The sequence below is a fragment of the Duffyella sp. Ts4 genome (assembly GCF_051851875.1).
Classification (GTDB): Bacteria; Pseudomonadota; Gammaproteobacteria; order Enterobacterales; family Enterobacteriaceae; genus Duffyella; species Duffyella gerundensis.
Genome location: NZ_JBLYPN010000004.1, coordinates 283,227 through 398,569, shown reverse-complemented (window position 1 = coordinate 398,569; position 115,343 = coordinate 283,227). Strand labels below are relative to the sequence as shown.

Sequence of the window (115,343 nt, the reverse complement as noted above, 5' to 3'; positions counted from 1 at the left end):
CGCAAACCACCGCCCAGTGGCAAAACTGGTTAAGCAAACAGAAACCGGAAGGCGCGCCCTGGTTCTCATGGATCGCATGGAATGGCCTTGATCGTGCTGATGATAAAGGCGTGGTCTCCAGCCGTCGTTACAAACAGACCGCTGCCAGCGTCGACCAGCAGATTCAGTCTGTGCTGGCTACCCTGCGCGACAAAGGCCTGCTGGATAAAACGGTGGTGGTGATTACCGCGCAGCATGGCGTAGTGCTCGATAACGAAGAGCATGCAGGCGATCGTGCGGCGCTGCAGGTGCCGCTGGTGGTGCACTGGCCAAATACGCCAGCGCAGAGCGTGCAAAAGCTTACCGATCATCAGGATATTATGACCACCCTGATGCAGCGCCTGCTGCACGTCAGCACCAGCCCGGCGGACTATTCGCAGGGTGAAGATCTGTTTGCCGCCGAGCGACGTCATAACTGGGTTGCCAGCATGGATGACAAACGACTGGTGATTACCACGCCGGATACCACGCTGGTGCTGGATAATAACGGCAGCTACAAAGCGTACAACAGTCGCGGCGAGCCGTTGAAAAACCACAAGCCGGAGCTGGCGTTACTGTTACAGGTGCTGACCGAAGAGAAACGCTTTATCGCTAACTGATTATTTATTAGTCGGTTAGCTTTTTTGCGGCTTGCATTACCAATGATAAGCGGTAGTATAAGCGTCCACGTGTCGGCACGTAGCGCAGCCTGGTAGCGCACTGTCATGGGGTGTCAGGGGTCGGAGGTTCAAATCCTCTCGTGCCGACCAAAAATTTGCAGTCTGAAAAAGGGATTATCCTGCGGGATAATCCCTTTTTTATTGCTCATCCTGGCACGGCCTTCGCTTCATATCAGCCCTGCATCGCACGCCTTTTTGCCGCATCCTCGGCGGTCAAATGCCGATCGGCGCCCTTCAACGCCCTGATTGTCCTTTGCCGAAGGCACCAACCTGCTGGCTTTACCGCACTCTGGCCGTTGTGGCCCTCTCCTGCGCTGAATAAAATCTTGTGACCGCGCGCTGGCAATGCCATCATTTGCATCCTGTTTTTACTGCCGCTGTCCGGATGCGTTGCCATGATTTACGACTGTTTTCTCTATTATGATGAAGCGATGCTGCTGGAGCTTCGTTTGCACACCCTGCACCAGCACGTTGATAAATTTGTCATTGTTGAATCGACGCATACTTTTACCGGCAAGAAAAAAGCGCTGCATTTTGATATCACCCGCTTTGCGGCATTCGCCGATCGCATTATCTACGTGGTGTTTGATGAGCCGCCGCACAGCGATGCCTGGGAAAATGAGCGCCGCACACGCAATCATATTATGGCGGGCCTGAAACAGGCGCAGGATGATGACCTTATTCTGGTTTCCGATGTCGATGAAATCATCGATCCACAGCAGCTGGCACGGGCCAACCCACGAGCGCTGTGTAACACCTTTCACCTCAATTTTTATAACTATCAGTTCAACCTGCAGGTGTTTAACGACAACGGCTCGCCGCGGAAATGCACGCTGGTGAAAATGACGCGTTTCGGCACGCTACGGGACTTTTTTGCCGGCAAGCCGGAAGATCTGCGTAACGTAAAACGCAGTGCCATTAAACGCAGCTGGTGGCGCTGGAATTACCTGAAATGGCGCACCACCATCGTTAACGATGCGGGATGGCATTTTTCCTGGCTGATGACGCCTGAGCGCATCGCAGAGAAGATGTCCAGCATCTCACACACCGAGTACGATCTGCCTGAGTTGAATAACGCGCAGCATATCGAGCAGGCGGTGCGTGAGGGCAAAGATATCTGGAAGCGCGATCGATCGCTGCGGCTGATTCCGCTGACTCACGACAGTTTCCCGGCGCATCTGGTGCAGCATCCAGAAAAATACGCCGATTTTATTCGCCAATCCGGCGAGTAAACCGGGATTAACGCCTTGCCGCCCACTCTTCACGGGTGATCTCCCAGATCTCTGATTCCAGCTCGCCAGACACATAATCGGCGAGCCGGGTATCCACCAGCCGCATGCCACTTTGCAATGAGATACGCCGTGAGCCGATATTCTCTCGCGCCTTTGGCGCCCGCAGCAGCGGCTTGTTCAATACGTTAAACCAGAAGTCGGTCACGCACTCACACGCCTCGCTCATCAACCCTTGCCGCTGCCATTCCGGCACCAGCCAAAAACCACGGTTATCGTCTTCCCCTTCGCGCAGTGAGATCAGGCCAATCAGCGTCTCCGGCTGCGAATGATGGCGCAGGCTCCAGTGCCATGCCGTGCCTTCTGCCATTGCCGGCAACGCCACGCCCTGCACGTAACGCAGCGCACCATCTTCGGGAAACGGCCAGGGCACCGCGTTATGCAAATATTGCACGATTTCCCAGCGCGGAAAGACCCGCTGAATGTGCGGCACATCGCTGAGGCTTAACGGCCTGAGTTCCAGACGAGCGGTAGAGAGCGGTGGCGTTTCCATGATTTCTCCTCCAGGTTATGACTTCATTTATAGGGGAGAATGACCAGGCGGGTAAAGCATAATCAGCACAGAGATCTGTCGTCTGACTGTCATTTTTTTATGGTATAAGTCTGAAAAATGCTGATTGAAACAAAAATGTCACATCGTCAATTTATTCTGTCTGCTCGAATTTGAAGGCAGGAAGACCTGATGATTATCAAAGCTAAAAACCTGAAGGATGCGGAGGAGATGCTGCATTCTGGCATCAACAAAGTCGAGCTGGCCTATGACATCGGCAGCGACGATTTTTTCCGCCTGGCCAGCCGCTGGTGTGAACGCGGGGCCAAAATATCCAAATCTGAGCGACACTTTGTCGTTTCCATCAAGGGGATGTCAATTCCGTCTAACGAGTGATCATTGTGGGCAAGGATGCCCTGTCGCTTGCTGCCTGGCACGCGACCTGCTTTAATTCCTGTCTGAATCCCCTATCCTTTGCGCCTATGTTTTGTGCCCAACAGCCTGTTGCCGTGCCCGATCGGCCTTTTTTCAGCAGCATGAGTGTTTCTCACTGGTGCGTATTGCCGCAGGTGCGTTTCTGCGAGCTGCGTTTTAATAGCGCGCATTTCAGCGACGATCTGTTTGCCCTGAGTCAGCTGCCCGCGCCGTCGCACCTTAACCGTTCGGTCAGTAAGCGACGCGCGCACTGGCTCGCCAGCCGCTATGCGGTGCGGCATGCGATGGCAACCTGCGGTATTGATGATGTTGTGCTGGGTAATCATGCGGATCGATCACCGCGCTGGCCCACGGGGATCAGCGCGTCGCTGTCGCATACCGAAGGACGGGCGCTGGTGGTATATAGCGAAGAGCCGCGGCTGCTGGGCATCGATGTCGAACAAAAGATGTCGCTTTCCACGGCCGAAGAGGTTGCCGATACGCTGGTTTCCGCCAGCGAACTGTCGCTGTTGCGCTACTGTCGGCTCGACTTTGCCAGTGCGCTGACCCTGACGTTCTCGCTGAAAGAGAGCCTGTATAAGGCGGTCTGGCCGCGCTGCCAGCAGCTGATGGATTTTCATCAGGCGGAGGTGATTGAGCTGGACAGCCGCCGCGGCGTGGCGCGTCTGCGGCTGTGCGAAAGCCTGACGCCGTTTGTCGGCGGCAGGACCTTTATAGCCGCCTTTCAGATTCAGGAAGCGGAAATTACCACGCTGGTTGCCGCACCGGTGTGATTAAGCGGAGGTATCCGTGCGCGTGACCGCATCCAGCGTCGCCTGTTGCCGCTCATCGCCGGTCAGTTCGCTAAGCTGGCCTTCGCGCATCTCCAGCAAGCGATCCGCATGCACGAAGTAGTGATCGTCGTGGCTGATAGCAAACACCGTTTTGCCCATCTCCTGCAGCCAGGGCAGGATTTCCCGATAAAAAATCCGTCGGAAATGGGGATCCTGATCGGCCGCCCACTCATCCAGCAGTAAAATATCCCGCTCTTCGGCAATCGCCAGCAGCAGCGCCAGCCGCTTACTCTGCCCTTTGGAGAGCTTGAGGTTGAGCACGCGGTTGCCTTCCAGCTTGATTTTGTCCTGCATCTTCAGGCGTGCCAGCCAGTGCTGCACCAGCGTCGGGTTGGCGGGTTCACCGCCCGGCCCGATCAGCCGATCAAACAGATGGGGATCGGTGAATACGGCAGAAAATAGCTGACGATAGCCCTCGCGCTGGTTCTCCTCCAGCGCCACGCCATCGAGTAAAATAGTGCCGCCGGTGGGCTGATACAAGCCGGTGAGCAGCATCGCCAGCGTCGATTTTCCGCTGCCGTTACCGCCGATCAGAAACAGCAGTTCGCCGCGCTTCAGCGTCAGGTTAACCGGCCCGACATTAAAGCCTTTTTCGCCATAGTGAAAGCTGACATCGCGCAGCTCAAGCGTTTGCCACTGCGGATGAACCACCGGCGTGGCAAAGCCCGGCCGGTGCTCGGCCAGATCGAAGGTGCGCAGCTTATTGAAAGCCACCTGTGCGCTGAGTAAGGTGGGTAACGCGCCCACGGCAGAGAGCAACGGCGTGCGTAGAAACAGCAGCGTCAATGAATAGGTTGCCGCCACTGCGGTATTGGCCCAGCCGAGGCTGTTGGCCATCCAGAACACAATGCCGATAGCGCCCAGCATCATGATGTTTGACCAGTTCACCGCGCTGAGGTGATAGGTATCCGCCCTGACGATGTGATCGCGATAAGCGCTGGCGTTTTCCTGATAGACGGTGTCATAAATCAGCTGCGCGCGTTGGCGATTAAGCTGTAGCTCTTTACGCCCTTCGGTCACCGTCTGAAAATCGCCATAAAGCCGATCTTCAATGTCGCGCAGCTTTGCCATATGGCGGTAAACTCGCGCCACCAGCAGCCAGCCGCCGACAATGGTAATCGCCACCCACAGCGAGGTGATCAGCAGCATTTTTGGTGACAGCCAGGCGAGCCAGGCAGCAGAGCCGAGGGTCAGGATCACTCCCTGAATCAGTTCCGGCAGGCGCACAAAGGCGATGGTGATGGCGCGCACGTCGCTGGTCAGTCCCGCCAGCAACTGCGCGTTGCCGATTTGCTCGATGCGCTCCACGCGCGTATCGAGAATACGCTTGATAAATTCGCCGCGCAGACGATAAACGAAATGGTGGCCAAGCTGCGTCAGCGCCAGCTGCGAAGCCAGCGTCACCGCCATCAGAATCACCAGCAGCAGCAGGAACTCCGGCAGCACGGTCAACGACGCGTTGATGTTGACGATCAGTTCGCGATTGATGAAGGCGATCAGGCCGATGCCCAGCGCTGCGCTCAGCAGGCTCAGTACAATTACCGCGATAAACGGCCAGCGGTATTGCTTATAAACGACGTGCAGTAACTCCATGATACATTCCAGGTCAGACGAGAGCTGCCAGCAGTGTAATCAGATGATCGTTGATAGCAATAATAATTCTCATTAAGCTTAAAAATGCGCCATCCCAGCGCGACGAAACGTCAGGTTGTAGCGGAACGCGCCCGCGTCGGGATGCACGCCCGGCTTCAGCGGCTGAATGCCGTGAAAGCGCAGCCGCGACGGGCCACCCCACACCACTACATCTCCCTGTTCCAGCAGCACGCGCTGCACCGCGTCGCCGCGCTCAAAGCCACCAAACTGAAACACCGCTGGCAGGCCGAGCGAAACGGAGACGATCGGCTGGCTCAGATCCTTTTCATCTTTGTCCTGATGCAGCGACATTTTGGCACCGGGCGCATAGCGATTGATCAGACAGGCATCAGGCGCAAAGTCCTTAAATCCCACCAGACCAGCGGCGCGCTGCGCCAGCGCCAGAAACGACGCGGGCATCGGCGGCCAGGGACGGTTGCTTTCCGCATCCTGCTCGCTGTAGCGATAGCCACGACGATCGCTGTACCAGCCTAAATTGCCGCAGTTGGTCATCGCCACCGACATGCGATAGCCGCCGGGCGTGATGCGATGCTGAAACGGATTCACGGCGGCAATCTCCATCACGGTGCGCAGCAGGTCGCCTGCTTGATCGCGTGCCAGCCGCCGCAGGATCACCGCGCCGGGTGCCAGTGGCTCAGTCCAGGGTGCTTCATCGCTAAACAGATCGAGCATCATCGCCTCCAACACTATTAAGGTGCAGTTTTGCCCTGCTCGTCGCGGAGAAAGGCGCGAAACTGCGGTGACATCCAGTGGGTGAAACCGTCGCCCTGTTTGGTGACCAGATAGACCGCCAGCTTCTCTTTGATCGCCAGCGCCCGCGCTTTTTCCGTGCCCAGCACCATCAGTCCGGTGTCCCAGCCATCCGCTTCCAGCGCGGTGGTGGCGATCACGGTGGCAGAGACCAGCTTATGTTCAATCGGCGCACCGGTCGCCGGATCGATGACGTGCGAAATGCGTTTGCCATCCAGTTCATAATAGTTGCGATAGCTGCCGGAGGTGCTAATGCCGTGCCCCTGTAAATCGACAATCGCCTCGACGGCATTCTCACGATCGGTGGGTTTTTGCACCGCCACGCGCCAGGCGTTGCCGCCGCTGTTCAGGCCACGCGTCAATACCGCGCCGCCCACCGACACCAGATAATTATTGATGCCCCTCTGTTCCATCAGGCGCGCCAGATGATCGGTGGCAAAGCCTTCGCCCAGGGTAGAGAGATCGACATACAGATCGGGCAGATCTTTCTGCAGCGACGCGCCGTTGACGCCCTCAGTCACCCGCAGATGCTGTAAACCGGTTTGCGCTTTTGCCGTGGCAATTTGCGCCGCCGTCGGCAAATGGTGCGGCTGCGCGTCAGGCCCAAAGCCCCACAGGTTCACCAGCGGCCCAACGGTAATGTCCATCGCGCCCTGGGTTTTGGCGCCAATGCGCAGTGCCATGACAATAATATCCGCCATGTTGGCGCCGATCGGCTGGGGTTCAAGGCCGTGATACTGATTAAAGTGCGACAGCACCGAATCACTTTTCCAGGTGGATAGCTCGCGGTCGTCATGATCCAGCTGCTGCTGTATCGCCTGCTGCAGCTCCGCCTGCTGCGATGCCTCAACGCCCGCGAGGCTCACGCGCCAGACGGTGCCCATGGTCTTGCCCTGCAATACCAGCGTGGATTCCTGTGGCTTATCGCAACCGGTTAACAGCAGCGCCGCACAACAGACGGCGATCAAAAAGCGCATATCCTTCCCTTCTTTTACGGATAATGAAATTTTCAGCATAACTTGCGGCAAATTGGGACAATTGAACGTTGAATAATGTCTTCAGGCTAACGAAAATAGTGATTCATAGATCGCGTCGCAATTGTGGCGGACATATTACTCGCTAAACAGGAGACCGAAATGATCTATTATGCCCTGCTGCTGCTTTCTTTGGCGGCCATGTTCTATGCAACCTGGCGCATGAAAAAACAGACCAGCAAAAAATCGCTGACCGCTTATCGCGCACGTCGATAAGGCATCACGGCCTCATTATGAGGCCGTTTTTGCACCGGCGCTGTGCAACTCGCCTTAAAGGCTGCGCCTGAACCCGCGTTATTCCTGCTTTACAGATATGGCACGACTCCTGCTTAGGTTAGATTGCGTATGTTACGCCTGCCGACTCAGGAGCTGACCATGATCAACACCCCTTCCGTAGTGATGCTTCACCTAATGAAGTTTTCCGGCCTGACGTTAAGCGGCCTGGCCTTTAGCGGCTTCAGTGAGCAGATGCTGAATGCGGCAACAAAGCCGGAGCAAGGTGGCGACACGCGCGTGTCACAGGAGGAAGCTAAGCGGTGAGCGAGCAGATGCATAAAAAAACGGAGCCTGAACAGGCTCCGTTTTTATTTGATCAGAACTGGTAAACCAGGCCGACACCCACCACGTCGTCGGTATTGATACCGGCATCGTCGGTGAACTGGTTGTCGTCCAGCAGGTTGATTTGATAATCAACATAGGTCGACATGTTTTTGTTGAAGTAGTAAGTCGCGCCTACGTCGATATACTTTTTCAGGTTCTGCTTTCCGTAACCCTGAATGTCGGTACCGCGTGAGGAGACGTAGGCCAGAGAAGGACGCAGGCCGAAGTCGAACTGATACTGTGCCACCAGCTCCCAGTTTTCCGCTTTGTCTGCATAACCGTAAACATCGCTGTCGTTGCTGTCGCCGAAACGGGTAGCGTTATAGGATTTGCTGTAGGTCGCTGCCAGGTAGACGTTGTTGGCGTCATATTTCAGGCCACCCGCATAGACTTCCGCTTTGTCGCCACGGCCACGAATATCGGTGTTGTTGTTGCCCAGGCCATTTTGATTGTTGGTACGATCAGACTGGAACATCGCCGCGCCGATACCGAAACCAGAGCCGAGATCGTAAGTGGTGCTCAGACCCCAGCCATCACCGTTCTGTGCCAGTACATCACGGCCGCCAGCCGCTTCGGTCGCGTTGTCGTTTTTACCCTGATACTGCACCGCAAAGTTCCAGCCATCAACCAGGCCGAAGAAGTTGTTATTGCGGTAGGTCGCCACGCCGTTGGTGCGCTGGTACATAAAGTTATCCGCGCCGTAGGTGTCGCCGCCGAACTCAGGCAGCACGTCGGTCCACGCGCCCAGATCGTAAATCACGCCGTAGTTACGGCCATAATCCAGCGAGCCCGCATCACCGAACTTCAGGCCGGCAAAGCCAACACGCGTAAAGCTGTCTGCGGTGCCCTGGGCTTCAGAATTATTCAGCGCCGCCTGATATTCCCACTGACCGTAGCCAGTCAGTTCGTTAGAGATTTGCGTTTCGCCTTTAAAGCCAAAGCGCACATAAGATTGGTCACCGTCAGAACCGTCGTTATCGGAAAAATAGTGCAAACCGTCTACTTTGCCGAAGAGATCCAACTTATTTCCATCTTTGTTGTAAATCTCAGCTGCGCCTGCTGAACCAGCGATCAGCATCGCGGGGACCATCAGGGAGAGAACGCGAAGTTTCATTTTTATTACCCTCTAATTATGTGCCTTTATTTGCCACTGCGTGCTGAAAGCCTAAAAATTCAGCCGATGGGCCATTGTTCATTCGATGAGGGTAATAATCTATAAAGAAAATGCTACTAAATTTCCGAAGATGTTTCATCGATGCGAAGCAGTGTTTCTAAATGTAAATAAAGCGGAACTTTTAAACAGCACACATCGCTTAAAATTATCGCACAAAATGCATAGAAATATAAAAAACCTTCTATTTCATAACATTAATTTACGCTGAAATCTGAGCACTGAATGATAAAAAGAGTCGGTCATCGGGTTATATAATAGATCCCGCTATCATCATTTTATTTCATTATTACCTTCATTCACCCCGAATGATCTGTTTTACCCTTATTTCCCGCCGGGCTTATTGCCCGGCATTTTTTTGTCTGCAATCTGGCGGAACGGGCAGGCCGAATATGAGCACCCGCGGAAATAAATGCATCGCCAGGCTTTCTTATCTGAAAATTCAGCCATTCGGAATCATCTGACAAAATATCAGCGTTCGCGCATCGCCTCTTTCACTTTGTTCAGCGGTTTCAACAGGTAATCCATGACTGTTTTTTGCCCGGTTTTAATTTCCACGTTGGCAACCATGCCCGGCACAATAGGAAATTTACGCCCCGCTTTATTGGTCAGTTCCGCTTTCTGCGTGCGCACCCAAACGCGATAATAATATTGATCGCGCTTCACCTCATCCTGCAGCGTGTCGGGCGAGACGGTTTCCACTTCACCATGCAGATCGCCGTAAATCGACGAATCATACGCGGTGACTTTCACCACCGCCGCCAGGCCAGGGCGAATATAGGCGATATCACGGGGATTGATGCGCGCTTCGATCAGCAGCTGATCTTCCAGCGGCACAATCTCCATCAGCTTACCGCCGGGTTGCAGCACGCCGCCAACGGTGGTGACCTGAATATCCTTGACGATCCCGCGCACCGGTGAATAGAGCGTGGCGCGCGTCAGTTGATCTTCTTTACCGGCCAGCACCTGCAACTGGGCATCCAGATCGGCGTTATTTTTCACCTGCTCTTCCCGGGCGCGCACCGCGTAGTCGTTTTTTGCCTCATCGATTTTACCGCGCAGATCGCTGATTTGACGGCGCAGGCGAATCACCTCAACCTGCCCCGCTGCGCCTTTCGCCACCAGCGGTTCAGTCATTCGCAGCTCATCCTGCACCAGTTTCATCGACTGCTGTAAATTGCTGACCGTTTCGGTGAGATTGCGCCGCCGCGATTCAAACAGCTGGCTTTCGCGTGCCACCAGTTCCGGCGCCTTCAGCGTTTCTGCGCTGAACTGCAACGGCGCACCGGTCAGCTCGGCACGCAGCCGTTCTGCCGAGGCGCGTAGGGTACGCGCTTTGGCCTGCGCTTCGCCAAAGTTGGACTGAAAACGGGTGGGATCGAGGCGTGCCAGCACCTGCGATTTTTCCACAATATCGCCTTCATGGACGTTCAGCTCATTGACGATGCCGCCGTCGAGGCTCTCAATCACCTGCGCACGGCTCGGCGGCGTCACCTTGCCGGTGCCGACCGTTACCTCATCCAGCACGGCAAAATGCGCCCACACCAGAAACAGCACCAGCGCCGCGCTACACAGCCAGATAATGGCCGACGTCCGCCGTTCGTTCTGTTTGAATTTGCGATCCATTAACACCAGGCTCATGCGTTTTCTCCCCGTGCGGGTTGCGGCGTGGCACGGCGCAGGATCTCATCGCGGGCGCCGTCAGCGATAATTCTGCCGCCTTCCATCACCACTATGCGATCCACCATTTTTAGCAGCGCCGGTCTGTGCGTCACCAACACCAGCGTGCGGCCACGCAGCCATTCATCCATCTGTTTGATCACATGCTCTTCCAGCTGCTCATCCATCGATGCGGTCGGCTCATCAAGCAACACCACCTGCGGCTGGCGCAGAATCATGCGACTGAGCATCACCATTTGCCGCTGGCCGCCGGAGAGTCCGCGGCCACCTTCGTTGATCACCCGATCGAGGCTGGCGGCATCCTGCTGCACCAGGCTCAGCGCGCCGCTGATGCGCAGCGCCTGCAACATTTCCTGTTCGCTGGCGTGCGGATTGCCCAGCATCAGATTCTGCCGCAGCGTGCCGAAGAAGAGCCGCGAATCCTGCGACAGCCAGCCAAGCTGACGACGCAGATCCACCGGATCGATGCGCGCAATGTCGACGCCATCCACCAGCACCTTGCCCTGAGTCGCCAGCGCCTGTCCGGCTAACAGCTTCAGCAGCGTCGATTTGCCCGCGCCCACCTTGCCCAGCAGCGCAATGCGTTCGCCCGGCTTGATCTGCAACTGGCCGACGGTGAGCACATTTTTGACTTTCTCTTCATCGTAGCTGTAGCTGACGTTACGCAGGTCGTAATGGCCGGTCAGCGTTGGGCAGTGCGCCGCTTCGCCTTCCGGCTGTTGATCCAGCGGCTTTTTCAGCAGTTCATCCAGCCCGTTCATCGCACTTTTGGCATGCTGCCAGCGCGAAAACACCATGGTCAGCTGCATCAGCGGCGCAATGGTGCGCGAGGAGAGCAGGCTGCTCGCCACCAGCGTACCGGTGGTGATATCGCCCGCCAGCACCAGATAAACGCCAAACACCAGCATGCCGGCGTAGGTCAGCTGCTGCACGGTTGAGGCCCAGCCGGTAAGCCGCGCGCCCCACAGCCGCTGCTGCATGCCGATCGTGGCGCTAACCTCGTGCGTCTGTTCCCACTGCCGCTGAAAGTAAGGTTCCGCCTGCAGCGCCTTGATATCCTCAACGCCCTCAATGGTTTCCACCAGCACCGCGTTGCGCAGTGCGCCTTCGCGCAGCCCCTCTTTCGCCAGCTTCGCCATCGGGATCTGCACCAGCAGGCCGGGAATCACAATCAACGGAATCGCCAGCAGCGGGATGATCACCAGCGGGCCACCGATAAAACCCATAATAAACAGGAACAGAATCACAAACGGCATATCTGCCGCCGCGCCAACGGTAGTGGAGGTCAGCAGTTCACGCACCTGATCGATTTCACGCAGCTGAGAAATAAAAGAGCCGGTGGATTTGGGTCGCGCCTCGTTACGGATGCTCATCGCCCGGGCAAACAGCATGGAAGAGACTTTGAGATCGATGCGCTTGCCCATCATGTCAGACACCTGCGTGCGCATCAGGCGAATCAGGTATTCCACCGCGGCGGCGATCAGCACGCCGGTAAACAGCACCCATAATGTTGGCTGCGACTGCGCCGGGATCACACGGTCATAAACCTGCATCGAAAACAGAATGCCTGCCAGCGCCAGCACGTTGCCAACCACCGAAGCGAGCGAGATCTCGGCGATGCGCCGCCCCATGCCGCGAAAATTGCGCCAGAACCAGTGCGGCTGATAGGGCTGCACAAATTCATCGATGCGCGCGTCACGACCGCGGGCGGCCACGCCGACCACGCCGACCAGCGGCTCCGCGCGCGCCAGCAGGCTGGCCAGTTCGGTTTCCCGCACCACATCGCCGCCGTCGCTGAGCCAGTAACGCGCCTTACCTGCGCCATCAATGGCTTCAATCACCGCCACGCCGCCATTTTCCAGCGCCAGCACCACCGGCGTAATTTCCTGATGCCAGCGCAGTTTGTCGCGCGGCGTCATGGTGAGATGCAGGCCCAGCAGCCCCGCCAGTCGCTCCAGCTGCTGCGCATCGGTTAACTGCTCAAACCAGCGCATCTGCTGGCGCAGGGTGTCACCATCGGCTGGCTTACCGAAGCGCGCCGCGACGCGCAGCATGGCGGCGATCCAGTTCTCGGTGGTTGCACGTTGTGTTGTCATTAATACTGCCTCTGTGTGCCGTTCGCCGCTTAGTTCAGCGAAGGTAAAGTGGTGCCGCTGCTCTTTTCACGATCGATGCCCATGATATCGAGCAGATTATCGACCGCCGCCGCGTAACGAACCGTGGCGTCCCAGCCGTCATACAGCGCGCTGGTGCGCATGCTGTCCGCCTGAAAAACATCCTGCTCCACGCTGAGCAGATCGTTCAGGCTGCGCTTGCTGAGCTTGTACTCATCGGCGTAGACATTACGGGTGTGTTCCGCGCTGGCCAGCTGGGCCTCGCCCGCCTGCTGACGCTGCTGGGCGCCGATCATGTCGGCATAGGCAGTAGAAGCGTGTTGATTAATATCAAGTTTGGCTTGCTGGATGGCCGCCTGCGCCGCTTCACGTTCGCCTTCTGCCGAACGCGTTTTGGCATTGACCAGGCCGCCCTGATAGAGCGGCGCTTCCACCTGCAGCTGCAGCTCATCGTCCCAGTATGAACGGCTGTCGTTCTCATATCGGGTGCGGCCCGCCTGCACTTTGATGGTTGGCCAGTGATTGGAGCTGGCTTGCTTGATACGCTGCTGCGCTGCCACTTGCTTCGCCTGTGCGCTGCGTACCGCCGCGCTGTTCTGATAGCCAATTTTATCCAGCGTAATCTGCTGTTTCAGAAGCGCCTCCGGCAGCTCCGGCAGCGTCACCGGCACTACGCCGGTTAACACGGTAAGCTGCGCCAGCGCCGAGCGCTGCTGAGCACGGTACTGCTCCAGCGTGGCGTGCATACCGGCGATGCGCGTTTCCGCCTGCAGTACGTCTGACTGCGAGCTGAGACCGGCATCGGCACGCAGTTTGGCGATATCGCGCACGTGCTCCAGCGATTTCACATTGCTCTGCGAGGCGGTGACCAGCGCCTGATAGCGCTTCACCTGCAGATAGGCCTGTAGGGTATCCTGGCCGACGGTGGTCATGGTGTCGTAAAGCGCGAACCGGTAGGCGTCAGAGAGCGCATACTGTTCATCGATGGCGCCACCGGTACGGCCAAAATCGTACAGCAGCTGGCTGAGCGTGACGCCCGCGGAGCCGCTGTTATTCAGGCTGCCGGACGAGTCGGTTTGATGAGAGCGACCGCCTGAACCCTGCAACGAAATCTGCGGATACCAGGCGCTTTTCGCCGCATCCAGATCGCCTTCGTTGACGTGGATCTGCGCCGCCGCTTCGGCAATTTTGGGATTACGGGCAAAGGCCCTGAGAATAGCCTGGCGCAGCGTCAGCGAGGCAACTTGCTCTTCGCTGGGCGCGGCACGCCAGTTGAACTCTGCTTTAGGTTCTGTTGCGGCCCATAAGGGTTGCACCGACGCGCAGAACAACGCGCCCAGGCAGCAGCAGGCAAACAGTCTGTTGATCATGTGGTATCACATCCCGCGATGTTATTTTTGTTGATTTTTTACCTGGCTGCCAGAAAGGCAACGGCCTTTCTGAACATACTTACCCGATTCGAAACCTGACCGCCTGTCAGGCCAATCGGGCATGTTAGTATCCTGTTAAACGCATTACCTACATTAATACTTCAGCATGAATTAGCGCAACCGTAGCCGATCGGAAAGTGTTAATAAAATATCGGTAACGCGATGTTATACCGCTTTATCTGCGTTCACGCCTGACACTTTACGGAATTATCCGGCGCAGAAAGCGTGAGTCATTGCCAAAAAACAAACAGTTTTACTTAACCCTGACGGCGAGGGTGTCGCCGTCAGGCGCGTTAAATCAGCGTGGCCTGAATATGCTGCTCGGTCAGCAGATCCGCCAGCGTCGAGGAGACGGGCTGATAATAACTTGTGTCACTGCTGTGCGACGCATCGCCCATTAGCGCAGCATGGCTGCTGTCCGTCTGCTGCAAACCGAGGTCGGCAGCGCTCAGAGTGTGTGCAGGCTGCGGCCCATGAGTAGCAGCGGTAAAAAAGTTGCTCAATGTTTGCGTAGCGCTGTTGCCGTAGCTATCCGCCTGATGCACGGTAGCGTTAACCGGGCCGTCCGGCAGCGCCAGCAAATCAGCAGATGGCACGGTGACCATGCCATCGGTGGGGGTGTAACTTTTGCCGTTGATATCGATGCTCTGCACGCCATCGATGTAGAAGCTCAGATCGTGCTGCGCTTCCTGATGGGTCAGGGTCAGATCGCCGCCAATATCCAGCTCGTAATAGACTTCAGGCAGCTGCAACTGGGTGCTGAACTCAAAGCTCACCTGATTATGGTTGCCTGCCGCATCGCTGGTGGTCGCCACCAAACGGTGCTCGTTGCCATCGATGAAGTTCGCCATATCTGCTGCCGGAATCGCCACGCTCCAGCTGCCGTCGCTGTGAATGGTGGCGGCATACTCTTTCATGCTGTCCAGCCCGCCCACTGAGGCGATGGTCAAACTCTGGCCCGGCGCACTGTGCGTAGAGAGGTGGCCGGTGAGCACTAGCCCCTGCTGCGATTCAGCAATGTTGATCACGTTGTCGCTGGTGACATTATCGAAGCTGACGTTGGGGATGCTGGCAAGATGGGTGATCAGCGTGACATCGCTGCTGGCGCTGACCAGCTGGCCGCTGGGGCTGGTTGCCGTCACCACCGCGGTGTAAACGCCGTCACTTAGCGTCGCCAGTTGCTGATCGTTAAGCGAGATGTGCCAGCTGCCGTCAGCGTTGATCAAACTGTCGAAGTGCTTACCGCCCAGCGTTACGCTGACTGGCGTATCCGCTGCCAGCCCGCTGGCATGGCCGGTAAACACCAGGCCAGAGATGCCTTCCTGATAGTTGACCGCGTTATCGCCAGAAACCGTATCCATGGTCAGGCTGGCCGCGGTGGTGACCGTTGCCGCGTGCACCACGCCATGACTGACGTCAGTGGCCGCTGCAGCAGCACTCTGGCTTACCGCTGAAGCGCTGCTGAGCGTGCTCTCTGCGGCAAGGCCAACCGGGCTGACCAGCCCGCTGGCGGAATAAAGCGTCGCGATGGGCAGCGCGGTATCCGCGGTCTGCCCGGCGGCATACAGAGTGCTCAGCGACAGCGTATCGGCGGTAGCGGTAGAAAATGAAAGATTCAGCGGTTCGACAACGGCGGACGGCGCGGCGTGCGTTTCAGGCGGCAGCGTATCGGCGGCGTTAAGGGTTGCCGCATCGCGGACCTGGCCGTGCTGGCGTGGTGTTTTAACTGTAGACATAAAGTACCTCGTGAAAACCAAAGAGAAGTTTCGCTCTGAAAAACATAAACAGCAGTTAAGTTTTAGACGTGAGCGGGTCATTCAGCGAACGGGATCGCTGAGATTTCCTGGTGTTCAAGAGTTACAAATCGTAACGCGGAAAGGCGCGTTAAATCGTCCGGCGGCGCTTTTAGCGCCAATCATTACCAGAGTGATTATTTTCACTTTCAGACGCCTGATGCTTGCGCTCATGGGCCTGGCTGGTGTCGTAAGCTACCGCTGCACCGTGGGCAAAACCAGTACCATTAATCCTAAAAAATGGCTGTAACGATTTTGAGACGGGCATATCTCGAAGGAGCAGGAAAAAAGGAAGAAGAGTCAGAGGGATAGGAGATAAGGTAAACTAATAAATATTCCTTATAAAAAGCGGGGCTTTTGCCCCGCCCTGTTGCTTATACCACGTGAACCTGCAGGTTATGCTGCACCAGCACATCGCCCAGCGTGTTATCACTGGTCAGCGCCGAGTTATGGTAGATGTCATAGAGATGACCATCAATCGTACGCTGGCCCGCGGTGCCCCACACGCCGTCGCTGTTGGCCAGCGTTACCTGACCGCCGTTATCGCCTTTGATCAACAGATCGTCAGCGGGCTTGTCGGTGATGCTCAGCGCCTCCTGTAAATTGAGCTTCACGCCGTTGGTGCCCGCTTTGCCGAGATCCAGTACTTCGATATGCTCAACTTTCAGCCCCAGCGCGGTGAGATCCAGCGTCATGTGATCGCCGTTCAGCACCAGCGTATCGGTACCCGCACCGCCATCGATATGATCAAAATTCAGATCGTTGAGCAACACCTGGTCGTTGCCGCTGCTGCCAATTACCGATGGCCCCTCCTGCTGCGATCCATCCGCCAGCGTGAGCACCAGGCCACCGATGGTATAACCCTGATCTTCAGCGAGCGCCGCAGGTGCCGCGGCTGCCGTGCCCGAGTCGGCGGTAACGCTGCTGTGACTCTGTTCATCCGTGGTAGCCACCAGCGTTGAGGCCACCGCGGCCTTGGTCGACAGCGCGGCAAAGGTGTGCGCCTCGCCGTTTTGCGTGTTGTTGCCCTCGGTGGAGGCCGCTGCTACCAGCCCATCGTCTGCTGCAAATGCCGCCAGCGTGCTGGTGCCGGTGCCGTTCAGCGCCAGCAGCGAACCCAATAGCAACGTTGCCGTGCTGGTGCTGGTGTTGCCCGCCACATCGATCACCTGCGCGCGCACCAGCGTGGTCAGCGAGAGCCCCAATCCCGCCACCGAGAGCAGCTGCGGTGCGAAGACCGCGCCGAAGCGGCCCAGCGCATCGGTAGTGGTGACAACGGTTGGCCCCGGATTGCCGTTCGGCAGCAGCAGCGTTAACCGCACGGTCGATCCCTGTGCGGCATTAGCGGTACCGCCGGTGACCGACAGCCCGGTCAGCAGCGAGGTCACCACGCTCAACACCGGATCCACGCCAACCAGCGGCGTGTTGTGCGACAGCGCGGTAAAGCCACGGCTGGCCGAGGCGGTATTGCCGCCGGCATCGGTGACCGTTACCGACAGCGTCTGGCTGCCGTCGTTGATCGCCTTAAGCGCCGAGGAAGGCAGACTGACGTTCCAGGTACCGTTGCTGCCAATGCTGCCGGTATAGGTGCTGCCGCCGACATTAACCGCCACCCGACCGCCAATGGCGTTGGTCGAGGTGCCGCTGATGGTTTCCACCGTGTTGGCTTCGGCAATATTCAGATAGCCGTCACCGCCAAAGAAAGTATTCAGGCCCACCGATGGCGTTGAGTGGCTGACCACGTTAAGCGCGGCGCTGCTGCTGCCGCTGTTGCCGACGAAGTTAGTCACGCTGGCGGTGACGTTATAGCTGCCGTCAGCGATGGCTGCCAGCGAGGCGGCGGGCACGGTGATGCTCCAGTTGCCTGCGGCGTTGACCGTGCTGGTGTAGTTGGTGGTGCCGATGCGCACCGTTACCGTTGAGCCTTCAGCGTTGCTGGCGGTGCCGCTGATGGTCTGGCTGGTTTTCACATCCGCCACGCTAAGCGCGTTATCACCGAACAGCGAGGTGATGGCCACCGCTGGTGGCGTGTTGCTGATTACGCTGACGCTGCTGCTGCCGCTGGCGACGTTGCCATAGGCATCGGTGGCACGGACGCTCACCGCCTGGTTGCCGTTGGCCAGCGCCGCCAGATCGGCCTTCGGCACGCTTAACGTCCAGCCGCCGCCGCTGGTGACCTGTGTGGTATAAACCTTGTTGTTGAGGGTGACGCTCACGCTGGCCCCGGCGTTGAGATTGGTGCTGGCGCCGCTGATGGTCTGGTTATTTGCCAGATCGCCCGCGCTGAGCACGCCATCGCCAAACACCGTATTCAGCGTCAGGGTTGGCTGATTGGCGATGCCAACCTGTACGCCGACATTGCTGCTGCTGGTATTGCCAACCGCGTCGGTAACGGAAACGCCCACGGTAATATTGCCGTTAAGCAGGGTTGAGAGCACCGATGGCGCCACCTGCGCGCTGAAGGCGCCGTTGGCATCGGTGACCGCCCGAATCACCGTATCGCCAATGTTGATCCGCACTTCAGTATTGGGCAGCACGTTGGCGATGGTGCCGCTGACGGTCTGCGTAACCAGCGATTCCACCAGGTTAAGCACCCCGTCGCCGAACAGCGGCGCCAGGGTAATCGCTGGCGGATTGTGAATGCCGACCAACGCACCGGCGGTGGCGCTGTTGGTGTTGCCTGCGCTGTCGGTCACGCTAACGCCCACCGTCAGATTGCCGTCCGCGATGCCCTGCAAAATGGCCGGCGTCAGCACAACGCTGTAGCTGCCGTTCTGCGCGGCGGTGGTCACCAGCTGCTGACCGGCAATCGACACCACCACCCGCGCACCCGGCTCGACGTTGCCTACCACGCCGCTGATGGTCTGATTAATCAGCGCATCGGCGACGTTAAGCAGGCCATCGCCAAACAGCCGGTCAATGGAGACCGTCGGCAACAACGTATCGACGCGGAAACCAACCTGTGGCGAGGTGGCAGTATTGCCAGCCGCATCGGTGACGCTGGCGCTGACGGTTAAATTGCCCTGTGCCAGCGTACTCAGCACCTCAGGATTCACCGTCAGGTTAAAGGCGCCGTTCTGACCAACCGTGGTGGTGAGCTGACTGTTACCGATATTAAGCCTCACCACGCTGCCCGCCGCGACGTTATTGACCACGCCGCTGATGATCTGGCCGGTGGCGATGTCCGCCAGGTTAAGCACGCCATCACCAAACACCGAACTGATGTTGATGGTGGGCTGCTGAGCGAAAATGCCGACATCGACCGAGGATTGCGCCACGTTACCGACCGGATCTACCACGCGCACGCCCAACGTCAGCGGGCCGTTAAGCAGTGAGGTGAGGTCGGCACCGGGCAGAGCCAGGCTCCAGACGCCACCGGCGTTAACCGTGGTGTTGTAGGTGCGCGTGCCGAGCGTCACGGTTAGCTGTGAACCCTGCGCCGCCTGTACCACGCCACCGATGGTTTGTCCGGCGGCGGCTTCGGCCACGTTCAGCAGGTTATCGGCGGTGAGCAGGCCGCTCAGGCTGCCGATCACCGGCACGGCGTTAACGATCGCCTGCGCGGTGGCGCCTGCCGACGCGGTGTTACCAGCAGCGTCGCTGACGGTGACGTTCACCGCCAGCGAACCGTCCGGCACCGTGGTGAGCAATCCTTGTGGGATAGCAATTGAGAAGCGGCCATCCTGACCCACCGCGGCGCTAAGCGTCTGCCCGGCAAGGGTGGTGCTGACCGTGGCGCCAATGCCCGCCGAGGCGACCGTCCCGGTGATCACCTGCGCCAGCGTGGCATCAACAGCATTCAGGGCACCGTCGCCAAACAGCCGATCCACGGTAAGATCCAGCGCCGCATTGACCACTTTATTGACGTTCAGCGTCGCCTCGGTGGCGTTACCCGCGAGGTCAGCCACGCGCAGGCCGAACACCAGCGCGCCGTCGTTCAGACTGCTCAATACCTGCGGCGTTAAGGTCATCGCAAAGTTGCCATCGCCCTGCACCAGCGCCTCTGCAATCGGGTTGCCATCGCCCGCATACAACCTGATGGTCTGCCCTTCCGCACCGCGTGCGCTGCCGGTCAGCAGTTGATCAACGGTGGTATCCACCGCGTTGATCAGATTATCGCCGAGGAAGGCGTTCACCAGGATCAGCGGTGCGTTCTGGTCGACGGAGAAATCCCGCGTGGCGTCAGTGACGTTGCCCGCTGCATCACTGATCTGGGCGGTTATGGTTTGAGTGCCGTCCGCCAGCGCCCGCACGTCAGCGGCCGGTAAGGCCACTGACCAGCGGCCATCCGCCTGCACAAAGGCGCTGTAATTCACGCCGTTCAGGGTAATCGCCACCGCCCGGCCCGCTTCACTCACCGATGCGGTGCCACTGATTTCAGCGGAGTTCGCTTCACTGCCGCTGACCACGTTATCGCTGGTAACCGGGTTGATGGTTAGCACAGAAGGCGTGCGATCCACCAGCACCGCTTGCGTGGTGGTAACCGTGCCGCCATCAAGGCCCGGCGTCGTCACCACCACAGGCACGCTGCCGTCGGCGGCAAAGGCGCTGTTGGGCACCGTTACCGTCCAGCCGCCGTTATTATCAAGGGTGGCGGTATAGTTCGTACCGCCTACCGCTACGCTGATGCCGCTGCCCGCGGTCAGGTTGCTGTACGTGCCGCTCAGGGCGATAGTACCGCTCTCACTGGCGTTGATAATGTTGTCGCCGGTGACCGGTGCCAGCGTAATGAGCGGCCCGGCTGGCGGGGTAAGATTAACGCTGACGTTGATCGACGCGGGTTCACTGACATTGCCCGCCGGATCGGTGACCACCGCCTGTACCGTCGTCAACGACGGCAGCGTCTGCATCTGCTGTGGCGTCAGTGTCAGGCTCCATTGACCGTTAGCCGTCAGCTGGGTAGTCAGCGTCTCGCCGTTCAGGGTGATCGCCACCGTCGAACCCGGCTCCGCGCCGGTTGCACTGCCGGTCAGGGTTTGCGAGACGATGCTTTCGCCATAGTTCAGTGCGTTATCACCGGTGAAGGCATCAATGTTGACTACCGGCACCGTGACATTGATCAGCGCCTGACCGCCCACGCTGGCGGTGTTGCCCGCGCCATCGATGGCCTGCACCGTAAAGTCATACGTGCCATCGCCGATGCCGGTTAACTCCTCTGGCGTCAGGGCCAGACGCCAGTTGCCGTCAGCGTCTACCGTCGCGTTGGTGTAGGTCTGATTGTTAAAGTTCACGCTCACTGACTGGCCAGTTCCGCTGCTGCCAGTGGTACCGCTGAGCACCAGACCATCCGCCAGATCGACAGCATTGAGGTAACCGTTGTCCGAAACCGGATCAACTACCGGCACCGGCGCGCTCAGCGCGGCGGTAAAGGTAAACGGCTGTGTAACGGTGTTGCCTGCCGCATCGGTGGCAATGACGTTTAGCGTATGCGGGCCGTTGCTCAGCCCGCTCAGCGCGCCAGGCGGAATGATGACGCTCCACTGACCGGTGGCATCGACGGTGCCAGGATAATTAGTGCCGTTGACGTCGATGGTCAGGCGCACCGCCTGATTGGCGCCGCTGCTGCCGGTGTTGCCGGTTAGCGTGGTGCCGTTTGCCGCCTCAGCGATATTCATGACGTTGTCGGTAAACAGCGCGTTACCGGTGACGGTTGGCGGCGAGACGGTTACGCCGGTGATGATCGTCTGCGTGGCAACATCACTGTTACCGGCAACGTCGGTTGCGGTTGCGGTAATGGTGTGCTCGCCGTTGCTGAGCGTGCTCAGCTGCGCTGGCGTCAGCGCCAGGCTCCAGTTGCCATTGTCGTCAACGCTGGCAGGCAGCGCTACGCCATTGTTGAAGCCGGAAATGGTGATCAGCACCTGTTGCCCTGCGCCCACCGAGCCGGTGGAGCCAACCAGGGTTTGCGTAATTTGCGCTTCCGTGGCGTTCAACGCGCCATCGCCAAACGGCAGGCTGATGGTGGCATCTGGCCCCGTTTTCAGCACCTGCAACGCGTCGCTGTTAGCAGAAACGTTGCCGGTAATATCGCTGATGGTGACCGTCACCGGCAGCGTGCCGTCCGGCAACGCCTGCAACGTGTCAGCGTCCAGCGCCACGCTCCAGTTGCCGGTTTGTGCGTTGACCACAGCCGTATAATCGACGCCGTTAAGGCTAACCACCACCGCGGGCAACTGGCTGGGATCGAGATCGGTAAGGCCGGTGCTGCCGCGTAGCTCAATGCCTGCCGTCGCCTCAGCCGCATTCAGATAGCCGTCGCCCGCGGGCTGTGTTATCGAGGCGATCGGCGTGGCTTCGGTGATGGCGGTTACCAGTGCGCTGTTTTGACCGCTGTTTCCTGCACGATCCTGCGCCGTGACCTGCACATTAACCGTGCCGTCGCCTGCTTCCTGTAGCAGCGTTGGCGAAACCGTCACGCTCCAGTTGCCGCTCTCGTCCACCGTGGCATCGGGCAGCGTTGCGCCGTTAAAGGTAACGGTAACGCTCTGGCCCGCCCCGCTGACGCCGGTGGAGCCGCTAATGGTTTGCGGCACCTGCGCTTCCTCGGCGTTCAGCGCATTGTCGCCAAACACCGGGTTGATGGTAACCGTTGGCACGCTGCGGGTCAGCAGCTCGCTGCTGATGCTGCTGGTTGCCGGATTGCCCGCAGCATCGTTAGCGCTGACCGCGATCGACACCACGCCGTCGGCCAGCGCGCTGAGCGCATTGGCGGGTAGCGTCACGCTCCAGCGGTTGTCATTGTCCACCACGCCGTTGAAAGTGAGTTCGCCCACCGCGACGGTGACCGGCGTACCTGGCGCCAGCCCGGTTGCCAGGCCGCTGAGCGTTTGTGACGTTTCGACTTCATTGCGGTTCAACAACCCATCGCCGAACGGCTGATCGATGGTCAGCGTCGGTAACGTGAGAGCCGTTGTGAAATCAACAGTTTGCGTGTTGGTATTGCCCGCCGCGTCAATGGCGTTGATGGTTAGCTGCTGGGCGCCATCGGCGAGCAACAGCAGATCGGCACCCGGTACGGTGAGCGTCCAGCTGCCGCTGGCGTCGGCAAGGGTGTCATACACTTTGCCATTGAGCTGCACGCTGATTGGCTGATCGGCATCGCTGCTGCCCGTCAGCGTCAGCCCGGCCAGCGCATCCGCCAGGTTTAGCGTGCCGTCGAAGCCAGGCGCGGTGGCGTCAATCGGCGGCGGCGTGGTATCAACGCTGATGTCGCGGTCAACGGTGGCGACGTTGCCGCCTGTACCCGTTGCGGTGGCGCTGACCACTAACGCCCCCTGCGGCAGCGCTGCCAGCGCCGATGCCGGCACCGTTGCACTCCAGTTTCCACTGGCATCAATAATCGCCGAATAATCGGCGCCGTTCAGGGTGACGGTCACCGTCGTGCCCTGCGCCAGCTGCACGCTGTCACCGCTAATCGTCAGCGGGCTAGTCGACTCCTGCAGGTTAATGATGTCGTCGCTGGCGATCGCATCGAGCAGCAGCAGCGGCTGCGAGGCGGCGCTGGCCAGCAGCGTAACGTTGGCGGTGCTGCTGGCCGGATTGCCTGCCGCATCGGTTACGGTAGCGACAGCGGTTAGCGCGCCATCCGGCAACAGAGCCAGATCGGCGGCCGGTACGGTCGCCTGCCAGTTGCCACTGGCATCCGCGGTGGTGAGATAGGTTTGGCCACCAAAGGTGACGCTGACTTCGCGCCCGGCGATCTGCGCACCGCCACCGCGAATAGTCAGATCGCTGCCCGCCTCAACGGCATTGATATAGCCGTCGGCGCTGAGCGCATCGAGGGTCAGCGTGGGCAGATTTGCCGGATCGGCCTGACGCGTCAGCGTGGCGGTTTGCGTGGTGCTGTTAAGCGCGACGTCCGCCAGCGTGGCGGTTACGGTGTAGGCACCGTCCGCCGCGCCCTGCATCACGCCCGCCGGTACGATCACACTCCAGCTGCCATCATCCAGCACCTGCGCGGTGAAACTGCGCCCGTTAAGGGTGACGTTTACCGGCTGGCCCGCATCCGCCAGCGAGGCCGTGCCGCTGATCACCACGTCCTGCGTGGCTTCCAGCACGTTCAGCCGGTTGTCGCCGCCGATCGGGTCGATCCTCAACGTCGGCGCGGTGCGATCAACGGTAAAGCTGTTGCTGGCGGTGCCCGTGTTGCCCACGCTGTCGGTAGTGGTGACAGTAACGCTATTCGCCCCCTCCGGCAGGTTACTCAACACGTCGCTGCCAAGGGTGAGCGACCAGCTGCCGTCGCTGTTGACCGTTACCGGCGAGCTTGTACCGTTCAGCTCGATCACCGCCGTTTGCCCCGGCCCACGCATGCCGGTGTTACCGCTCAGCGTTTGCTCGACGGCCGCCTCGCTGATGTTCAGATAGCCATCGCTGAACGGACGATCGATAGAGGGCGCCAGCGCATCCACGGCCACGGTGATATCCCGTCCGACGCTGGTGACGTTGCCCGCCGCATCGGCGACGCTGACGGCCAGCGGGTAGCTGCCGGACGTAATGCCCGCCAGCGCACCTGCGGGCAGATCCAGCGACCAGCTGCCATCGTTATTGACGGTGGTGCTGTAGGTTTGTCCATTCAGCGTTAACGTTACCGGCTGTCCGCTTTCCGCATCGGAGCGGCCGCTCAGCGTAATGGCCGCCGTGGCTTCACTGGCGTTGATCGCATTGTCACCACCGACAGGATCGATCGTCAGCGTCGGCGGCACGCGATCCAGCACCAGGGTGCCGGTATCGCTGCTGCTGTTGCCCGCGGCGTCGCTCACCGTCACGCTGTAGTCAGTGCTGCCATCGCTTAACGCCGCCAGCGCCGTGGCCGGTACGCTGACCTGCCAGTTGCCGCTGCCATCCACCGTGCCGGTGTAAAGCGCGCCGTCCAGCGTCAGGGTGACGCTCTGGCCGTCGCCGCTGACGCCGGTGGTGCCGCTCAGCGTCTGCGCGCTGGTGAGCTCGCTGCCGTTAAGCTGTCCGTCGCCAAAGGCGCTGTCGATAGCCAGCGTCGGCAGTGCGGTAGCCAGCACGTTCAGCACGCTGCTGCTGCTCACCAGCGGATTGCCCGCCGCATCACTGGCGGTGAGGACCAGGGTAGCCGGGCCGTCGGCAAGACCGGCGACGCTGCTGGCTGGAATCAGCGTGCTCCAGCTGCCGTTGTTAAAGGTGATGGGGAAAGTTTGATTGTTAAAGCTCAGTGACAGCGTGGCGCCGTTGGGCAGATTCTCCACGCGGCCGCTGAGAAGAAGTGGCTGACCGGCTTCGCTGGCGTTGAGGTAGTTATCACCGGCGATGGCATCAAACGACAGACCCGCCACCGAAGTATCAACCGTGATCGGCTGGCTGGCGCTGGCGGTGTTGCCTGCGCTGTCGCTGACCGCGGCGCTGATGGTGGCGCTGTTACCGGTGATCGCCTGCAGTTCGGCGGCGGGGATCAGTACGCTCCAGCTGCCGCTGGCCTGCACCACCGCGCTGTAGAGACCGCTGTTGAGAGTGACGGTAACCGTCTGGCCCTGCTCAACGTTGCTGGTGGTACCGCTGAGCAGCTGATTGCTTTGCAGCTCTGCGCCATCAACAACGGTATCGCCGGTAAACGGATTAAGGGTCACGGTGGGCGGCGTGGCTTTCAGCGTGATGCTGCTGGTTTGCGTGGTGACGTTGCCCGCCAGATCGGTGGCGGTCACCGGAATGGTGTAGCTGCCGTCGGCGAGGCCGTTCAGGGCACCCGCCGGCACCAATAGCGACCAGCTGCCGTCGCCGCTGGCCGTTACGCTGTATGGCGTACCGTTAACCACAGCAACCACGTTGCTGTTAGGTTCGCTGGTGCCGCTCAACAGCAGCGGCTGGCCGAGATCGGCCGCATTGAGCACGCCATCACCGCCCGGCGTTGCCACTACCAGCACCGGCGCGACGGTATCCACCAGCACGCTGCCGCCGGTGTTGGTATCCGTGTTGCCAGCGATATCGCTGACCGTCACGCTGTAAGGCTGAGCGCCCTGCGGCAGCGCGGCGAGATCGGCCGCGGGCACGCTAACCTGCCAGTTGCCCGCGGCATCGACGTTGCCGCTGTAGGTGACGCCGCCAAGCACCAGGCTAACGCTCTGGCCAATGCCCGCCACGCCGGTGCTGCCGCTGATAATACCGGCGCCAGCAATATCCGCCGCGTTAAGCGCGCCGTCGCCAAAGGCGGGATTGAGATCGGCGGCCGAAGGCCCGCCGGTCAGCAGATTAACCGTGCTGCTGTTGGTCAGCGTGACGTTGTTGTTATCGACCACGCTGCTGGTGAACGAGAGTGGACCATCGGCCAGGCCGCCGAGCGCAGCAGCTGGAATGGTGGTGCTCCAGCTGCCATCCGCATTGACGGTGGCGCTGAAGCTCTGGCCGTTGAATGCGACCGTTACCACCGTACCCGGCGCCACGTTGCTGGTGCTGCCGCCAACGATCAGCGGCTGGTTCAGCTCGGCGGCGTTGATATAGTTATCACCGGCGATCGGTGCCAGCGCGATACCGCTGGTGGTGGTGTTGACGGTGAAGGTGGCACTGCTGTCGGCGCGGTTACCGGCACTGTCGCTGACGCTGACCGTCAGCGCCTGACTGCCGTTGCCCAGTCCGCTGAGTGCCGCTGCGGGCACCACCAGGCTCCAGCTACCGTCAGCGGCGACCACACCGCTGTAAATTTCACCATTCAGGCTCAGGGTAACGGTTTGTCCCGCTTCGACGTTGGTAGTGGTACCGGTCAGCGTTTGCGGCTGCTGCTGCTCGGCGGCGTCAACCACGCCATTACCCGCAAAGTCGGTAATATTCACCGCGAGGGTCGGTTGATTATCTGCGGCCGCATCCACCAGTAAATTACTGGTTTGAACGGTTTGATTACCGGCCGCGTCGGTCATGGTCACGGTGAGCGGATTATTACCGTCCGGCAAAACGGCCAGATCGCTGGCCGGGATTTGCAGCGACCAGCGGCCATTGCTGCCGACGCGGGCAAAGTAAAATTTATTGTTCAGGGCGACGGTTACGTCATCACCGTTTTGTCCGCTGCCTGACAGCTGCAACGGCTGGCTGATGTCGCTGCGGTTCAGGACGCCGTCACCGCCCGCCGGATCGACGCTCAGCGGCGGCGGCGTGGTATTCACCACCAGATTACGGGTTTCGCTGCTGCTGTTGCCAGCCGCATCGCTGACCGTCACCGCAACCGGATAGTTGCCGTTGTTCAGCGCCGCCAGATCGCTGACCGGCACCGTCAGTTGCCACTGACCCGTATTGTCGATTACCCCGGTATAGGTTGTGCCGTTGAGCGTAGCGCTGACGCTGCTGCCCGCGGTGCCAGTGCCGCTGAGAGTCAGCGGCTGTGCCTGTTCACTGGCAGAGAGCACGTCGTCGCCAGCCAACGGATTGAGGCTCACGGCTGGCGGCGTGGTGTCGAGAGTGAAAGGTCGGCTGAGGCTGCTGCTGTTGCCGTTGGCACCGATGGCGGTCAGGGTGACATCGTATCTGCCGTCCGCGAGACCAGCCAGCGTATCCGCAGGCAGGTTCAGGCTCCAGCTGCCGTTGGCGGCCACCAGCGGCTGGAAGTTTTCGTCGTTGATCAGCAGATTTAGCGTGCTGCCCGGCGTGGCGTTACCGCTGAGCAACAGCGCATTGCCACTTTCGGCGGCACTGATGAGATCGTCGCCGCTGATGGCATTGATAGTCAGCAGCGGCGTGCTGGTATCCAGTGTGACGCTGTCATTTAGCGTGCTGCTGTTGCCCGCCGCATCGGTCAGGGTCACCGTCAGCGGGATGCTGCCTGACGGCAGGTCTTGCAGCGACGATGGCGGCAGCTGCAGGCTCCATTCACCGTTTGGCGTGACCACGGCCTGATAATCGGTGCCGTTTAGCGTGACGGTGACCGCCTGTCCGGCGCCATTCAGCCCGGTGGTGCCGCTGAGCGTCTGCGTTTCCGTGAGATCGCTGCTGTTCAGCACGCCATCGCCGCCCAACGGCGTAGTAATCGTCGCGGGATCAAGCGGCGCGGTGGCGATGTTCACCACCGCCGTGTTGGTCACACTGCCTGCGGTCACGGTTACCGTTTGCGCGCCCTGAGCCAGCGCAGCGATATTCGCTGCCGGTACATTCACCGTCCAGCTGAGATCGGCATTGAGCGTGGTGTCATAGTTCACGCCGCCGAGGTTAACGGTCAGCGCGCTACCGGCATCCAGTCCGGCGCTGCTGCCGCTGATGGCGATCGGTGCCTGGCCCTCGGCAATGTTGATGGCGTTATCACCGGCGATGGTGTTGATCGACAGCGTGGTGGTATTGGTATCCAGCCTGTAGTCCGCGCTGGCGTTGGCAACATTGCCTGCCAGATTCACCACGCTCGCGCTGAGCGTACCGTCACTGGCAATGTTGGCCATATTGGCAGCGGGAACCAGCACGCTCCACAGCCCGCCCGTTTGAACGGTAGTGGTGTAATCGATTTCATTCAGCGTGACAGTGATATTCTGGCCCGGCTGCACATTGGTGGTGGAGCCAGTGATCTGCTGATCGACGCCCTTCTCGGCACCGTTGATCAGATTATCGCCAGTAAAGGGATCGATGGTCACCGTTGGCAGCAGCGCAGGCGCGGTTTCCACCGTGATCTGCGTATTGCTGGTGATGCTGTTACCGGCAGGATTGGTTACCGTTACGGTGGCTGGATTAACCCCCTGCGACAACTGTGCCACATCGTTAGCGGGCACCGTTACCGTCCATGCACCGCCGTCCGCTACGGTGTCGGTATAGCTCTTGCCATTCAGCACCACGGTGACGGTATCACCTGCGGAACCGGTGCCGGTGAAAACCAGCGGCGCATCTTCATCATCAACGCCATAATAGCCGTTATCTCCCGGTGGATTAACCGAGGCTACCGGCGGCGTGCGGTCAAACAGCAGCGAGGTATCGTCGATGTTGGTATTGCCTGCGGCATCGGTGGCGATCACCGTCAGCAGCTGACTGCCCGCGGGCACCTGAGCCAGATCGGAGGCAGGAATGGAGAGGCTCCAGCTGCCGTCGTTGCCGACCACCGTGTTATAGGTTTGATTATTCAGCGTAACGGCGATGGTATCGCCGCGGTTGCCGGTGCCGTTGACCAGCAACGGCTGGGTCTGTTCGCTGGCATTGACCGTACCATCCTGCGCAATGGTATCCAGCGTTAGCGTCGGCTGCGCGGTGTCGATCGTGAGCGGAAGGGTTTGACTGCTGCTGTTACCCGCGGCATTGCTGGTTACCACCACGATGTCATAGCTGGCTGCGCTTAGCGCGGCTAAATCCGCTACCGGAATCTCGACAGACCAGCTGCCGTCGTCATTAACTGTGGTGCGATAAGGGATGTTATTGAGGGTGACGCTGACGTCATCACCCGGCGTACCGCGGCCGTTGAGGATTAACGGTTGCGCTAACTCGCTCTGGTTCAGCGTGCCGTCTCCGGCAACCGTGGCCACCGTCACCGCTTCGGGCGGCGTGGTATTCACGCTCAGCGGCACCGTCTGGCTGGTTGTGTTGCCGGTGCTGTCGGTGACGGTAGTCACCAGATCGTAGCTGCTGCCGTTGGTGAGCGTGCCCAGCGTGCTGGCCGGTATGGTGGCCGTCCAGTTACCCGCACCATCGACCACGGCATTGACCGTCTGCCCGTTCAGCGCGACCGTGACCGTACTGCCTGCGGGCACATTGCCGTTAATCTCCAGCGGCACGCCCTGCTCGGCGGCGTTGATCACGCCATCGCCCGCCACCGGCTGCTGAATCAGCAGCGGCGGCAGCGTTGCCGGCGGAACGTTGAAATTCAGCGTCTCAATAAATGGCGGATTACCGGCGACATCGCTGACGGTGATCTGAATAGCATTCGCGCCTGCCGGTAATCCCTGCAACACCGCCGACGGAATGCTCAGGCTCCAGCTGCCGTCGCCTGTAACGCTAGCCGTGTAATCCTGACCCGCCACGCGTACCACTACGCGCTGGCCCGGGCCGACCTGGCCCTGCAGCTGCTGATCGCTGGCGGCTTCGACGGCGGTCAGCGTGCTATCGGCAAACACGGAATTGCCCAGCACCACGCGGGGCTGGCTGTCAATCGCCAGGTTCAGCGATGCCTGGCTGGAAATGACGGCGCCGCTGGCATCGGTGACGCTGACGGTGAGCGTTTGTGGGCCATCGGCGGCGTTGGTAAAGGCCGAAGGCGGAAGCTGCACGCTCCAGCTGCCATCCGGGTTAACCGTGCCGCTATAGGGCTGATTATTGAATAACAGCGAGACGGTGCTGCCCGGTGCGATGTCACCGCTGGTGATGCCGCTGACCGTTAAGCCAGCACTCGCTTCGCTGGCGTTAAGATAGCCGTCGCCGCTGAGCGGCTCGGTAATGGTGATGGCATCGTTGTTGACGGTTGGTGCGGCGACATCAACCGTCAGCGTGGCGTTAGCCGCCGTGCCTGCCGCATTCGCTACGCTGGCGGAAAACGTGGCATTGCCCGCAGCGAGCGCGCTCAGCGTGGCAGCAGGCACGGAGATGCTCCAGCTACCCTCGGTGCCCACGGTGGCGCTGAAGTTCTGGCCGTTAAGGGTGACGGTGACCGTTTGTCCCGCTTCCACATTGCTGGTGGTGCCGCTGAGGGTTTGCGCACTCAGCTTCTCGCCGTTATCCAGCACGTTATCACCGGCAAAGGTGTCAATGGTGATAACCGGCTGGCCTGGCGTCGGGGTTTCCGCCACGGTAAAGCTGTGGTTAGACGACGAAGCGATGCCCGCCAGATTGCTGACCGTGGCGGTAAAGGTGGCCGTGCCCGCATTAAGTGCGGCCAGCGTGTCCGCCGGTACCGTAATGCTCCAGTTACCGTCTGCGCCGACCGTGCCGCTAAAACTCTGACCGTTGAGCGTGACGGTGACCGTTTGCCCTGCTTCGATATTGCTGGTGGTGCCGTTCAGGGTTTGCGCACTCTGCTTCTCACCGTTGTCCAGCAGGTCATCACCGGCAAAAGCATTGATACCAATGGTCGGCTGTCCGGCGACCGGTGCGATCACGCTGACATCAAGGGTTGCCGTAGCGGCGCCGTTGCTGACCGACACGCCGATGGTGGCGCTACCGCTAGCAATAGCCTGTAGCGCGGCCGGTGGCACGGTGACGCTCCAGCTGCCGTCAGCCGCAACGACGGCCTGATAATTCTGGCCGTTAAGGGTAACGGTGACAATCTGTCCGGCGGCAACATTGCTGGTGGTGCCGGAGATCGCCTGATCGCCCAGCTTTTCCGTATTATCGAGCACGTTATCACCGGCAAAGGCGTTAAGCGCGATAGTGGGCTGCACCGGAGCCGGAGCCGGATTATCGTCGTCCCCGCCACCGCCACCGCCGCCACCGCCTACGCCCACCGCGGCGCCGATCAGGCCCAGCGCACCGATACCACTGGCGGTAATCACACCGGTGGAGTAATCAGCACTGGCCAGCAGCAGCGGTTCAACGCTGGCAAGGGATTCATAACCAGGGGTTAACGTCATGGCGGTAGTGGCATCAACCGCTTCATTGGTCACCGGAAACAGGGCGTGATCCTGCGGATTGACGCCATCGTCGAACACCAGTTCGCTGTGTTCGCCCTCCGCGTTATCGAAGAAGAATTGTTGATAGCGCACCACGCTGCCATCACGCATATGCAGAATCAGGTCGTTACCCTGCCGCTCAAACTCCGTCACCATTGCCCGCGTGCCGTTGACGCGCACCACGCTGGGTTCGCTCAGCAGTACGCTGCGTGACAGCCCACCGTTTGACTGAGAAATGAGTTCGCCACTGCCACGCGAAAGAATGTCAACCAGGCCTTCATTCAGCTCTGCCATTTTTACAACCCCTTGTCTAAACACCTGTGGTGGCAATCAATTTTTTCTTAATACATAAACCAATCTGTCGCTTTAATAAGAAGCAACCTGCGAATGACTAATGTCGTTAAGTCGATTAACCTGGTGTCAGAAAAGGTATCCGGCCTGAAAGCCATGAAGAAAATGCTTTATAAAATGGTGAGATAGTTGTTTTTATCGCTGCACTTGTTTCAAGATATTAAGTAAAAATTGCGCCTCCGTTGCAAATAATATTTATCGATTGGATAAAACATACAAATCAAATTGTTAAATAATGATGATCTTTATTAATTAAAATCATTAAATTAATTGCTTATTTAGCCCACTAATTGGTTGATTTATCGCAAAGAATTTGGCTTAAAGGCGTCTTTAGCTGGGGGAATAAACAGCCGAAACGGCGTGCGGAAGAAGTAGTGACGCGCGGTAAGGAATGAAAATATTTCATCTGAATTCGTGATTGCCTGCACATAAGCGCAGGCTTTTTGCCAGCGGACGCCCATAATGTGATGGCGTGATGCAGTAATAAGTCATTGAGCCAAAAGCGTTAATGCAATTTGACTTAAGTCACGGCGTTAACTTAATTAAGAAAAAACTCAAAAATAGCAGTCTGGAGAGATAAAAGCGTTAAAGCCGATTTTTCCATGCGTCATTCATCGATACTGCCGTGCACTACTGCTTTCACCAGCGACGAATTATTCATAAAACGTCACTATTATGGTATAAAAGCGCGCCAGATGGCCCTGATGTCAGAGATAACTGAATGTTGATAGATGCAAAACGGAATAATACCCATACTGCGGCGACGCAGCGTGCGACACGGGCCGTTTTCCTGGTCGCCGGTATCAGCATGTCGGCGTGGGCGCCGCTGGTCCCGTTCGCGCGCGAGCGGCTGGGTGTCAGTGACGCTTCGCTGGGTTCGCTGCTGCTGTTTCTGGGTACCGGCTCACTGATTGCCATGCCGCTCACCGGCTGGCTGGTGGCGCGTTTCGGCTGTAAAAACACCATGCTCTGTTCCAGCCTGCTGATTATGATGATGCTGCCTTTACTGGCCATCCTACCGACGCCGTGGATGCTGGCGCTGGCGCTGGCCTTGTTTGGCGCTGGCCTGGGGACGCTGGATGTCGCCATGAATTTTCAGGCAGTCGAGGTGGAAAAGCAGGCCGACCGGCCGATGATGTCCGGTTTCCATGCGTTTTACAGCCTGGGCGGCATTATTGGTGCCGGAGCGGTGAGCCTGCTGCTGTGGGCCGGCCTGACGCCGGTTGCCGCGATTGGCGTAATCATTGTTATGCTGCTGTTGCTGATGGTGTTTAGCCTGCCGCATCTGCTTAATGAGCGCATTCATCAATCTGACACGCCGCTGTTTGTGATTCCGCGCGGCTGGGTGGCGTTTCTCGGCCTGCTCTGCTTTATCCTTTTTCTGGCGGAGGGCGCGGTACTGGACTGGGGCGCACTTCTGCTGATTCAGACGCGCGATCTGCCCGTGGCGCAGGCCGGACTCGGCTACGCCATCTTTTCTGTGGCGATGACTATTGGCCGCCTGACCGGCGATCGCGTCGTAAAACGCTTCAGTCGCTACAGCGTGATGGTCAGCGGATGTTGCCTGGCAGCGCTGGGCATTGCGCTGGCCGTCTGGCTGCCACAGCCGCAAATCGCCCTGCTGGCGTTTTTACTGGTGGGCTTTGGCCTGGCCAATACGGTGCCGATGCTGTTTACCGCGGTAGGGGCACAGAAAACGATGCCAGCAAACCTGGCGATTTCGGCCATGACAACCATCGGCTATACAGGTATTCTCACAGGTCCCGCTTTGATCGGGTATATATCCCAGTGGCTCAGTTTGAGCATTGCATTTAGCCTGATTGCGCTATTGCTGCTGGTTGTGGCTGCCAGCGCCAGGCTGGTTACACGTTAATTTCAGGTGTCACTTACTGCTATGGTGCCATATAAGTTTCCGCTCACGTCGGGCAACATCACGCGCTTCTTTGTGATCTTCAATCTGCTGTTGTTGCTGACTATCGGCTTTATGGTGCATAACTCGGTGGGCGCATGGCTGACGGCGAAACGTTACGCCATGCTTGATATCACCCATGCGGTGCAGAAGCGCATCGACACCTACCGTTTTGCCACCTGGCAAATCTATGAAAATCTTGCCACCAGCGCCGCGGGCACGCCGCCAGAAAGCTTGCAGGAGACGCGTCTGCGTCCTGACGTTTACTATCTTGAGAAGAATCGGCGTAAAACCGAAGCGCTGATTTTTGGCTCCCATGACAGCAGCACGCTGGATATGACGCTGCGTATGTCGAACTATCTTGATACGCTGTGGGGCGCTGAGAACGGCACCTGGTCGATGTACTTTCTTAATGGCCAGGACAACAGCCTGATCATGGTCTCTACCCTGCCGCTGAAAGATATGGCGACGCGCTTTAAAGAGAGCGCGGTGACCACGCTGGTCGACGCCCGACGTGCCGAAATGCTGCAACAGGCCAACGCGCTGGACGAGCGCGAAAGCTTCTCACCGCTGCGCCGCTTCGCCTGGCAAAATGACAATTATTTCACCGTGCGCACCACCTTTAATCAGCCGGGACATCTCGCCACCGTGGTGGCCTTCGATCTGCCGATGAACGATCTGGTACCGCGCAATATGCCGCTGGAGAACTTCCAGCTGCGTCAGGACAGCGCCACCAGCGCCACCACCGACGCCGATTCCGATGGCGATGTGCAAAATACTCAGATTGCGCTGGTGAACCCGAATCTGGAAATTTCCGCCTCGCTCTCCACCACGCCGCTGCAACTGGTGTACCGCATTCCGCTGACCAGCCTGGTGCTGGATACGCTGCATAATTTGCTTTGGCCACTGCTGGCCAGCTTCTTGCTAATGCTGCTGTCGCTAGCGGGCCTGTTTCTGCTGCGCCAGCAGTCGCTGCGTCCCAGCGAGAATCAAACCGCCGAACTCGATTCCCTGCGCGTGCTGAATGAAGAGATCGTCGCCAGCCTGCCGGTGGGCCTGCTGGTTTATGACTTTGCCAGCAATCGCACCATTATCAGCAATAAAATCGCTGAGCATTTGCTGCCGCACCTTAATCTGCAAAAGATTATCAATATGTCCGATCAGCATCAGGGCGTGTTGCAGGCCACGGTGAATAATGAAGTGTATGAGATTCGCCATGCGCGCAGCGTCTATTCGCCCAATACGCAGCTTTTCCTGATGCGCGATCAGGATCGCGAGTTGCTGGTGAATAAGAAACTGCAGAAGGCGCAGGTGGTGCTGGATCGCAATCATCAGATGCGTCAGCAGCTGCTGCTTAACCTGGGCCACGCGCTGAATCAGCCGCTGGAGCGGGTAGCCAGCAAACTGGAAGAGCTGAACCAGACCCGTCAGGACAATGCGCTGCAGGAAGTGGTTGAGGAAAATCAGGCGCTGGCCCGTTTAGTGGACGATATCGTGCTGCTGAATCGTTTGGAAACCCATGACTGGTTGCCGGATGCTACCTCATTCAATTTGCAGGCGCTGCTGGACGAGATTACCCTTGAATTGCTGCCGCAGGTTCGTCGTAAAGGCTTAACGCTGCTGGTGAACAACCATCTCAACAGCGATGAAGTGCGCTTCGGCGATCGTCGTTCGATCCGCAAAGTGCTGGCCACGCTGATGCACTATTCGCTGACCACCACCAACTGGGGGAAAATCACGCTCAACGTTGAGTCTCCCGAGGCGCGCCCCGATCGCTTAACCATGACGCTGGTGGATACCGGTGCCGGACTAAGCAAAGATGAACTGGGCAACGCTGATTTTCCTTTCCTCGGCGAAACCGCGCAGGACCGCTTCGGTCAGGCGTCCGGGCTCGCCTTCTTTCTCTGTAAGCAACTCAGTAAACAGCTGGGCGGCCATCTGGAGATCGTGGCAAAAGAGGAGATTGGCAGCCGCTACACCATGCATTTCAACCTGCCGCTGGAACACCAGCAGCAGCAGGAAGAGAAACTGCTCGAAGGCGTGAATGCGCTGATTGAAATTGCCGTCGATGATGTGCGCAAGATTGTGTGTCATCAGCTGGAAAACTGGGGTGCCAACTGTATTACGCCCGATGAACGGTTTTCCGGTCAGGATCACGACGTGTTAATCACCGACGATCCGACAAAGCTGGTGCCATGGTCGCTGTTGCTTGATGGCTATGAACAGGGTTATCAGCGCCTGTCTGATAATCAGTACCGGGTGAACTTTAACCTCAGTGGCGCCTTGCAGGATGCACTGTTAACGCTGATTGAACAGCAGCTGTCACAGGGCGAGGTTGAAGAGGAGCCGGAGCAAGAAGAGTTAACGCCGCTGCTTGGCGGTGGTTACTACCAGCTATTTGTCGAGACAGTACCGGTTGATGTCAAGAGATTGTATACTGAGTCAGCGGACAATGACTACAGTTCGCTTGCTCAGACAGCGCATCGCCTGAAAGGCGTGTTTGCCATGCTCAATCTGGTCCCAGGCAAGCAGCTATGTGAAACGTTAGAAGAACACATTAAAAAGTGTGACGATTCAAACATTAAAAATACCACCAGTAATATTGACGCCTATGTCAATCAACTGCTGCAGCAAGGTAACCAATAAGATGAATAATTTGAATGTAATTATTGCCGATGACCATCCAATCGTTCTGTTTGGCATTCGTAAATCACTGGAACAGATTGAATGGGTCAACGTTGTAGGTGAGTTTGAAGACTCAACAGCACTGATTAACAGTTTGTCCAAGCTTAACGCCAATGTACTGATCACCGATTTGTCGATGCCAGGCGAAAAATACGGTGATGGCATTACGCTGATTAAATATATCAAGCGCCACTATCCCGACCTCAGCATTATTGTTCTGACCATGAACAACAACCCGGCAATTCTTAGCGCCGTGCTGGATCTCGATATCGAAGGCATCGTGCTGAAACAGGGCGCACCAACCGACCTGCCTAAAGCCCTGGCCGCCCTGCAGAAAGGCAAAAAGTACACGCCGGACAGCGTGGCGAAACTGCTGGAAAGGATCAGCGCAGGTGGCTACGGCGACAAGCGTCTCTCGCCAAAAGAGAGCGAAGTGCTGCGCCTGTTTGCCGAAGGTTTCCTGGTAACGGAAATTGCCAAAAAGCTGAACCGCAGTATCAAGACCATCAGTAGCCAGAAGAAATCGGCCATGATGAAGCTGGGCGTTGATAACGATATCGCCCTGCTCAACTACCTGTCGTCGGTCAGCACCACGCCAGCCGCAGACAAAGAGTAATCTGCCCTTAGCGGCAAACAAAAGGCGACAGTGATGTCGCCTTTTTTATTGCCTGCGTGTCGCTTACTCCTCGCGACTTTTCCTCACCCGCTCGGCGTAAAAACCCAGCGTCTTTTTCAGCACATCGAGCGTGACCGGTTTTGACAGGCAATCATCCATGCCCGCTTCCATACAGCGCTGCTTCTCTTCGGCCAGCGCATTGGCGGTGACGCCGACCACCGGAAAGCGATGGCCCAGTTCACGCAGGCGCTCGGTCAAACGGTAGCCGTCCATATTAGGCATGTTGACATCGCTGAGCACAATGTCGATCTCGCTGCGACCAATTACATTCAGCGCATCGATGCCATCCTGCGCGGTCTTGACCTGATAACCGAGTGAGCCGAGCTGCTCTGACAGTAGCATGCGGTTGATCGGATGATCGTCCACCACCAGAATCATGATGTCGTCGTTGTTCTGGCTCAGCGTCTCCGCCAGCGGCAGGCTGGCGCCCGCTGCCAGCTCGACCGGCACGCGATAGATGCGCCCCAGCAGCGCGGGCAGCTCATGCAACGTGGTGGTGCTGCAGATCCAGCGCCCCGGTATGGTTTCGCGTGGCATATCGATGTGACGTGGACAGAAGAGCACCACGGCGCGCACCGGATCTTCCGGCTCGAAGGCGTAATCGGTCAGCACCACATCGTCCGGTTGGCAGCGCGCTTTCTCCAGGCGGTTCACCGTCAGACCCTGACCGCGCAGCAGATCGCACAGGAAGCTGGCCAGATAATCGTTGTGCATCTCCAGCCAGATCGGTTTGTCCTGTAGCCCGTCGAGCAGCGGCGGCGTCACACCCTGGCTGTTATACATTGGAATGCGCACGATGAACTGGCTGCCCATGCCCGGTTCCGACTCCACTTCGATATCGCCATCCATCATGTTGATCAATTTCTCGCAGATGGCGAGACCAAGGCCGGTGCCCTGAAAATTGCGCTGGACGCCGGTGCCGACCTGGAAGAAAGGATCAAACAGGCGGGTGATCTCTTTGGCCGGAATGCCGACGCCGGTATCACGGACGCGGAAAGCAAGATAGCCATCTTTAACATAGGCGTGCAGGATGATGCAGCCGGTATGGGTAAACTTGATGGCGTTGTTCAGCAGGTTGGAGATGACCTGTTGCAGGCGCAGCGGATCGCCATCCAGCGCCAGCGGCACATCGTTTTCAATAAAGCAGTACAGCGCCAGCCGCTTTTTCACCACCAGCGACAGATAGTTAGAGGTGATATGGGTAATCACTTCACGCGGTGAGAACTCGCGCGGCTCAATCTTCAGCTGTTCCGACTCGATTTTTGAGAAGTCGAGAATGTCACTGATGATTTTCAGCAGCAGGCTGGATGAGTTGGTCATCGCCGTTACCAGCGAATCGACGCCTTTCGGTAGCTGACGCGTTTGCAGCAGATCGAGGTTGCCGATAATGCCGTACAACGGCGTACGCAGTTCATGGCTGACGGTGGCAAGGAACATCGACTTCGACTGGCTGGCCTGCTCGGCCGCCTGCGCCATCTCCTGCAACGACTGTTCCATCTTCACGCGGGTGCTGACATCGACCAGCACGCAGATCGCCACATTTTCGTTGCGGTAGCGTGAGTGAACAAAGCTGATTTGCAGGTTGGTGTTGGTGCCAGTCAATACATCGACAAAGTTCACCTGCTGGCCGCAGATGATCTCGGTTAACCGTTGCCGATCTTCCTGAGTGAGCAGCGTCAGATAATTGTGCGCCAGTTCGTTGCTGAGAAGGTTGGTGCCGTCGCTGGTACGCAGAATACAGATGCCCACCGGTGCCGAGGCGACGATTTTACGGTTGAACTGCTCGTGCTCTTCCAGCCGGTGCGCGTTCTCTTCCGCAGGTAAAAACATGCGCCGCTCAAACAGCCAGGCGAGCGTAAACAGCACCAGTGCGCTGAGGATGTTCAGCAGCAGCGCGTTAATCAGCATGATTTTCATGCGATCCATCAGCACCGCGGTCGGCACCGAATAGACAATGCTCAGACTGGAAGGTGCCAGTGCTTTTTTCAGCGCCAGCTGCTTGTAGCTGTTGAGATAGCCAAACCAGATTTTATCGTCGGGCAGTTCGCCGAAATTAAACCCCGGATTGCCGCGCTGGGAGGTAATTAGCGGCCGGTTCTCTTCGTTGATCAGCGTGGTGGTCATCGGCAGGCTGCCCGGTGCCATAAACTCTTCCAGGCGAATGTTTTGCTCAATGCCCAGCAGCGCTTCCAGTTTGTTGGCGACGTACACTGGCGTCATCATATAGAAATTGCCGGTGCCCGGTTGCGCGCCGGGCGTGATCCACCAGCTGCTGTCGCGGCGCTCATCATCATTACCGTTGCGATAGCGCAGCACGTGTTCACGCAGTGTTTTCAGCGCCCGCTCGCGGTCGACATTGCCGCTGCTGATATCAAAATCTGCCAGGCACTGGCTATCGCCACCGATAAAAAATACCCGGTTCAGCTCGTAGGCAGAAGCAAAGTTGTTTTTCCAGTAGTTGATAAAATAGCTAAGTGAACCGAGCGAATTGCGCCAGGTACGGCTCATCGAGGAACAATCTGCGTTGGCAAACAGCGGCGAATAACGCGGCACGCTTTTCCCCGGCACCAGACCGTTAAGTACATCGACGCCGCTGGAGGAGGCGTTCAGCCGGTTTTCAGCAATGTATTTAAGCTGACGCATAACGTCGGCGGAGTGGCGAACATACCACTGCGCCTGGCCATAGTTGACGTTGAACTCCTGTCGAACCTGCGACTCTTTTTCGTGCACGACGCTGATCAGGAAAAATGTAGTTAGCAGCGCGCCAAGCAGCCAGAGCAATAGCGCCAGCGCCCGGAACAGATAGCGGGAAATGCGCAGCGTTGTACGAAAGGAAACGAGGTATCTCAAGGGAAATCCGCTGGGTTGGCCTGGGTAAAATGCAATGCGGTTACACTACCGTTAGCGCCAGCAAAAAGCCAGTTTGCCAGCGGCTTTACGTGGATAACAGACGTAAAAAAGGCCGGGCAAGCCGGCCTTTTTTCAACGGGACAAGCCGATTACTCGTCGTCGCTTTCTGGTGCTTCGTCATCGCTTTCCACTTCTGGCGCGATCTCTTCTTCACCTTCCGCTACGCTGCCGTCGATGGTATCCAGTTCCTCTTCAGAAACGGGCTCCGCGACGCGCTGCAAGCCGACAACATTTTCATCTTCCGCCGTACGGATCAGGATCACGCCCTGCGTATTTCGACCCACCACGCTCACCTCGGAAACGCGCGTACGCACCAGCGTACCTGCGTCGGTGATCATCATGATTTGATCGCCATCCACCACCTGTACCGCGCCGATAACCGGGCCGTTACGATCGGTGACTTTGATCGAAATCACACCCTGCGTGGCGCGTGATTTGGTCGGGTACTCGTCGGTGGCGGTGCGCTTCCCGTAACCATTTTGCGTTACGGTCATGATGGCGCCCTCTTCACGCGGCACAATCAGTGACACCACGCGATCGCCTTCGGCCAACTTGATACCGCGGACGCCCGAAGCCGTACGGCCCATGGTGCGCACGGCCTGCTCGGAGAAACGCACCACTTTACCGGCAGCAGAGAACAGCATCGCCTCGTTGCTGCCGTCGGTGAGCGCCACGCCAATCAGCTCGTCATCTTCGCGCAGGTTAACCGCAATGATGCCGGCGCTGCGTGGACGACTGAACTCGGTCAGGGTGGTTTTCTTCACGGTACCGCTGGCGGTGGCCATAAAGATATTCACCCCTTCGGCATACTCGCGCACTGGCAGAATCGCGGTGATGCGCTCGTTCGGCTCCAGCGGCAGCAGGTTGACGATAGGACGTCCACGCGCGCCACGGCTCGCTTCTGGCAGCTGATAAACCTTCATCCAATAAAGACGGCCACGGCTGGAGAAGCAAAGAATGGTGTCGTGCGTGTTGGCGACCAACAGGCGATCGATGAAGTCTTCTTCTTTGATACGCGCCGCTGATTTACCTTTACCGCCACGACGTTGCGCTTCGTAATCGGTCAGCGGCTGGTACTTCACGTAGCCCTGATGCGACAGCGTAACCACCACATCTTCCTGATTGATCAAGTCTTCGATGTTGATGTCTGCGGTGTTCGCCGTGATTTCGGTACGACGCTGATCGCCAAAGGCGTCACGCATCGCTTCCAGCTCTTCACGGATCACTTCCATCAGGCGGTCAGCATTTTCCAGAATGTAGATCAGCTCCGCAATCTGCCCCAGCAGCTCTTTGTACTCATCCAGCAGCTTCTCGTGCTCAAGACCGGTCAGCTTTTGCAGACGTAAATCGAGAATCGCCTGCGCCTGCTGTTCGGTCAGGAAGTATTCGCCGTTGCGAATGCCGAACTGCTCTTCCAGCCATTCCGGGCGCGCTGCGTTGTCACCGGCACGTTCCAGCATCGCAGCCACGTGGCCCAGCTGCCAGGAGTGAGCAATCAGCCCTGCTTTCGCTTCCGCTGGGTTTGGTGCACGGCGAATCAGCTCGATAACCGGGTCGATGTTCGCCAGCGCGATCGCCAGACCTTCAAGGATGTGCGCACGGTCGCGGGCTTTACGCAGTTCAAAAATAGTACGACGCGTCACCACTTCACGACGATGGCGCACAAAGGCTTCCAGAATACCCTTCAGCGTCATGATCTTCGGCTGGCCCTGATGCAGCGCCACCATGTTGATGCCGAAAGAGGTCTGCAGCTGGGTCAGTGAATAGAGGTTGTTGAGCACAACTTCGCCCACCGCATCGCGTTTAATCTCAATCACGATGCGCATGCCGTCTTTATCGGACTCATCGCGCAGTGCGCTGATCCCTTCGACACGCTTCTCTTTCACCAGCTCGGCAATCTTCTCAATCAGGCGCGCTTTGTTCACCTGATAAGGGATTTCGTGAATGATGATGGTTTCACGGCCAGTTTTAGCGTCGGTTTCCACTTCGCCACGGGCGCGGATGTAAATCTTGCCGCGTCCGGTGCGATAGGCTTCTTCGATACCGCGACGGCCATTGATGATCGCTGCCGTTGGGAAATCTGGCCCTGGGATGTGCTCCATCAGCGCTTCAAGGCTGATATCTTCATCTTCAATAAAGGCCAGGCAGCCGTTGATCACTTCGGTGATGTTGTGCGGCGGAATGTTGGTCGCCATACCCACGGCAATACCCGAGGAGCCATTCACCAACAGGTTAGGAATTTTGGTGGGCAGCACTTCCGGGATTTGCTCATTGCCGTCGTAGTTCGGCACAAAGTCCACGGTCTCTTTTTCGAGATCCGCGAGCAGTTCGTGAGCAATTTTGGACATGCGCACTTCGGTATAACGCATGGCAGCAGCGGAGTCGCCATCAATCGAACCGAAGTTACCCTGACCATCTACCAGCATATAACGCAGCGAAAACGGCTGCGCCATACGAACAATCGTATCGTACACCGCAGAGTCACCGTGCGGGTGATATTTACCAATGACGTCGCCGACCACACGGGCGGATTTTTTATAAGGTTTGTTCCAGTCGTTACCGAGTTCACTCATCGCATAAAGTACGCGGCGATGCACAGGCTTCAGGCCATCGCGAACATCAGGTAAGGCACGGCCAACGATGACCGACATGGCGTAATCAAGGTAAGAATTCTTTAATTCTTCCTCAATATTGACCGGTGTAATTTCTCTTGCAAGGTCGCTCATGGAGCCGCTATCCCTCTACATTATGCCCGGATTCAAAGGTGCGAAAGTATATCACACTGCAATCATCCGGTGAACGGAAAGCGACGTTTCACCTACACTTATCGCGCAAACTCTGCCGTGACCCTCAAGGGTGGAAACGGGTATACTCAGGAAAATTTTGGCAGGAGTCTTTTCTTATGAATGCACAACCACAAGCGAATGTTGATCAGGGCGAAATTGCCAAATTTGAAGCGGTCGCTGCGCGCTGGTGGGATCTGGAAGGCGAGTTCAAACCGCTGCACCGCATCAACCCACTGCGCCTCGGTTATATCGCGCAGCACAGCAACGGCCTGTTCGGCAAAAAAATCCTTGATGTCGGCTGCGGTGGCGGCATTCTGGCAGAAAGCATGGCGCGCGAAGGCGCGGAGGTGACCGGCCTGGATATGGGCGCAGAGCCACTGCAAATTGCCCGGCTGCACGCGCTGGAGAGCGGGGTAAAAATCGATTATGTCCAGCAGACGGTAGAAGCGCACGCCGATGAGTTTGCCGGCACCTACGACGTAGTGACCTGCATGGAGATGCTGGAGCACGTACCAGACCCACGTTCAGTGGTTCACGCCTGCGCCCGGCTGGTTAAACCCGGCGGCGAAGTGTTCTTCTCCACGCTTAACCGCAACAGCAAAGCCTGGCTGATGGCGATTGTCGGCGCAGAGTATGTGCTGCGCATGGTGCCGCGCGGTACGCACGACGTGAAGAAGTTTATCCGTCCGGCAGAACTGCTGGCCTGGGTCGACGAAACCTCGTTGCGCGAGCGTAATATCATCGGCCTGCATTACAATCCGCTGACCAACAAGTTCCGCCTCGGCGGCAACGTTGACGTGAACTATATGGTGCATACCCACGCCGTAGCGAAATGATGTTGATGGGCGGCAACGGTGCCGCCCACCTAAGATTTATCTTAATTGAAGCCCGGTGCACACGTTCTGTTCGCCTGACTGCCAGCGGGTTAATTGATAAGTCAGCCAACTGATTTCTTCGCGCTCTGCTTCCTCTAATCGGCCATTTTTTCATCAAAACATTCAGACGCACCGCGCGCAAAAAACGACTTAAACTGAACCAGTTGCCGTTAAAAAAAGCAGCGTGATTTAAAAAAGCAGCAGCTGAAAAAAATTTTCAAAACGCACGGAAACGGTTGACAGCGTGTTGGGCCTTAGCGGATGCGGACTTAGGAAATTTCCACTAAAAAGCAAGCCCCAAACACGATGTTTTCACGCTTGTACCTTCAGCAATTCTCACTACAATACACCTCATCTAGTATTCTTTTAGTTCAAAACCCCAATATATTGTGTTTATCCACAAGTTACCCACATGGCATAACTCTGTGTATAAACCGGGGATATCACTCACACACCGATATTCACGGACAGGTAAAACGCGACATGAATCAGAGTCTTCTCGTCACTAAACGCGATGGCAGCCAGGAGCGCATTAATCTCGATAAAATCCACCGGGTACTCGACTGGGCGGCCGAAGGTCTGAACAACGTTTCTGTCTCTCAGGTCGAGCTGCGTTCACACATCCAGTTTTACGACGGCATCAAAACGTCTGATATCCATGAAACTATTATCAAAGCCGCTGCTGATTTAATCTCACGCGACGCGCCCGATTATCAATATCTCGCCGCGCGCCTGGCGATTTTCCACCTGCGTAAAAAAGCTTACGGCCAGTTCGAGCCGCCAAAACTGTACGATCAGGTCGTGCGCATGATCGAGATGGGTAAATACGATCGCCATCTGCTGGAAGATTACAGCGTGGAAGAGTTCGAGCAGATGGACGGCTTTATCGACCACTGGCGCGATATGAACTTCTCCTACGCCGCGGTTAAACAGCTGGAAGGTAAATACCTGGTGCAGAACCGCGTAAGCGGTGAGATTTACGAAAGTGCGCAGTTCCTCTATATGCTGGTCGCGGCATGCCTGTTCTCCGCCTATCCGCGTGAAACGCGCCTTGATTATATCAAGCGTTTTTATGACGCCATTTCGACCTTTAAGATCTCGCTGCCGACGCCGATCATGTCCGGTGTGCGTACGCCAACGCGTCAGTTCAGCTCGTGTGTGCTGATTGAATGTGGCGACAGCCTTGATTCGATCAACGCCACCTCCAGCGCCATTGTGAAATATGTGTCACAACGCGCCGGTATCGGCATCAACGCTGGCCGCATTCGTGCGCTGGGCAGCCCGATTCGCGGCGGTGAAGCGTTTCACACCGGCTGTATTCCGTTCTATAAGCATTTTCAGACCGCGGTTAAGTCGTGCTCACAAGGCGGCGTGCGCGGCGGTGCGGCCACGCTGTTCTACCCAATGTGGCACCTGGAAGTGGAAAGCCTGCTGGTGCTGAAGAACAACCGCGGCGTTGAAGGTAACCGCGTGCGTCACATGGATTACGGTGTACAGATCAACAAGCTGATGTATCAGCGCCTGCTTAAGGGCGAAGATATCACGCTGTTCAGCCCATCAGATGTGCCAGGCCTGTATGACGCGTTCTTCGCCGATCAGGATGAGTTTGAGCGCCTTTACTGCAAATATGAGAAGGATGAGAGCATCCGTAAGCAGCGCGTTCGCGCCGTGGATCTCTTCTCACTGATGATGCAGGAACGTGCGTCCACCGGACGTATCTACATTCAGAACGTCGATCACTGCAACACCCACAGCCCGTTTGATCCTGCTATCGCGCCAGTGCGCCAGTCTAACCTGTGCCTGGAAATCGCCCTGCCGACCAAACCGCTGCTGGATGTGAACGATGAGAATGGCGAGATTGCGCTCTGTACGCTCTCTGCCTTTAACCTTGGCGCGATTGAGAGCCTCGACGATCTGGAAGAGTTAGCGACCCTCGCGGTGCGTGCGCTGGATGCCCTGCTGGATTATCAGGATTACCCCATTCCTGCGGCACAGCGTGGCGCAATGGGCCGCCGTACGCTGGGTATCGGCGTCATCAACTACGCCTACTATCTGGCCAAAAATGGCGTGCGTTACTCTGACGGCAGCGCCAACGCGCTGACGCACAAAACCTTTGAAGCCATTCAGTTTTATCTGCTGAAGGCGTCAAATGAGCTGGCGAAAGAGCAAGGTGCCTGCCCGTGGTTCAACGAAACCACTTACGCGCAGGGCATTATGCCGATCGACACCTACAAGAAAGATCTGGATGCGATTTGCAACGAGCCGCTGCACCTCGACTGGGACGGCCTGCGTGAATCAGTGAAGGCTCACGGTCTGCGCAACTCCACGCTTTCTGCGCTGATGCCGTCTGAAACCTCGTCGCAGATCTCCAACGCGACTAACGGCATTGAACCACCGCGCGGTCACATCAGTATCAAAGCGTCGAAAGATGGCATCCTGCGTCAGGTTGTGCCGGAGTACGAGCGCCTGAAAGATCAGTATGAATTGCTGTGGGACATGCCAAACAACGACGGTTATTTACAGCTGGTTGGCCTGATGCAGAAGTTCATCGATCAGGCGATCTCGTCGAACACTAACTACGATCCAACGCGCTTTGCCAATGGCCGCGTGCCGATGAAGCAGCTGCTGAAAGACCTGTTGACCGCCTATAAATTTGGCGTGAAAACCCTTTATTACCAGAACACCCGCGACGGTGCGGAAGATGCGCAGGATGATATGGCGCCTTCTGTGCAGGACGATGGTTGCGAAAGCGGCGCCTGCAAGATCTGATTTTAGGCTGGGGGCGGCCCGTGTCGTCCCTGCTCTTCCCCGTCGGGGCCAGTTTGCTTTGGATATTTCATTATGGCTTACACTACTTTTTCGCAGAACAAAAACAACCAGCTGGATGAGCCGATGTTTTTCGGTCAGTCGGTTAACGTTGCGCGTTACGACCAGCAAAAATATGACATTTTTGAAAAGCTGATCGAGAAGCAGCTCTCTTTTTTCTGGCGCCCGGAAGAGGTTGACGTCTCACGCGACCGCATCGATTATCAAGCCCTGCCGGAACATGAAAAGCATATTTTCATCAGCAACCTGAAGTATCAAACGCTGCTCGATTCCATCCAGGGCCGTAGCCCGAACGTGGCGCTGCTGCCGCTGATTTCGATTCCGGAGCTGGAAACTTGGGTGGAAACCTGGGCATTCTCAGAAACTATTCACTCGCGTTCTTACACCCATATCATTCGCAATATCGTGAACGATCCGTCGTTGGTGTTTGACGATATCGTCAGCAACGAACAGATTCTGTCACGTGCGAAAGATATCTCCGGTTACTACGACGACCTGATCGAGATGACCAATTACTGGCATCTGTTGGGCGAAGGCACCCATCAGGTTAACGGCAAAACCGTTACCGTCAGCCTGCGCGCGCTGAAAAAGCAGCTCTATATCTGCCTGATGAGCGTAAACGCGCTGGAAGCGATCCGCTTTTACGTCAGCTTCGCCTGCTCGTTTGCGTTTGCTGAACGTGAACTGATGGAAGGCAATGCTAAAATCATTCGCCTGATTGCCCGTGATGAAGCGCTGCACCTTACCGGCACGCAGCATATGCTCAACCTGATGCGCAGCGGCGAAGACGATCCGGAAATGAAAGACATTGCCGAAGAGTGTCGTCAGCAGTGTTATGACCTGTTTGCGCTGGCCGCGCAGCAGGAAAAAGAGTGGGCAGAATATCTGTTCCGCGACGGCTCAATGATCGGCCTGAACAAAGATATTCTTTGCCAGTACATTGAATATATCACCAACATCCGTATGAAAGCGGTTGGCCTCGATCTGCCCTTCAAAACCCGCTCTAATCCGATTCCATGGATTAACTCCTGGCTAGTTTCGGACAATGTGCAGGTGGCGCCGCAGGAAGTGGAAGTCAGCTCGTATCTGGTGGGTCAGATTGACTCGGAAGTGGGCGAAGACGACTTCAACGACTTCCAGCTGTAAGCATGGCCAGTTCGCTTGTGATCCTGCGCACCAGCGGTGCGCAGTTACAGTGCAGTGATGAACACCCTTCTCTGCTCGCAGCACTGGAATCGCACAATCTGTGCGTGGAATACCAGTGCCGTGAAGGCTACTGCGGCTCCTGCCGCACCCGCCTGTTAAAAGGCGAAGTCTGCTATGCCGCTAAGCCGCTGGCTTTTGTACAGGAGGGCGAGATTCTGCCCTGCTGCTGCACCGCCAAAGGCGATATCGAAATCGAGATGTAGTCTCTGCTACATCTCGCCATTGTGTTACGCCTTCAACGACTCCACCACATCCACCCAACCGTGCCCGGTGCTGACCTCCATTGCCAGCAGCCAGCGACGCAGCATGTTTGCCGCCATCATCGCCACCACTTCCTGCCGCGCTTTAGTGTCATGACGGCTGTTGGTAAAAGCGATTCGTTGTGCCCAGGTGCCATCCGGCGTGGTTAACGCCAGGCTGAGCTGATTCTCCTGCAGGCTACCGATTGCCAGCGCGATATCAGCGCTGTTTTCTGCGATCAACTGCGCACAGCGTGTGGCCAGTTCGGTCAGCGTCTCTTGTCCAGCTGGCTGGATACTGCCTGCGCGCAGTGGCACCGCAGCCGAGGCGAGCTGCCAGTGCACTAAGCCGGCGGTAAATTGTTCATTGATAGTGAGCGTTAAGCCGCGGGTATGCAGCTGTTGCGCTAACAACGCTGGCAGGCCGCCCGTTCCCTCATACAATGTGCATTCTGCCAGCTGCAACCGAACCTGCTGCCACGCCTGTTCCATTGCCGTACGTTGCGCAGCGGGCCCGGTAAGTTTGATTTCAATGATCGGCATGGATGAGCGATAGCCCATGGTAACGCCTTCCGGCAGCGCAATGCCTTCCAGCTCAGCGGCCAGATCGCTTTCACCGCGGCCAAACGTTGTCAGGCGCAGGCAGATCGGCGGCTCCGGCAGCTCAAAGCGGCTTTTCAGGCGTGGAACGATCTGCTGTTCTACCATGACCTTAAACTCCGACGGCACGCCGGGAGTGAAAAACATCAGACAGCGATTAAGCTGCAGCGCAAAGCCGCAGGCGGTGCCGACCGGGTTATCCACCAGCTCGGCATTTTCCGGGATCTCAGCCTGTTTACGATTACTGGCGGCCATCACGCGGCCACGGCCAGCAAACCAGGCTTCCATCTTCTGCAGCCACTCTTCATGTAATACCAGTGCGGTACCGCTGGCCGTGGCCGCTGCCAGCGAGCTTAAATCGTCGCTGGTGGGCCCAAGTCCGCCATTAACGATCAGCACATCAGCAATCTGGCTGCGCTCCTGCAACGCACTGACCAGCGCCTCCAGGCTGTCGCCAACCGTTGAACGGCTGGTCATCGGTAAACCCTGTTGAAACAGCACATCCGCCAGCCACGCGGCGTTGGTATCAATAATCTGTCCGTGCAGTACTTCATCGCCCGTTGAGAGCATTTCGACTCTGATCACTTTTGATTTCCTTTATCAGCGCATATTGGCAGGCCAACGCGTAAGAAAAACCGCGCGGTTTGCCTTATTTGATAGATAGCAGCAATAGATTCTGCCTGATTGCCATGCTTCGCTTGCTCGTAACACAATAGGCTATCCCGATGGATATAGCAGAACCTGAAAGACCGTTCCTTAATTCACCTGCAGAGAGATAGCGACATGACTAAAAAAGGACTTACCAGCGCCTCGGGCGCGCCGATTGCTCATAATAATAATTCAATGACGGCCGGACGCCGCGGGCCGTTGTTATTACAGGATGTATGGCTACTGGAAAAGCTGGCGCATTTTGATCGGGAAGTGATCCCTGAGCGCCGTATGCATGCCAAAGGCTCTGCCGCTTACGGCACCTTTACCGTTACCCAGGATATCACCCGTTTTAGCCGGGCAAAAATCTTTTCCGAAGTGGGCAAACAGACCGAACTGTTCCTGCGCTTCTCCACGGTAGCCGGTGAGCGCGGCGGCGCCGATGCCGAACGCGATATTCGCGGCTTCTCGATGAAATTCTATACCGAAGAAGGCAACTGGGATCTGGTGGGCAACAACACGCCGGTATTCTATCTGCGCGATCCGCTGAAGTTTCCCGATCTTAACCACGTGGTTAAGCGCGATCCGCGCACCAACCTGCGTAACCCAACCTACAAATGGGATTTCTTCTCGCACCTGCCGGAAGCGTTACATCAGTTGACCATCGATTTCAGCGACCGCGGCCTGCCGCGTAGCTATCGCCACATTCACGGCTTCGGCAGCCATACCTACAGCTTTATCAATGACCAACACGAGCGCTTCTGGGTAAAATTCCATATGCGCTGCCAGCAGGGCATCGCTAACCTGATGGATGATGAAGCAGCACTGTTGATCGGTCAGGATCGCGAAAGCTCGCAGCGCGATCTGTTTGAATCCATCGAGCGTGGCGATTTCCCGCGCTGGAAATTCTACGTGCAGGTAATGCCGGAAAGTGAAGCCTCCTCTACCCCTTACAACCCTTTCGATCTGACCAAAGTGTGGCCGCACGCGGATTATCCGCTGATTGAAGTGGGTGAGTTTGAGCTGAACCGCAATCCGGATAACTATTTTACCGAGGTTGAGCAGGTTGCCATGAGCCCGGCCAACGTGGTTCCAGGCATCGGCTTCTCCCCTGACCGCATGCTGCAGGGCCGTCTGTTCTCGTATGGTGATGCACATCGCTACCGTTTAGGCGTAAACCATCATCAAATTCCGGTTAACGCACCGAAGTGCCCGTTCCATAACTATCACCGTGACGGCGCCATGCGCGTTGATGGCAACAGCGGAAACGGTGCGACCTATGAACCCAACAGCTTTGGCGTATTTCAGGAACAGCCTGACTTCAGTGAGCCGCCTTTGTCACTGGAAGGTGCGGCCGATCACTGGAATCATCGCGAAGATGAAGACTATTTCAGTCAGCCGCGCGCACTGTTTAATCTGATTGGGGAAGCGGAGCGTCAGCGGATGTTCCAGCGTATCGCCGGTGAGTTGCGCCAGGTGCCGGAATTTATTCAGCAGCGCCAGATTGCGTTATTTTATCAGGTTGATACCGCGTATGGCGCGGGCGTCGAGCAGGCGCTGGCCGGATAAGGCGATTGGCGGTCACGCCAGAAAGCAGGTTGTTAAACAGTAAAAAGCGCCCAATTGGGCGCTTTTTTTCTTATCGGCGCAGCAGCAGACCGATAATCAAACCGGCGGTGGCGCCGATGCCGATGCCCTGCCACGGTTTTTCGTGAACATAGTCATCAGCACGGTAGGCAACGTTCTTCGCCTGGTAGTAATAGCTGTCCGAAGCGTTGCTGACGCGTGTTTTCACATCATGCAGGGCCTGCTCAGCTTTGGTTTTCAGCTCAATGTACTTCTGGTCAGCCGGATCGCCAGAGGACTTCAACATCTCTTCAAGCGTTTCCGTTAACAGGGTTAAATCGTCATCAAGACGGGCTTCATGCGGCTCATTAGGTGTAGTCATCTTTTCCTCCGTGTAGGTAACAGCTATCCCATTAACTATAGTCACTTTTTCCGTCTGTGCGACCGATCGGCTCCAGGAATGCGCTGAGAATGGCTTTCGCGTCTGGCGGGCCTGAATCGTACGCCAGCCGCGGCCTGCTAAAGCAAAGATATGTCAGCGCACCGGCAGAAGCGGGGAATTTTCTGCGCTTGTTTGATTTATCTGATAAATTTTCCCTGGACTGAATTTTTATTTCTGCGGACTGTCGTACCTCCCTGTAACCTGGCTAAACAGGTCTGTTTGGGGTGCACGAGCACGACAGTCACTACACTCGTTCAGCAAAGGAAAAGATTTCTGGCATGAATCGTAGAATGTTTATGAAAGCGTCGATGGCCTTCGCCACGGTCAGTGGGATGTCCGGCGTCTCCACGCTATTTTCGCAGTCGGCCTGGGCCGCTGATGGGATCGCTGACGGCAACGCGATGCGCTTCGACTTTGAATCGCTGAAAAAGAACGCTGGCGCGCTGGCGAAGCAACCCTGGGGCGGCGCACCAGGTCCTCTGCCGGCAACGTTAGCGAATCTTACACCGCAGGCTTATAACGATATTCAGTACGATGCAAACCACTCATTGTGGAACAACATCCCCGATCGTCAGCTTGATGTGCAATTTTTTCACGTTGGCATGGGCTTTAAACGCCGCATCCGCATGTTCTCCGTTGATGCCGCCAGTCGTGAGGCGCGCGAAGTTCACTTCCGTCCGGAGTTGTTTAATTACAATGACGCCAAAGTGGATACCAAACAGCTGGAAGGCAAAAACGATCTCGGCTTTGCCGGATTCCGTGCCTTTAAGAAACCGGAGCTGGCGCGTCGCGATATCGTCTCTTTCCTCGGTGCCAGCTATTTCCGCGCCGTCGATGACACCTACCAATATGGTCTGTCAGCACGCGGCGTAGCGGTAAATACCTTTAGCAACGGCCAGGAGGAGTTTCCGGACTTCACCGCCTTCTGGTTTGAAACGCCAGACGCTTCTGCTACCACCTTTGTAGTATATGCGCTGCTGGATGGCCCCAGCCTGACCGGTGCTTATAAGTTCACCATTGAGTGCGAAGCGGAACGGGTGGTGATGACCATCGAGAATCATCTCTTTGCCCGCAAGGATATCGGTCAGCTCGGTATCGCACCGATGACCAGCATGTTCAGCTGCGGCACCAACGAGCGTCGGATGTGTAACACCTACCATCCGCAGATTCATGACTCCGATCGTCTGGCGATGTGGACCGGCAAAGGTGAGTGGATTGCCCGGCCGCTGAATAACCCGCAGCGCCTGCAGTTCAATGCTTATGAAGATGAAAACCCGCGCGGATTTGGCCTGTTGCAGCTTGATCACGACTTCAAAAATTATCAGGACGTGATCGGTTGGTATGACAAACGACCAAGCCTGTGGGTCGAGCCGGTCGGAAAATGGGGCAAAGGCGCAATCAACCTGATGGAAATTCCTACCACCGGTGAAACGCTTGATAACGTGGTCTGCTTCTGGCAACCCGCGGAGCCGATTAAAGCGGGTAGCGAATTTAGCTTCCAGTACAAACTCTACTGGAGCGGATTACCGCCGGTTCGCAGCGGTCTGGCGCGCGTCGATGCCACGCGCACCGGTATTGGTGGCTTCCCGGAAGGCTGGGCGCCGGGTGAACACTTCCCGGATACCTGGTGCCGTCGTTTCTCCATCGATTTCATTGGTGGCGATCTCAAGGCCGCCGCGCCGAAAGGCATTGAGCCGGTGATTACCGTCTCTGCGGGCACCATCAAGCAGGTGGAGATTCTCTACGTTGAGCCGATCAACGGCTATCGCATCCTGTTTGACTGGTATCCGAACAGCGATGCCATTACGCCGGTTGAGATGCGCCTGTTCCTGCGCACCAAAGAGGAAACGCTGAGTGAAACCTGGCTTTACCAGTATTTCCCACCCGCGCCCGATCAGCGTAAGTATGTGGATGACCGGCAGATGACGCCGGGATAAACGAATAACGGGCGAGAAATCGCCCGTTTTTTTAGGCGTGCGACGGCACGCGCTGCATACTGATATGCGGGATACCATCTTCAGAATAAACATCGCCATACGGCGTAAAGCCGAGCTGCTGATAAAACCTCTGCAGATGCGCCTGTGCCGACAGATATTGCTGATGCTCTGGCCAGTGACGCTCACAGCTGCTTAGCGCCTGCTGCATCAGCGCAACACCAAGCCGCAACCCGCGCGCGTCGTCCGAAACCACCACGCGACCAATCGCCACCGGGCTCTGGGCATCGGCTGGTGCCAGAATGCGCGCGCACGCCAGCACGCGCTGCTGGTGCAACGCCAACACGTGGCGGTTGTCGCCGAGCAGGTCCAGCCCATCCAAATCCAGATAGGGGCACTGCTGCTCCACCACAAACACCTGCGATCGCAGCGCCAGCATGCTGTACAACGTGGTGGTATCCAGTTCATGGTGCGCATAATCACGCCATTCAATCTCCATCATGACAACTCCTGTTATTTCTCTGCGACAGAAATGAAAAAATCAGGCCCGGGAGCCTGATTTTTTTAGCCTTGCTATGAGTTTACATCAGCGGTTGGGCAAGCTGAACCAGCCTGATAAGCGGCTGTGGATAGACACCCAATAGCAGCACCAGGATTGCTGAAATCAGCACCACGACGCCACCAGCGGTGAACGCCCAGTTTGCTGGCGTATCGCGGGTGTGCATTTCCGGCGGGCTGAGGTAGAGGCTCACGGTCACGCGCAGATAGTAATAGAGGCCAATGGCGCTACCTGCTACCACCGCACCGGTCAGCCACCACAGCTGGCCGCTGACACTCGAAGCGATGACGTAGAACTTACCGATAAAGCCCAGCGTCATGGGAATACCTGCCAGCGACAGCATCATCACCGTCATCACCGCGGAGAGGATCGGGCGATGCCAGAACAGACCACGGTAAGAGAACAGCGAATCGGCATCAGAACCGCGGTACGGGCTGGACATCAAACTGACCACACCAAACGCGCCGAGGCTGCTGAACAGATAACCGGCCAGATAGACACCGGCGGTTTCCAGCGCCAGCTGTTGGCTTTGCACGACGATCAGCGCCACCAGCAGATAACCGAGATGAGCGATAGAAGAGTAACCCAGCAGACGCTTGATGTTGCTCTGCGAAATCGCCATCAGGTTACCAAACAGAATGGAAACAAAGGCGATAACGGCCAGCACGGTACGTACTGCTTCGCTGTCGGTAACCGGTGCGTACATGAACAGACGCATGATTACGCCAAAGATAGCGATCTTGCTGGCGGTGGCGAGGAAGGTGGAAACCGGTGCAGGCGCACCCTGATAGACATCTGGTGTCCACAGGTGGAAAGGCACCAGCGACAGCTTAAAGCCAAGACCGATGATCATCATGCCAAGACCGATCAGCAGCAGCGGCTCACGCAGCATATCGTCGCTGAGATGCTGTCCCAGCGCCACAAAGCTCAGGTTGCCGGAGTCCGCGTAGATCAGGGCGATACCAAACAGCAGGAACGACGAGGCAGCAGCCGAAAGAATGGTGTATTTCAGCGCGGCTTCCAGCGAACGTTTCTGACGGAAAGCATAACCAATCAGACCAAACAACGGCAGCGACAGCAGTTCCACACCGATAAACAACGCGGCAAGGTGGTTGGCGCTCGCCAGCACAACCCCGCCCAGCGCGGCAATCAGCACCAGCAGATAGAACTCATCCTTGTTATCCGGAAAGCCAGCCAGCCACGGATAGGCAAAGGTGCAGGTCGCCAGGCTGGCTAACATCACCAGACCGGTATAGAACATTGAATAGCCATCGACGCGCAGCAGCGGCGTCACGTCCATCGGGCCAGCATGACCCACAAACCATAGCGAAAGCAGAGCCAGGTTGAGGCCAACGACCGTCAGCGTTGCGTTAACAAAATGGTTGCGTCGCCACGCAATGGACAGCATCACAACCACCACCGTCAATCCGACGATCAACAGCGGCAGCAACGCGATCAATTGTTGAGGAGTTATTGTCATGGCGAATTACGGCCTTGTAGTTGAAATTGAAGCGGTAAACCACTGCTGAATGTTACTCATTGCAGCGTGTGAGGTGTCGAGAAGCGGCTGCGGATAAACGCCAACCAGCACCAGCAGCACCACCAGAACCATAATCATAATGAACTCACGCGGAGTCATGCTTTTCAGCGGCTCCTGCGACGATGGCGCACCATAATAAGCACGTTGCATCATGATCAGGGAGTAAACAGAAGCAAACACCAGCCCAAACGTCGCGATGATGATAATGGTCGGCACCACCTGGAAGCTGCCGGTCAGAATCATAAATTCACCGACGAAGTTACCGGTGCCCGGCATGCCCAGGTTCGCCACGGCAAAAAACAGTGACAGACCCGGAATCCATTTAATGCGCGCCCACAGGCCGCCCATTTTACGCATATCGCGGGTATGCAGACGCTCATACAGCTGACCACACAGAATAAACAGCGCGGCGGCAGAGAGGCCGTGCGCAATCATCTGAATCACCGCGCCCTGGAAGGCCAGCTGGCTGCCGGTATAAATGGCGATCAGCACGAAACCCATGTGGGAAATCGAGGTGTAAGCGATCAGGCGTTTGATATCGGTCTGCGAGAACGCCATCCATGCGCCATAGAAGATACCGATAATACCCAGCCACATGGCGATAGGGGCAAACTCTGCCGAGGCGTTGGGAAACAGCGGCAGGCTGAAACGCAGCAGGCCGTAAGCAGCCGTTTTTAGCAGGATACCGGCAAGGTCAACTGAACCCGCCGTTGGCGCCTGACTGTGCGCATCGGGTAGCCAGCCGTGCAATGGCACAACCGGCATTTTCACCGCAAAAGCGATGAAGAAGCCCAGCATCAACACATACTCAACCGTTTTGGACATCGGCGTATTCAACAACAGCTCATAGTTGAACGTCCAGACGCCGGTGGCGTTGTAGTGCACAAACACCAGACCAAGAATGGCAATCAACATGACCAGGCCGCTTGCCTGGGTATAGATGAAGAATTTGGTCGCGGCGGTGATACGCGTTTTCCCGTCGGCGGCTTTGTGTCCCCACAGCGCGATCAGGAAGTACATCGGAACCAGCATCATCTCCCAGAAGAAGAAGAACAGGAACATGTCGATGGCAAGGAACACGCCAATCACACCGCCGAGGATCCACATCAGGTTAAGATGGAAAAAGCCCTGATATTTCTCGATCTCATTCCACGAACAGAGCACGGCCATCAAACCGAGCAGCCCGGTAAGCACCACCATCAATAAAGAAAGACCATCGAGTGCCAGATGGAATTCAATGCCGAAACGCGGAATCCAGGGCACGGAAAATTCGGATGCCCATTGTGGAAGGCCTGACGCCTGCGTTAATGCGTAGTTCCCCTGCAACCAGAGCTGAAGGCCCAGCGCCAGCGTCAACCCCATTGTAATGAGTGCAATCCAGCGCGGTAATTTTGCGCCCATGCGTTCGGCCAGCCAGCAGAGTAAGCCGCCGACGAAGGGGATTATGATTAGCCAAGGTAATAACACGGCGTTTAGTTCCCTTTTTTAACCTTGCTATGCCTATTCCAGCGGGTTACTTGCTCCGTCAGAGCCTTCTGCCTGGCGCAGGTGGCGCACATTGGCTGAGGGCAGTAACGGTGGCAAATGGCCAGCGCGGAATGCGCATTCTTCAGGTAATTTTTAACATTCTTGGTTAAGAGTGGGAGAACGTACTCTCCCACCCCACTCACTTGCTTTTACACCACCAGCATCAGCGCCAGCACGACCACGGCACCAATGCTCATCGACGCGACGTACCAACGGAGATATCCATTTTCACTGACCACCAGTCCCTTGTTTGCCAGTCTGGAAAACAGCGCTGGCAGGTTCATCAATGCGTTAAATGGATCGCTTTTCAGCAGCCAGGCGATACCAAGATAAGGTTTCACAAAGATCTTATCGTACAGCCAGTCAAAGCCCCAGGCAGCAAACCACCAGGTTGAAAAGAAGCGGCCCGGTGCGCTGTTAGCAATGTTGTTGACCAGCGTACGTTTACCTAACCACAGCGCGGCGGCGATCAAAATACCGACCACAGCAACCACGCCAGAGGCGATCTCAAGAGCAACTTTGCCCGCTTCTCCAGCATCAGTTTCTGGCAACACTGTCGACAGCGGTGGCGTAATGAGCGCGCCAACAAAGGTAGACAGGATCAGCAGGACGATCAGTGGCAGATGATGAGTGATCCCTTTACCCGCATGCGCATGGATCTTTTCTTCACCATGGAAGACGATGAAAATCATACGGAAGGTATAGATCGAGGTGAGGAATGCACCTACCAGACCAGCTACCATCAGGTTCATATGGCCGTTAGCCAGCGCACCAAACAGGATTTCATCTTTACTGTAGAAGCCTGCAGTAATAATCGGCAAGGCTGACAGGGCTGCGCCCCCCACCAGGAAGCAGATATAAACAAGTGGAATGCTTTTACGCAGGCCGCCCATTTTGAAAATATTCTGCTCATGATGACAGGCAAGAATGACCGAGCCTGAGGAGAGGAACAGCAGCGCTTTAAAGAAAGCGTGCGTCATCAGATGGAAAATGGCGGCATCCCATGCCTGCACACCGAGCGCCAGGAACATGTAGCCAATCTGGCTCATGGTCGAGTAAGCCAATACGCGTTTGATGTCGGTCTGTACCAGCGCGGCGAAACCTGCCAACACCAGCGTAACCGCACCAACAATGCCTACCAGATGCAGCACTTCCGGCGTCAGCAGGAACAAGCCGTGCGAACGCGCGATCAGATAAACACCGGCGGTTACCATGGTGGCAGCGTGAATCAGCGCAGAGACCGGCGTTGGACCAGCCATCGCATCGGCCAGCCAGGTTTGCAGCGGCAGCTGGGCTGATTTACCGACAGCGCCGCCAAGCAGCATCAGCGTTGCCCATTGCAGCATGTGATTGTCAGCGGCGAAGTGCGCCGGTGCCAGCTCTGCCATTTCACGGAAGTTCAGCGTACCCAGCTCGTTGTAGAGAATAAACAACGCGAATGCCAGGAACACATCACCAACACGCGTGATGATAAACGCCTTCATGGCCGCTTTGCCGTTATCTGGATTGGTATAATAGAAACCGATCAGCAGATATGAGCACAGGCCTACCCCTTCCCAGCCGAGATACATCAGCATCAGATTGTCAGCCAGTACCAGAATCACCATGCTGGCGATAAACAGGTTGGTATAGGCGAAGAAGCGCGAGTAGCCCTCTTCACCGCGCATATACCAGGAGGCGAACATGTGAATGAAGAAGCCAACGCCGGTCACCACGGAGAGCATTGTCAGCGATAAACCATCCAGCGTCAGATTGACGTCGATGGTGAAGTTGCCAACGTGCATCCAGGTCCAGAGCGCCTGCGTATAGGCTTGCTGACCGTGATTAAAGAAATCAAAGCCCACAAATGCCGTGGTAGCCGCAGCCAGACCAACCGATCCCATACCAATAGTGGCTGACAGATTTTCTGACCAGCGACCACGTGAAAACGCCAGCAGCAGGAAGCCGATCAGCGGAAATAAAACGGTTAAGTAGAGAAAGTTCATCCGCGCATCTCGCTTACTGTGTCAATGTTAAGCGTCTGACGACGACGATAGAGCTGTAATAACAGCGCCAGGCCGATACTCGCTTCTGCAGCTGCCAGACTGATCGCCAGGATGTACATAACCTGTCCATCAGCCTGTCCCCAGTAGCTGCCTGCCACCACCAGCGCCAGCGCTGCGGCATTGATCATGATTTCCAGACCAATCAGCATAAACAGCAGGTTACGACGCAGAACCAGCGACGTTAGCCCGAGAACGAACAGAACTGCCGCCAGGATTAAACCATGTTGCAGAGGGATCATGCGTGCTCCTCCTTTTCAACTTTGACGTCAGCCGGGCGATTGCTCAGCACTTCGCCATGACGATCTTCACGTCCAATGTGGAACGCCACCACTAAACCTGCCAGCAGCAGCATCGAAGCCAACTCAACCGCAAGAACATAAGGACCAAACAGGCTAATGCCGACGGCCTTGGCATCGATAACCGTGCCATCAATGCCCTGATCGTTAGCCGTGAGAATGGCGTAAACCATCACCACCAACAGCAATAACGAGGCGATGCCCGGGCCGATCCACATGGCTGGCTTCAACCATTCACGCTCCTGCTCTTCGGTTGATCTGCCCAGATTGAGCATCATCACAACGAAGACGAACAGCACCATGATGGCACCCGCGTAAACGATGATCTCCAGTGCGCCAGCAAAATAGGCACCCAGCGAAAAGAATACGCCAGCAACCGCCAGCAGCGAGATGATCAGATACAACAGGGCGTGCACCGGATTGGTATGCGTAATCACCCGCAACGTAGTGAGAATCGCAACCAGCCCGCAAATATAAAACGCAAATTCCATGCCTGGCTCCTTAAGGTAATAAACCTTTGACGTCGATGGGTTTGGCTTCGTTTTCAGCGTCGCCCTTATCTTTGCCGTCGATCGCCATGCCCGCCATACGATAAAAGTTATATTCCGGATATTTACCCGGTCCTGAAATTAACAGGTCTTCTTTCTCGTATACCAGATCCTGACGTTTGAACTCACCGAGTTCAAAATCAGGGGTCAACTGGATAGCGGTAGTGGGACAGGCTTCCTCACACATGCCACAGAAAATGCAGCGTGAGAAGTTAATGCGGAAGAACTCCGGATACCAACGGCCATCCTGGGTTTCCGCCTTTTGCAGCGAAATACACCCCACCGGACAGGCTACTGCGCACAGGTTGCAGGCAACACAACGCTCAGCACCATCGGGATCGCGGGTCAACACAATACGGCCACGGTAACGTGGCGGCAGATATACCGGCTCTTCCGGATACATCATGGTTTCGCGTTTGGCGAAGGCATGCATGCCAATCATCCAGATGCTGCGAACGGTGGTGCCGAAACCAACGACGATATCTTTTAATGTCATCTCGTAAACCCCTTACTGCGCGTTGTAGAGAATCACTGCGGCGGTCGCCAGCAGGTTCAACAAGGTCAACGGCAGACAAACTTTCCAGCCGAACAACATCACCTGGTCATAACGCGGGCGCGGTAACGCGGCGCGAATCAGAATGAACATCATCATGAAAAATGCGGTTTTCACTGCAAACCAGATGAAAGGTGGTAACCATGGGCCGTGCCAGCCGCCGAAAAACAGCGTTACCATCAGCGCGGAAACGGTGGTTATCGCCACATATTCCCCCACAAAGAACAGACCGAATTTCATACCGGCGTATTCAATGTGATAACCATCGGCCAGTTCCTGCTCCGCTTCCGGCTGGTCAAATGGATGACGGTGACATACCGCCACGCCAGCAATACAGAAGGTCACGAAACCAAAGAATTGCGGAATGATGTTCCACAGATGCTGCTGGCTGTTAACGATCTCATTCATATTGAACGAACCCGCCTGCGCCACCACACCCATTAGCGAAAGACCCAAAAACACTTCGTAGCTCAATGTTTGTGCAGAGGCACGCATCGCACCGAGCAGAGCGTACTTGTTGTTACTCGACCAGCCTGCAAACAGCACCGCATAGACAGCCAGACCGGCCATCATCAGGAAGAAGAGCAGACCGATATTCAGGTCTGTCACCATCCACGTTGGCGAAACCGGTACGATAACAAAGGCCAACAACAGGGAAACGAAGGCGATAACCGGCGCTAGCGTAAAAATAGCCCGATCGGTAAAAGGTGGCACCCAGTCCTCTTTAAAGAACATTTTGAGCATATCTGCCACCAGCTGCAGCGAGCCGCCCCAACCTACCCGATTTGGCCCATAGCGGTTCTGGAACAAGCCGAGCAGACGACGCTCGGCAAAGCTCATAAAGGCACCGCACGCCACCACCACTAACAGAATAATGACCGCTTTTACCACGCCCCAAATGACATCAATAACATCCGGTGTCAGCCAGTTCATTGTACCGCCTCCCGCAGTTGATCAATGTTAGCGCCGACGAGGAATGGCGGAATGCCCGGCATGCCTAACGGCAAGCCAATCTGCCCCGCCTGCAACGCATTGGAAAGTGAAACCGGTAAGCGCAGCGTTTCGCCGGAGCAGGTCAGTTCCAGCGATGTGCCGGCATTGACGCCCAGTTTTGCCGCATCGGCCGGATTAACAAATACGCAGGCCGGCAGCATGCGCTGCTGAATCACTGGCGCACGCTGGCTCATCTCTTCGCTACCGAACAGACGGTAATAAGGCGCCACGCGCCAGCTCGCTTCGGTGCTGACAAAAGCAGCCGGCACTTCTGCAAACCACGCCAGTTGACCCGCAGAGGCTTCAAACAGTCGTACGCCTGGATCGCCGTTACGCAGTTTGCCGCCCACTTCATCCTGGAATTTATTCCACGCCTGCGGTGAGTTCCAGCCTGGTGCCCAGGCAAACGGAATCTGCGAACGCGGTGCCGATGGTTGGTTGTTCCCTTCCATTGAGAAGGCAAACATGGTGTCCTGATCCTGCGGCTGACGCGGTTCATGCACGCTGATGTTGGCACGCGCTGCGGTACGGCCACTGGAACGATGTGGTGAACGTGCCAGCTTCTGTCCGCGAATACGGAAAGAGGCATCAGGTGCGGCTTCTTTAATCGCCCGCAACTGTGGCAGTGCGACAACCACGGCATCAATCACATGATCAAGCTGCGTCCAGTCAACGTGGCGATTTTCCACCGTGCTGCGCAGAGAGTGCAGCCAGCGCCAGCTTTCCAGCATATCAATGCTGTTATCGTAATAAGCGGGATCGTAGACCTGGAAGTAACGCTGAGCGCGGCCTTCAAGGTTGATCAGCGTGCCATCACTCTCAGCAAAACTGGCGGCAGAAAGAATGAGCCCGGCTTTTTCCAGCGTGGCGGTGCGTTGATGATCCACCACAATAACGTTTTCTGCGTTGTTCAGTGCGGCATCAACCTGCGCTTTTGACGCATGACGATAAAGATCGTTTTCCAACACGATCACCGCCTGCGCGTCGCCGCTGGTCAATGATTCCAGCGCGCTGTCCAGCGTATTGCCGCCCATCAGGCCGAGGCCCATGCTGTTTGCCGCTGAGGCCAGCAGCGTGATCCCGACATCGGCACCGCGCGCTTTAAGTGCTTTTGCCACGTTGGCTGCGGCGGCGATCATCGCGTCGCTACCGGAATGGGTACCGGAGATGATCAGGGGTTTTTTCGCCCCGCTCAACGCCTGCACCACTACATCAAGCTTGCCTTTCAGCGTGGTATCAAAATCTCCGACCGCTGGCGCGCTGCTGTCGATGGCGTTAGCGATCGCAAAGCCCAGACGTGCCTGATCGTCGACCGGCGCGCGATAGCTCCAGGCAGCAATATCATCCAGCCGCGTTTCGTCAACGTTGGTGACAAACAGCGGATGTTTCGCATGTTGTCCGATATTTAAAATGGCAGCGATTTGCCAGTCAGCCACTTTTTGTGCGGCTGCCATTTCACGGGCCTTGCCTTTTACCGCCTGACGAACAGAAAGTGCCACGCGCGCGCCGGTTTGGGTCAAATCTTCACCCAGTACCAACACCGCATCATAGCTCTCAATTTCGCGCAGTGAAGGCGTATGGATGCCGCCTTCCTGCAGAACTTTGAGCATCAGTTCGACGCGAGCCTGTTCGCCTGCTGGCATTCCGGTTGAGAAGTTTTCCGCCCCTACCAGCTCACGTAAAGCAAAGTTACTTTCGATGCTGGCACGCGGAGAACCGATACCGATAATTTTATGCGTCTGGCGTAAAACGTCCGCTGCGGCTTCCATCGCCTGGCTTGCATTCAACGCAATCCAGTCGCTACCGCGACGCTGCATCGGATGACGAGGGCGGTCTTTCAGGTTGACATAACCGTAGCCGAAGCGGCCACGATCGCAGAGGAAGTAATGGTTTACGCTGCCGTTATAGCGATTTTCGATACGGCGTAGTTCACCGTAGCGCTCGCCGGGGCTGGTGTTACAGCCAACGCTGCACTGCTGACAGATGCTTGGTGCAAACTGCATATCCCACTTACGGTTGTAGCGTTCCGAGTGAGTTTTATCGGTGAAGACGCCAGTTGGGCAAATTTCCACCAGGTTGCCGGAGAATTCGCTTTCCAGTGTGCCATCTTCCGGACGACCAAAATAGACGTTGTCATGCGCGCCATAAACACCCAGATCTTTGCCATCAGCATAATCTTTGTAATAACGTACGCAGCGATAGCAGGCGATGCAGCGGTTCATTTCATGCGAAATAAAGGGCCCCAAATCCTGATTGCGGTGGGTACGTTTAGTAAAGCGATAGCGTCGGAAGCTATGGCCCGTCATTACCGTCATATCCTGCAGATGGCAGTTACCGCCCTCTTCACAGACCGGACAGTCATGCGGATGGTTGGTCATCAGCCATTCCACCACGCTTTCACGAAACTCTTTCGCTTCACCATCATCAATTGAGATGAAGGTGCCGTCTGAGGCTGGCGTCATGCACGACATAACCAGGCGACCGCGGGTATCTTCGGCATTTTGATATTGCTTTACCGCGCACTGGCGGCAGGCGCCGACGCTACCCAGCGCCGGGTGCCAGCAAAAATAAGGAATATCAAGTCCCAGCGAGAGACAAGCCTGCAACAGGTTGTCTGCACCATCCACTTCATATTCTTTACCGTCTACATGGATTGTAGCCATAGTGAACATGCTTCCGTAAGGCTCGTCAGCGACAAGCGTTAAACAATAATTCTTTTTCCCTTCTTCTCTTCAGCGGCCGCTATTACTGCGGCATCGCGGAGAAAAGTAAGGTCAACCGGCGTAAGCCAGTTTGAATCCCGGTAGCGGTGGCTTACCAGCGCGTATTCAGCAGATTAGGCTGAATACCTGCAATGGCACGCGTGTTGCCAAACACCTGCGGCGCGATGCCCGCTTCAAACTCTTCGCGGAAATATTTGATTGCGCTCTGTAATGGCTCAACAGCACCCGGCGCATGCGCACAAAAGGTTTTACCCGGACCGAGCTGGCGGCAGAGCTGCAGTAGGGTCTCAATATCACCAGGCTGGCCTTTGCCCTGCTCAAGTGCACGCAGAATTTTCACGCTCCACGGCAGACCATCGCGGCAAGGTGTACACCAGCCGCACGATTCGCGCGCAAAAAACTCTTCCAGGTTGCGGACCAGCGACACCATATTAATTTCATGATCGACTGCCATCGCCAGCGCGGTGCCAAGACGGCTACCGGCTTTACCAATGCTGCCAAATTCCATTGGCAGATCGAGATGTTGTTCGGTCAGGAAATCGGTACCCGCTCCGCCCGGCTGCCAGGCTTTGAACTTAAAGCCATCACGCATGCCACCGGCATAATCCTCAAGGATCTCGCGCGCGGTGATACCAAAAGGCAGTTCCCAGACGCCCGGATTTTTTACCCGGCCGGAGAAGCCCATCATTTTGGTGCCGGCATCTTCACTGGAAGAAATACCTTTATACCAGTCAACGCCGTTAGCGATGATGGCTGGCACGTTGGACAGCGTTTCAACGTTGTTGACGCAGGTCGGCTTACCCCATGCACCAGCAGAGGCAGGGAATGGCGGCTTGGAACGCGGGTTCGCGCGACGACCTTCCAGCGAGTTGATCAGCGCAGTCTCTTCGCCGCAGATATAGCGACCCGCGCCGGTATGCACAATCAGCTCAAAATCGAAACCGCTGCCAAGGATATTTTTGCCCAGCAGACCGGCTTCTGTTGCTTCAGCAATTGCACGACGCAGATTAACCGCCGCTTCAATGTACTCGCCACGTAAGAAGATATAGCCGCGATAGGCTTTGAGGGCAAAAGCGCCAATCAGCATGCCTTCCACCAGCTGGTGCGGTAGCTGCTCCATCAGCAGGCGGTCTTTATAAGTGCCAGGCTCCATTTCATCCGCATTACACAGCAGGTAACGGATGTTCATGGACTCATCTTTCGGCATCAGGCTCCACTTGAGGCCCGTTGAGAATCCCGCACCGCCACGGCCTTTCAGGCCGGAATCTTTAATCTGCGACACGATCTCATCAGGCGCCATCGCGGTCAGCGCTTTTTCCGCTGCGGCGTAACCGTTTTTACTGCGATATTCATCCAGAAACACCGGCTGTTTATCATCGCGCAAACGCCAGGTGAGCGGATGCGTTTCTGCAGTACGAATGATCTGTTTAATTGTCATTGATACTGCTCCAGTAACGTCGCAATGGATTCTGGCGTCAGATGCACATGCGTGTCCTCATCCACCATCATGGTTGGGCCTTTATCACAGTTGCCGAGGCAACAGGTCGGCAACAGCGTAAAGCGGCCATCTGCGGTGGTTTGGCCCGGCTTGATGCTAAGATTAGTTTCCAGCGCGGCCTGAATGCCCTGATAACCGGTGATGTGGCATACCACGCTGTCGCAGTAACGGATAACATGACGGCCAACCGGCTGACGAAAAATCTGGCTGTAGAACGTGGCCACGCCTTCAACGTCACTGGCAGGAATATCCAGCACTTCAGCAATAGCGTGAATAGCGCCGTCCGGCACCCATCCGCGCTGCTTTTGCACGATTTTTAGCGCTTCGATTGAGGCGGCGCGCGCATCTTCGTAATGATGCTTTTCATGCTCAATGGCATCACGTTCAGCAGCACTCAACACAAAGCCAGCGGTTGGGTCGATCGTTTCGATCGCAATTTTTTGATCGTGCATAGTTAGCGGTCCACGTCTGACATAACAAAATCGATACTACCGAGGTAAACGATCAGATCGGATACCAGGCTGCCACGAATCACCGAAGGAATCTGCTGCAAATGCGGGAAACTCGGTGTGCGCACGCGTGTGCGATAGCTCATGGTGCTGCCATCGCTGGTCAGGTAGTAACTGTTGATACCTTTGGTCGCTTCAATCATCTGGAAAGATTCCTGAGCCGGCATAACCGGTCCCCAGGAAACCTGCAGGAAGTGAGTGATCAAGGTTTCGATATGCTGCAAAGTGCGTTCTTTCGGCGGCGGCGTTGTCAGCGGATGATCGGCCTTATACGGGCCTTCCGGCATGTTGTTAAGGCACTGTTCGAGAATGCGCAGACTCTGGCGCATCTCTTCCATTTTCAACATAACGCGGCTATAAGCATCGCTGATGCCATCACCAACGGGCACTTCAAAATCGAAGTTTTCATAACCTGAATACGGGCGCCATTTACGCACGTCAAAATCCAGGCCAGTGGCGCGCAGTCCGGCGCCGGTGGTGCCCCAGGCCAGCGCCTCTTCCAGGTTATATGCCGCCACGCCTTTTGAACGCCCAATCAGCACGGTGTTTTTCAGCGCAGCCTTGGTGTATTCGTCCAGTCGTTTCGGCAACCAGTTAATGAAGTCGCGCAACAGGCGCTCCCAACCTTTTGGCAGATCGTGAGCTACGCCGCCAATACGGAACCAGGCAGGATGCATGCGGAATCCAGTGATAGCTTCCACCACGTCATAAATTTTCTGGCGATCGGTAAAGGCAAAAAACACCGGTGTCATAGCACCGACGTCCTGAATAAAGGTCGAAATGTAGAGAAGATGGCTGTTAATACGGAACAGCTCTGACAGCATCACGCGGATAACGTCAACGCGTTGTGGAACGGTGATGCCGGCCAGCTTTTCTACCGCCAGCACATACGGCAATTCGTTAACGCAGCCGCCAAGATATTCAATACGATCGGTATAAGGAATGTAGCTGTGCCACGACTGACGCTCGCCCATCTTTTCGGCACCGCGATGGTGATAGCCGATGTCAGGCACGCAGTCGACGATCTCTTCACCGTCCAGCTGCATGATGATGCGGAACGCACCGTGCGCAGAAGGATGGTTAGGACCGAGGTTCAGGAACATGAAATCCTGGTTTTCTGTGCCGCGCTTCATGCCCCAATCTTCAGGCTTGAAGGTCAGCGCTTCCATTTCGAGATCTTCTTTCTGCTTGGTCAGTGTAAACGGATCAAACTCGGTGGCGCGTGCCGGATAATCTTTACGCAGCGGATGCCCTTCCCAGGTCGGCGGCATCATGATGCGGGTAAGATGCGGATGGCCATCGAAGGTGATGCCAAACATTTCCCAGGTTTCACGCTCGTACCAGTTGGCATTAGCGAAAATTTTGGTCAGCGTCGGCAGGTGTAGATCGGTTTCCGCCAGCGCCACTTTCAACATAATGTCGCGGTTACGATCGATCGACAGTAGATGATAGAAAACGGAGAAATCGGCCGCCGGTAAGCCTGCGCGATGCGTACGCAAACGCTCATCCACGCCATGCAAGTCATACAGCATGACGTAAGGTTTTGGCAGCTTGCGCAGGAAGGTGATGATCTCCAGCAGCTGTTCACGCTTAACCCACACCACCGGAATGCCGGTGCGAGTGGCCTGAACGGTAAAGGCATCCGGCCCAAAGCGGTTGTGTAACTCGCCGATCACTGGATCATCCAGATGCTCCCGGGTTTGCCATGCTGGCTGAGCGAGATCGTGCGCGGTTGAATCTGTCATAGTTTACTCACCATTCTGGCCTGAAATCAGGCGCGCAGTAGAAGGCGTCAGGATGGGCATTGCGCATTAATTGGTTTTGATCGTGCGCACTGCAGCAGGCCATCCATTAACTGTTTGCTTAAACTTCGTCTGGAGAACGCAGGTTAGTGACTGCGATGCGCTCGCCACGTTTTCTCTCGCGTTCCGACTGCATATTGGCGCGATAGACGCCCTGATCGCCAACCACCCAGGAAAGGGGACGGCGCTCTTTGCCGATAGATTCCTGCAGCAGCAGTAGTGCCTGCATGTAGGCTTCAGGACGCGGCGGGCACCCGGGAATGTACACATCGACCGGCAGGAACTTGTCCACGCCCTGCACCACAGAATAGATGTCATACATGCCGCCGGAGTTAGCACAGGCGCCCATGGAGATCACCCATTTTGGTTCCAGCATCTGGTCATATAAACGCTGAATAACCGGCGCCATTTTGGTAAATGGTGTACCGGCGATGACCATGAAATCTGCCTGACGCGGCGAAGCACGCATAACTTCGGCGCCGAAACGCGCAACGTCATGCACCGCGGTGAACGAGGTGGTCATTTCTACATAGCAGCATGAGAGGCCGAAGTTGTAAGGCCACAGGGAGTTTTTACGTCCCCAGTTGACCATATCGTGCAGCGCGTGTTCCAGTTTGCCCATATAGACACTGCGGTGAACATGCTGCTCAAGAGGATCGGCGACAGTTTCCTGTTTTTGCAGGGGGTAACGGTCATTGTCTCCACCGTTAGGGTCGACGCGGGTGAGCGTATAGTCCATCAGAATGCCTCGCTGTTACTGCTTATGAGGATTGGTGTGGGTGGCGATGTCAGTTTTGACTACAACACGACGACGTGCGGGAGCCCAATCCAGAGCACCAATGCGCACCAGATAAACCAAACCAGCCAGCAGCACCAAAATGAAAATGGCGGCTTCAATAAAGCCTACCCAACCGCTTTCACGAATCGAAACCGACCAGGCGTAAAGATAGAGCGCTTCAACATCGAAAATCACAAAAAACATCGCAACCAGATAGAATTTGGCTGAAAGACGTATATGAGTGGTTCCAACAGGAGCAATACCGGACTCAAAAGGGGTGTTTTTGTACCTTGAGCGGGCTTTTCCGCCCAAAAGCCATCCGCCCGCTAACATAAAGGCGCACAGACCGAAGGCAATGACGACGAATACCGCAAATGCCCAATGATGGGTGATAACTTCAGTGGTTGTTGACATACTCATTGCTTACTCATCAAAAGTGGCGCTGATTTCTGCCGCGAAAAGGCAGCCAAAATGCCATATCGATTCAAGGGAAGGATAAAAACCTCATAATTTTTGCTGTCATTGACCTATAAGCAGCAATTTTATGGGGTTTTTTACTCCTTTCAATAACCTTTTGTCAACTTTGACAAAAGTAACAGTACATTATTTTACACCCGTAGCATTTTATTAACATATGATGCTCGCTTTTTAAGCTAAATCGCTTCAGTTAGTGAGGTTAATATAAGTGTAGCGGTTATTCACAATGGCAGAGCGCACAATTAACAAACATATTTTGGCAGGTATTGTCCGCTTTTCCTGCACCTTATTGGGGGTATTTTTTTGATCCAGAGCACACTTTTAGGCTTTATGAAGCAAAAATATGCAGGCAGTCACGGCAAGAAGGAAAAAATGATGTCGTCAGGTCATTATGATCACGCTGATACTATTTCATTTATAACAGTAAGCATGATTTACATAAACTTAGGTGCCAGCGCGAGAGAAACGATGGAAAACCATCAGAAAAAGGTCAAAAAAAAAGCCTTACGTCCGGATAAGCGGGCGTAAGGCCTGATATTCACAATTACTTGTCACAATCCGCCATTAGAGATGTGTTTTAATGGCGTGTTTCAGTGAATTTACTCTTCGTCATCCAGCAGAACAGCATCATCGCCACTCAGTGCAAGATTGTAAGGGTCGTTGGTCGATTCCATGGCATTAAAAATAGCCAGCGCCAGCTCGTTTTCGCTGTCAGGATTACGACACAGCAAATATTGCGTATCGGGCAGTACCGGCAGGCCTTCTGCCGCACCCATAACACGCAGTTCCGGGCTCATCATTTCAACCGGACGTGCGGTCACGCCAAGTCCCGCTTTTACTGCCGCACGCACCGCTGCCAGCGTTGAGGCAACGTAAGAGATGCGCCACGGAATACCGGCCTCGTTCAGATGATCAATAGCCATATCGCGGTACGGGCTTGGTTCATCCAGCAGAACCAATGGAATCGCTTCGCCGCGCTGGAAGATATAGTCGGCCGCGCAATACCATAAGGTTGGCGAGGTGCGCAAAACCTGATAGGTAAAGTTGCCTGGGCTGGAGGTGGTAACAACCAGATCGACTTCGCCCTGGTTCAGCATCTCCATCATGAACGGGTTACGTTTCACGCGAACATCAATAGCCAACTTAGGATAGACTGACGTCACGCGGTTTAATAAGAATGGCAGGATGGTATCGGATGTGTCATCGGAAGCACCGATGGTTAGCACGCCCTGAATGTTGCTGTACATCAGCGACGTACAGGCTTCGTCATTAAAGCGCAGAATTTTTCGGGCATAACCCAGCAGCTGAATACCGTGTTCGGTAAGCAGCTTGTTACGGCCATGTCTGGCAAACAGCTCTTTGCCGACCAGCTGCTCAAGGCGCTGCATCTGTTGGCTGACGGCAGATTGTGTTCTGCAGACCGCAGCGGCGGCGGCGGCAAACGTATTCAAATCTGCTACGGCAACAAAGGTTCTCAGCAGATCGAGATCTAGATTGAGTATCGGACGATTTGCGTTAGTCATATTTTTCTTCACTTATAAGTTTTTTAGTACTGCTACCCTGGTGTTATTGCTCAGCCTGCAAAAGACAGGCCGAAACAATTCGCAATGTCTACATGTGGTGCTCTGACGGTACATCATCTTGCCTGAGGCTACGGGCTGATCATCGCGATGAAGTCAGCGATTTCAACACACGCGATCGCCCGTACTAATGCAAAACAGATGACGCTAAGGCATTCAGGCAGTTAAATTCATTGCAGGATGCTGCGTCATAACAGAAGCCTTCAGCCGCATGACAAGATGCCGCGAAGGTAAATGAGACCAGAATGGTCTCTAATGGTCGTCCCAGACACGTTTTAAAACGCGTTAAATAATAAATTATACTTAATCATTTTGACAATTAAATCGCATTTTTTTTTGCACATCAGCGCAGCAATCTCTGTTATTTACGCGGTTGTGACAAGCAGTAAGGCGATGAATGACTTTTTTCGCTTCTGTAAATTAGTCACCTGGTTTGTTTACAATTACAGATAAAAAGCGTGCTGTTGAGAAGCACGATGCCACAACAAGCCAGGCGGCAAAGCGTGTTTGGAGCTTCGTTTTTCGCCATGTTTGCGCCGACTCAGACGCCCTGCCCCGCACGTGATCGTCGCCACGCATGATAATTAACCATTTTTATCAGAATTACTTAACAGTTTACCGACGCGTTTATTACCTGTTGATGCAATTCGTTCACAGGCTGTCGTCACAGTGGCCACTGGTAAGCCAGCTTTACAGCGGCAAACTACCTTTAGTGCATTACGCTAAAATAAAATGAAAAGGCAGCGATATATCCTGGCGATTTTCACCGTTCGCGACTGCCGTGCCAGCATTGCGCGTTATTCTTCTCATTCACGCCAAAACATGTGGTCGGCCTTCTCTAAGTGCAGGCACAGGAGTAAATTGAGCGGGTTTGGTTTCCACGGCAGGAACGATGTTCCGCCAGTTAAGGCGAGAGTAATGAATTTTCAAATTGATAAATCCGGCAAGCTTGATGGCGTGTGTTATGACATTCGCGGCCCTGTTCTGAAAGAGGCAAAGCGTCTTGAAGAGGAAGGGAATAAAGTTCTCAAGCTGAATATCGGCAATCCTGCGCCATTCGGCTTTGAAGCGCCGGATGAAATCCTTGTCGATGTGATCCGCAACCTGCCCAGCGCACAAGGCTACTGCGATTCAAAAGGCCTCTACTCTGCGCGTAAAGCGATCGTGCAGCACTATCAGGCGCGCGATATGCGTGACATGACGGTAGAAGATGTCTACATCGGCAATGGCGTATCAGAGCTGATTGTCCAGTCGATGCAGGCACTGCTGAATATGGGCGATGAAATGCTGGTTCCGGCGCCTGACTATCCGCTCTGGACCGCTGCAGTTTCTTTGTCGAGCGGTAAAGCTGTGCATTATCTCTGCGACGAACAACAGGGCTGGTTCCCTGACCTCGACGATATTCGCAGCAAAATCACTCCGCGCACCCGCGGCATTGTGATCATCAATCCCAATAACCCTACCGGTGCGGTATACAGCAAAGAGCTGCTGATGGAAGTGGTTGAAATCGCCCGCCAGCATAATTTGATCATTTTCGCCGATGAGATTTACGACAAAATTCTGTATGACGATGCGCAGCACCATTCTATCGCTGCACTGGCACCAGATTTGCTGACCCTGACCTTTAACGGCCTCTCCAAGACTTACCGTGTAGCGGGTTTCCGTCAGGGTTGGATGGTGTTAAACGGCCCGAAAAAGCATGCCAAAGGCTACATTGAAGGGCTGGAAATGCTGGCGTCGATGCGTCTCTGCGCTAACGTCCCGGCACAGCATGCCATTCAAACGGCGCTGGGCGGTTATCAAAGTATCAGCGAGTTTATCGTACCGGGTGGACGGCTCTATGAACAGCGCCAGCGTGCCTGGGAGATGATCAACGATATTCCCGGCGTGAGCTGCGTGAAGCCTCAGGGCGCGCTGTACATGTTCCCGCGCATCGATGCTAAAAAATTCAACCTTCATGATGATCAGAAGATGGTGCTGGATTTCCTGCTGCAGCAGAAAGTGCTGCTGGTTCAGGGAACCGCGTTCAACTGGCCGTGGCCCGATCACGTACGCATTGTCACCCTGCCCCGCGTGGATGAACTGGAGATGGCCATCGGCAAATTTGGCCGCTTCCTGGAAAACTATCGTCAATAAGTGCGCGTGATATACTCTTTCAGCTTCGGGGAGCGACCCGCTTTGTTCCCCGTCGTCTGAACTCAAAGGATGTTTATCATGCAGCAAAGTCACTTTTTCGCCCATCTGTCCCGACTAAAACTGATTAACCGCTGGCCGCTAATGCGCAACGTGCGCACAGAAAACGTTTCTGAGCACAGTCTGCAGGTTGCCATGGTCGCACATGCTCTGGCCCTGATTAAAAATATGAAGTTTGGCGGCCAGCTCAACGCAGAGCGCATCGCGCTGATGGCGATCTACCATGATGCCAGCGAAGTGCTAACCGGCGATCTGCCCACGCCCGTGAAGTACTACAACGAGCAGATTGCCCACGAATATAAAAAGATTGAAAAGATTGCCCAGCAGAAGCTGATAGAAATGTTGCCGGAAGAGCTACAGGAAGCCTGGCGTCCGTTTCTGGACGAGCATGCGCATTCGGAAGAAGAGACCGCGATGGTCAAGCAGGCAGACGCGCTCTGCGCCTACCTGAAATGTCTTGAAGAGCTGTCGGCGGGTAATAATGAATTTCGCTTAGCCAAAGCGCGCCTGGAGAAAACGCTTCATCAGCGTCGCAGCCCGGAGATGGACTATTTTATGGCGGTGTTTGTTCCCAGCTTTACCCTGTCACTTGATGAAATCTCACAGGATTCCCCATTGTAAACGGGCGCCCGCGGCTTAGTGCTTTCTGAAAACGTCAATCGTACCGTCATCATTTTTGCTGACGATCAGCTCTTCCAGCGAGGTGAGTTGCATAGCGACCTCATCCAGCCGCGCAGCATCCGCTGGCGCATTCACCGCAACAACGTGCGCGCCTGCGGCCAAACCGGAAAGGATTCCGGCCGGCGCATCTTCCACCACCACACACTCCTCAGAGTCGAGTTCCAGCAGTTGCGCCCCTAAAAGATAGGCATCCGGCTCGGGCTTGCCGCGGCTGACGCGTTCGGCGGTGACAAAGATTTCTGGCTCCGGCAATCCGGCTGCTTTGTGGCGCGCGCTGGCGACCGGTTTTGAACCCGAAGTCACAATGGCCCAGGGAATCTGCAATTCGTTGAGCGTAGCCAGCAATTGTTGTGCTCCTGGCAGCGCACGTACGCCTTCAGTATCTTCGGCTTCGCGGCTTTCCAGCAGCAGGAATTCATGTTGAATAGCTTCTTCAGGCTGACCCGCCATAAAGTGACGGAGTGAAGTGATTGCCTGTTTGCCATGAATGAAATCGAGGATCTCATCGGCAGCAATGCCGTGACGCTTGCCCCAGTTGGTCCATGCGCGTTCTACAGCGGGTAAAGAATCCACCAGCGTGCCGTCTAAATCGAACAGAAAACCTCTACACTTCACAAGCCGTTCCTTCTTTCAGGTTGATAATGACCCGCACATTGAACCGCGCCTGACCCGCTTTGTGCAAACCTAATTGGTTCCGCAGATCTGCGCTATGTTCAGCACTGCAAAAAGCACAGGGCGCTGAAAGAGGATTTCAGCGCCCTGTAGGCCGATTGCCACTGAGAAACATGCGGAATCAAAGGTCGTCTAAAAAGGTTTTATCCAGCTGATTAAACGCGCGTTTTAATACCTCAGCCAGTGCCTGATAGGTTGGTTTGCCCTCAACCGGCGCAATCGCCTGCCCTGCTTCCTGCAATTTACCCCGCACCTCATGAAACCAGTGCAGCAGCGTAGGTGGCAACGGCGTTACCGAGCGTTTACCCAGCCACCATAATCCCTGCATTGGCAGGCTACAGGCAAAAATAGCCGTGGCAACCGCCGGACCGAGTTGGCCGCCCAGCGCAATTTGCCAGGTGAGCGTAAATATTGCCAGCGGCGGCATAAAGCGAATGGCAAATCGCGTGGCGTTACTGACGCGATTTTCCGGGAACATCGGTGCCAGCCGCTTATCTGCAGGCCAGGTTTTCATATAACGCTGACCACGTTGGAAGAGTGAAAACCAACTGATATTGCCTGAATTTTCTGCCATTGCTGACCTCAACTTCTTTGGTAGGGATTAAAATATTTTTATAACCACACAACTTTACGTGACATTCTTCAAAAGATTTTGTTTTTGCTGGTCACTCTCGTTATCCTGAGCGCGGTTATACCCGTACTGAGGTAAGCATCCCCACAAAACAGGGGGTTAAGCCACATTCGGCTAAGCGACTTTCAAATAATTACGTAATTTTGCAATAATTTTTTGATGCGGGCGGAAATTTTGCCGTTGGCATGATGTCAGTCATAAATATTACCGCTGTCATGCGCTACTCTAAAAACCTGATTGCGTTATTTTTAGCCACTTTAAACAAATAGGTACTTCCATGTCGAGTAAGTTAGTTCTGGTTCTGAACTGCGGTAGCTCTTCTCTTAAGTTCGCTATCCTGAATCCTGCTGATGGCGAAGAATATTTATCCGGTCTCGCCGAATGTTTCCATTTACCTGAAGCCCGCATCAAATGGAAGCTGGAAGGCAATAAACAAGAAGCCGCGCTGGGCGCGGGCGCTGCTCACAGTGAAGCCCTGAACTTTATCGTTGACACTATTTTGGCACAAAAACCTGAGCTCTCCGCACAAATCACTGCGATAGGCCATCGTATTGTGCACGGTGGCGAAAAATTAACGCACTCAGTAATTATCACTGACGATGTGGTACAGGGTATCAAAGACGCCTCTTCTTTTGCGCCTTTGCATAATCCGGCCCATCTGATTGGCATTAATGAAGCGCTGAAAAACTTCCCGCATCTCTCTGATAAAAATGTCGCTGTTTTCGACACCGCTTTCCATCAGACAATGCCTGAAGAGTCCTACCTTTATGCCCTGCCTTACCATCTTTACAAAGAGCACGGCGTTCGCCGTTATGGCGCGCACGGCACCAGTCACTTCTATGTTTCGCGTGAAGCGGCAAAAATGCTGAATAAGCCGGTTGAAGAACTCAACGTGATTACCTGTCATCTCGGTAATGGCGGCTCAGTCTCGGCGATTCGCAACGGCCAATGCGTTGATACCTCAATGGGCTTAACGCCGCTGGAAGGTCTGGTCATGGGCACGCGCAGCGGCGATATCGATCCTGCTATTGTCTTCTTCCTGCACGATACGCTGGGCATGAGCGTAGACGCCATTAACAAGCTGCTGACCAAAGAGTCTGGCCTGCTGGGCCTGACCGAAGTCACCAGTGACTGCCGTTATGTTGAAGATAATTATGCCACCAAAGAAGATGCCAAACGCGCAATGGACGTTTTCTGTCATCGCCTGGCAAAATATATCGGTTCTTACACCGCGCTGATGGAAGGTCGTCTGGATGCGGTGATCTTCACCGGCGGCATCGGTGAAAACGCCGCGCTGGTACGCGAACTGGCCTTAAGCAAGCTGGGCCTGCTAGGCTTTGAGGTGGATCATGAGCGCAACCTGGCCGCGCGCTTCGGCAAGTCCGGCTTTATTAATAAAGAAGGCACCCGTCTCGCCATCGTCATTCCAACCAACGAAGAGTTGGTGATTGCGCAGGATGCCGCGCGCCTTACCGCGTAATATCTTCACTCCGTCAGCTCAGGCTGACGGAATTGTTTTGACCGCTTGCGATACCTGAGAGGTTTCCCGTGTCCCGTACTATTATGCTTATTCCGACCGGCACCAGCGTTGGCCTGACCAGCGTCAGCATCGGCGTCATTCGCGCAATGGAGCGCAAAGGCGTACGCCTCAGCGTGTTTAAACCGATTGCCCAGCCGCGTTCAGGCGGCAACACGCCCGACCAGACCACCACCATTATTCGCAAAAACTCCACGATTCCCGCCGCTGAGCCGCTGCATATGTCACGCGTTGAGTCGCTGCTGGGATCCAATCAGCAGGACGTGCTGATGGAAGAGATCATTGCGCGTTACCATGAAAACACTCAGGACGCAGAAGTAGTGCTGGTGGAAGGCCTGGTCCCGACCCGTAAACACCAGTTCGCCAACGCCCTGAACTATGAAATTGCCAAAACGCTAAACGCTGAAATCGTGTTTGTGATGGCGCTGGGCAATGACTCACCGGCGCAGCTGAAAGAGCGTATTGAGCTCACCCAAAGCAGCTTCGGCGGCAGCAAAAACAAAAACATCACCGGCGTGATTATTAACAAACTCAATGCGCCGGTTGATGAACAGGGCCGCACGCGCCCGGATCTCTCTGAGATTTTCGATGACTCCAACAAAGCCAGCGTCGCCAATATCGATCCTAAACAGCTGTTTGCCAACAGCCCGTTGCCGGTGTTGGGCTGCGTGCCGTGGAGCTTTGAGCTGATCGCGACCCGCGCTATCGATATGTGTCGCCATCTCAATGCTGAGATCGTTAACGAAGGCGAAATCCAGACGCGCCGCGTGAAATCAGTGACCTTCTGCGCGCGCAGCATTCCGCATATGCTGGAGCATTTCCGTCCCGGTTCGCTGCTGGTAACCTCAGCCGATCGCCCTGATGTGCTGGTTGCCGCCTGCCTCGCCGCCATGAACGGCATTGAGATCGGTGCCATCCTGTTGACCGGTGGCTACGATATTGATGCGCGCATCAATCAGCTGTGCGAACGCGCCTTCCAGACCGGTCTGCCGGTGTTTATGGTGAAAACCAACACCTGGCAAACCTCTTTGAGCCTGCAGAGCTTCAATCTGGAAGTGCCCAGCGACGATACCCAGCGTATTGAGCGCGTATCAGAATATGTGGCCAGCCACATCGACGCCGACTGGATTGAGTCGCTGACCGCTGCCTCTGAGCGCAGTCGTCGTCTGTCACCACCGGCCTTCCGTTATCAGCTCACCGAGCTGGCACGCAAAGCGGGCAAGCGTATCGTTCTGCCTGAAGGTGATGAACCTCGCACCGTTAAGGCAGCCTCAATCTGTGCTGAACGAGGCATCGCCACCTGCGTGCTGCTGGGCAATCCAGAAGAGATCAAACGCGTTGCCGCTGCGCAAGGCGTGGTGCTGAACAGCGGCATTGAAATTATCGATCCGGAAGTGGCGCGTAAAAACTACATTGCGCGCCTGGTCGAACTGCGTAAGAACAAAGGCATGACCGAAGTGGTGGCTGAAGAACAGCTGGAAGACAACGTGGTGCTCGGCACCATGATGCTGGAAGGCGGCGAAGTGGACGGTCTGGTGTCCGGTGCGGTGCATACCACCGCCAATACCATTCGCCCACCGTTGCAGCTGATTAAGACCGCGCCAAACAGCTCGCTGGTCTCATCGGTGTTCTTTATGCTGCTGCCCGAGCAGGTGCTGGTTTACGGCGACTGTGCCATCAATCCCGATCCTGATGCAGAGCAGCTGGCCGAGATCGCCATTCAGTCGGCGGATTCCGCTCAGGCGTTTGGTATCGATCCACGCGTCGCCATGATCTCCTATTCCACCGGTAACTCAGGTGCGGGCAGCGACGTGGAAAAAGTGCGCGAGGCGACTCGTATTGCCCAGGCTAAACGCCCTGATTTAGTGATCGATGGTCCACTGCAATATGATGCCGCGATCATGGCTGACGTCGCCAAATCGAAGGCGCCTGATTCGCCGGTTGCGGGCCGTGCCACGGTATTCATCTTCCCGGATCTCAATACCGGCAACACCACCTACAAAGCGGTTCAGCGTTCAGCCGACCTGATTTCAATTGGCCCGATGCTGCAAGGTATGCGCAAACCGGTGAATGATCTGTCGCGCGGCGCGCTGGTTGATGACATCGTTTATACCATTGCACTCACCGCCATTCAGGCTCAGCAGGCGGAAGACCAGGCATAACACATTTCTACAAAAACGGTCGCCTGGCGGCCGTTTTATTTTCTTTTTTTATTGAGCAAAAGTAACCGCTGCGTTTCCTGCCTCAATATCGGGCAATTGTTGCCCGACGTCACCCGCGCTTTATTCCCGCTCCGCTTTTTTTTAAATAACTTCTTGTCATTTAGTGGCAAAAAGCGTTTTTGCGACTATTCTCTTTTTAGCAGTTAAATCAAATTCGCTATGGCAACAGCGTAGTAATGATAAAATAATATGGAGATAGATAAATGCGCGAACCTCATGTTGAAACTCGCACGCCTTATATTGAAAACCGGGAAGTACCGTTAAAACGTATTTCGTGGAGTGCCGTATTTGCCGGTGTGATTACTTCACTGGTAATTTATATGCTGCTGGCTATTTTGGGCACGGCTATTGGCACCACCACCATCGATCCGCTGAAAGAGCAAAACCCGCTTGATAGTATCGGCTGGGGCGCAGCCATCTGGACCGGTGCCAGCATTCTGATCTCCGTTGCCGTAGGTGCCTATATTTCTGGCCGCCTGGCACAGCGTGAAGGTGCGCTGCATGGCCTGCTGATGTTTGGCGTGAACGCGCTGATTTGCGTCTGGCTGGCTGTTGTTGTGGTTAATAGCGCGGTGACTGGCGCAATGAATATTGTCGGCACCGGCCTGCAGGCGGTAGGTAACGGTATTGGCGCGGCGGCACCTTCCGTGACGCAAATGGCGAAAGACAAGCTGAAAGAAAATAACATCAATCTTGATGATTTCCAGAATCAGCTTGAAACCACACTGCGTCAAACCGGTAAGCCAGAATTACAACCAGAGAACCTGGAAAATAAAGCGAAATCTGAAGCAAATAATGCACAGAATCAGGCTGAGAACACCGCAAATAACCCACAAAATGCGGATACTGACCTCACCAACTTTGTTAAAGGCTTAATTGATCGTCATGAAAATACATTCCAGGCCGCGGACCGTGAAGCGCTGAAAAATATTATCAAAGCGCGTACCGGAAAAAGCGATCAGGAAGTGGATCAGATGGTAAATCAGGCTGAGCAGAGCTATCAGCAGGCAGTGCAGAAATATGAAGAACTGAAAAAACAGGCCGAGCAGAAAGCGCGTGAAGCTGCAGACAAAGCTGCCGCTGCTACCGCTAAAGTGAGCTGGTTTGTCTTCTTCATGATGATTATCGAAGCGATTGTTGCCGGTGTGATGGGTATGGTTGGCCGTCGTACGCAACCTCGTCATCGTGTTGCCGGTGAACGTCACGTATAACCACACGGGTTCATCAACAAAAAGGGTCGCTATAAGCGACCCTTTTTTTATCCATTTTCACCGTTGCGGCTCATCCAGAGCGACAAGGCTTTGAGCGAATCATCGGTAAACTCATCGCAGCGTGCGGTGATCTCTTCCGGCAGCATCCAGAATATCTCGGCCACTTCTTCTTCCTGCATAGCGAAAGGACCGTGCGACACACAGCTGAACAGACCGCCCCAGACGCGGCAGTGCTGATCTTCGAAATAGAACATGCCGTGCTCGGCAAAAGGCACATCAGCGATGCCCAGCTCTTCTTCTGCTTCACGACGCGCCGATTCCAGCATGTTTTCACCGGACTGCACGACGCCGCCGGCGGTCGCATCCAGCATACCCGGCATAAAGTCTTTGTTCTCGGTACGACGCTGCACGAGGATTTTTCCTCTGCCGTCATGCACAACGATATAGGTTGCGCGATGACGCAGCCGCTGCGCACGCATTTGCGCCCGACTCGACTGTGCGATGACCTCATTCTCTTCGTTGACAATATCAACCCACTCGGTGCCCGCAGCCTGACTTTGCTCCACCATCCGTAACCCTTAATAATATTTTTGGCGCACTGTTGCGCGATGATCTTCGCCATGACCGCGCGTTTCGTTGACGCGCGCCGCCCTAAAATAAAGATTTATCTGTTATGAAGCAATAACCGTTTTACTCCCTTTTTTACCCTTTCATTCGTGACAGCGCGACCAAAATATGCTGCGACCGGCACCCTTTTTTGGCTCTGTTCATGATGCCGAAATCATCACGCGTCATGACGCGGTTTTTTCAGGCTGAAATCCGCGTTATCGCCCCGTTTGTTCGCCAGCCTGGCGCATCTCTTCTATGCTCAAAAGGGGCGATTAAACAACGTATAAGGATACCCGGCATGCATATTTTACTCACCGGTGGCACCGGGCTGATTGGCAGCCATTTGGTGCCAGCGTTATTAGCGAAAGGGCACCAGATTAGCGTGATCAGCCGCGACGTCGCGGCAGCAAGGGAAAAACTGGATTCACGGGTGACCATCTGGTCCGGCATCGCCCAACAGAAAGATCTCAACGGTATTGATGCGGTGATTAACCTCGCCGGCGAGCCGATCGCCGATAAGCGCTGGAGTGAACAGCAGAAACAGCGCCTGTGTGAAAGCCGCTGGCAGATCACCGAACAGCTGGCGTCACTGATCAATGCCAGCAGCCAGCCGCCACAGGTGCTGATCTCAGGCTCAGCCAGTGGGTTTTATGGCAACAGCGGCGAAGCGATTGTAACCGAAGAGGATGGCGGTCAGGATGAATTCACCCACCAGCTCTGCGCCCGCTGGGAAGCGCTGGCGCTGGCCGCTGAAAGCGATCGCACCCGCGTTTGTCTGCTGCGCACCGGCGTGGTACTGGCGAAGGAAGGCGGCGCGCTGACCAAAATGAAGCTGCCGTTTAAGATGGGCGTGGGCGGACCGATCGGCAGCGGCAAGCAATATATGCCGTGGATTCACATCGATGATATGGTTAACGGCATCCTCTGGCTGCTGGAAAAACCGACGCTGCGCGGACCCTTTAACATGGTTGCACCTTATGCCGTGCGCAACGAGCAGTTTGCCGCTATCCTGGGTCATGCGATGCACCGCCCTGCCTTTATGCGCACGCCAGCGGGCGCTATTAAGCTGATGATGGGGGAATCGGCGGTGTTAGTATTAGGCGGTCAGCACCTGCTGCCAAAGCGGCTTGAGGAGTCAGGCTACCGCTTTAAATGGGTACAGCTGGATCAGGCGTTGGCTGACGTGGTGTAACGCGAGCCAACGGCGCAGCCGTTGGCTCAATGCGGTTATTTTAACGACCCCGAGAGGAACTGTTTCAGCCGTGGGCTTTGTGTACGGTCGAACACCTCTTCCGGCGTGCCCTGCTCTTCGATTTTGCCCTGATGCAGGAAAATAACGTGGCTGGAAACGTGACGGGCAAATTCCATTTCGTGTGTTACCACCACCATGGTTTTCCCCTCTTCCGCCAGCTTCTGCATAATGCGCAGCACTTCGCCGACCAGCTCAGGATCGAGCGCCGACGTCGGCTCATCAAACAGCAGCACGTCCGGCTCCATCGCCAGGGCACGCGCAATGGAGACGCGTTGCTGCTGACCACCGGAGAGATGCACCGGGTACTTACCGCGCGCGCGCTCATCAATGCCGACCTTATCAAGATAGGTAATGGCGCGCTGGCGCGCTTCCTGCTTCGACAATCCCAGCACCTGAATCGGCGCTTCCATTACGTTTTCCAGCACCGTCATGTGGCTCCACAGATTGAAGTGCTGAAACACCATGGTCAGGCGCGTACGCAGCATACGCAGCTGCTCCTTGTTCGCCACCTTGAGCTGACCATCGGTGTCGCGCACCAGTGAAATAGCGGCATTGTTCACCGAAATCGCTCCCTCGCTGGGCTTTTCCAGAAAGTTAATGCAGCGCAGAAAAGTGCTTTTACCCGAGCCGGACGATCCGATAATGCTGATGACATCGCCCGCCTTAGCCTGCAGCGACACCCCTTTCAGCACTTCATGTTCCCCATAACGCTTGTGTAAATCGGTCACGCTTAATTTCATTTCAGCCATGGTCAATCACTCAGTGAGGCGCTATATGTGCCAGCCAGCGGCGCTCTGCGGCGCGGAACAGGCTAATCAGCACATAAGAGATAATAAGATAGAGCACGGCCGCAAGACCGAACGCGGTAAAAGGCTGATAGGTTGCTGAGTTAATATCGCGCGCCACTTTCAGCAGATCCGGCACGGTGGCGGTGAAGGCCAGCGCCGTGGAGTGCAGCATTAAAATCACTTCATTGCTGTAGACCGGCAACGCGGTACGCAGTGCAGAAGGCAAAATAATGCAGCGATAAAGTTTAAAGGTGGAAAAGCCATAGGCGCGCGCCGCTTCGATTTCACCGTGCGGCACCGCCCGAATGGCTCCGGCGAATATCTCGGTGGTATAGGCACAGGTGTTAAGGGTAAACGCCAGCAGCGTACAGTTCAGCCCGCTACGAAAAAACGCGTTGAGCAGTTCGGTGCCCTTCACCACTTCCAGCGTATACATGCCGGAGTAAAACACCAGCAGCTGCACGTAGAGTGGCGTGCCGCGAAACACATAAGTAAACAGCCAGACAGGCAGGCTAATAAACCGGTTCGGTGATACGCGTGCAATCGCTAACAGCACGGCCAGACAGCCGCCCAGCACCACCGAAATAATCAGCAGCCACAGCGTCATCGCTACGCCGGTAATGCGATAACCATCGCTCCACAGCAGTGCTTTCCAGTATTCCTGAATAATATCGATCATAGCTCAGCCTTTTTCACCCCAACTGAATATCGACGCGTCAGCCACCACAGCACACCGTTGGATAAGGTGGTGAACAGCAGATAAATGGCTCCCGCCACGATAGCGAAGTAGAAAGGTTGCCAGGTGCTTTTGCCTGCCAGTTGCGTCGCTTTTACCACATCTTCCAACCCAAGTAGTGAAACCAGCGCGGTGGCCTTCAGAATGACCTGCCAGTTGTTGCCGATGCCCGGCAAGGCGTAACGCATCATGCCGGGAAACAGAATGCGGCGAAAAACCTGCGATGAAGTAAACCCAAAGGCGGTTGCCGCTTCAATTTGCCCTTTTGGTACGGCGAGGAAGGCACCGCGGAAGGTTTCGGTAAAATAGGCGCCGTAGATAAAGCCGAGCGTGATGATACCGGCCACCATCGGATCGATATCAAACTGCCCAACGCCCAAGGCATCGGTTAGCTGGTTAAGCGCGATCTGCAATCCATAAAAAATCAGCAGCATCAGCACCAGATCGGGCACGCCGCGGATCAGCGTGGTATAGGCTTCAAACAGCAACGCCAGCGGTCGATTGCGAGAAAGTTTGGCGGCCGCACCGGCGAGGCCAAGCACAAGCGCCAGCAACACTGAACTGAGTGCCAGCTCCAGCGTCACCGTTGCGCCTTTAAGAATAACGTCAGAGTAGCCGTAAAGCATGGGGATGATCCTGTCGTGAAGTGTCGATGAACAAGCTGCCCGCTATGCGGCGGACAGCCGTGACGACAGGTGTAAATCAGTCACCGTATACGTTGAAATCAAAGTATTTTTTCGCGATTTTGTCGTAAGTACCGTCTTTACGCATTTCGCCAAAAGCCTTATCAATGGCCGTTTTCAGTTCGCCATCATCTTTGCGCAGGCCCATGCCGGTGCCGACGCCGAAGATCTTGTCATCTTTCACTGCCGGACCAGCAAACGCATAGGCTTTACCCACTGGCTGCTTCAGAAAACCTTCGCTTGCCTGGATTTCATCCTGGAATGCCGCATCAATGCGTCCGGCGTTAAGATCCTGATAGACCAGGTCCTGGTTGGCATAAGGCGTGATATTCACCCCTTTTGGCCGCCAGTACTGATTAGCGTAGGTTTCCTGGGTGGTGCCCTGCAGCAGGCCAATGGTTTTGCCTTTCAACGCGGTCAGATCGGGGGAGATTTTCGCGCCTTTCGGTGCTACCAGACGGGCGTTAGCGGCATAGAGTTTTTCAGAGAAGGCGATCTCCTGCTGCCGTTTTTCAGTAATCGACAGTGAGGAGATAATGGCGTCGATTTTTTTGGCTTTCAGTGAGGGAATCAGCGCGTCAAAGTCGCTTTCAACATAGGTACATTTGGTCTGAATACGTTTACAGATCTCGTTCGCTAAATCGATATCAAATCCGGTCAGCTGGCCCTGCGTATTTTTTGATTCAAAAGGCGGATAGGTAGGATCGGTGCCGATGCGCAGCGTTTCAGGCAGAGCAGCAAAGGCGCTGCCTGCGCTGAAGCAGGTCAATAAAGAAAGAGCCAGGAGTCGCTTCTTCATGGATTACCCTCAGTGATGTGTTTGTTGTTGTTATGATGCTGTTTGCCTGTCCAGAATTGCAGATTTCGTGCCAGATCTGCAAGCGCCGATAACATAGGCGTTGCGCCATTGCCTCCCGGATGAACAACGCTTCATCTTGTCGGTTTAGTGTTCAATATAGAGAATAAAAAGCCGAAGCAAAGCAGGATGATGGCGCATTTTGGTGCATTTGCCGGACAGGTCACGCGGCGGCTCCGTTTTTATGCACCAGACTGGCGCATCACATCACTTTTGTGCACCTTGCCAGCGCACAAACAGATCGTCAGGCAGGTCAATATCAAACTGATCGATGACTCGGTTAACGGTTTGATCAACGATGTCCATGACGTTTTGCGGGCGGTGATAAAAGGCTGGCACCGGCGGCATAATGATCGCGCCCATTTCTGCGGCGGTGGTCATCATGCGCAAATGGCCGATATGCAGCGGCGTTTCCCGAACGCACAACACTAGCCGACGCCGCTCTTTTAAAATGACATCTGCGGCGCGCGTCAGCAGCCCGTCGGAATAGCTGTGAACGATGCCGGAGAGCGTTTTCATTGAGCACGGCACGATTGCCATGCCTTCGGTTTTAAACGATCCCGAGGAGATTGTGGCGGCGATATCACGCGCATCGTGCACCACATCCGCCATCTGTTGGACATCACGCAGGCTGTAATCGGTTTCCAGCGCCAGCGTCTGCCGCGCGGCGTTACTCATGATCAGATGGGTTTCCACCTCGTCTACCGCCTGCAAAACCTGCAACATGCGCACGCCGTAAATCGCCCCGCTGGCGCCGGAAATGCCAATAATTATTTTTTTCATGCTGATCCTGTTTAGCTGCGTTTGCGCCGGTTGTGCCCACAAAAAAGGCCGGTTTCCCGGCCTTTCATTTCCTGAACGCATCGTCGGTGATTAGCCTTCGTTGTGCAACTCAAGATTTTCGCCTTCATTCTGGCGCAGCGCGGCTTTTGCATCATCATTGCGCAGCGATTGCAGATATTCAAGATACTGCTGATCGACATCTTTGGTGACGTAAATGCCATCAAACACCGAACACTCGAACTGACCAATGTCCGGGTTTTCTTCGCGTACCGCTTCAATCAGATCGCCCAAATCCTGGAAAATCAGCTTGTCCGCTTTAATCAGCGTACAGATCTCATCCGCTTCACGTCCGTGGGCAATCAGCTCAGTGGCGCTGGGCATATCGATGCCGTACACGTTAGGGAAGCGAATCTCAGGTGCAGCTGAGGCGAGATAAACTTTCTTCGCGCCCGCTTCACGCGCCATCTCAATAATTTGCTCTGAGGTGGTACCACGCACGATGGAATCATCTACCAGCAGCACGTTTTTATCGCGGAACTCGGCGCGGTTGGCGTTCAGCTTGCGTCGAACGGCGCTGCGACGCAGATGCTGCCCTGGCATAATGAAGGTACGTCCGACATAGCGATTTTTTACAAAGCCCTGACGATACGGCTTGTCCAGAATGCGGGCAATTTCCAGCGCAATGTCGGTGGAGGTTTCCGGAATGGGAATCACCACATCGATATCGAGATCTTCCCACTCACGCGCAATTTTATTGCCCAGCTTGGTGCCCATGCGAACGCGCGCGCTGTAGACCGAAATTTTGTCGAGGAAGGAGTCCGGACGCGCAAAGTAGACGTATTCGAACAGGCACGGATTGGTTTTCGGGTTTTCTGCACACTGACGCGTGAACAGCTGGCCCGCCTGCGTGATATAGACCGCTTCGCCCGGCGCGACGTCACGTAAAAACTCAAAGCCCAGGGTATCCAGCGCCACGCTTTCCGAGGCAACCATATACTCCACGCGGCCATCAGGCATAGCACGCTTGCCAATGACCAACGGACGGATACCGTTGGGATCGCGGAAAGCGACCATGCCATGGCCGATAATCATGGAAACGCAGGCGTAGGCACCGCGCACCATTTTATGCAGCGCGGCGACCGCAGCAAAAATATTGTCTGCCTGCAGCGGATGCTGCGGAAAACGATCGAGTTCCTGCGCAAAGATGTTCAGCAGGATTTCAGAATCGGAGGTGGTATTGACGTGGCGGCGGCCGCTTTCGAACAGCTGCTTGCGCAGTTCATGTGCGTTGGTCAAATTACCGTTATGCGCCAGCGTAATGCCGTAGGGCGAGTTGACGTAAAACGGCTGCGCCTCAGAGGCGCTGGAGCTACCGGCAGTGGGATAGCGAACATGGCCAATGCCCATGTTGCCCTGCAAACGCTGCATGTGACGCGCTTCAAACACATCGCTGACCAGACCGTTTGCTTTTCGCTGACGGAAGCAATTAATGGCATCAATGGTACAAATGCCTGCGGCATCCTGCCCGCGGTGCTGAAGCACCGTTAACGCGTCATAAATCGACTGGTTTACCGGCATGAAACCGGTGATACCGACAATACCGCACATGTTGTCATTTCCTCATAAGCCGCAGCCCAGTGGAATCACTGGGGTAAAAAACTCGACGAGCTTTTCAGATAATCAAAAAACCACCTGATGATATAACTAAACTGGGGAATCAGCTGTGACTGTTGCCAGTCGGGACTTTTCGAAAAGCCGGTGAATGTATCGAGGAAGAAAAGTATGGCAGAGACAATCAATACGCCACGCAATGCCCCAAAACAGACACCCAAAACCCGGTCAGTGCCGGACAAGCCGGTCTTTTCCACCAGGGAGCCGATGACGTAATTCACAATCGCCCCTACGATAAGGGTAGCAATAAAAAGTACGCCGATGGCAATGCCATTTCGAACCAGTTCGTCTTCAAAGCCTGTAAACCAGACCGCAAGGAAGGAGTAATAATGACTGGCGACAAAGAATGCGCATCCCCAGGTAACGAGAGATAAGGCTTCCCGAACAAAGCCACGAATCAGGCTGACGAGGGCCGAAAAACTTACTACCGCAATAATGGCGTAATCTATCCAGATCATGAACTCTTCCAGTGACGGTGCCCCTGCATCCAGTTCGGGGCGCATTCTAACAGAAAAAGAAAACGTTTGCGTAGCGTTTTCCCCGTGCCTTTTCGCATAAAAAGAGGCGGCGAAAAAATTCTCAATCGCCGCCTCCGGTTAGCATAATGTTTGCCTGAACAGAAGGCACAAAGCGTTAACGGGCGCTGTAAGGCTTCACCACGCCGCTCAGGCCAGAAATGCCTTTCAGCTCGCTGACTGCCGCCTGCATTTTCGCTTTTGACGCATCCGGTCCTACGTAGAGACGTGTAATTTGTCCCTGCACCGGCGTGGCTGGCACGGTAAAGGCGCGATAGCCCGACAACCGTAGCTGCGCAACAATTTCATTGACCTTGCTGGCATTTTTCAGCGCGCCCAACTGCACCACATACGCCTGTCCAACCGGCGCATCAGCGGGTTTCGTCTGCTCAACAGGTTTAGGTTGCTCAACCACTTTTGGCTGTTCAACCGGTTTGCTTTGCTCGACCGGCTTGCTTTTCGGCTGCTCAACCGGCTTCGCTTTTTCAACCGGTTTCGGCTGCGCTTTAGGCGGCTGGCGCACCGGCTCCGCAGGTTTTGTCGCGGCGACAGGCGGCGGCGTCACCACCGTTGGCGACGTATTGCTTTGCGGCTGCGTCGCGCCACTGTCGGCTGACTGCTGCGGTCGGTTGCTGTTGCCGCCTACCGCCGCACCCGCGCCTTCCGGTGGCTGAGACGGCAGCGACTGGGTCACCGGCGGCACCATTTCGCTGTCCTGCTGATCTTCCGGTTTCGGCACCAGCGGAATCGCCGCAAACTCTTCTTTATAGTGCTTCTTCTTGCCGTCAAGCAGCCCGGGCAGCACGATGACCCCCACGGCGACTAATATAATGGTGCCGACTAAACGGTTTTGAAACTTACTTGCCACTGCCCTTCTCCGTTTCCAGCGTTTCCATAACCTGTGCCACGGTGTGGAACGAACCGCACACCAGCACAATATCCTGCTTGCCCGCCTGCTGCATGGCCGCACGCCAGGCTGAAGTCACATCGCTGAACGCCTGTCCTGCAGGCAGATGCGCCAGCAGCTGTTCAGCACTGGCACCGCGCGGTCCGCTTAACGGTGCGCAATACCAGACATCCACCTGATTTGCCAACGCGGCCAGCGTGCCGGCAATATCTTTATCGTGCAGCATGCCGACCACCGCGTGTACTTTACCGGCCACCGGCTCTGCCGCCAGACGACTCGCCAGGTAGCTGGCGGCGTGAGGATTGTGGGCAACGTCGAGAATCAGACGTGGAGCCTGGCTGACGGTTTGAAAACGGCCCGGCAGAATCGCCCGCCCGATATGCGCCCGAATAACCGCATCGTCGACCGCCAGCCCTGACGCGCGCAATGCCGCCAACGCGGTAGCCGCATTAGGCAACGGCACCTGAGGCAGCGGCAGATCGTTAAGTTCGCCCTGCGCGTCCACAAAACGCCAGCCGGTAGCCAACTGTTGATAATGCCAGTCGCGATCGCGTTGATGCAGCCGGGCGCCGCAGGCGCTGGCAACGTCAGCAATGGTTAATGGCATGTCAGGCTCGCCAACCACCGCCGGCTTGCCCTGGCGAAAGATACCCGCTTTTTCGCGGCCAATGCTTTCACGATCGTTGCCCAGCCAGTCGGTATGATCCAGCGCAATGCTGGTGACTACCGCAACGTCGGCATCTACAATGTTGGTGGCATCCAGGCGACCACCAAGGCCGACCTCAAGGATCACCACATCGAGTGCCGCCTGCTTAAACAGCATCAGCGCCGACAGCGTGCCAAATTCAAAGTAGGTTAATGAGGTGGTTCCGCGCCCTGCTTCAATTGCCGCAAAGCTGGCGGTGTGCGCCGATTCGGCCAGCTCTTCGCCCTGAACACGTACGCGCTCGGTGTAACGCACCAGATGAGGCGAACTGAAGACGCCAACGCGAAAGCCTGCCGCCATCAGCACCGTTTCCAGCGTGCGACAGGTGGTACCTTTGCCGTTGGTGCCGGCGACGGTGAAGATAAACGGAGCGGGTTGCAGCAGGTCGAGCCGCTGAGCGACGTCGCGAATGCGGTCAAGCCCCAGCTCGATCGCTTGCGAATGCAGGTGTTCAAGATAATGAAGCCACGTGGCCAAAGGCGACGTGGCTTGAGGAAGGTGAAGATTATCCATGTGTCCCGTTCACAACGTTACGGTGCATTGGTGAAAGGCGCTCAACGCGCCTTTCGATCATCTGTCAGGCCTCGTGGCTTTCTGGCTCAGAAGCCGGTGCTGGCTCATCGCTATCAGGCAGCGGGGCTGGCAGGTTCATCATTTTTGCCAGCAGGCTGGCCAGCTTGTAGCGCAATTCCGGACGGCGAATGATCATGTCGATCGCGCCTTTTTCAATCAGGAACTCGCTGCGCTGGAAGCCTGGCGGCAGCTTTTCGCGAACCGTCTGCTCAATCACACGCGGACCAGCAAAACCGATCAGCGCTTTTGGCTCAGCGATATTCAGATCGCCTAACATGGCGAAGCTGGCTGACACACCGCCCATAGTCGGGTCAGTCATGACAGAAATATAAGGCAGACCGCGCTCGCGCATCTTGGCCAACGCCGCACTGGTTTTCGCCATCTGCATCAGCGACATTAACGCTTCCTGCATTCGGGCGCCGCCGCTGGCGGAGAAACAGATCAGTGGACAGTTATCTTCCAGCGCCTGCTCAACCGCACGCACAAAGCGCGCACCCACTACCGAGCCCATTGAACCGCCCATAAAGGCAAACTCAAACGCGGCGGCAACGACCGGCATGCTGTGCAGCGTGCCTTTCATAACAATCAGCGCATCCGTCTCATCTGTCGCTTTCTGCGCGGCAGTCAGACGATCTTTATATTTTTTGGAATCCTTAAACTTGAGCACGTCTTTTGGTTCCAGCTCGCTGCCCAACTCCACCAGCGTGCCTTCATCAAGCAGCCGGTTCAGGCGCTCACGTCCATGCATACGCATGTGGTGATCGCATTTCGGGCAAACTTCCAGATTGCGCTCCAGTTCGGCACGGTAAAGAACCTGGCCGCAGCTGTCACACTTGGTCCACACGCCTTCCGGGATACTCGCTTTACGCGATGGCGTGATGGTGCTCTTGTTGAGAATTCGTTCAATCCAGCTCATTGATGACCTTTCTGTTTGAACCTGGTGAGACCAGTTTTTCTTGTTGCTGCTGTCGGTGACAGCAGACCATAAATGTCGCTCATTAAACCATAACCATCCGGCGCTGTGGATAAAAATCTGGTCGGATGGCCTGGCCTGAACCCTTTTTTTAAGGCTGCTTCTGCTGCTTCGCCGCACGGCGATGGCGCCACACTTCTATCACGCCTGGCAGCACAGAAACCAGGATAATCCCCACGATCAGCAGTTTCAGGTTCTCTTGCACCACGGGTAAATCACCAAAAAGATAACCGGCGTAGGAGAATAGCACTACCCATAATAACGCGCCCGTCACGTTATACAGCGCAAAGTGACGGTAGGACATGTGCCCCATCCCGGCAACAAACGGCGCAAAGGTGCGCACGATCGGCACGAAGCGCGCAAGGATAATCGTTTTTCCGCCATGACGCTCGTAAAACGCATGGGTTTTATCGAGATAGCTTTGACGAAAGATTTTCGAGTTGGGGTTGCTGAACAACCGCGCCCCAAACAGGCGGCCAATGGTGTAGTTCACCGCATCGCCAAGAATAGCGGCAATCACCAGCAGCGCGACCATCAGATGGATATTGAGGTCGTTGCCCGGCAGCGCCGCCAGCGCACCGGCAACAAACAGCAGCGAATCACCGGGTAAAAACGGCGTCACGACCAGGCCGGTTTCACAGAACAGGATCAAAAACAGGATGGCATAGACCCAGATGCCATACTGCGCCACCAGCTCGGCAAGATGCACATCAATGTGCAAGATAAAATCGATGACTAAATGGATGAAATCCATGGCGCTACTATCCTATGGCTAAAAGTTAATCCGCGAGGAACAGCGGTCCCATCGGCGGTCGGGGAAGATCAAAATGGGATGGATAATCCACCGCCACCAAATAGAGCCCTTCTGCTTTGGCGGTCGCTGCCGCCAGCGTACGATCCTTTGCCGCCAGCAGGCTGGCCATCCAGTTCTCAGGCTGGTTGCCGCAGCCGATCTCCAGCAGGCTACCCACAATGTTACGCACCATGTGGTGAACAAAGGCGTTGGCCTTGATATCCACCACCACATAGGCACCAAAGCGGCTGACCTCAAGGTGCATGATGTTGCGCCACGGCGTGCGCGACTGACACTGCACGGCACGAAACGAGGTGAAGTCATTTTCACCCAGCAGGCACTGCCCGGCGCGCTGCATTTTTTCCACATCCAGCGGATGGTAAAAATGGGTCACGCCGCCGTGCAGAATCGCTGGCCGCAGCCGTTGATTATAAATGATGTAGCGATAGCGGCGTGCGGTGGCGCTGAAACGGGCATGGAACTCATCCGGCACCGCTTTAACCCAACGCACCGCGATGTCATCCGGCAAATTGGCATTAACGCCCAGCGTCCAGGCCGCATCTTTGCGGATCGACGTGGTCACAAAATGCACCACCTGACCGGTACCATGCACACCTGCATCGGTGCGACCCGCACAAAACACGTTTACGTCATGATCGGCTACTTTTGCCAGCGCCTGTTCCAGCTTGCCCTGCACGCTGCGCACTTCCTGCTGTCGCTGCCAGCCATAATAGCGGCTGCCGTCATATTCGATGCCCAACGCCAGTTTGTGCTCGTTGACCGCCTCAGACATCAGTACATGTACTCCCGCACCAGCTTCTCAGCGGTTTTGATGGCCATCAACGCGCCACCGAAGCGAATATTATCCGCTACCGTCCAGAACTGCAGCAGCTCCGGTACGCCGTAATCATTGCGCACGCAGCCAATGCTCAGCGTTTCGTTACCGGACGCATCGCCTACCGGCGTGGGATAATCGTTCTCTTCAGAAAGCGAAATATCCTCCGTCTCCAGCAAAATCTCGCGCGCTTCTTCAGCCGAGAGCGGACGCAGGTTTTCGACCCACACCTGCTGCGCGTTGCCGTAAAACACCGGCGCCTGCAGGCTGGTTACCGCAATCGGCAATCCCTCGTCCTGCAGTACTTTGCGTACCTGATCCACCAGGCGACGCTCGCTGGCGACGCTACCGGCGTTATCTGCCAGCTGCGGCAGCAGGTTGAACGCCAGCTGACGGCCAAAGTGGTGCTCTTCGGGCGGAATGCCGTTCAGCAAACGGGCGCTCTCGCCTGCCAGGCCGTCCACCGCGGCTTTGCCGTGTGAGGAAACCGACAGCAGGTTGGTGACCTGAATACGGCTGAGCCCGGCCTGCTCAATCAGCGGCTTCAGTGCACTCAGCAGCTGGCTGGTCAGACTGTCGGCCACGCTGACAATGTTACGATTGCGGTAATCGCCCAGTACTTGCGGATTCACATCCGGCACCACCAGCGGCACATCCGGCTCCAGCGCGAACAGATCGCTGCTGTCGATCACCAGACAACCGGCGTTGGCCGCTTCTTCGGCGTAGCGCGCCGAGGCGTCGCGTCCGGCAACAAAAAAGGCCAGCTGCGCCTGAGACCAGTCAAATTCACTGGCGTCCTGCACCAGCAGCGTCTGGCCCGCAAAGCGTTTGTTTTCACCGGCGCTGTTGGCGCTGGCGAGTAAAAATAATTCCCCCACCGGGAACTCGCGTTCCGCCAGCAGTTCCAGTACAGCGTTCCCTACTGCGCCTGTTGCGCCAAGTAGCGCAATATTCCAGCCGTCAGACATGGTGGTTTACCTCAGACAATGACATAAAAACAGAAGGCGGTGATATTCACCGCCCGGGGATTCAGATTTTTCCCCCTGTAAACAGGGAGAGGATGATCGGCGTATTTATCCCGCCTGATGCACCGCGTTAAAGCCCAGCTGCTGCAGCATCGCTGCTGCTCCGGCATCATCACAGTTCACCTGCAATGAAGACCACTCGCGGCGTTCCTGATATTGCTTGCGTAAACGGTCAAATTCACCCGCTATGGCAGCGACCTGGCGCAGGGGCGCATCATCGCGGCGCACATCATACACCAGATGCACCAATCGTTTCAGCGTTGCCTGATCGAGCGGCCCGCGCAGCGTAATCTCGCCAAACTCCGGTGCGGGCAGCAGGCTGGCCAGCGAGACCTGTTGTGGCTGGCCAATAAATGCACTCCACGCCTCAAACACCTGCGTGGTGCCGCGCGCTTTGCCCTCGAGCGTGTAGCCAGCAATGTGCGCCGTAGCGATGTCCACTTTTGCCAGCAGCGCCAGATCCAGGTCCGGCTCCGGTTCCCAGACATCCAGCACCACGCTTAAATCGTCCCGGCTGTTTAACACGTTCAGTAACGCCGCGTTATCCACCACCGGCCCACGACAGGCGTTGATCAGGATGGCGTTGGGCTTCAGCGCGCGCAGCAGCGCCTCATCGGCCAGATGCAGCGTTTTATACTGTCCCTGCTTAAACAGCGGCGTGTGGAAGGTGAGAATATCGGCTTCCGCCGCCAGCGTGCTAAGCGGCTGAAAGTCGCCAGGCTCGCCCCTGTCGGCGCGCGGGGGATCGCAGAGCAGCGTCCGCACGCCCCAGGCTTCCAGCCGTTTTTGCAGGCGCCCGCCCACGTTGCCGACGCCCACAATGCCAACCGTGCGGTCGGTGAGCTGAAAGCCATCGCGCTCCGCCAGCAGCAGCAGTGCGGAAAACAGGTATTCCACTACCGCGATGGCGTTACAGCCCGGGGCGGCGGAAAAGGCGATGTTCGCTGCGGTAAGGTAATCGTCGTCGATATGATCGGTGCCCGCAGTGGCGGTACCGACAAACTTCACGCTGGTACCATCAAGCAGGGCGGCATCCACCTTTGTCACTGAACGCACCATCAAGCCCTGGGCGTCACTCAGCTCAGCAACCGGCAGCGGACGCCCCGGTACGGCAACCACATCGCCGGTGCGGCTGAACAGTTCATGGGCATAGGGCATATTCTCATCAACGACAATTTTCACAGCGGCTTTCCTGTTCGGACGAAAAGAAGTAAGGAAATTATTCTGGCATAAAGAGGCGGCAAACACACATCACCTTCGCCGCCCAGACCGGCAATGGGATTTTTCTGTGCGTCGCGCTTTTATAAAATGCTGACAGGCGTAAACTTGCGCGCCTTATTATGATGAGGTCGCTATGAATTTTTTGTTTCCCCTGTTTGCGGTGCTGATCTGGTCGATCAACGCCATCGTCAGTAAGCTTTCGGCCGGCGCTATCGATCCGGCGGCGATCTCGCTCTATCGCTGGCTGCTGGCCTTTTTGGTGCTGACCCCTTTTGTGCTGCCCGGCGTCTGGCGCAATCGCCAGCGTGTGCGGCAGGTGTGGTGGCAGTTGGCGCTGCTGGGCCTGCTCGGCATGGTGCTCTATCAGAGCCTTGCCTACTTTGCTGCGCACACCGTTAGCGCGCTGTTTATGGGCATTCTTAACGCGCTGATTCCGCTGCTCACCGTGTTGTTGAGCGTGCCTTTGCTGCGTCTTGCGCCCACCGTTGGCATTCTGCTGGGCAGCGTGATCTCTTTCAGCGGACTGGTGTGGCTGGTCAGCGCCGGGGAACCGCAGCAGTTGATGACGCACGGGCTGGGAAAAGGAGAACTGATGATGCTGGCGGCCTCAACCTCCTACGCGCTCTATGGCGTGTTGACCAAACGCTGGAGTATCGGCCTACCGAACTGGCAGAGTCTGTATGTGCAAATTTTCTTTGGCCTGCTGTTTCTGACACCCAATTTTCTGCTCGCGCCGGAGGTCACACTCAACCTGCATAATCTGCCGCTGGTGCTGTTTGCCGGTATTCCCGCCTCGATTATCGCGCCGTTTTTGTGGATTCAGGGCGTGCAGCGGATGGGCGCCAGCACCGCCAGCATTTTTATGAACCTGGTGCCGATTTTTACCGCGCTAATCGCCGTGCTGTTTCTGCACGAACAGTTGCACAGCTATCACTTTATTGGCGGTGGACTGACGCTGGTCGGCGTGGTGCTGGCGCAACGGCTAAAAACGCCGTTGCGTCGTGTTAACACAGCCTGAAGGCGATCTGCACACACAGGCCGCCCAGCGGTGCGCTGTCGCCAAGCGTAAGCTGGGTGCCGTGCCACTGGGCGATATCATTCACCAGCGCCAGCCCCAGGCCTGCCCCCTGTTCAAGCCGGGCGCTCTGCAGGCGCTGAAAAGGCTGTAGCGCCTGCTGCCGTTGCGCCTGGGCGATGCCCGGCCCGCTGTCCTCAATGTTAAGGCAACCCGCCACCACGCTGGCGGTTACCACGCCGCCCGGCGGCGTATATTTTATGGCATTATCCAGCAGGTTAGCGCACAGCTCCGCCAGCAACAGCGGATCGCCCAGAATCATGCAGTGTTCATCGCCTTCGTAGCCTAAATCGATCTGCTTACTGCGTGCCTGGCTGTAACGTGTCAGGCAGGCATCGCGCACAATGCCGGTGAGATCGAGCTGCTGCATCGGCTGCTGTTCGCTCTGCCGCCCTTTTACCCGCGACAGCTGCAGCAGACGATCGGTAAGCTGAATGGTGTCATCCAGCGTGCTGCGCATTGCCAGCAGGCTTTCGGTGCGCTGCGCAGCCTCTTCGCTGTTTAGCGCTACCGTAACCTGGGTTTTCAAAATGGCCAGCGGCGTGCGCAACTGATGCGCCGCATCGCCGCTAAACCGCTCCTGTCGCGTCAGTAAAGCGCGCAGCCTTGCCATATAGCGATTGATCGCCATTACCAGCGGCTGTAGCTCTGACCACGGCAACAGCGACGGCAGCGGCGTAAGATCGCTGGCATCACGATGCAGCATCAGCCGCGATAACTGACGCAGCGGACGTAGCAACCGCCGCAGCATCAGGCTGGCCAACAGCAGCGTGGCCAGTACCAGTGCGCCCTGACTCCACAGCGCGGTGTGTAACAGACCGGCCGCCATCAACACGCGAGAATTCAGCGTTTCGCCCACGATCACCAGCGCCATGCCTTCGAAGCCCTGTTCGCTGACCGGCTGCCACAGCGCGGCAATACGAATCGGTAACGACTGATAGGTGGCGTTGTAAAAATGCACCAGTGCCGGATAGCTGGTGCTCACGGAATTATCGGCGGGAATCGGCGGCAGATCCTGATAACCTGACAGCGTTTTCCCTTCCGGCGAGATCACCTGATAAAAAAGCCGATCGTCCATATTGCGCTCAAAACTGTCCAGTACCACCCACGGCACCTCAACCTCCAGATGACCGCCACGCACTACCAGTCGCTCGGCAACCGTGCGCGCCGAGGCGAGCAGCGATCGATCGTAAGCGAGATTGGCGGCGGCCAATGCGCTCTGATAATGGGTCAACACTGACAGCGCCCAAAGCAGCAGCAGCGGCAGGCCGAGCCAGAGCAGCAGCTCATTGCGCAAGGTTAACCGCATGACTGGCACTCAAGGCTGTAACCGAGGCCGCGCAGGGTAACGATGGCCACGTTGCTGCCGACCAGTTTTTTTCGGACACGATGAACGTAAAGTTCGATGCTCTCGAGGCTCGCTTCATCCGCCAGGGTGAACGTCTGCTCATAAAGCTGCTGGCGCGAGACCGGGCGACCACGGCGCTGCATCAGCGTGGTCAGCACGCTCGATTCCCGCGGCGTCAGCGCCAGCGGTTTATCCTGCAGGTGAAAATAGCCCTGTTCAAACAGCACCAGCTCACCCAGTACCTGCGTCTGGCTCTGCTGGCCATGGCTACGACGTAACAGCGCACGAATGCGCGCCTCCAGTTCAACCAGATCAAAAGGCTTGCTGAGGTAATCATCGGCACCCTGATTCAAACCGCGCACGCGATCCTGCAGATCGCCGCGCGCCGTCAGCAGCATCACCGGCAGGCTCTGCCCACGCTTGCGCAGCCGCGCCAGCACCTCAAGACCATCAAGCCGCGGCAATGACAAATCCAGCACCACCAGCTCATAGTGTTCGCTTTGCAACAGATGGTCGGCGGCGAGTCCATCGGCGACCCAGTCCACCACAAACCCCGCCTGGGTCAGCGCTTTTTGCAGCCAGCGCCCCAGCTCCGTTGTGTCTTCCACCAGTAAGAGACGCATATCACATCCTGTAATTTTTCTGCGGTAATGAAAGGTAAATGAAAGGTTGCAGCATTAACAATTCCGTAACCAAAGAAGTTTGGCAATGTTCACAAACTGGAAGAAAGCCTGGAGCCTTCATGAAAAAAATACTTTGTCGCGCTATTACCTGCGCCTTGCTGACCGTCGCTACCTCCTCTGCCCTGGCTGCCGAGGCGCCGTCACGCACGGAATGTATTGCCCCGGCCAAGCCCGGTGGCGGCTTTGATCTCACCTGTAAATTACTGCAGGTTTCGCTACAGCAAACTAAACAGATCGCGTCACCGATGCGCGTCACCTACATGCCCGGCGGCGTTGGGGCGGTGGCTTACAATGCCATTGTCGCGCAACGTCCGGCTGAAGCGGGTACGGTGGTCGCCTTTTCCGGCGGCTCCCTGCTTAATCTGGCACAGGGCAAATTTGGCCGTTATAACGTCAACGACGTTAAATGGCTGGGCGCGGTCGGCACCGATTACGGCATTCTGGCGGTGCGCAGCGACTCGCCGTGGACCTCGCTGAAAGAGGTAATGACGGCGATCAAAAACGATCCCAATAAAGTGGTGGTCGGCGCGGGCGCCTCAATCGGCAGTCAGGACTGGATGAAAACGGCGCTGATCGCCAAAGCCGCCGATGTTGATCCACGCAAAATGCGCTATGTCGCCTTTGAGGGCGGCGGCGAGACCGTCACCGCCCTGCTCGGCAACCATATTCAGATGATGTCCGGCGATATGAGCGAAATGGTGCCGCACTTGCAGGGCGGCAAACTGCGCGTGCTGGCGGTGCTGGCCGATCAGCGTTTGCCTGGCGACCTGGCCAACATTCCTACCGCTAAAGAGCAGGGTTACGACGTCTCCTGGCCGATCATTCGCGGCTTTTATCTGGGTCCAAAAGTCACTGACGCAGAGTATCAGTGGTGGGAATCCGCCTTCAAAACCATGATGGCCAGCGACGAGTTTAAAAAGCAGCGCGATCTGCGTGGGCTGTTTGAATTCAACATGACCGGTCCGGAACTGGATGCTTACGTGAAAAAACAGGTAGCCATGTACCGCGAGCAGGCAAAAGCCTTTGGCCTGGCGAAATAAGCGGAGGCGGCAATGAGCGATCGTATTTTTGCCAGCCTGTGGCTGCTGCTCTGTATCGGCGGCCTGTTTATCGGCGCAGGCATTCAAAGCGAATACAGCTATGAACCGGTAGGGCCGCGGCCTTTCCCAATGATTATTCTTGGCCTGATGGCGGTCTGTGCGCTACTGATGCTGTTTAAAAAACCGGACAGTATACAGTGGCCGCACAACAGCACGCTCGGGCGGCTGATAGCTCTGGCGGTGATGATGCTGCTGTATGGCTGGCAGTTTGAAAACCTCGGTTTTCCGCTCTGCACCACCCTGCTGACTTTTGGTATTGGCCTGCTGTTCGGCGCGAGCTGGTGGGCAGCGGCCCTCTCCGGCGTGATCATGGGCATCTCGCTGTTTTACGCCTTTGATCGCCTGCTGGAAGTGACGTTACCGATCGGTAGCTGGCTAAGTTAACGGAGAACCCTATGGAAACCTGGTCTTTTTTAATGCAGGGTTTTGCCGTCGCCATGACGCCAACTAACCTGTTTATCGCCCTGACCGGCTGCTTTATTGGCACCATCGTCGGCCTGTTGCCGGGGCTGGGTCCAATCAACGGCGTGGCGATTTTGATGCCACTGGCGTTTGCGCTGCATCTGCCCGCTGAGTCGGCGCTGATCCTGCTGGCAACGGTCTATATCGGTTGTGAATATGGCGGACGTATCTCATCGATACTGCTGAATGTGCCAGGCGATGCCGGGGCGATCATGACGGCGCTCGATGGCTATCCCATGGCCCAGCAAGGCAAGGCGGGCGTTGCCCTGTCGATTTCAGCGGTTAGCTCTTTTGTTGGATCGACCATCGCTATTGTCGGCATCATCCTGTTTGCCCCGCTGCTGGCCAGCTGGTCACTGGCATTCGGCCCGGCGGAATATTTTGCCCTGATGGTGTTCGCTATCGCCTGTCTGGGCAGCATGATGAGCCACAACCCGCTGAAATCGTTCCTGGCCGCGTTGATTGGTCTCGGCATGGCCACGGTGGGCGTGGACGCCAACACCGGCGTCTACCGCTTTACCTTCGACAGTGTGCATCTCTCTGACGGTATTCAGTTTGTGGTGGTGGTTATCGGCCTGTTCTCAGTCAGCGAGATTCTGCTGATGCTGGAATCCACCCGCAGCGGCCAGAAAATGGTGCGCGCCAGTGGCCGCATGATGTTCAATATGAAAGAGGCGGCCCAGTGTACCGGCGCGACGTTGCGATCCTCGCTGGTGGGCTTTTTCGTCGGCGTGCTGCCAGGCGCAGGCGCCACCATTGCCAGCGCTATCGCCTACATGAGCGAGAAAAAGATCAGCGGCAGCGACCAGTTCGGGAAAGGCGATATCCGTGGTGTCGCGGCGCCGGAAGCGGCCAATAACGCGTCGGCCTGCGGCTCGTTTATTCCGATGCTGACGCTGGGTATTCCCGGTTCCGGCACCACGGCGGTGATGGTCGGCGCGTTAACGCTTTATAACATTACGCCTGGCCCGGCGATGTTTACCGAGCAGCCCGATATCGTCTGGGGGCTGATCGCCGCCCTGCTGATCGGTAACGTGATGCTGTTAGTGATGAATATCCCGATGATCAACATCTTCGCCCGCATGCTGTCGATTCCGCTGTGGTTTCTGGTGCCGGCAATTGCTGCGATTTCGGCCGTCGGCGTCTACGCCGTGCACAGCACGACCTTCGATCTGCTGCTGATGGTGGCGCTGGGAATATTTGGCTATATCCTGCGTAAAATGGACTTTCCGATGTCGCCGCTGATTCTGGGCTTTGTCCTGGGCGAGATGCTGGAGCAGAACCTGCGCCGTGCGCTGTCGATCAGCAACGGTAACCTGCCGATTCTGTGGGAGAGTTTGATCTGTAAAGTGCTGTTAATTCTGGCAATTACGGTATTGCTGGTGCCGCCGTTGTGGAAACGCTGGCGTCGTAAGCGCCTGGCGCTGGCCGCAGAGTAAGATTTTTCGCCTTCCTCACCGCTTGAGGAAGGTTTTTCCCTTCTGTTTTCTGCCCCGCTTTTGTATCATATCCCACGCTCATTTTCCGGTATGCCGGCTTCGTTCTTAAGGATTCCCCATGCAACCTCTCAGCGGCCCCGGTCTGCCACCAGGCGATCGCCCTTCGCTTACGCCTGCCGGTGGGCAGAACCGCGTTGCGGGTGAGCAGCCGCTTTCTCCGGCGCAGCGCACCACGCTGGAGCGTTTGATTGTGCGCATATTGTCGCTGAGCACCTTGAAAGCGCCAGAGCTGTGGGCTGGAATCCGTCATGAAGTGGGCGTAAAAAGCGAGGCTGAACTGCAGTCGCGCCATTTTCCCGCAGCGGAACAGTATCTGAATACGCGTTTGTCGCAGGCGCAGGAGGGCCACGCCTCACGGCAGCTGTTGCAGCAACTCAGCGATCTGCTGCCGCAGGGCAATAATCGACAGGCGGTCAGCGATTTTATCCGCCAGCAGTTTGGCCATACCGTTTTGAGTTCATTAACGCCCGATCAGATGCGTCAGGTGCTGACCATGCTGCAAAACGGACAGATGGCGATTCCGCAACCGCAGCAAACCCGCGCGACCGATCGCACCCTGCTGCCGGCAGAGCATCACACGCTGAACCAGCAGGTTGCGCGTCTGGCGGCCGCCACCGGCGAGCAGCCGGTCAAGCTGTGGGCTGGCGTAATGAAGCTGGCCAACCTCAAAAGCGGCGATCCCATTCCGTCACGGCAGTTTCCGTTGTTGACCCATTATTTGCAGGCGCGACTGGCGCTGACGCAGCATCAGGCGCCTACGCTACAGCTGCTTGAAGCCTCGTTGCGCCAGCCGCCCGATCAGGCTGAACATCGCCTGCTGGAAGATTATAGCCAGCAGCGTTTCCAGGCGACGCCTCAAACCGTGCTGACCGCAGCGCAGGCGCAGGATCTACTTAATCAGCTGTTTGCTCGACGTGCTGAAAAATATCATGAAGCGCGCCTGGCGGATGACGAGCTGCGTCCGCAGCCGATCTACTCGCCTTTTGTGGCCTCGCTGCCGTCGCTGTTGCAGCCCGCCGCAGCACGACCGGCGATGACTGCTTTTATCGTGCTGCTGGTGGTGGTTTTCCTGCTGTGGCTGTTTCTCTGATTAACAGCCGCAGGTCGGCGCGCTGGCCGTTTCAGGCCAGTGGCCCGGCGCATCCCCGGTGTTAACCGGATGCCCGTCACGCAGCCAAAAGTCGAGCCCGCCAATCAACTCCTTCACCTGAAAACCTAAGCACGCCAGCTTCCACGCCGCTTTGGTCGAACCGTTACAGCCAATGCCGTCGCAATAGGTGATATAGACTTTGCTGCGGTCCAGCGTCGCGGTGCTTTCAGCGGTCATAGTGCGATGCGGAAAACTCACCGCGCCAACGATATGGCCGCTGGCATACGCCGCTGAAGAACGCGCGTCGATTATCACAATATCGTCTATCTGGCGGGCAAGATCCTGCGCCACATCCCAGGCATCGGCATAATAACGTAATTTTTGTTCCAGCCAGGCGGCGCTTTCAGCAGCGGCAGGCGGGGGAAAAGCAAGAACAGCAGAATGTGGGTGCATGTTTATCTCCTGGTTGGCGCTTGATAATACTCCGCGCTGGTCTTAGCGTAGAGGCCAATTCTCCACTCAGGATAAGACCCATTCATGGTCAGCGTTGCGTTTTCGTGGCATCACCATTTTGCCCGTCAGCCGGGTGAACATCGCCGCCAGCGTCTGTGCGCTATGCTGCGGGAGGCAATCAATCAAGGTCGCCTGCAGCAGGGCGATCGCCTCCCCTCCTCCCGTCTGATGGCGGCCGATCTGGCACTGTCACGGGTGACGGTGGAAGCCGCTTATGGTCAGCTGGAAAGCGAAGGCTATCTGTTGCGACAAACCGGCCGCGGTACTTTTGTCGCATTCAGCGTGACCAAAAAAGCGCAACGGCAACAGCTGGCGCTGCCGGTAAAGCTTTCACGACGCGGCAACCAGATTCTTGCCACTGGCGGCTGTCAGGATCCGCTGTTTCCCCACGCTTTTGCCGCGGGTTCACCTGAGCTACGAGCGTTTCCTCAGCGCATCTGGCAGCGGCTTACTTCGACGCTGCAGCGCCAGCAAGGTATGACGCTACAACGCTATGGCGATCCGCAAGGCTATTTGCCGCTGCGGGAGGCAATAGCGGATTATCTGGTGCAGTCGCGCGGTGTTCGCTGCAGCGCGCAACAGGTGGTGGTGTTAACCAGCTCGCAGCAGGCACTGCAACTGCTGGCATGGCTGCTTATCGATCCAGAGGATGAAGCATGGCTGGAGGAACCCGGTTATCCTGGCGCGCGCAATGCGTTGTTGAGCGCAGGTGCAAATCTGCATCCGGTCATGCTGGATGGAGAAGGTGCGCAGCTGCGTGAGGGCCAGCCGAAACTGATCTATTTAACCCCTTCTCACCATTATCCTGGCGGCGTAACGCTAAGCCTGCAGCGACGACACGCCTGGCTGGCATTTGCCCGTCAGCAGCGCAGCTGGATCGTGGAAGATGACTACGACAGCGAATTTCACTATCAGGGCGAGCCGATGCCTGCCATGCAGGGTCTCGACCCTACCGGGCGGGTGATTTATCTGGGCACCTTTTCTAAATCACTTTTTCCCTCGTTACGGCTGGCCTATATGGTCGTGCCCGACGGCCTGGTGGATGCGCTGTGTGCCGCGCGTAGCCTGATGGATGGGCACAGCGCACTGTTGCCACAGGCTGTAACCGCGGCCTTTATTTCTGCAGGGCATTTTGGCGCGCACCTGCGGCTGATGCGCCAGCTCTATCACAGCCGTCGTGATTTGCTGAGACAGCAACTGGAACAGAAATTGGCGGAGTCGCTGGTGAGTTTTCCCACGCAGGGCGGCATGCAATTGCCGGTCAGGCTGTTGTATGGTGATGAAGCAGTCATTACCCGAACAGCCCGTCAGCAGGGGCTGCTGTTACCGCAATTATCTTCCCTCTATCGCCATGGGAATGCGGTGCCGGGCTGGCTGCTCGGCTTCAGTGCACTGGAAAATCAGGAAATTATTCAGGCGGTAGATAAGCTGGCGCGGATTATGGAAAGCAGTCATTGAACACGGCACAAAAACAACAAAGCCCGGTTTCCCGGGCTTAAGCAGATCACTAAGCAGAGGCTTACTGATATTTGCGCATGGTCAGCGTGGCGTTGGTGCCGCCGAAACCGAAGCTGTTAGACATCACCGTAGTCAGCTTGCGCTGGGTAGGCTCGGTCACAATGTTCAGGCCTTCGGCTGCCGGATCCAGCTCATCGATATTGATGCTTGGGGCGATAAAACCGTGCTCCAGCATCAGCAGTGAGTAGATCGCTTCCTGCACGCCAGCGGCGCCCAGTGAATGGCCGGTCATCGCTTTGGTCGCAGACATCGCCGGTGAGTTATCACCAAACACCGCGCGAATGGCGCCCAGCTCTTTCACATCGCCAACCGGCGTTGAGGTGCCATGCGTGTTCAGATAATCGATTGGCGTATCCACGCCTTCCATCGCCATACGCATGCAGCGCATTGCGCCTTCACCCGATGGGGCAACCATGTCCGCACCGTCAGAGGTCGCACCGTAACCGACGATTTCAGCATAGATGTGCGCGCCACGTGCCAGAGCGTGCTCCAGCTCTTCCACCACTACCATGCCGCCGCCGCCGGCGATCACAAAGCCATCGCGTTCGGTGTCATAGGTGCGGGACGCCTTTTCTGGCGACTCATTGTATTTGGTGGAAAGTGCGCCCATCGCGTCAAATTCACAGGACATTTCCCAGCACAGCTCTTCGCCGCCGCCAGCGAAAACGATATCCTGTTTGCCCAGCTGGATCTGCTCAACCGCGTTACCGATACAGTGTGCTGAAGTCGCACAGGCTGAGCTGATGGAGTAGTTTACGCCATGGATTTTAAACGGCGTGGCGAGGCAGGCGGAGACGCCGGATGCCATCGCTTTGGTCACCATATAAGGACCGACGCCGCGCAGGCCTTTTGCACGCATGCCATCAACGCTGGCTGCCTGATTGACCGGCGAGCCGCCGCCTGAACCGGCCACCAGGCCGACACGCGGGTTGTTCTGATATTGCTCAACGGTCAGACCGGAGTCTTTCACCGCTTCCAGCATAGAGATATAGGCATAAATTGACGCGTCACTCATGAAGCGCAGCATTTTGCGGTCGATAAGGGCGGAAATCTCTTCTTTAGTGAGTTTAACGTTGCCCCAGACGTGACTACGCATGCCGGAATCTTTCAGCTCCTGTGAGAAAGTGATGCCTGAGCGACCTTCACGCAGCGAAGCTAAAACTTCTTGCTGGTTGTTACCAATGCTCGAAACGATTCCCAAGCCTGTAATCACCGCACGTTTCATTCATTACCTCTGCCACTTTAATTAAGATTCGAGACGCACTCTAGCGTACACTTGTACGCCGAACAAGTCCGATCAGCAGTTTACTTTTGTAAATTTGCGTCATGTGATCGCTGTCGCTAGAATCGCGCCACTGCCTGATTAATGAGCCATAACCCATGAAATTGACCCCGGTAGAACATGCTGAACTTGGCTGGAATGAACAGGGTACACCTGTATCCCGAGCATTCGGCGATATCTACTTTTCCAATGATGATGGCCTCGAAGAAACGCGTCATGTTTTTCTGGGCGGCAACGGTTTACCGGCGCGTTTTGCCACCCATCCGCGCCCGCTTTTCATCGTGGCGGAAACGGGATTTGGCACCGGGCTCAACTTTTTAACGCTGTGGCAGGCCTTTGATCGCTTTCACGCCGCGCACGCCGGGGCCAGCCTGCAACGTCTGCATTTTATCAGCTGCGAGAAATATCCGCTGACACGCGCCGATCTCACCGCCGCGCTGGCGCAGTGGCCGGAACTGGCGCCCTGGTCAGCCGAGCTGTGCGCGCAATGGCCTGCTGCCCTGCCCGGCTGTCAGCGCCTGCTGTTTGCTGATGGACGCATCACGCTGGATCTGTGGTTTGGTGATATTAATCAGTTACCCGACATTTTTGATGACAGCCTGACGCGTCAGATCGATGCGTGGATGCTGGATGGCTTCGCGCCGTCGAAAAACCCGGATATGTGGACGCCGGAACTGTTTGCCACCATGGCAAAACTGGCAAGAGCCGATGGCACCTTCGCCACTTTTACCGCCGCCGGATTTGTGCGTCGCGGGCTGCAACAGGCGGGATTCACCGTTGAGCGGCGCAAAGGCTTTGGCCCGAAACGGGAGATGCTGTGCGGCCAGCTCACGGCAGCCACGCCGATCGCAGCGATGCAGCCCTGGTATGCGCGCCCTGCCGCGCAGCCCGGTGATGTTGCAATTATCGGCGGCGGCCTGGCCAGTGCCACGCTGGCGCTGGCGTTGCTGCGACGTAATCTGCGGGTCACGCTTTACTGTGCTGACGACGCCCCCGCGCTTGGCGCATCAGGCAACCGCCAGGGCGCGCTCTACCCGCTGTTGCAGCCGCATGATGAGGCGCTCAGCCGCTTTTTTCCGGCAGCGTTTAGCTTTGCCCGTCGCTGGTATGACGCGCTACCGCTGAATTTTGATCATGACTGGTGCGGCGTGACGCAGCTCGCGTGGGATGAGAAAAGCGCGAAAAAAATCGCCGGCATGCTGGAAATGGCCCTGCCGCCCGAGATCGCCACCGCGGTCAGTCAAAGCCAGGCCGAAGCGTTGGCGGGCGTGAGCCTTGGCTGCGGCGGCATTCATTACCCGGCGGGCGGCTGGCTTTCACCGGCGGAGCTGACCAGTGCTCTGCTGCAACGGGCAGAAACGCAGGGACTCCGCGTGCACTGGCTGCATAAACTTAATGCGGTGGATCGCGAGAACAGCGGCTGGCGGCTGCACTTTGCCAGCCAGCCATCAACGCGGCACGATAATGTGGTGCTGGCTAACGGCCATGCGATGGCCGATCTGACGCAGAGTCAAAAGCTGCCGCTCTACGCTGTCGCCGGTCAGGTCAGCCATGTGCCCTCGCGCGATGGCCTCGCCGAACTGCGGCAGGTCCTCTGCTATGACGGTTATTTAACGCCAGCCAGCCCGCAGTTTGCCAGTCATTCCATCGGCGCCAGCTATCATCGTGGCGAACGTGAAACGCACTTTCGCGACAGCGATCAGCAGGAGAATGCCGCGCGCTTGCGCGCCTGTCTGCCCGACAATAAATGGACGGATGCGGTCGACGTCAGCGATAACGATGCGCGTAACGGCGTGCGCTGCGCCACCCGCGATCATCTGCCGATGGTGGGCAGCCTGCCCGATTACGATCGCACGCTGACCAACTATGCCGATCTCATGACGCAGCAGCAGGATGCCGACAGCGCACCCGTCTGGCCGGGATTATTTGTGCTCGGGGCGCTGGGTTCGCGCGGCTTATGCAGCGCGCCGCTGGCGGCAGAGATTTTGGCGGCGCAGATCAGCGGCGAGCCACTGCCGGCCGATCGCATTACGCTGGCGGGATTGAATCCAAACCGTTACTGGATCAGGAAGTTACTGAAGGGAAAAGCGGTAGAGAAGTAAGGGCGGCAGACCGCCCTGTTATTACGCCTGGCGGCGAGCCTGCAGAAACAGATTGTCCCACATGCCGATCACCAGCGCCTGATCGCGCGGTGAAAGCTCACCGGCGGCAATGGCATTTTGCAGGCTGTTTTGCACATGCACCTGCAACGCTTCAGGCGTGTGCTCATTAAGCTGCTCCACTTCCGCCACCGCCAGCGTAAGATGACCGCGCAGATACCCGCTGGCAAACAGCTCATCGTCACTGGCGTGGTCAACCATATCGTCAATCAGCGCCAGAATACGTGTTTCAAACTCTGCGATCATGTCATTTCCTCGTTAGAAAATCGCTCCCGCTCAGCTCAGATCGTCCGACCAGGAAAACTGTTCCGCTATAAGCGGAGGGGTGCCATAAAAGGTGCGAAGTCGTTCAATAAAGCGCGCGGGCCGCGTCGGGATCCCTTTAGCAAGATAGTGCATAACCTGCTCATGCACCTTATGCTGAAAAGCGATGCGATCGGGCTCACAATCGCCTTCGAGATTGTCACAACTTACATTGAAGGGAAAGCCTGCTGCGACACAAAACATCCACTCCAGCGCCTGCGGTTTTACCTCAACCGATTCAAACTGGCTTTGCGTAGCGGCATCGCGGCCATCAGGACAATACCAGTAGCCGAAATCGACCTGCTTGCGGCGCTCTGCGCCCGCAATGCACCAGTGCGAAATCTCATGCAGCGCGCTGGCGTAAAAGCCATGGGCAAACACTACCCTGTGCCAGGGTGATGTCTCATCCGCAGGAAGATAGATCGGTTCATCATCGCCTTTAATTAGACGGGTCTGAAAGTCGTCAACAAAACAGCCGTCGAACAGGTCGATAAGCTGCTGATAATGGTGTGTGGTGGTCATAAACATTCTTCAAAAAAGTCAGCGCGCGATTGTCGCATCTGGCGGCAGCACTGACGAGTAAAAAAGTGGCTTAAAGCTGCTGAAACCAGGCAAGAATTTCCATGCCGTGGCTGTCATAGAGCAGCTTGCTGCTCATCACCGCAGAGACAATCACCACCATCGGCCGGATAAGCTTCTGGCCACGGCTGAGCACCATATGTGCGCCCATGCGCGCGCCGCAAATCGCCCCCAGCAGCATCACCACGCCCAATCCCCACATCACCTGCCCGCCAAACATGAAAAACAGCAGGCTGCTGAGGTTGGAGGTAAAGTTAAGCACCTTGGCATGCGCGGTGGCTTTCGCCATGTTGAAACCGGCCAGCGTGACAAACGCCAGCGCATAAAACGAACCGGCGCCGGGGCCAAAAAAGCCGTCATAAAAGCCGACGCAGCTGCCGGCAATCAGGGCAAACGGCAGTCCGTGCAGCCTGCGCGCGCGATCCTCTTCGCCCAAACGCGGCACCAGCAGGAAATAGAGACCGATGGCCAGAATCAACAGCGGTAAAATGCGACGCAGGAGTTCGGTGTGCAGATGCTGAATCAGCAGCGTGCCAATCACCGCGCCGATAAAGGTCATGGCAATGTTGAGCCGCTGTTCGCGCAGGTTGACCGCGCCACGCCGCAGGAAATAGAGGCTGGCTGAAAAAGAAGCCCCTACCGCCTGCAGCTTATTGGTTGCCAGCGCCTGTGCCGGAGTTAATCCCGCTGCCAACAGCGCCGGTACGGTCAGCAATCCGCCGCCGCCAGCAATCGAGTCGATAAAGGCCGCCAGCATCGCTACGAAAAACAGCAGCGCCACAATTGACGGACTGACCACAAACCATTCCATGACGTTTCCTAAAGCAGATGTTTATCCAGCAATGCCTGACAGGAAGGTGGCAGCGGCGGTGGCTCACGTTTTACCGGCGCCGCGCCTGGTTTTTTCGGCAGGAACCAGCTGTTCAGCTCGGCGCCACAGCCATCGCCCGGCGGCGGCGGAGATTGATCTTCGCATTCCAGGCTACCTGCCGGGCAGCGCAACCGCACATGCATATGCGCACGGTGCTGGAACCAGGGGCGCACTTTGTGCAGCCAGCCACGATCGCTACCGGCATCAGCACAAAGCTGCTTTTTAATCGCTGGATTGACGAAGATACGTGTTACCTCTTCGTCTTTCGCCGCCAGTTTGATCAGGCTGGCAATCTGCGGCTGCCAGTGACGTGCTACCACGTTTTTGCCATCGGCGGCCACTAAATCCAGCGGCTGCGGCTTCAGCAACATCTGTTCGCTCCAGCGCTGCTTCGGCAGCTGTAGCCAGATATCGACATCCAGCCCGGACTGATGGCTGGCGTGACCGCTGCTGAATCGTCCGCCTGCCGCCATGCCCATGTCGCCAATCAGCACTTCGCCCAGGCCGAGGTTATGCACCTGCATGCCCAGCCGCTGAATGAACAGAATCAGATCGGGATGGCCAAAATAGCGGCGCTGATCCTGACGCATCACCTGATAATGCGGCGAGTTCAGCGGCAGCGGCTGTGCGCCAACAATACAGCCGTTGGCAAAACCGCCGATCGCCTGCGGTGAACCGGCAATGGGCTGACGGATGTTTTGCCACGGCGTTGCCGCCAGCGACACGGCGCTGAACAGCAGCGCCGACAGAAAGATCAGACTCTTTTTCATTGGCTTACCAGCGCGGTACGGTAGAGGCAACATCGGCATTCTGCGCACGATGACGCAGCAGATGATCCATCAGCACGATCGCCATCATCGCTTCCGCGATCGGCACCGCACGAATGCCCACGCAGGGATCGTGGCGGCCTTTGGTTATCATATCGATCTCAGCGCCGTGACGGTCGATGGTTTTGCCGGGCACGGTAATGCTTGATGTCGGTTTCATCGCGATATTGGCGCTGATGGTCTGGCCGCTGCTGATGCCGCCCAGAATGCCGCCGGCGTGATTGCTCTGAAACCCGTTGGCGCGAATTTCATCGCGATGTTCGCTGCCGCGCTGATTCACCACGGCAAAACCGTCGCCGATCTCCACGCCTTTTACCGCGTTGATGCTCATCAGGGCGTGGGCTAAATCAGCGTCAAGACGGTCAAACACCGGTTCGCCCAGGCCAACCGGCACGTTTTCTGCCATTACCGTGACCTTAGCACCAATGGAATCGCCCTCTTTTTTCAGCGCGCGCATCAGCTCGTCCAGCGCCGCTAATTTGTCAGCGTCCGGGCAGAAAAACGGGTTCTCTTCTACGATGCTCCACTCTTTCAGCTCGCAGGCAACGTCGCCAATCTGCGCCAGATAACCGCGCACCTGGATACCATGTTTCATCGCCAGATATTTCTTGGCGATCGCCCCCGCGGCCACGCGCATCGCGGTTTCGCGCGCCGATGAACGGCCGCCGCCGCGGTAGTCGCGCACGCCATATTTCTGCTCATAGGTGTAATCAGCGTGGCCAGGACGAAAGGTATCTTTGATGGTGCCGTAATCCTGCGAGCGCTGATCGGTGTTCTCGATCAACAGGCCGATGCTGGTGCCGGTGGTCACGCCCTCAAACACGCCGGAAAGAATTTTTACCTGATCCGGTTCGCGGCGCTGGGTGGTATAGCGCGAGGTGCCTGGACGACGACGATCGAGATCGTGCTGCAGATCGGCTTCGGTCAGCGGGATGCCGGGCGGCACGCCGTCAACAATGCATCCCAGTGCCAGTCCGTGGGATTCGCCAAAGGTGGTTACTCGAAAAAGTTGCCCGATGCTGTTTCCGGCCATGCTGATTCCTTTGCTTACAAGCTGAGTAGCGGCGGGTCACGCCCGCCAGCGATTAATCGCGATAGAGAGAAAAGTGGTGCTGCGCGTCGATGATCTGCTGTTTAGTCAACATAAAGACACCGTCGCCGCCGTTGTCGAACTCCAGCCAGTTGAACGGCACATCAGGATACTGTTCCATCATGTGCACCATGCTGTTGCCCACTTCGCAGATCAGCACGCCGTTATCGCTGAGGTAATCAGGCGCGCAGGCCAGAATCCGCCGCACCAGCTTCAGGCCGTCGCTGCCTGCCGCCAGGCCCAGCTCCGGCTCATGACGGTACTCATTCGGCAGATCGCCCATGTCATCTTCATCGACGTAAGGCGGATTGCTGACGATCAGGTCGTAGCGCATCGGTGGCATATTGCGGAACAGATCGGAGCGCAGCGGCGTCACCTGGTGAATCAGGCCGTGCTCTTCAATGTTTTGTTCGGCTACCGCCAGCGCATCGACTGAAATATCCGCCGCATCGACTTCCGCTTCCGGGAAGGCGTAAGCGCAGGCGATGGCGATACAGCCGCTGCCGGTACACATATCCAGAATGGTGGCAGGCGGCTGCTGAACCAATCCGGCGAAACGGTTGTTGATCAGCTCGGCAATCGGCGAACGCGGCACCAGCACACGCTCATCGACATAAAATTCATGACCACAAAACCAGGCTTTATTGGTCAAATAGGCCACCGGCACGCGCTCGTTCACGCGGCGAATCACCCGCTCAACAATACGATGACGCTCGCTGGAGGTCAGGCGCGCATTGTGCATCTCTTCGGGAATATCGAGCGGCAGATAGAGCGTTGGCAACACCAGCTGAACAGCTTCGTCCCAGGGATTATCGGTGCCATGACCATACCAGATGTTGGCGGCGGCGAAACGACTGACCGACCAGCGCAGCATATCCTGAATGGTGTGCAGTTCATTGACCGCCTCTTCGACGAAAATTTTGTCCACGTTGCCCTCCGCAGGCCGTTGGCTAAACACGGCGGCTAGTTTGCCATGAAGAGGGCGATAATTCAGCGCAGCAGTGTGAAAAAGCTGACTTTTGTTTCGGCTGCGGGTTAAGGTAACGGCAAATACGCCCCTGATTACCGACAGAACCTATTCCATGAGCAAAAAACAGACGCTGAACGCCGACGATAAGGCCCTGTTCTCGCAGCTAATGGCGGGAACCAAAAAGCTGACGCAGGATACCATTCTGCATAAACCGGTCCGCAAGCCGGGCCGCGAGCTGCCGGTGAAGCGGATGATTTCCGAGCAGATGGACAACAGCCACTACTTTTCCGATGAGTTTCAGCCACTGCTCTCTACTGAAGGAGCGATGCGCTACGTGCGCAGCGACGTCAGCCATTACGAGCTGAAAAAGCTGCGGCGCGGCGATTATACGCCGGAGATTTTCCTCGATCTGCACGGCCTGACGCAGAATCAGGCGAAGCAGGAACTTGGTGCGCTGATTGCCGCCTGCCGCCGCGAGCACATTTTTTGTGCCAGCGTGATGCACGGCTACGGCAAACACGTGCTCAAGCAGCAAACGCCGCTCTGGCTGGCGCAACATCCGCACGTAATGGCGTTTCACCAGGCACCGAAAATGTTTGGCGGTGATGCCGCGCTGCTGGTGCTGATTGAGGTGGAAGAGTGGCAGCCGCCTGAACTGCCGTGATCGCTACTCCAGCGACGGCGTAAAAATCACTCGCAGCCTGCCGCCGTAACTGCCGTTTTCTTTGCTGATGTGGCTGAAAGCGGGCGTCAGCAAACTGAGTGGCGCTGGCGTACAGTAAACCGGCTGTGGAATAGCGGGCAGCCTCACCGGCCGTACCTCCGCCTGATTAATCCCTTCCAGCGTCACCACTTCATTATTCGGCAGGGCGATATCACGTCCGTTGTAGCGCAGACTGGCGTGGTAATCGACGCGCCTGCGCGCATCCGTTGACGGCTGGTTATCGCGGAACACTGAAAAGGCCCCGCCGGGGCGGCCGCTGACGCTCTGGTCATCGGTGAGCGTGACCTGATAGCGGCTGCTTTGCGCGTTGAAGCCATCATACAAACACATGTCCAGATTTGCCTGGCCGCGCATCTCACCGCCCGGCGTGGCCGGCGTCGGTATGGTATGCAACTTTAAATCGACCTGCGACGTGGCGGAATCAAACTGCGGGAAGTAAATGCTAATGTTATTATTATCGCTAACATGTAGGGTAATATTGGCTGTCCAGGTGCCATGATAGGCTTCGTAAAGGCCTCCAGTTCTTAACTTTAATGTTGCCTGCCATATCCCTCCGAATGGCAGTTTGGCTATTTCTGTTCTCGGTATGAATAAAAAAAGCTTCACCGCATCAGGGTTAGTCTCACATAGATGAGTGTGTCCCCAGTTCATTCTCACTTTTCCACCACAGTAGAGGCCGTTAAAAGAACTATATTGCCGTTTAGATCCGTGCAAATTAACCGTCGCTTTTACGTTACTTCTTAACTCAGTAAATTCCAGTTGTACTACCGAGGGTATTGCCGGATTTGGCGTCTGTGCGGTTTCGCATGCGCCTGAAACAGGGCTTGAGCTGCTAAGACAAAGCCATTTCATATAGCGGCCGAAATTTATCAAATCGGTCTTGTAACTCCCTGACTCACCATCAAATACGTTGAGATCATCCGTAGGTGTAATGCCGCGATCGGCTGTGTGGATAACATCCTTTGTAAGATCGCCGACAGTGAGATCGGCATGAGCCACCTGCAACGAAAATACAAAAGCCAATGAAGAGATCATGAAATTAAGGACAATTGCATATATTTTAAATTTCAAAATATTTATCTTAGGACAACTTAAAATATACATTAATCTCTCTTCTTTGATATTGCCTTTCTGATCCAGCCGGGGAATAAAATCATCCGCCGTTTATCGCCGTCATGACAGATATTTTACTTATGCCTGCTACAAAAAACTGAGGTATCGCATTTCTCCCTGGTTAATAAACCCAGTCACCCCACGTTATTATTGAATAAAAATTATGATATTTATAATAAAGGCTGATACGAAACATCATTCATTTTAAAATTCCCAGCATGTTCGCTACCTATCATAAATATGATTAACACACCCAATGCATGATTATTCTGAGCAGTATTCCGGACAGTCTTTCACCTGTGAAACGCCTGTTGTAAATGCGCCAACCGCTGATGTTTCTGCAACTGCTCCGGCAGTGCGCCGATTGCAATCTCTTCACAATGCGTTTGCCCTACCATACGTAGCACCTCACGCGTTTCACGAACCTTAAGCGGACAGGCAAAGATTTGGCTTTCCTGCATAACGTACAGCGTTTTCAGGGCATTGTCGGTTTCCAGCACAAAACCACCATGATGATCTAATTGTCCCCAGGCACTGTTCAGCACCTGGCCCTGGCTGATGCCCTTGCCGTTGGCTAACGCCTGACCGACCCAGGTCCAGGTAACTTTGCCGGTTACCTTGCGCGTGACCAGCCTGCCCGGTGGGACAAAATTTTCTTTACGTCCTGCGCCGCTGCCCAGCGTGGCGAACAGCGGATTGCTGTTGTCCACCCGTTCACGCAGATCGGTCTGCGCCTGCTGATAGCCACCGTTTAACAGCACCGTGCTCTCGCCAAATCCCAGCGCCAATGGGCGGCCATTGCCATGCACCTCAACCGCCGCACCGCGATAGTGCTCCTGCGGCCCTTCGACCTGCACCAGCGTGGCGCCGCTTGCCGTACCGGTACCATTGCCGCCGCCCAGCCAAAAGTCGTTACCGGTCGTCACCAGTGAGGATGAATAGGTGCCGGTAAAAGAGGTGGCTGAAGCCTTGCCCTGGTTTTGCGTCAGCGTGCTGCTGACGTTGCCATAACGGCTGTCAAAGCGGCCCCCCAGTGAGGCGTAACCATAGCCCTGCTGGCTGCCACCAATACCGACTGTGACTTCGCGAAAATGATCAACGGATTCCGATTCGCTATGGCTGGCATTCCAGTAATGTTGTGGGCCGCCGCTGCCTGAGGAGCGATATTCCATGCTGGCACGGCTCTGATTGCTGCGGCGCGACGAACTGGATGACCGCATGACATGGCCGATGCTGATCCCCATAAAGGCGCCGCGATCGCTCTGATGATTATCCTGTTTAGCCTGATAAACCCCGAATCGACCATTGAGAGAGAGATCGCCCCAGATAAATGCGCGGGAAAGGCTCAGCTGCGACGACTGTTGACGGCTTTTCTCGTTATCCCGGCGGTGCGGCGGAGCATAGAGATCCGATGGTTCAGAGAGGTGAAAGCTGCGGCTTTCACTGCGCGTATAGCCTGCCAGCGCGGTCCAGCCCGCCAGCTGCGTGGAGA

At 56.3% G+C, this 115,343-nt stretch carries 88 protein-coding genes and 1 tRNA gene (2 of these 89 cut by a window edge); 31 read left to right on the top strand and 58 right to left on the bottom strand.

Annotated elements, in window-relative coordinates:
- The 3 genes from yejM to ACJY2L_RS09600 all read left to right on the top strand — a co-directional run.
- Positions 1–638, top strand: the end of a protein-coding gene (yejM, locus tag ACJY2L_RS09610; RefSeq protein WP_439212414.1) for an LPS biosynthesis-modulating metalloenzyme YejM. The gene continues 1,114 nt to the left of window position 1, outside the view; 638 of the gene's 1,752 nt are visible here — the last part of the coding sequence; the start codon falls outside the window, past its left edge; it ends in the stop codon at positions 636–638.
- A gap of 73 nt (positions 639–711) precedes the next feature.
- Positions 712–788: transfer RNA gene (locus ACJY2L_RS09605), tRNA-Pro, on the top strand.
- A gap of 305 nt (positions 789–1,093) precedes the next feature.
- On the top strand, positions 1,094–1,930 hold the full coding sequence (locus ACJY2L_RS09600; protein WP_187487433.1) for a benzoate transporter: 837 nt from the start codon (positions 1,094–1,096) through the stop codon (positions 1,928–1,930).
- A gap of 7 nt (positions 1,931–1,937) precedes the next feature.
- On the opposite strand, the gene ACJY2L_RS09595 is transcribed toward ACJY2L_RS09600, so the two are convergent.
- Positions 1,938–2,480, bottom strand: coding sequence for a GNAT family N-acetyltransferase (locus tag ACJY2L_RS09595; RefSeq protein ID WP_067432330.1), 543 nt, complete (start codon positions 2,478–2,480; stop codon positions 1,938–1,940).
- A gap of 189 nt (positions 2,481–2,669) precedes the next feature.
- On the opposite strand from ACJY2L_RS09595, the gene ACJY2L_RS09590 reads away from it, so the two are divergent.
- Both ACJY2L_RS09590 and ACJY2L_RS09585 read left to right on the top strand, forming a co-directional pair.
- A complete protein-coding gene (locus ACJY2L_RS09590) occupies positions 2,670–2,873 on the top strand; it encodes a hypothetical protein (RefSeq protein ID WP_067432333.1) in 204 nt (67 codons plus the stop codon).
- Between the two features lie 140 nt (positions 2,874–3,013).
- Positions 3,014–3,685, top strand: a complete 672-nt coding sequence (locus tag ACJY2L_RS09585) for a 4'-phosphopantetheinyl transferase family protein (RefSeq protein WP_162265766.1) — start codon at positions 3,014–3,016, stop codon at positions 3,683–3,685.
- On the opposite strand, the gene ACJY2L_RS09580 is transcribed toward ACJY2L_RS09585, so the two are convergent.
- The 3 genes from ACJY2L_RS09580 to apbE all read right to left on the bottom strand — a co-directional run bounded on the left by ACJY2L_RS09580 (position 3,686) and on the right by apbE (position 7,125).
- Positions 3,686–5,338 carry a multidrug ABC transporter permease/ATP-binding protein gene (locus tag ACJY2L_RS09580; RefSeq protein ID WP_439212415.1) on the bottom strand — a complete coding sequence of 551 codons (1,653 nt, stop codon included), beginning with the start codon at positions 5,336–5,338 and terminating at the stop codon, positions 3,686–3,688. It abuts the gene before it with no gap.
- Between the two features lie 78 nt (positions 5,339–5,416).
- Entirely contained in the window at positions 5,417–6,070 is a 654-nt protein-coding gene (gene alkB / locus ACJY2L_RS09575; RefSeq protein ID WP_439212671.1) for a DNA oxidative demethylase AlkB, read from the bottom strand.
- Positions 6,071–6,087: 17 nt separating this feature from the next.
- A complete protein-coding gene (apbE, locus tag ACJY2L_RS09570) occupies positions 6,088–7,125 on the bottom strand; it encodes an FAD:protein FMN transferase ApbE (protein WP_439212416.1) in 1,038 nt (345 codons plus the stop codon).
- 432 nt (positions 7,126–7,557) lie between these two features.
- On the opposite strand from apbE, the gene ACJY2L_RS09565 reads away from it, so the two are divergent.
- Positions 7,558–7,722, top strand: a complete 165-nt coding sequence (locus ACJY2L_RS09565) for a hypothetical protein (RefSeq protein ID WP_157883886.1) — start codon at positions 7,558–7,560, stop codon at positions 7,720–7,722.
- Positions 7,723–7,774: 52 nt separating this feature from the next.
- On the opposite strand, the gene ompC is transcribed toward ACJY2L_RS09565, so the two are convergent.
- The 5 genes from ompC to ACJY2L_RS09540 all read right to left on the bottom strand — a co-directional run bounded on the left by ompC (position 7,775) and on the right by ACJY2L_RS09540 (position 15,913).
- On the bottom strand, positions 7,775–8,896 hold the full coding sequence (gene ompC, locus ACJY2L_RS09560; RefSeq protein WP_439212417.1) for a porin OmpC: 1,122 nt from the start codon (positions 8,894–8,896) through the stop codon (positions 7,775–7,777).
- A 528-nt stretch (positions 8,897–9,424) separates the two neighbouring features.
- On the bottom strand, positions 9,425–10,594 hold the full coding sequence (locus ACJY2L_RS09555) for an HlyD family type I secretion periplasmic adaptor subunit (protein ID WP_187485662.1): 1,170 nt from the start codon (positions 10,592–10,594) through the stop codon (positions 9,425–9,427).
- The gene (locus ACJY2L_RS09550) at positions 10,591–12,729 is read right to left on the bottom strand and encodes a type I secretion system permease/ATPase (protein WP_439212418.1); all 2,139 of its coding nucleotides are present in this window, start codon (positions 12,727–12,729) and stop codon (positions 10,591–10,593) included. The genes ACJY2L_RS09555 and ACJY2L_RS09550 overlap by 4 nt, the downstream gene beginning before the upstream one ends.
- A gap of 29 nt (positions 12,730–12,758) precedes the next feature.
- The gene (locus ACJY2L_RS09545) at positions 12,759–14,117 is read right to left on the bottom strand and encodes a TolC family outer membrane protein (protein ID WP_439212419.1); all 1,359 of its coding nucleotides are present in this window, start codon (positions 14,115–14,117) and stop codon (positions 12,759–12,761) included.
- 353 nt (positions 14,118–14,470) lie between these two features.
- Positions 14,471–15,913, bottom strand: coding sequence for a hypothetical protein (locus ACJY2L_RS09540; protein ID WP_439212420.1), 1,443 nt, complete (start codon positions 15,911–15,913; stop codon positions 14,471–14,473).
- A 10-nt stretch (positions 15,914–15,923) separates the two neighbouring features.
- Between ACJY2L_RS09540 and ACJY2L_RS09535 the strand changes: the two genes are divergently transcribed.
- Positions 15,924–16,220: a hypothetical protein gene (locus tag ACJY2L_RS09535; protein ID WP_439212421.1), complete on the top strand. Its 297-nt coding sequence runs from the start codon at positions 15,924–15,926 to the stop codon at positions 16,218–16,220.
- 124 nt (positions 16,221–16,344) lie between these two features.
- Here ACJY2L_RS09535 and ACJY2L_RS09530 read toward each other — a convergent pair whose 3' ends face one another.
- Complete coding sequence (locus ACJY2L_RS09530) at positions 16,345–31,785, bottom strand: Ig-like domain-containing protein (RefSeq protein WP_439212422.1); 15,441 nt, start codon at positions 31,783–31,785, stop codon at positions 16,345–16,347.
- 778 nt (positions 31,786–32,563) lie between these two features.
- Between ACJY2L_RS09530 and ACJY2L_RS09525 the strand changes: the two genes are divergently transcribed.
- From ACJY2L_RS09525 to rcsB, 3 genes are read left to right on the top strand one after another with little or no spacing between them, the layout of a single operon-like run.
- Entirely contained in the window at positions 32,564–33,715 is a 1,152-nt protein-coding gene (locus tag ACJY2L_RS09525; protein WP_439212423.1) for an MFS transporter, read from the top strand.
- A 24-nt stretch (positions 33,716–33,739) separates the two neighbouring features.
- Positions 33,740–36,397, top strand: a complete 2,658-nt coding sequence (rcsD, locus tag ACJY2L_RS09520; RefSeq protein ID WP_209502202.1) for a phosphotransferase RcsD — start codon at positions 33,740–33,742, stop codon at positions 36,395–36,397.
- Position 36,398: 1 nt separating this feature from the next.
- Positions 36,399–37,052 (top strand): response regulator transcription factor RcsB, encoded by a 654-nt coding sequence (gene rcsB / locus ACJY2L_RS09515; RefSeq protein ID WP_067432366.1) that lies wholly within the window; start codon positions 36,399–36,401, stop codon positions 37,050–37,052.
- Positions 37,053–37,115: 63 nt separating this feature from the next.
- Here the strand turns inward: rcsB and rcsC are convergent, their stop codons facing one another.
- On the bottom strand, positions 37,116–39,962 hold the full coding sequence (gene rcsC / locus ACJY2L_RS09510) for a two-component system sensor histidine kinase RcsC (protein ID WP_439212424.1): 2,847 nt from the start codon (positions 39,960–39,962) through the stop codon (positions 37,116–37,118).
- A 149-nt stretch (positions 39,963–40,111) separates the two neighbouring features.
- Positions 40,112–42,748, bottom strand: a complete 2,637-nt coding sequence (gyrA, locus tag ACJY2L_RS09505) for a DNA topoisomerase (ATP-hydrolyzing) subunit A (protein WP_439212425.1) — start codon at positions 42,746–42,748, stop codon at positions 40,112–40,114.
- A gap of 176 nt (positions 42,749–42,924) precedes the next feature.
- On the opposite strand from gyrA, the gene ubiG reads away from it, so the two are divergent.
- The 4 genes from ubiG to yfaE all read left to right on the top strand — a co-directional run bounded on the left by ubiG (position 42,925) and on the right by yfaE (position 47,918).
- Entirely contained in the window at positions 42,925–43,644 is a 720-nt protein-coding gene (gene ubiG, locus ACJY2L_RS09500) for a bifunctional 2-polyprenyl-6-hydroxyphenol methylase/3-demethylubiquinol 3-O-methyltransferase UbiG (RefSeq protein WP_439212426.1), read from the top strand.
- Between the two features lie 522 nt (positions 43,645–44,166).
- Complete coding sequence (gene nrdA, locus ACJY2L_RS09495; protein WP_439212427.1) at positions 44,167–46,452, top strand: class 1a ribonucleoside-diphosphate reductase subunit alpha; 2,286 nt, start codon at positions 44,167–44,169, stop codon at positions 46,450–46,452.
- A 72-nt stretch (positions 46,453–46,524) separates the two neighbouring features.
- Positions 46,525–47,655, top strand: a complete 1,131-nt coding sequence (gene nrdB / locus ACJY2L_RS09490) for a class Ia ribonucleoside-diphosphate reductase subunit beta (RefSeq protein WP_439212428.1) — start codon at positions 46,525–46,527, stop codon at positions 47,653–47,655.
- A gap of 2 nt (positions 47,656–47,657) precedes the next feature.
- A complete protein-coding gene (yfaE, locus tag ACJY2L_RS09485; protein ID WP_067432383.1) occupies positions 47,658–47,918 on the top strand; it encodes a class I ribonucleotide reductase maintenance protein YfaE in 261 nt (86 codons plus the stop codon).
- A 24-nt stretch (positions 47,919–47,942) separates the two neighbouring features.
- On the opposite strand, the gene ACJY2L_RS09480 is transcribed toward yfaE, so the two are convergent.
- On the bottom strand, positions 47,943–49,139 hold the full coding sequence (locus ACJY2L_RS09480; protein ID WP_439212429.1) for a nicotinamide mononucleotide deamidase-related protein YfaY: 1,197 nt from the start codon (positions 49,137–49,139) through the stop codon (positions 47,943–47,945).
- A 198-nt stretch (positions 49,140–49,337) separates the two neighbouring features.
- Here ACJY2L_RS09480 and ACJY2L_RS09475 point away from each other — a divergent pair, with 198 nt between their 5' ends.
- Positions 49,338–50,771, top strand: a complete 1,434-nt coding sequence (locus ACJY2L_RS09475) for a catalase (RefSeq protein ID WP_439212430.1) — start codon at positions 49,338–49,340, stop codon at positions 50,769–50,771.
- Between the two features lie 70 nt (positions 50,772–50,841).
- On the opposite strand, the gene elaB is transcribed toward ACJY2L_RS09475, so the two are convergent.
- Positions 50,842–51,150: a stress response protein ElaB gene (gene elaB / locus ACJY2L_RS09470; protein ID WP_187485655.1), complete on the bottom strand. Its 309-nt coding sequence runs from the start codon at positions 51,148–51,150 to the stop codon at positions 50,842–50,844.
- A gap of 338 nt (positions 51,151–51,488) precedes the next feature.
- Between elaB and ACJY2L_RS09465 the strand changes: the two genes are divergently transcribed.
- Positions 51,489–53,147: a glucan biosynthesis protein D gene (locus ACJY2L_RS09465; protein ID WP_067432395.1), complete on the top strand. Its 1,659-nt coding sequence runs from the start codon at positions 51,489–51,491 to the stop codon at positions 53,145–53,147.
- Positions 53,148–53,178: 31 nt separating this feature from the next.
- Here the strand turns inward: ACJY2L_RS09465 and ACJY2L_RS09460 are convergent, their stop codons facing one another.
- The 14 genes from ACJY2L_RS09460 to ACJY2L_RS09395 form a co-directional block, all read right to left on the bottom strand.
- Positions 53,179–53,643 (bottom strand): GNAT family N-acetyltransferase, encoded by a 465-nt coding sequence (locus ACJY2L_RS09460; RefSeq protein WP_439212672.1) that lies wholly within the window; start codon positions 53,641–53,643, stop codon positions 53,179–53,181.
- Between the two features lie 82 nt (positions 53,644–53,725).
- The gene (gene nuoN / locus ACJY2L_RS09455) at positions 53,726–55,183 is read right to left on the bottom strand and encodes an NADH-quinone oxidoreductase subunit NuoN (protein WP_439212431.1); all 1,458 of its coding nucleotides are present in this window, start codon (positions 55,181–55,183) and stop codon (positions 53,726–53,728) included.
- 6 nt (positions 55,184–55,189) lie between these two features.
- On the bottom strand, positions 55,190–56,710 hold the full coding sequence (nuoM, locus tag ACJY2L_RS09450) for an NADH-quinone oxidoreductase subunit M (protein WP_439212432.1): 1,521 nt from the start codon (positions 56,708–56,710) through the stop codon (positions 55,190–55,192).
- A gap of 209 nt (positions 56,711–56,919) precedes the next feature.
- On the bottom strand, positions 56,920–58,755 hold the full coding sequence (gene nuoL / locus ACJY2L_RS09445) for an NADH-quinone oxidoreductase subunit L (RefSeq protein WP_439212433.1): 1,836 nt from the start codon (positions 58,753–58,755) through the stop codon (positions 56,920–56,922).
- Positions 58,752–59,054: an NADH-quinone oxidoreductase subunit NuoK gene (gene nuoK / locus ACJY2L_RS09440; RefSeq protein WP_013509877.1), complete on the bottom strand. Its 303-nt coding sequence runs from the start codon at positions 59,052–59,054 to the stop codon at positions 58,752–58,754. Before nuoK ends, nuoL begins: the two co-directional genes overlap by 4 nt.
- Positions 59,051–59,602 carry an NADH-quinone oxidoreductase subunit J gene (gene nuoJ, locus ACJY2L_RS09435; RefSeq protein ID WP_439212434.1) on the bottom strand — a complete coding sequence of 184 codons (552 nt, stop codon included), beginning with the start codon at positions 59,600–59,602 and terminating at the stop codon, positions 59,051–59,053. The genes nuoK and nuoJ overlap by 4 nt, the downstream gene beginning before the upstream one ends.
- 10 nt (positions 59,603–59,612) lie before the next feature.
- Entirely contained in the window at positions 59,613–60,155 is a 543-nt protein-coding gene (gene nuoI / locus ACJY2L_RS09430; RefSeq protein WP_067432410.1) for an NADH-quinone oxidoreductase subunit NuoI, read from the bottom strand.
- 12 nt (positions 60,156–60,167) lie between these two features.
- Positions 60,168–61,145, bottom strand: coding sequence for an NADH-quinone oxidoreductase subunit NuoH (nuoH, locus tag ACJY2L_RS09425; protein WP_439212435.1), 978 nt, complete (start codon positions 61,143–61,145; stop codon positions 60,168–60,170).
- Positions 61,142–63,868, bottom strand: coding sequence for an NADH-quinone oxidoreductase subunit NuoG (gene nuoG, locus ACJY2L_RS09420; RefSeq protein WP_439212436.1), 2,727 nt, complete (start codon positions 63,866–63,868; stop codon positions 61,142–61,144). Before nuoG ends, nuoH begins: the two co-directional genes overlap by 4 nt.
- A 151-nt stretch (positions 63,869–64,019) precedes the next feature.
- The gene (gene nuoF, locus ACJY2L_RS09415) at positions 64,020–65,360 is read right to left on the bottom strand and encodes an NADH-quinone oxidoreductase subunit NuoF (RefSeq protein ID WP_439212673.1); all 1,341 of its coding nucleotides are present in this window, start codon (positions 65,358–65,360) and stop codon (positions 64,020–64,022) included.
- 2 nt (positions 65,361–65,362) lie between these two features.
- A complete protein-coding gene (gene nuoE, locus ACJY2L_RS09410; protein ID WP_067432423.1) occupies positions 65,363–65,878 on the bottom strand; it encodes an NADH-quinone oxidoreductase subunit NuoE in 516 nt (171 codons plus the stop codon).
- 2 nt (positions 65,879–65,880) lie between these two features.
- Positions 65,881–67,680: an NADH-quinone oxidoreductase subunit C/D gene (gene nuoC / locus ACJY2L_RS09405; protein WP_439212437.1), complete on the bottom strand. Its 1,800-nt coding sequence runs from the start codon at positions 67,678–67,680 to the stop codon at positions 65,881–65,883.
- A 118-nt stretch (positions 67,681–67,798) separates the two neighbouring features.
- Positions 67,799–68,476 (bottom strand): NuoB/complex I 20 kDa subunit family protein, encoded by a 678-nt coding sequence (locus ACJY2L_RS09400; protein ID WP_439212438.1) that lies wholly within the window; start codon positions 68,474–68,476, stop codon positions 67,799–67,801.
- A 15-nt stretch (positions 68,477–68,491) separates the two neighbouring features.
- Positions 68,492–68,935 carry an NADH-quinone oxidoreductase subunit A gene (locus ACJY2L_RS09395; RefSeq protein WP_439212439.1) on the bottom strand — a complete coding sequence of 148 codons (444 nt, stop codon included), beginning with the start codon at positions 68,933–68,935 and terminating at the stop codon, positions 68,492–68,494.
- A 360-nt stretch (positions 68,936–69,295) separates the two neighbouring features.
- Here ACJY2L_RS09395 and ACJY2L_RS09390 point away from each other — a divergent pair, with 360 nt between their 5' ends.
- Complete coding sequence (locus ACJY2L_RS09390; protein ID WP_439212440.1) at positions 69,296–69,520, top strand: hypothetical protein; 225 nt, start codon at positions 69,296–69,298, stop codon at positions 69,518–69,520.
- A 71-nt stretch (positions 69,521–69,591) separates the two neighbouring features.
- Here the strand turns inward: ACJY2L_RS09390 and lrhA are convergent, their stop codons facing one another.
- Positions 69,592–70,515: a transcriptional regulator LrhA gene (gene lrhA / locus ACJY2L_RS09385; protein WP_067432438.1), complete on the bottom strand. Its 924-nt coding sequence runs from the start codon at positions 70,513–70,515 to the stop codon at positions 69,592–69,594.
- 975 nt (positions 70,516–71,490) lie between these two features.
- Between lrhA and ACJY2L_RS09380 the strand changes: the two genes are divergently transcribed.
- Together ACJY2L_RS09380 and yfbR are read left to right on the top strand one after the other, a co-directional pair.
- A complete protein-coding gene (locus tag ACJY2L_RS09380) occupies positions 71,491–72,708 on the top strand; it encodes a pyridoxal phosphate-dependent aminotransferase (protein WP_067432441.1) in 1,218 nt (405 codons plus the stop codon).
- A gap of 78 nt (positions 72,709–72,786) precedes the next feature.
- Complete coding sequence (yfbR, locus tag ACJY2L_RS09375) at positions 72,787–73,386, top strand: 5'-deoxynucleotidase (RefSeq protein ID WP_187487422.1); 600 nt, start codon at positions 72,787–72,789, stop codon at positions 73,384–73,386.
- Between the two features lie 15 nt (positions 73,387–73,401).
- Here yfbR and ACJY2L_RS09370 read toward each other — a convergent pair whose 3' ends face one another.
- Both ACJY2L_RS09370 and yfbV read right to left on the bottom strand, forming a co-directional pair.
- Positions 73,402–74,061: a sugar phosphatase gene (locus ACJY2L_RS09370; RefSeq protein ID WP_187485649.1), complete on the bottom strand. Its 660-nt coding sequence runs from the start codon at positions 74,059–74,061 to the stop codon at positions 73,402–73,404.
- Positions 74,062–74,239: 178 nt separating this feature from the next.
- The gene (gene yfbV, locus ACJY2L_RS09365) at positions 74,240–74,692 is read right to left on the bottom strand and encodes a terminus macrodomain insulation protein YfbV (RefSeq protein WP_439212441.1); all 453 of its coding nucleotides are present in this window, start codon (positions 74,690–74,692) and stop codon (positions 74,240–74,242) included.
- A 334-nt stretch (positions 74,693–75,026) separates the two neighbouring features.
- Here yfbV and ackA point away from each other — a divergent pair, with 334 nt between their 5' ends.
- The 3 genes from ackA (at position 75,027) to ACJY2L_RS09350 (ending at position 79,719) form a co-directional block, all read left to right on the top strand.
- The gene (gene ackA / locus ACJY2L_RS09360) at positions 75,027–76,229 is read left to right on the top strand and encodes an acetate kinase (protein ID WP_439212442.1); all 1,203 of its coding nucleotides are present in this window, start codon (positions 75,027–75,029) and stop codon (positions 76,227–76,229) included.
- Between the two features lie 83 nt (positions 76,230–76,312).
- Positions 76,313–78,448: a phosphate acetyltransferase gene (pta, locus tag ACJY2L_RS09355; RefSeq protein WP_067432457.1), complete on the top strand. Its 2,136-nt coding sequence runs from the start codon at positions 76,313–76,315 to the stop codon at positions 78,446–78,448.
- A 263-nt stretch (positions 78,449–78,711) separates the two neighbouring features.
- Positions 78,712–79,719, top strand: a complete 1,008-nt coding sequence (locus ACJY2L_RS09350) for a hypothetical protein (RefSeq protein ID WP_439212443.1) — start codon at positions 78,712–78,714, stop codon at positions 79,717–79,719.
- Positions 79,720–79,766: 47 nt separating this feature from the next.
- Here the strand turns inward: ACJY2L_RS09350 and yfcD are convergent, their stop codons facing one another.
- Positions 79,767–80,288, bottom strand: a complete 522-nt coding sequence (gene yfcD / locus ACJY2L_RS09345; RefSeq protein ID WP_067432464.1) for an NUDIX hydrolase YfcD — start codon at positions 80,286–80,288, stop codon at positions 79,767–79,769.
- Between the two features lie 338 nt (positions 80,289–80,626).
- Between yfcD and ACJY2L_RS09340 the strand changes: the two genes are divergently transcribed.
- Entirely contained in the window at positions 80,627–81,520 is an 894-nt protein-coding gene (locus ACJY2L_RS09340) for a TIGR01777 family oxidoreductase (RefSeq protein ID WP_439212444.1), read from the top strand.
- A 35-nt stretch (positions 81,521–81,555) separates the two neighbouring features.
- Here the strand turns inward: ACJY2L_RS09340 and hisP are convergent, their stop codons facing one another.
- The 14 genes from hisP to pdxB form a co-directional block, all read right to left on the bottom strand.
- Positions 81,556–82,329 carry a histidine ABC transporter ATP-binding protein HisP gene (hisP, locus tag ACJY2L_RS09335; RefSeq protein WP_067432470.1) on the bottom strand — a complete coding sequence of 258 codons (774 nt, stop codon included), beginning with the start codon at positions 82,327–82,329 and terminating at the stop codon, positions 81,556–81,558.
- A gap of 10 nt (positions 82,330–82,339) precedes the next feature.
- On the bottom strand, positions 82,340–83,047 hold the full coding sequence (locus ACJY2L_RS09330) for an ABC transporter permease (RefSeq protein ID WP_067432471.1): 708 nt from the start codon (positions 83,045–83,047) through the stop codon (positions 82,340–82,342).
- Positions 83,044–83,730: a histidine ABC transporter permease HisQ gene (gene hisQ / locus ACJY2L_RS09325; protein WP_067432473.1), complete on the bottom strand. Its 687-nt coding sequence runs from the start codon at positions 83,728–83,730 to the stop codon at positions 83,044–83,046. The genes ACJY2L_RS09330 and hisQ overlap by 4 nt, the downstream gene beginning before the upstream one ends.
- A gap of 76 nt (positions 83,731–83,806) precedes the next feature.
- Complete coding sequence (gene argT, locus ACJY2L_RS09320) at positions 83,807–84,586, bottom strand: lysine/arginine/ornithine ABC transporter substrate-binding protein ArgT (RefSeq protein ID WP_439212445.1); 780 nt, start codon at positions 84,584–84,586, stop codon at positions 83,807–83,809.
- Between the two features lie 264 nt (positions 84,587–84,850).
- A complete protein-coding gene (locus ACJY2L_RS09315) occupies positions 84,851–85,426 on the bottom strand; it encodes a UbiX family flavin prenyltransferase (protein ID WP_067432479.1) in 576 nt (191 codons plus the stop codon).
- 90 nt (positions 85,427–85,516) lie between these two features.
- The gene (gene purF / locus ACJY2L_RS09310; protein ID WP_067432482.1) at positions 85,517–87,034 is read right to left on the bottom strand and encodes an amidophosphoribosyltransferase; all 1,518 of its coding nucleotides are present in this window, start codon (positions 87,032–87,034) and stop codon (positions 85,517–85,519) included.
- A gap of 35 nt (positions 87,035–87,069) precedes the next feature.
- Positions 87,070–87,555 (bottom strand): colicin V production protein, encoded by a 486-nt coding sequence (gene cvpA, locus ACJY2L_RS09305; protein WP_067432485.1) that lies wholly within the window; start codon positions 87,553–87,555, stop codon positions 87,070–87,072.
- Between the two features lie 175 nt (positions 87,556–87,730).
- Positions 87,731–88,480 (bottom strand): cell division protein DedD, encoded by a 750-nt coding sequence (gene dedD / locus ACJY2L_RS09300; protein ID WP_067432489.1) that lies wholly within the window; start codon positions 88,478–88,480, stop codon positions 87,731–87,733.
- Complete coding sequence (gene folC / locus ACJY2L_RS09295) at positions 88,470–89,738, bottom strand: bifunctional tetrahydrofolate synthase/dihydrofolate synthase (RefSeq protein ID WP_439212446.1); 1,269 nt, start codon at positions 89,736–89,738, stop codon at positions 88,470–88,472. The genes dedD and folC overlap by 11 nt, the downstream gene beginning before the upstream one ends.
- Positions 89,739–89,802: 64 nt before the next feature.
- Positions 89,803–90,714: an acetyl-CoA carboxylase, carboxyltransferase subunit beta gene (gene accD / locus ACJY2L_RS09290; protein WP_067432495.1), complete on the bottom strand. Its 912-nt coding sequence runs from the start codon at positions 90,712–90,714 to the stop codon at positions 89,803–89,805.
- A 148-nt stretch (positions 90,715–90,862) separates the two neighbouring features.
- Positions 90,863–91,525: a DedA family protein gene (locus ACJY2L_RS09285; RefSeq protein WP_439212447.1), complete on the bottom strand. Its 663-nt coding sequence runs from the start codon at positions 91,523–91,525 to the stop codon at positions 90,863–90,865.
- A 25-nt stretch (positions 91,526–91,550) separates the two neighbouring features.
- Complete coding sequence (truA, locus tag ACJY2L_RS09280; RefSeq protein WP_067432501.1) at positions 91,551–92,357, bottom strand: tRNA pseudouridine(38-40) synthase TruA; 807 nt, start codon at positions 92,355–92,357, stop codon at positions 91,551–91,553.
- Positions 92,357–93,367, bottom strand: a complete 1,011-nt coding sequence (locus ACJY2L_RS09275; RefSeq protein ID WP_439212448.1) for an aspartate-semialdehyde dehydrogenase — start codon at positions 93,365–93,367, stop codon at positions 92,357–92,359. The genes truA and ACJY2L_RS09275 overlap by 1 nt, the downstream gene beginning before the upstream one ends.
- A 105-nt stretch (positions 93,368–93,472) precedes the next feature.
- On the bottom strand, positions 93,473–94,606 hold the full coding sequence (pdxB, locus tag ACJY2L_RS09270; RefSeq protein WP_439212449.1) for a 4-phosphoerythronate dehydrogenase PdxB: 1,134 nt from the start codon (positions 94,604–94,606) through the stop codon (positions 93,473–93,475).
- Positions 94,607–94,778: 172 nt separating this feature from the next.
- On the opposite strand from pdxB, the gene ACJY2L_RS09265 reads away from it, so the two are divergent.
- Positions 94,779–95,663 carry a DMT family transporter gene (locus ACJY2L_RS09265; protein WP_439212450.1) on the top strand — a complete coding sequence of 295 codons (885 nt, stop codon included), beginning with the start codon at positions 94,779–94,781 and terminating at the stop codon, positions 95,661–95,663.
- Here the strand turns inward: ACJY2L_RS09265 and ACJY2L_RS09260 are convergent.
- Both ACJY2L_RS09260 and tctD read right to left on the bottom strand, forming a co-directional pair.
- The gene (locus tag ACJY2L_RS09260; protein WP_439212451.1) at positions 95,650–97,029 is read right to left on the bottom strand and encodes a sensor histidine kinase N-terminal domain-containing protein; all 1,380 of its coding nucleotides are present in this window, start codon (positions 97,027–97,029) and stop codon (positions 95,650–95,652) included. The two genes, ACJY2L_RS09265 and ACJY2L_RS09260, sit on opposite strands and share 14 nt — an antisense overlap.
- On the bottom strand, positions 97,020–97,691 hold the full coding sequence (gene tctD / locus ACJY2L_RS09255) for a transcriptional regulator TctD (RefSeq protein WP_439212452.1): 672 nt from the start codon (positions 97,689–97,691) through the stop codon (positions 97,020–97,022). Before tctD ends, ACJY2L_RS09260 begins: the two co-directional genes overlap by 10 nt.
- A 119-nt stretch (positions 97,692–97,810) precedes the next feature.
- On the opposite strand from tctD, the gene ACJY2L_RS09250 reads away from it, so the two are divergent.
- The 4 genes from ACJY2L_RS09250 to flk all read left to right on the top strand — a co-directional run bounded on the left by ACJY2L_RS09250 (position 97,811) and on the right by flk (position 101,902).
- On the top strand, positions 97,811–98,791 hold the full coding sequence (locus ACJY2L_RS09250; RefSeq protein WP_439212453.1) for a Bug family tripartite tricarboxylate transporter substrate binding protein: 981 nt from the start codon (positions 97,811–97,813) through the stop codon (positions 98,789–98,791).
- Positions 98,792–98,803: 12 nt separating this feature from the next.
- Entirely contained in the window at positions 98,804–99,235 is a 432-nt protein-coding gene (locus ACJY2L_RS09245) for a tripartite tricarboxylate transporter TctB family protein (RefSeq protein WP_439212454.1), read from the top strand.
- Between the two features lie 11 nt (positions 99,236–99,246).
- On the top strand, positions 99,247–100,752 hold the full coding sequence (locus tag ACJY2L_RS09240) for a tripartite tricarboxylate transporter permease (protein WP_439212455.1): 1,506 nt from the start codon (positions 99,247–99,249) through the stop codon (positions 100,750–100,752).
- A gap of 118 nt (positions 100,753–100,870) precedes the next feature.
- Positions 100,871–101,902 carry a flagella biosynthesis regulator Flk gene (gene flk, locus ACJY2L_RS09235; RefSeq protein ID WP_439212456.1) on the top strand — a complete coding sequence of 344 codons (1,032 nt, stop codon included), beginning with the start codon at positions 100,871–100,873 and terminating at the stop codon, positions 101,900–101,902.
- Here the strand turns inward: flk and ACJY2L_RS09230 are convergent, their stop codons facing one another.
- Positions 101,903–102,355: a rhodanese-like domain-containing protein gene (locus tag ACJY2L_RS09230; RefSeq protein ID WP_439212457.1), complete on the bottom strand. Its 453-nt coding sequence runs from the start codon at positions 102,353–102,355 to the stop codon at positions 101,903–101,905.
- 84 nt (positions 102,356–102,439) lie between these two features.
- On the opposite strand from ACJY2L_RS09230, the gene ACJY2L_RS09225 reads away from it, so the two are divergent.
- Entirely contained in the window at positions 102,440–103,873 is a 1,434-nt protein-coding gene (locus ACJY2L_RS09225) for a MocR-like pyridoxine biosynthesis transcription factor PdxR (RefSeq protein ID WP_439212458.1), read from the top strand.
- A gap of 61 nt (positions 103,874–103,934) precedes the next feature.
- Here the strand turns inward: ACJY2L_RS09225 and fabB are convergent, their stop codons facing one another.
- Positions 103,935–105,158, bottom strand: a complete 1,224-nt coding sequence (gene fabB, locus ACJY2L_RS09220; RefSeq protein WP_067432538.1) for a beta-ketoacyl-ACP synthase I — start codon at positions 105,156–105,158, stop codon at positions 103,935–103,937.
- A 155-nt stretch (positions 105,159–105,313) separates the two neighbouring features.
- Between fabB and mnmC the strand changes: the two genes are divergently transcribed.
- A complete protein-coding gene (gene mnmC, locus ACJY2L_RS09215; RefSeq protein ID WP_439212459.1) occupies positions 105,314–107,317 on the top strand; it encodes a bifunctional tRNA (5-methylaminomethyl-2-thiouridine)(34)-methyltransferase MnmD/FAD-dependent 5-carboxymethylaminomethyl-2-thiouridine(34) oxidoreductase MnmC in 2,004 nt (667 codons plus the stop codon).
- A 21-nt stretch (positions 107,318–107,338) separates the two neighbouring features.
- Here the strand turns inward: mnmC and ACJY2L_RS09210 are convergent, their stop codons facing one another.
- From ACJY2L_RS09210 to prmB, 6 genes are all read right to left on the bottom strand, one after another.
- Positions 107,339–107,620, bottom strand: coding sequence for a YfcL family protein (locus ACJY2L_RS09210; protein ID WP_067432544.1), 282 nt, complete (start codon positions 107,618–107,620; stop codon positions 107,339–107,341).
- Positions 107,621–107,650: 30 nt separating this feature from the next.
- Positions 107,651–108,199 carry an elongation factor P hydroxylase gene (locus tag ACJY2L_RS09205; RefSeq protein ID WP_439212460.1) on the bottom strand — a complete coding sequence of 183 codons (549 nt, stop codon included), beginning with the start codon at positions 108,197–108,199 and terminating at the stop codon, positions 107,651–107,653.
- A 70-nt stretch (positions 108,200–108,269) separates the two neighbouring features.
- Positions 108,270–109,067 carry a sulfite exporter TauE/SafE family protein gene (locus ACJY2L_RS09200; RefSeq protein ID WP_067432550.1) on the bottom strand — a complete coding sequence of 266 codons (798 nt, stop codon included), beginning with the start codon at positions 109,065–109,067 and terminating at the stop codon, positions 108,270–108,272.
- 8 nt (positions 109,068–109,075) lie between these two features.
- Complete coding sequence (gene mepA, locus ACJY2L_RS09195) at positions 109,076–109,897, bottom strand: penicillin-insensitive murein endopeptidase (protein ID WP_439212461.1); 822 nt, start codon at positions 109,895–109,897, stop codon at positions 109,076–109,078.
- Positions 109,898–109,901: 4 nt separating this feature from the next.
- Positions 109,902–110,987 carry a chorismate synthase gene (aroC, locus tag ACJY2L_RS09190; protein WP_439212462.1) on the bottom strand — a complete coding sequence of 362 codons (1,086 nt, stop codon included), beginning with the start codon at positions 110,985–110,987 and terminating at the stop codon, positions 109,902–109,904.
- Positions 110,988–111,039: 52 nt separating this feature from the next.
- On the bottom strand, positions 111,040–111,972 hold the full coding sequence (prmB, locus tag ACJY2L_RS09185) for a 50S ribosomal protein L3 N(5)-glutamine methyltransferase (RefSeq protein WP_439212463.1): 933 nt from the start codon (positions 111,970–111,972) through the stop codon (positions 111,040–111,042).
- Between the two features lie 154 nt (positions 111,973–112,126).
- On the opposite strand from prmB, the gene smrB reads away from it, so the two are divergent.
- Entirely contained in the window at positions 112,127–112,678 is a 552-nt protein-coding gene (gene smrB / locus ACJY2L_RS09180) for an endonuclease SmrB (RefSeq protein WP_439212464.1), read from the top strand.
- Positions 112,679–112,681: 3 nt separating this feature from the next.
- Here the strand turns inward: smrB and ACJY2L_RS09175 are convergent, their stop codons facing one another.
- Positions 112,682–113,842, bottom strand: coding sequence for a CfaE/CblD family pilus tip adhesin (locus tag ACJY2L_RS09175; RefSeq protein WP_439212465.1), 1,161 nt, complete (start codon positions 113,840–113,842; stop codon positions 112,682–112,684).
- Positions 113,843–114,144: 302 nt separating this feature from the next.
- A protein-coding gene (locus ACJY2L_RS09170; protein ID WP_439212466.1) for a TcfC E-set like domain-containing protein crosses the window boundary here: on the bottom strand, positions 114,145–115,343 show its 3' portion. Its footprint extends 1,444 nt past the window's final position; the window shows 1,199 of its 2,643 coding nt (coding positions 1,445–2,643); its start codon lies beyond the right edge, outside the window; its stop codon occupies positions 114,145–114,147.

Bases quoted from the DNA above. Each gene is read 5' to 3' on its own strand.
- ACJY2L_RS09600 (WP_187487433.1), top strand. From the start codon at position 1,094: ATGATTTACGACTGTTTTCTCTATTATGATGAAGCGATGCTGCTGGAG.
- ACJY2L_RS09595 (WP_067432330.1), bottom strand. From the start codon at position 2,480: ATGGAAACGCCACCGCTCTCTACCGCTCGTCTGGAACTCAGGCCGTTA.
- ACJY2L_RS09590 (WP_067432333.1), top strand. From the start codon at position 2,670: ATGATTATCAAAGCTAAAAACCTGAAGGATGCGGAGGAGATGCTGCAT.
- ACJY2L_RS09585 (WP_162265766.1), top strand. From the start codon at position 3,014: ATGAGTGTTTCTCACTGGTGCGTATTGCCGCAGGTGCGTTTCTGCGAG.
- ACJY2L_RS09580 (WP_439212415.1), bottom strand. From the start codon at position 5,338: ATGGAGTTACTGCACGTCGTTTATAAGCAATACCGCTGGCCGTTTATC.
- alkB (WP_439212671.1), bottom strand. From the start codon at position 6,070: ATGCTCGATCTGTTTAGCGATGAAGCACCCTGGACTGAGCCACTGGCA.
- apbE (WP_439212416.1), bottom strand. From the start codon at position 7,125: ATGCGCTTTTTGATCGCCGTCTGTTGTGCGGCGCTGCTGTTAACCGGT.
- ACJY2L_RS09565 (WP_157883886.1), top strand. From the start codon at position 7,558: ATGATCAACACCCCTTCCGTAGTGATGCTTCACCTAATGAAGTTTTCC.
- ompC (WP_439212417.1), bottom strand. From the start codon at position 8,896: ATGAAACTTCGCGTTCTCTCCCTGATGGTCCCCGCGATGCTGATCGCT.
- ACJY2L_RS09555 (WP_187485662.1), bottom strand. From the start codon at position 10,594: ATGAGCCTGGTGTTAATGGATCGCAAATTCAAACAGAACGAACGGCGG.
- ACJY2L_RS09550 (WP_439212418.1), bottom strand. From the start codon at position 12,729: ATGACAACACAACGTGCAACCACCGAGAACTGGATCGCCGCCATGCTG.
- ACJY2L_RS09545 (WP_439212419.1), bottom strand. From the start codon at position 14,117: ATGATCAACAGACTGTTTGCCTGCTGCTGCCTGGGCGCGTTGTTCTGC.
- ACJY2L_RS09540 (WP_439212420.1), bottom strand. From the start codon at position 15,913: ATGTCTACAGTTAAAACACCACGCCAGCACGGCCAGGTCCGCGATGCG.
- ACJY2L_RS09530 (WP_439212422.1), bottom strand. From the start codon at position 31,785: ATGGCAGAGCTGAATGAAGGCCTGGTTGACATTCTTTCGCGTGGCAGT.
- ACJY2L_RS09525 (WP_439212423.1), top strand. From the start codon at position 32,564: ATGTTGATAGATGCAAAACGGAATAATACCCATACTGCGGCGACGCAG.
- rcsB (WP_067432366.1), top strand. From the start codon at position 36,399: ATGAATAATTTGAATGTAATTATTGCCGATGACCATCCAATCGTTCTG.
- gyrA (WP_439212425.1), bottom strand. From the start codon at position 42,748: ATGAGCGACCTTGCAAGAGAAATTACACCGGTCAATATTGAGGAAGAA.
- ubiG (WP_439212426.1), top strand. From the start codon at position 42,925: ATGAATGCACAACCACAAGCGAATGTTGATCAGGGCGAAATTGCCAAA.
- nrdA (WP_439212427.1), top strand. From the start codon at position 44,167: ATGAATCAGAGTCTTCTCGTCACTAAACGCGATGGCAGCCAGGAGCGC.
- nrdB (WP_439212428.1), top strand. From the start codon at position 46,525: ATGGCTTACACTACTTTTTCGCAGAACAAAAACAACCAGCTGGATGAG.
- yfaE (WP_067432383.1), top strand. From the start codon at position 47,658: ATGGCCAGTTCGCTTGTGATCCTGCGCACCAGCGGTGCGCAGTTACAG.
- ACJY2L_RS09475 (WP_439212430.1), top strand. From the start codon at position 49,338: ATGACTAAAAAAGGACTTACCAGCGCCTCGGGCGCGCCGATTGCTCAT.
- elaB (WP_187485655.1), bottom strand. From the start codon at position 51,150: ATGACTACACCTAATGAGCCGCATGAAGCCCGTCTTGATGACGATTTA.
- ACJY2L_RS09465 (WP_067432395.1), top strand. From the start codon at position 51,489: ATGAATCGTAGAATGTTTATGAAAGCGTCGATGGCCTTCGCCACGGTC.
- ACJY2L_RS09460 (WP_439212672.1), bottom strand. From the start codon at position 53,643: ATGGAGATTGAATGGCGTGATTATGCGCACCATGAACTGGATACCACC.
- nuoN (WP_439212431.1), bottom strand. From the start codon at position 55,183: ATGACAATAACTCCTCAACAATTGATCGCGTTGCTGCCGCTGTTGATC.
- nuoL (WP_439212433.1), bottom strand. From the start codon at position 58,755: ATGAACTTTCTCTACTTAACCGTTTTATTTCCGCTGATCGGCTTCCTG.
- nuoK (WP_013509877.1), bottom strand. From the start codon at position 59,054: ATGATCCCTCTGCAACATGGTTTAATCCTGGCGGCAGTTCTGTTCGTT.
- nuoJ (WP_439212434.1), bottom strand. From the start codon at position 59,602: ATGGAATTTGCGTTTTATATTTGCGGGCTGGTTGCGATTCTCACTACG.
- nuoI (WP_067432410.1), bottom strand. From the start codon at position 60,155: ATGACATTAAAAGATATCGTCGTTGGTTTCGGCACCACCGTTCGCAGC.
- nuoH (WP_439212435.1), bottom strand. From the start codon at position 61,145: ATGAACTGGCTGACACCGGATGTTATTGATGTCATTTGGGGCGTGGTA.
- nuoG (WP_439212436.1), bottom strand. From the start codon at position 63,868: ATGGCTACAATCCATGTAGACGGTAAAGAATATGAAGTGGATGGTGCA.
- nuoE (WP_067432423.1), bottom strand. From the start codon at position 65,878: ATGCACGATCAAAAAATTGCGATCGAAACGATCGACCCAACCGCTGGC.
- nuoC (WP_439212437.1), bottom strand. From the start codon at position 67,680: ATGACAGATTCAACCGCGCACGATCTCGCTCAGCCAGCATGGCAAACC.
- ACJY2L_RS09400 (WP_439212438.1), bottom strand. From the start codon at position 68,476: ATGGACTATACGCTCACCCGCGTCGACCCTAACGGTGGAGACAATGAC.
- ACJY2L_RS09395 (WP_439212439.1), bottom strand. From the start codon at position 68,935: ATGAGTATGTCAACAACCACTGAAGTTATCACCCATCATTGGGCATTT.
- lrhA (WP_067432438.1), bottom strand. From the start codon at position 70,515: ATGACTAACGCAAATCGTCCGATACTCAATCTAGATCTCGATCTGCTG.
- ACJY2L_RS09380 (WP_067432441.1), top strand. From the start codon at position 71,491: ATGAATTTTCAAATTGATAAATCCGGCAAGCTTGATGGCGTGTGTTAT.
- yfbR (WP_187487422.1), top strand. From the start codon at position 72,787: ATGCAGCAAAGTCACTTTTTCGCCCATCTGTCCCGACTAAAACTGATT.
- yfbV (WP_439212441.1), bottom strand. From the start codon at position 74,692: ATGGCAGAAAATTCAGGCAATATCAGTTGGTTTTCACTCTTCCAACGT.
- ackA (WP_439212442.1), top strand. From the start codon at position 75,027: ATGTCGAGTAAGTTAGTTCTGGTTCTGAACTGCGGTAGCTCTTCTCTT.
- pta (WP_067432457.1), top strand. From the start codon at position 76,313: ATGCTTATTCCGACCGGCACCAGCGTTGGCCTGACCAGCGTCAGCATC.
- ACJY2L_RS09350 (WP_439212443.1), top strand. From the start codon at position 78,712: ATGCGCGAACCTCATGTTGAAACTCGCACGCCTTATATTGAAAACCGG.
- yfcD (WP_067432464.1), bottom strand. From the start codon at position 80,288: ATGGTGGAGCAAAGTCAGGCTGCGGGCACCGAGTGGGTTGATATTGTC.
- ACJY2L_RS09340 (WP_439212444.1), top strand. From the start codon at position 80,627: ATGCATATTTTACTCACCGGTGGCACCGGGCTGATTGGCAGCCATTTG.
- hisP (WP_067432470.1), bottom strand. From the start codon at position 82,329: ATGGCTGAAATGAAATTAAGCGTGACCGATTTACACAAGCGTTATGGG.
- ACJY2L_RS09330 (WP_067432471.1), bottom strand. From the start codon at position 83,047: ATGATCGATATTATTCAGGAATACTGGAAAGCACTGCTGTGGAGCGAT.
- hisQ (WP_067432473.1), bottom strand. From the start codon at position 83,730: ATGCTTTACGGCTACTCTGACGTTATTCTTAAAGGCGCAACGGTGACG.
- argT (WP_439212445.1), bottom strand. From the start codon at position 84,586: ATGAAGAAGCGACTCCTGGCTCTTTCTTTATTGACCTGCTTCAGCGCA.
- ACJY2L_RS09315 (WP_067432479.1), bottom strand. From the start codon at position 85,426: ATGAAAAAAATAATTATTGGCATTTCCGGCGCCAGCGGGGCGATTTAC.
- purF (WP_067432482.1), bottom strand. From the start codon at position 87,034: ATGTGCGGTATTGTCGGTATCACCGGTTTCATGCCGGTAAACCAGTCG.
- cvpA (WP_067432485.1), bottom strand. From the start codon at position 87,555: ATGATCTGGATAGATTACGCCATTATTGCGGTAGTAAGTTTTTCGGCC.
- folC (WP_439212446.1), bottom strand. From the start codon at position 89,738: ATGGATAATCTTCACCTTCCTCAAGCCACGTCGCCTTTGGCCACGTGG.
- accD (WP_067432495.1), bottom strand. From the start codon at position 90,714: ATGAGCTGGATTGAACGAATTCTCAACAAGAGCACCATCACGCCATCG.
- ACJY2L_RS09285 (WP_439212447.1), bottom strand. From the start codon at position 91,525: ATGGATTTCATCCATTTAGTCATCGATTTTATCTTGCACATTGATGTG.
- truA (WP_067432501.1), bottom strand. From the start codon at position 92,357: ATGTCTGAGGCGGTCAACGAGCACAAACTGGCGTTGGGCATCGAATAT.
- ACJY2L_RS09275 (WP_439212448.1), bottom strand. From the start codon at position 93,367: ATGTCTGACGGCTGGAATATTGCGCTACTTGGCGCAACAGGCGCAGTA.
- ACJY2L_RS09265 (WP_439212450.1), top strand. From the start codon at position 94,779: ATGAATTTTTTGTTTCCCCTGTTTGCGGTGCTGATCTGGTCGATCAAC.
- ACJY2L_RS09260 (WP_439212451.1), bottom strand. From the start codon at position 97,029: ATGCGGTTAACCTTGCGCAATGAGCTGCTGCTCTGGCTCGGCCTGCCG.
- tctD (WP_439212452.1), bottom strand. From the start codon at position 97,691: ATGCGTCTCTTACTGGTGGAAGACACAACGGAGCTGGGGCGCTGGCTG.
- ACJY2L_RS09250 (WP_439212453.1), top strand. From the start codon at position 97,811: ATGAAAAAAATACTTTGTCGCGCTATTACCTGCGCCTTGCTGACCGTC.
- ACJY2L_RS09245 (WP_439212454.1), top strand. From the start codon at position 98,804: ATGAGCGATCGTATTTTTGCCAGCCTGTGGCTGCTGCTCTGTATCGGC.
- ACJY2L_RS09240 (WP_439212455.1), top strand. From the start codon at position 99,247: ATGGAAACCTGGTCTTTTTTAATGCAGGGTTTTGCCGTCGCCATGACG.
- flk (WP_439212456.1), top strand. From the start codon at position 100,871: ATGCAACCTCTCAGCGGCCCCGGTCTGCCACCAGGCGATCGCCCTTCG.
- ACJY2L_RS09230 (WP_439212457.1), bottom strand. From the start codon at position 102,355: ATGCACCCACATTCTGCTGTTCTTGCTTTTCCCCCGCCTGCCGCTGCT.
- ACJY2L_RS09225 (WP_439212458.1), top strand. From the start codon at position 102,440: ATGGTCAGCGTTGCGTTTTCGTGGCATCACCATTTTGCCCGTCAGCCG.
- fabB (WP_067432538.1), bottom strand. From the start codon at position 105,158: ATGAAACGTGCGGTGATTACAGGCTTGGGAATCGTTTCGAGCATTGGT.
- mnmC (WP_439212459.1), top strand. From the start codon at position 105,314: ATGAAATTGACCCCGGTAGAACATGCTGAACTTGGCTGGAATGAACAG.
- ACJY2L_RS09210 (WP_067432544.1), bottom strand. From the start codon at position 107,620: ATGATCGCAGAGTTTGAAACACGTATTCTGGCGCTGATTGACGATATG.
- ACJY2L_RS09205 (WP_439212460.1), bottom strand. From the start codon at position 108,199: ATGACCACCACACACCATTATCAGCAGCTTATCGACCTGTTCGACGGC.
- ACJY2L_RS09200 (WP_067432550.1), bottom strand. From the start codon at position 109,067: ATGGAATGGTTTGTGGTCAGTCCGTCAATTGTGGCGCTGCTGTTTTTC.
- mepA (WP_439212461.1), bottom strand. From the start codon at position 109,897: ATGAAAAAGAGTCTGATCTTTCTGTCGGCGCTGCTGTTCAGCGCCGTG.
- aroC (WP_439212462.1), bottom strand. From the start codon at position 110,987: ATGGCCGGAAACAGCATCGGGCAACTTTTTCGAGTAACCACCTTTGGC.
- smrB (WP_439212464.1), top strand. From the start codon at position 112,127: ATGAGCAAAAAACAGACGCTGAACGCCGACGATAAGGCCCTGTTCTCG.
- ACJY2L_RS09175 (WP_439212465.1), bottom strand. From the start codon at position 113,842: ATGTATATTTTAAGTTGTCCTAAGATAAATATTTTGAAATTTAAAATA.